Raw genomic sequence first — 114,585 nt, 5'->3', positions numbered from 1 at the left:
AGGTAGAAATCGGTTGCGCGCGGCACGGCGGGGCCGATTCCGCCGCGACAGAGGAAAAGGGCGCTCTTTCAGACTCCTAGAACCTTTTGATTGCTATAATTGATATATTTGGCGTCCACCGCCCAAGGACCCGCCCGGCCTCCCCTCGCGGCCGGGCGCCCGGACCGTCATACAAAAGACAACGGAAAGGCGCCCCCTCGCGACCGTGTCGCGAGGGGGCGCCAGACCACGGCGACGGGCCCGCACCCGCAGCGTGGTTGCAGGCACGGGCCCGTTCACCGCGGCTAAGTGCCGCCGCGCCCCTCAGTTCCTCCTCGGGACGGCCATACCGCCGCAGAACCCGACGGCCAGGAAGGCCCACGGGATTCCCGTCGGGAAGCCGAAGGCGAGGCCGAGGACGAGCATGTCCGCATCGACAACCCCCAGCAGGGAGAGCGCCGAGAGCGCCGCCCAGCCCACGACGAGGGCCGCAGCCGCGCACCCGAGCCACGCCGGGGCGCAGAGACGGCCGCCTGCCGCGCACCGGACGCACCCGGCCCCGCCAAAACCGGTCAGCAGGCCCGCCCCGGGTACGAGGACGAGCAGCACGAGAAGCCCGAGCACGACGCCCGTGGAGATGCTGCCCGGAGAGACCGCGGCATGGATCGCGCCCGCCTCGCCGCCGGCGCCCGCCACGCCCGCGAAGGCCCACGGGGCGAGGGCGCGCCCGGCCCAGAGCAGGAGGACACCTGACGCCGCCTCGGCTACGGGAGGAAACCACGGGGACCTGGCAACGGAACCGCCGACTGCGCCGACCATGCCGACTCCTTCCTGTTTTGATTGATTTTCATGGTAGGCACCGGGGTCGAAAAAAGCTGGGGGTAGCTGGTGTCATCATGCGAACGGTTAAAAAAAGACTGTAAACGGTTTCCCTTGTCTGTAGGGGCCGGGAGAGGGCGCCCGGCCGACCCCAAGAAAAAGGGCGCCCCTCGGCCAAAAGCCGCGGGGCGCCCCATGGGGCACGTCGTATGTCTCGCCGCCCTTACTGGCCGGGGCAGAGCGACAGGGCCGCGTCGTCGGCCACCACCACGCAGTTGGTGTGCAGCTGCAGAATGGAGGCGGGGCACTGGGGCGTCACGGCGCCGAAGACCATGTCGTGGACGGCCTGGGCCTTGTCCTCGCCGGTGGCGGCCACCACGATCATGCGGGCGTTCATGATGGTCTGCACGCCCATGGTGTAGGCCTGGCGCGGGACGTCCTCGGGGTCGTCGAAGAGGCGGGAGTTGGCCTCGATGGTGGACTCGGTGAGGTCCACGCACTGGGTGCCCTTGGAGAAGGCGTCGGCCGGCTCGTTGAAGCCGATGTGGCCGTTGCGGCCGATGCCCAGGAGCTGGAGGTCCACATAGCCGGCGTCCTTGACCATCTTGTCGTAGGAGGAGCAGGCCTCCTCGATGTCGGGGTTGGAGCCGTCGGGCACGTGGGTGTTGGCCTTGTCGATGTCGACGTGGTCGAAGAACTGGGTGTTCATGAAGTAGCGGTAGCTCTGGGGGTCGTCGCCCGTGAGGCCGCGGTACTCGTCGAGGTTGTAGGTGGAGACCTCGGCGAAGTCCACGTCGCCCTTGTGGTACCAGTCGATGAGCTGCTTGTAGGCACCGATGGGGGTGGTGCCGGTGGCGAGGCCGAGCACCGAGTTGGGCTTGAGGATGACCTGGGCCGAGATGATGTTGGCCACCTTGCGGCTCATGTCGTCGTAGTCCTTCACGCGGATGAGTTTCATCGCCGCGCTCTCCTTTCCCTTGGCCTTTCGGCCTCTCTACAATCCGTCCCAGTGTCGCACGTCTACCATCATGCCCCCGGCACACAGGCCCCAGCGGGGCGACACGGCCGACCGACGTGGACTACACATACCAGATTCGTTTTGATTCGTGATGCTAGTCGCGGCCGTGGGCCAGGGCGGCCGCCAGGGCCTCCAGGGCATGGAACCGGTGCGAGATGCGGTTCTTCTCATCGGCCGTGAGCTGTGCCATGGTGCGGCCCGGGGTCTCGTCGGGCAGGAACAGCGGGTCGTAGCCGAAGCCGTTCTCCCCCACCTGCGCCCGCCCGATGGAGCCCTCGCAGTCGCCCTCGCCCGCCAGCCAGGAGCCGTCGGGCTCCACGAGGGCCACGGCCGAGCGGAAGCGGGCCGTCCGGGCGCCGTCGGGCACGTCCGCCATGGAGGCCTCGAGCTTGGCGTTGTTGGCGGCGTCGTCGCCGTGGACGCCGGCCCAGCGCGCCGAGAAGATCCCGGGCTCGCCGTCCAGGGCGTCCACCACGAGGCCGGAGTCGTCGGCCACGGCGGGAAGGCCCGTGGCCTCGGCGGCCGCCCGGGCCTTGATCAGGGCGTTGGCGAGGAACGTGTCGCCGTCCTCCTCGGGGTCCTCCCAGTCGGGCAGGTCGAGCTCGCCCACGGCCACGAAGCGCGTGCCGGCCATGACCGGGGCCAGGATGGCCTCGATCTCGGCCACCTTGTGCGCGTTGCCCGTGGCCACCACCACGGTCTTCTCCTCTTGGACCACAGGTCCTCCCTCCTTGAGGGCGCCACGGTGGTGCGTCCGCAGGGGTCCTGCACCACGGTGGCGCGCTTTTCTGCGTCGCGGGGCGATTCCCGCACCACGGTGGCGCGCCTGCATGCCCGTCGCGCCGGTCGAGCCTACTTCCGGAACCCCGTGACCTCGGTCTGGAGGTCGCAGAGGCGCGCCACGGCCCCCTGCCCCAGGTCGAGGAGGGCGTCGAGCTGGGCGCGGTCGAAGGCGATGCGCTCCCCGGTGCCCTGGACCTCCACCAAGGTGCCGTCGGCACAGCCCACGAGGTTCATGTCCACCTCGGCGCGGCCGTCCTCGGAGTAGTCGAGGTCGAGGAGGCAGCGGCCGTCCACGACGCCCATGGACACGGCGGCCACCTGGCCGGTGAGGGGCAGGCGGGGGATGCGGCCGGCCCGCACCCACTCGGCGAGGGCGTCGTGGAGGGCCACCCAGGCGCCGGTGACCGAGGCGGTGCGGGTGCCGCCGTCGGCCTGGATGACGTCGCAGTCCACGGTGACGGTGACCTCGCCCAGGGCCTGCATGTTCACCACGGCCCGCAGGCTCCGGCCGATGAGGCGCTCTATCTCCATGGAGCGGCCCTTTCGGCTGCGGGTCTCCCGGCGGCTGCGGGTGGAGGTGGATGCCGGCAGCATGGCGTACTCGGCGGTGACCCACCCCTTGTGGCTCGCCTTGCGCCACCCGGGCACGCCGTCCTCGATGGTGGCGGCGCAGAGCACCCGAGTGTCGCCGAACTCGGCCATGCAGCTGCCGAGGGCGTTCTTCATGACGTTGCGGGTGAGGGTGACGGGGCGAAGGTCGCCGGGTGCGCGGCCGTCGTGGCGGGGAGCGTCGAGGGTCATGGTCCTCCGATCGGGTTGTGCGGGGTTTTCGACCAGCATGCTAGCACGGGGACCGCGGGGCCTTCGCCACCAGGGGCCCACGGCCGCCGTCCCAGCGGTCGTCCCGCCACCCCGGTCGTCCCACCACCCGGACACTTTTGTCCCAATGGTCGGGCACTTTTGTCTCAGCTTCACCTCGGCGGGCGGGCCGTCTTCTTGGCCATCCTGTCACGCACGGCAAGAGGAGCACCCGCAGAACCTTCTACGGGTGTCGCTGGAGGCGACAACCACCCGTAGAACGTTCCATGGGTGCCGGGACGGTCCGAGGGCACCCATGGAAGCTTCTGCGGGTAGCCAAACGCCCGTAGAACGTTCTGCGGGTGCAGCGCCTGCGACCGCCCCGTAGCCCGTCACTTTGGTCGGGCCCCTCGCCCTCACGGGCCCGGCTGTACGCTCGCCGCCCCGCGCCACCGTGGCGTCTTTGCCGAGAAACCCCACCACCGTGGCGCGTTTCTCGGCCTTTTCGGTTGGCTTGCCGCGCCACCGTGGCGTGCCGGAGCTGACATCACACCGCCGTAGCGCATGACGGTGGTGCCTGGCGCACCTGCCACTTCGCTTGTCTCGCGGATCATGTGGCCCGGACATGGCGGAGGGGCCTTCGGCATGTCCGGACCCTCCATCGACCGCGTGACCGGGGGCCGACCAAAGTGACGGCGATTCGACGGCCGAAGCGAGGCTGGGACAAAAGTGCCCGACCATTGGGACAAAAGTGTCCGGGTGGTGGGACACCCTACCCCGCGCCTACAGCGGCCAGCCTTCGGACGCCAAGGCCTCGAGGGCGGCCACGTCCACGTGCTCCACGGCCTCCAGCTTGCGGCCGAAGACGTACTCCCCCGCCACGCAGAACTGCGCGAGCTCGGGCGAGGTGGTGGCGAAGTGGTACTTGGCCTGATGGCCCTCGGGGGCGAGCTCCCCCGCCCGCCCGAGGTACTGGCGCACCTCCCGGGCGGTCTCCTCGGCCGAGCTCACGATGGTGACGCCGGGGCCCAGCACCCGCTGGTAGACCTGCTTGAGCAGGGGGAAGTGCGTGCAGCCGAGGATGACGGCGTCGATGCCGTGGCCCATGAGGGGCGCGAGGTCCTCGGCGGCCACGGCCAGGGCCTCCTCGGTGTCGAGGTAGTCCTTGTCGCCCATCCAGTCCCGCCCCATGGCATGGGGCGACGCCACGGCCCGCTCCACGATCTCCACGGAGCGCGGGCTCGGCGCCTGCCACACCTGGACTCCGGCGTCCAGGGCGTGGATGGCGCGCCGGTACCGGCCGGAGTCGCAGGTGCCCTTGGTGGCGAGCACCCCCACGCGGCGGGTGTGGGTGGCCTGGACCACGGCCCGGGCGCCGGGCACGATGACGCCCAGCACCGGGATGTCTAGCATGCGCTGGGCCACGGAGAGGCCGGCGGCCGTGGCGGTGTTGCAGGCCACCACGAGAAGCTTGACGTCGCGGGCGTCGAACCAGCGGGCCAGCTGAGCCACGAAGCCGCGCACCTCGTCCTGGGGGCGCTCGCCGTAGGGGCAGCGCTCGGTGTCGCCGAAGTACCGGATGGACTCGCTCGGGAGCTCCGTGGCGATGGCGCGCGCCACCGTGAGGCCGCCGAGGCCCGAGTCGAACACACCGATGGGGCGCGTGTCACCCATGGCTCTCCTCCATACACGAAAGGGCCGGCCCTGAGGCCGGCCCGCGGAATCCCTGGTGGGCGATGAGGGGTTCGAACCCCCGGCCTTGTGCGTGTAAAGCACCTGCGCTACCGCTGCGCCAATCGCCCCCTGCGCGGCACCGGCACAGCCGGGCGTCGCGGCCCCTGAGTATACATGGCCGCTGTGGGCACCCCGTGGTGGCGGCTCGGTCAAACCGCCCCATAGAGGCGGTCATAGGCCTCCCTGGCACCTTGGCCGGAGGAGACCTCCACGAGCTCGCGCCCCTTGATGAAGACCATCCCGTCGCACACGGCGTCGATCGTGTCCAGCAGATGGGAGCTCATGAGGACCCCGCGCCCCCCGTCCGCCGCCGCCCTGACCCACCCGAGCGTACGCCTGCTCCACGTGGGGTCGAGGGCGTTGAGGGGCTCGTCCAGCAGAAGGTACTTGGCGGGCGACGAGAACGCGAGGCCGAGAACCAACTGCTGCCTCATGCCCTGGGAGTAGCGAAACACCGGTTTGCGGCCCAATCCGGCGACCCCCCACCGCTCCATGAGCTCCGCCGGTGAATCCTCGATACCCCAGTGGGACACGAGCAGGTTGAAATGGTCGCGGGCGTTCAGGTCCCCGTAGAGCAACGAGCCGTCACCCGGCGCATAGAACACCAGCTCCTGATAATCGCCCGTCCGGCAGCCCGGCACCCCGTCAGCCTGCACCGCGCCCCTCGCCGACCCCAGAGGGGCTCCGGCCAGGGCTTTGAGCAGTGTCGTTTTCCCGCTTCCGTTGGGCGCCACGAGGCCCAGGACCTGGCCCTCCCGCAGGGAGAGGGAGGCATCGCCGAGGACGGGGCGGCTCCCAAACGAGAGCGTGAGGTCTTCACAGGTCAGCATGGGGCACCGGCCCTTTCTGCCGCCATGCGCCTCCCCATGCGGCTGGCGCGGCGGCCCCTCACGGCCTGCCGTGCCGCCACGGCCCCGACCCCCAGGACATCGAGTACGAACGACCACAGCAAGAAGGCCATCACACCCTGGTCCCACGTGCTGCCGGGAAGCTTGAGCAGCTCCTGTCCTCCGGGAGCCAGGCTGAAGAAGTCAAAGAGGGCGATGTGGGCCATCGGCTCCATATAGGCAAGCGGGATCCACCGGGTGACCGGCGACTCGCCGTCGAGGGGCACCTGCGAGCAGAGCGCCGGTACGACGCACACGACGGCACAGACCAGGGCGTTGGCGCCCAAGGCCCGGGCCAGCGAGCCGAGCGCCACCACAAAGGCGGTCAACGCGCACCAGAGTGCCGCCAAACGGACGAGCGCCGCCCCCACCGTCAGGCGGTCGACGTGCCCATCCACAATGGAGAAGACGGGGTATGCCGGGTCTCCCCACCCGTTCAGCACGGTAAGCGTCAGGGCGATCGGCACGACCGCCGCAACCGTCAGCAACAGGGCCACCACGAAGGCCAGGAACAGCGAGCGCAGGAACGTGCCCAACGGAGGCATCGGCTGCTGGGAAAGGAGACGCCCCTTGTCCGCAAGCCTCCCTACGGCAAAAACGGCCACCGCCCCCGGGAGGGCCCAATACACGGCGGGCAGCCATGTTGCCTGGTACACAAGGTAGAGAGAGGCCGGCACCTCCCGGACCTGCGAGGTCACCTGACGGTCCTCAAGACCCGCGAGCGCCTCATAGGAGGAGGCCCAGAGGCTCCTCTGCGCATAATCCGACGCCGTCGCCCCGGGCCACACCGGCAGCAACGTGCGCGCATCAAAAAGACGGAGGGCAGCCAGCGCATCGATTTGGGCGTCTGCATCCGCCGCCATAACTGCCTCCTGGCGCAACGCCTCCCGCCGACGGTAGGCATCCAGCAGCTTTGGGTCCACGCCGTCGTGAGAGCCCACTATCTCGAACTCGGTTGTCTCGGCAACGCCTTGGATGTCATAGGAGAGCCCCATCTCGGTTGCCGGGTAGTTCTGGATGAACGCAGAAAAGAGAAAGAGCGCCAGGAACAGGAGGGCGCCCCAGAGAACCCGCATCGATAGGACAGCCTTCAAAGAGGCAAGCGACGGCCAACGGCCCATGGTGCGCCCCCATAAAGCACGACGGCACGGCGTCGACCGGCCGTGCGTATCAGGTGACCTAACGGTACGGTATCGTCCTCTCATTTCAGTCTGAATTATATAGTTGAATGCCAAACGGTTGTTATCGTGGTGTGAACGGTTAAAAACACTTAGCTCTCAGCACGGATGTGTCAGTTGGAACAATTTCCACGGCGCACGGGCCCGGGGCCCCGCCCCACCGACAACATCCCCAAGCGGGGCAATGGCCGCTGTGGGCACCCCGTGGTGGCGGCCGGCAAACGGACCGCGCCCGCGCGTGCCCCTGCCATACTTGGACCCATGGACACCATCACCTTAGGGGAGCTCGCCTCCCTCCTCGACCAGCACCGCCTCGCCGCCACCCTGGAGGGCGACCCCTCCGTGGCCGTGGCCGGTGCCGCCTGTGACTCGCGCCAGGTGACCACTGGGAACATCTTCGTCTGCAAGGGGGCGGCCTTCAGGCCGGAGTTCCTCTCGGCGGCCCTCGAGGCGGGGGCTGCGGCCTACCTCTGCACGCCGGACGCGGCCCCCGGGCTCGCCGCCGTGGCCCCGGGCGTGCCCCGCATCCTCTGCGCCGACATCCGCCCCGCCATGGCGTGGGTCTCCAAGGCCGCCTGGGGAAGCCCCGACCGCGACCTGCAGATCGTGGGCATCACCGGCACCAAGGGCAAGTCCACCACGGCCTACCTGCTGCAGACGCTCCTCGACGCCGCGGGGCCCGAGCCCTGCGCCATCTTTGGCACCCACGCCATCTTCGACGGCACGGGCACCTTCGAGAGCGCCAACACCACCCCGGAGCCGCCCGACCTCTGGCGCCACCTGGCCAACGCCCGCCGCTCCGGCCTCAGGCGCGTGGTAATGGAGGTCTCCAGCCAGGCCCTCAAGTACGACCGCGTGCTGGGCCTCTCGCTCTCGGTGGCATGCTTCCTCAACATCGGCAACGACCACGTCTCGCCCGTGGAGCACCCCAGCTTCGAGGACTACCTGGCCGCCAAGCTGCGCATCTTCGAGCTGGCCGGCCGCTGCGTCGTCAACCTCTCCGGCGGCCACGCCGACGAGGCCCTCGCGGCCGCCCGGGCCCGCGGCGCCGAGGTGACCACCTTCTCCCTGGACGACCCCGCGGCAGACGTCTGCGCCACCGCCGTGGCGCCCGCCGCCCACGGCATGGACTTCACCTGCCGCACCCCGGAATGGACCCGCGACGTCTACCTGAGCCTCCTTGGCGAGCACAACGTGGAGGACGCCCTGGCGGCCGTGGCCTGCGCCCGGGCCGTGGGCGTGGACGACCCGGCCGCCCTCGACGCCCTGGCCGACGCCCACGTGCCCGGGCGCATGGAGGTGCGCCCCACGGCCGACGGCTCCATCGTCACCATCGTGGACTACGCCCACAACGACATCTCCTACCGGCGGTTCTTCGACACCGTGGACGAGTTCTTCCCCGGCGCCTACAAGGTGGCGTTCTTCGGCGTGTCGGGGGGCAAGGCCCTCGACCGCTACCGGGACCTGCCGGCCATCGGCTCGCGCCGCGCCGACTACGTGATCCTCACATCGGACGACCCCGGCCCCGAGGACCCGGCCGAGCTCTGCCACAAGATCGCCGCCAACCTGGCCCCAGGCACCCCCCATGCGGAGGAGCCCGACCGAGAGGCCGCCTGCGAGCTCGCCTTCGCCCACGCCCGCGCCCACGTGGCCGAGCAGGGCGGCCGCGTCGTGGTGTGCGCCCTGGGCAAGGGGGCCGAGACCGAGATGCGCATCGGCAGCGAGGACGTGTCTTACGAGCCCGACGGCGCCCACCTGGCCCGGCTCGTGGCCGCCTACGACGCCGAGGCCCCACAGGCCCGCTAGGCCCCGCAGGCACCGGGCCCGCCGGGCACCCCGTCACGTGAAAGCGCGCCCCGACCGCCATGGCCGGGGCGCGCTTTTCTAAAGACCTGGAGGGACGGACCTACCCGGCACCTGGCCTAGCCGCGCCTGGGGAGCAGCATCCAGCAGAACAGCAGGACGAGCAGGCCCGCCGTCACGAGGGCCAGGGGCGCCAGGAACGCGGGGTCGCCGAGGACCGGGATGAGCTGCATGGCGCCGGCCCCGCGGTCACCGCCGGCCGGACCGTCGGGGTCGGCCGGGTCGTCCGTGCCCGGACCCGGCAGCACCGGGTCCTCCCCGTCCACGGGGGTCTTCACCACGACCTCGTTCGACGGGTCGGGGTCGGTGGGGTCGCCCTCGTCGTCGGTGCGCGCCACCGTGGCCACGTTGCGCCACGCGGTGGGCTCGGACACCTCGGGCACCGTCACCTGGAAGCTCACGGTGCGGGACTCCCCCGCCGCCAGAACGCCCAGCTCCCAACGGACGACGCCGCCCTCGACGGAGGCCCCGTCGGAGGCGGAGCCCTCCACGAGGGTCAGGCCCTCGGGCACCTCGTCGGTCACCACCACGTCGCGGGCCGGGCCCTCGCCGCCGTTGGTCACCGTCATGCGGTAGGTCACCACGTCACCGGGACCCACGTCGAGGGTGTCGCCGGTGAAGTCGCCCTCCCCCACGGCCTGCTCCTTGACGATGGAGAGCTCGGGCGGGGCGGGGCGGGTCCCGCGCACGTTCACGAAGTCGGCCCGGTGGGTGCCGTCGGCCTCCACGACCTCCTCATGTTTGCCGGAGGCCGGGTAGGTGTAGTAGCCGTCCCCGTTGGCCTCGAGCTCGGTGACGGTGGCCACGCACCCCTCGGGCAGGCCCTGGACCACGAGCTCCTCGCCGTGGTGCAGGGGCAGCACGTCGCCGCTCTTGACCAGGCCGGCCCGGTCGCGGCCGTAGTAGTGGAAGGAGCCGGTGAGCTCGTTGCCGTCGCCGTCGTGGAGGAGCACCTCGAAGCTGAAGTTGCGCAGGTAGTCCTCGGGGGTGAGGCCGTCGCCCTCCACCGTCTTGGACAGCACCAGGCTGCCGGTGGCGGGCAGGGCCGGGTCGCGGTCGGTGACCACCACGGTGTTGATGAGGGAGAACAGCCCCGTTATGTCCATGTCGCCCAGGTCGTCTGCCTCGGCGGTGGAGTAGAACGGGTCGTCGGGGTCGTCGTGCTCGTGGAGGTTCTGCTGCACCCGGGTACGCACGTAGCCGGTGTCGGTGACGAAGAACGGGCTGTAGTTCTTGCCGCCGTCCTCGTCGGACAGGCCGTAGTCGACCACAGCGTTGATGCCGTAATGGAGGTTCAGGGAGCGCACCTGGCCGTCGGTGCCCGGCAGCACCGTGTCGGCCCACCCGTCCATGGCGAAGGAGCCGGAGGGCTGGCTCTGGGCGAAGGCGGTGATGTCGCGCAGGGTGATGTTGACGGCCCCGTCGGAGGCGTACTTGACCATGGTCTGGGCGAGCTTGCCCACGCCGGCCATGACGGTGACGCCGTCGTCGGCCTCGCCGGCGTCGGCGTAGATGGAGTAGACGCCGGCCTGGACCTCGACGATCTGGGGGTTGAGCTCGCAGCCCTCGGGGGGGGAGACCTCGCGCAGGTAGTAGGTGCGGGCCTCGCCGTCGAGGCGGGTGTCGGGCCAGGTCATGTCGCCGTACCCGCCGTGGTCCTCGGCGGCCTTGTGCCCCTCGTGGGGCTCGAAGACGAGCATGCCGTCGGTGCCGTCGAGGGTGGCCGTGGTTCCCTGGGACACGGCACGGGCCGGGTCGTTGGCCTCGGCGTCGGCCCGGGACCCGTACAGGGCGAAGACGGCGCCGTTCCTGGGGGTGCCGGTCTGGTCCACCTTCATGACGCGGAGCTCGCGCTGCTCGTTGGGGATGTAGATGCGCGAGCGGAAGTCGCGGATGAACTGGCGGATGTCCAGGGAGCAGTAGCCGCGCTGGAGGTAGTCCTCGGGGTCGGGATCGATGGCGTCGACGATGGCGTCGAGGGCGTCCAGGGAGCCCGTGCCGTCGGCGTCGAGGGCCTCGGCCACCTTGGCCCCCAGGGCGGCATAGCGCTCGGAGGAGTCCATGGCCGCCACCGTCTCACGGCTCACGCCGAGGGCCCGGGCCAGGGCGTCGGGCTTGATGATGGCGTAGAAGTTGCGCATGTCGCCGGTCTCGGGGTTCTGGAGCAGGTAGCGGTCGGCCCGGCCGGGCAGGTTCTCGAGGAGGGCCTGAAGCCTCTGGGTCTCGGCGTCCCAGGTGAAGTACCAGCCCGAGGCGTGGGTGCCGTCGCGCTCGGCGTTGTGGACGGCCGCCATCTGCATGAGGGCGCCCCGGAGAGTCACCTGGCGGGCCTGGCGCTTGAACTCCTCGTAGCCCACCCGGTCCTCGGAGTACTCCACGGCCTGGAACCCCGTGAGGTTGTCGCCGTAGAGGGGCAGCCAGCGCTCCTCGCCGGCGGGGGTGGTGGAGCGCAGCATCGGCACCGCCACCACGAGGCCGTCGGCCTGGTCGGCCACGGGCACCGGGTCTGACCCGGGGATCTGGGTGACAAGGCCGCCGTCCTCGCCGATCTGGCCGTAGTAGACCTCGGCGTTGTTGCCGGTGACGCGGCTGATGAAGCTCGCGTAGGCGCCGGTCTGGTAGCGGTTGTTGACCACGAGCATGGTGTACTGCGGCTCGAAGCGCAGCAGCAGGTCCTGGGGGGTCGACTTGTAGCCCGCGGGGGCCTTGGTCTCCCGGAGGATGTAGAGCAGGCCGTCGCCCGTCTCGGCGTTGTAGCGGTCGGAGAAGTTGAAGGGGTCGGCCTGGGTCTGGGTCGCCCGGGGCTCGGGGTCCTCGAACCGGGCCACGCCGTCCTCGTCGGTGACCAGGTGCGTGAGGGGGCCGCCCACGACCTCGACGTCGTCGAGGCCGAAGGAAGAGGAGTTCTCCTGGGTGGGGACGGTACCGTCGGAGGGCCTGACCGCATAGAGGTCGAACTCGGCGCCCGAGAGGGGGTTGCCGTACTGGTCGACCTTGTAGATCTGCTGGTAGAGGGCGGGCTGGAGGTTGAAGCGCAGGGCGATGGACGAGTCGTAGTTGCCGCGCTCGAGGTAGAACATCTTGAGGGTGTGGCTCGTGTTGGAGGCGAAGGTGTCGCCGTTCCAGCGCACGGCGTCGCCGTGGCCGGCGGCCTCGAAGGCGGCCTTGATGGTGGTGGAGTCCGTGGCGGCGGCGGCCGGGTCGTCGGGGATGCCGTGGAAGTCGAAGGCGGGGCCCATGTGCACCTCGCCGGTGGCGAAGTCGATGGTGCCGTAGACCTCGGAGTGGATGCCGCCCAGGTCGAGCACGAGCACATCGTCGATGAAGACCCAGACGTCGTCGTCCCCGGCGAACTCGAAGGTCATGGGGTTGGCACCCACCTTGCCGTCCACGGGCTGGCGGAAGGTGGTCTCAACGGTCATGCCCAGGTGGTGGTCCACCGGCTCGGCGTTGCCCTGGTTGTCGGCGTTGAGGACGTTCTGGAGCGAGCCGTCGGCGCCGATGGTGAAGGCGTTCTCGGCGCTGTTGAACGGGAAGAAGTTGCCCACGGAGTCCTCGCCGTCGGTGCGCAGGCCCGCCGGGGCGTCGTAGAGGGTGAAGTGGCCGGCGCTGTCCTCGGTGGGCTCGGCCGTGAACTCGGCGAAGTTCCGGCGCATGTTGTAGAAGTAGTAGCCCTGGTCGTCCATCTGGAAGAGGCCGGTGACGTTCTTGTAGGACTCCTTGCCGGCGCAGTCCTGGTCGGGGTCGAACAGGTACTGGAGCGAGCGCACGGACTCCGGGAGCTCGTAGCCCTCGCCGTCCTTGAAGTTCACCACGGTGCTGTTCTCGAGCGCCGTCTTGGTGGCGGCGGTGCTCGGGCTGTCGTTGTTGTCGAGGGCGGAGAAGTCCACGTCGCCGGCGCCGTTGGCCACGGAGAGGGCCTGGGCCTGGACCACGCGGTCGATGTTGCGGCCCCACACCGGGTGGAAGAGGCCGTTGTCGGCGGTGTTCGTGAGGTTGGAGATGTAGAGGGGGCCGGCGTTGCCGTAGAACGCCTGGTTCTTCACCCACCTGGTGTCGCCCGTCGCGTCGCTGTAGGACCCGTCGTTGACGTCGAGGCCGCTCTCGGGGGAGGCGCTCACCACGGGGAAGCCCGTGGCGGAGAGCGCGGGCTCCACGATGCCCTGCATGCCGGCACTCTCGCGGGCGATCTGGCCGTAGCTCTCCACGAGGCCCTGGTTCCAGTAGCCGAGATGGCGCATGCCGTCACCGAAGAGGAGCAGGCGCCCGTAGTTGATGCCGTCGGGGTTTGCGAGCCACGTCTCGTAGTTGACCTCGGGCGTGGCGCTGCCGGTGGTGCCCAGGGTGTCGGTGCCGGCGGTGGCACCGGCGCCGGTCACACCGGTGTTGTAGTTGAAGAGGTTGACCGTGGTGTTCTCGGGGTCGAGGCCCGGGACCACGTGGGAGGCCAGCTCCTCGGCGGTGACCGCCGCCCGAGCCGGTGCGGCCGGGAGGAGGGAGAGCACCATGGAGAGGGCCACAAGGGTCAGGACGGCGACCCCGAGGGGCCGGGAAGCGGGTCTTTTGAGCATCGTTTCGCCTCCAGTGACGGTGGGACTGCCTGAGCATCTTTTATTCTCTCTTTCAGTTTATAATAAAGCAACGGAAAATTAGGGTCTTTTTTTAGCGCTTCGGCGATGAGATCCCCATAGCCGCAGGACGCACGGACTCGCCGCCGGTGCCGGCGGGGACCCGAGCCATGGAAAAGGGGCTGCCGAAGCGACCCCTCCCCCGTCTCCCCGCCTTCCCGCGGGGCCTGTGCGATGCGAACGGCGGCGCTAGCGGCCGTCGCCCCCCGGCCGCTCCCCGGCCGGGTCGCGGGCCACGGTGGCCCAGGTGAGGACGGCGCCCGCGGCCACGAGGGCGGCGAAGACCGCGAACACGAGCTGGAAGCCGGCCATGAACCACTCCGGGTGGGCGGCCGAGAAGCTCGTCTGCGGCACGCCCGCCGCGGCGCCCATGCCGCCGTAGAGCAGGGCGGAGCCGAACGTGACGCCGAGGGCCATGCCCAGGGTCCTGAAGAGCGCCGCGATGGAGCTCGCAAAACCGAGCTGGCCCTCGTCCACGCTGCCCATGACGAGGGAGTTGTTGGGGGCCTGGAAGAGGCCCACGCCCACGCTGGCGAGGCCGAGCACGCACACCACGAGCCAGAGCGGCGTGGCCAGCCCGAGGAACGCCACGGCGCCCAGGCCCGCGGCGTAGACCGTGAGGCCCACGGCCGTGGGGCGCCCGCAGCCCACCCGGTCGGACAGGGCGCCGGCCACCGGCCCGAGGATGCCCGAGACCACCGGCATGACCATGATGGCCAGGCCCGCCGCCGCGGCGTCGAGGCCGCGGGCGTCCTGCAGGTAGAACGGCACGATGTACTCGCTCATGCCCACGGCGAGGAAGCTCGCGAACATGGTGGCGAGGTTCACGTCGAACGCCGGGTTGCGGAAGCTGTCCAGGCAGATCAGGGGGTCCGCGCACCGACGCTCGTGCGCGACGAAGGCGCAGAGCAGGGCCGCCCCGAGGGCGAGGAGGGCCACGGTGGCCGGCGACGGGTGCGTGGTCACGAACGTGAGGCCCGAGGTGAGGGTGAGCACGGCCGCGGCCACGAGGACGGCGCCGGGCGTGTCGAAGGGCCGGCCCGAGGGCGCGGGGGCGTCGTCGGGCAGCGTCACGCGGCCCAGCACCAGGCAGACCACGCCGAACGGCACGCTCATGGGGAAGACCCAGTGCCAGCCGGCCGTGGTGACCACGAACCCACCGACGGTGGGGCCGCACATGAGGCCCAGGGAGACCGCCGTGGCCACGACGCCCAAGGCGCGGCCGCGCTCGTCCGACGGGAACGCCTCGGTCACGATGCCCATGTTGGTGGCGAGGGCGAACCCGGCGCCCACGGCCTGCACGGCGCGGGCGGCGATGAGGGGGACGAGCCCCTGGGCGAGGCCGCACAGGAGGGAGCCCACCGTGAACACGAGCACGCCCGCCTCGAAGAACCGCACCTTGCCCAGGCGGTCGCCCAGGGCGCCCACCACGGGCATGACGGCGCACATGACGAAGAGGTACGCCGTCGACACCAGCTGCACCGAGTCCATGGCCACGCCCAGCTCCCGCTGGATGGAGGGCATGGCCACGTTGACGGTGGAGCCGTTGAGCGTGGACATGAACGACATGATCGCCACCGTGCCGAGCACGGCCCAGCGGTTGCCCGCGGCCTTCCCCATAAAGATCCCTCCCACAGGAAAAACCCGCCATCACCGTTGGGCGATGATGACGGGTTCGCATCCGTTACCCCGGGCTTGCCGCCCGGCCTTGGGACCAGTGTAGGGCCGCTCCCCTTAGAAGTCCACGTCGATGTCGTAGTAGACGCACTTGAGGAGCTTCTCCATCTCCTCCTGCGTGGGGATGCGGGGGTTGGAGCCGGTGCAGGCGTCGCCGATGGCGAGCTCGGCCACCTGGGGCAGCTTCTCCAGGAACTCGGCCTCGTCGATGATGGAGGTCTCGGCCGGCAGGCCGCCCTCGCCGTAGTACTTGATGGCCTGCGGGATGTTGAGCTCGTCGTTCATGTGGCGCAGCTCGGCCACGAGGGAGGCCACGAGCTCCTCGGTGGTGTCGCCGGACAGGTGGAGCCTACGGGCGATGTCGGCGTAGCGCTCGGCGGCACGCGGGTCGCGGGCGTTGTACTGGATCACGCGGGGCAGGTACATGGCGTTGGCCGCACCGTGGATGATGTGGCCGCCGGAGAAGGCGGCGCCGGTCTTGTGGGCCATGGAGTGCACGATGCCGAGCAGCGCGTTGGAGAAGGCCATGCCGGCCAGGCACTGGGCGTCGTGCATCTGGCGACGGGCCTCCTTGTCGCCCTCGTAGGACTTGACCAGCCAGTCGTGGATGAGCTCGATGGACCACACGGCGTCGGCGTCGGTGAAGTTGCAGGCGGCGGTGGAGACGTAGGCCTCGATGGAGTGGGTCATGGCGTCCATGCCGGTGTGGGCGCAGAGCTTGGCCGGCATGGTGTAGGCGATCTCGGGGTCCACGACGGCGACGTCGGGGGTGATGTTGAAGTCGGCCAGCGGGTACTTGACGCCCTTGGCATAGTCGGTGATCACCGAGAAGGCCGTGACCTCGGTGGCGGTGCCGGAGGTGGAGGGGATGGCGCAGAACTTGGCCTTGGTGCGCAGGGTGGGGAAGTTGAAGGGGATGCAGAGGTCCTCGAAGGTGACGTCGGGGTACTCGTAGAAGGCCCACATGGCCTTGGCGGCGTCGATGGGGCTGCCGCCGCCGATGGCCACGATCCAGTCGGGCTGGAACTCGGTCATGGCCGCGGCGCCGCGCATGACGGTCTCGACGGAGGGGTCGGGCTCGACGCCCTCGAACAGCAGGGTCTCCATGCCGGCCTCCTGCAGGTACTTCTCGGTGCGCTCGAGAAAGCCGCCGCGCCGCATGGAGCCGCCGCCGGTGACGATGATGGCCTTGGAGCCCTTGAGGCCCTTGAGCTGCTCAAGGGCCCCCTCGCCATGGAAGATGTCGCGGGGCAGGGTGAACTGAGCCATGGGTGGATCCTCCCAATCGCTGTGGGGGCGCCTGTCGCCCCCGGTTGCAAGATGACGGGCGCCGGGCGCCCGATGAAGCCTCGACCGTGCGGCCCGCACGGACCGCATCAGAGCAATAGTTTATATCCCTCGGTGGGGGCCGCCCGTGAAAAGCGGTTCGCCGAAAACACGGGTCCGCCCATGGTCCAAGGGATTATAATCAGTGAATTTCAAGGCTCGGCCCTAGCGGATGCGCTCCACGCTCACCTGGGAGGCGAGCTCGTCCACGCGGGCGAAGTCGCCGAGCCCCGGGCAGAGCGCCACGTTGGCGCCGGTGGCCATGGCCCGCACGAGGGCGCCCTCCACGTTGGAGCGGTCGTCGTACCAGACCGAGAGGAACGCCCCCAGGGTGCCGTCGCCGGCGCAGGCCGTCTGGAACGGCTCGATCCTGGCGGCGCCGCACCTCCACACGCCCTCCCCGTCTGTGAAGTAGGCCCCCTTGCCGCCCATGGTGAGCAGCACGTTCTTGGCGCCGGCCGCCACCACCTCGTCGAGGGCGGCCACGGCGCTGGCATCGTCGGTGACGTCCAGGCCGAAGATGTCGCGGAGCTCGTCGTCGTTGGGCTTGATGAGCAGGGGCCCGCGTCCCACGAGGTTCTTGAGGTGGGCGCTGGAGACGTCGAGCACGAACTCGGCGCCACGCTCGTCGAGGACGTCGAGCAGGCGGTCGTAGAAGCCGCCGTCCATCAGGGGCGAGAGGGACCCCGAGACCACGAGGCAGGTGAGGTCGGGCAGGGCGCGCACGAGCTCGAGCATCTCGTCCTGCTTCTCCGGGGGCACGGGCGCACCGGCGCCGGGCATGGTGTACTCCACCTCGCCGGCGCGCACGAGCACGGTGATACGGGTCGTCCCCTCCACGTAGACGGGCTCCACGGGGCACACCTTGCGGGCCCCCTCCACGATGTAGTCCCCGGTGAAGCCGGCGAAGAAGCCCAGGATGCAGGAGGGCGAGCCGTAGTGCTCGAGGGTGAACGAGACGTTGAGGCCCTTGCCGTTGGGCGAGTAGTCGGCGGCCCCCACCCGGTTGACCGCGTCGGGCACGAGGGCGCCCTCGTTGGTGGTGACGTTCATGTCGATGGCCGGGTTGGTGGTGAGGGTGTGGATCACGGGAGGCGTTCCTTTCCATAGAAGAGGGCCCGGCATACGGGGGATGCCGGGCCCTGGGGTCTCGCGGGTGGTGCTGGCCGTCTGGGGCTAGGCGGCGTTGGGGGTGGTGCCGGTGCCCACGCCCTCGGCACGACGCTCACGGTCGTACTGGGACTTCTTGAAGAGCACGAAGAGCATGCCGCCGACCACGGAGCCGATCAGGATGGCGCCGACCCAGGCGATGGGGTTCTCGACGACGGGGAGCACGAGGAAGCCGCCGTGGGGGGCCGGGACGTGCACGCCCAGCATGAGGGTCAGGATGGCCGCGATGGAGCTGGAGAGCATCATGATGGGCATCACGGGCCAGATGTTCTTGGTCATGAAGGGGATGGCGCCCTCGGTGATGTGGGTGCAGCCGAGGATGAAGTTCACCAGGCCGGCGTCGCGGTCCTCCTGGGTGAAGTACTTGCGGCCCACGACGGTGGCGAAGGTGGTGACCAGGGGCGGGGCGATGCAGGCGGCGGACACGGCGGCCATGAAGGCGGTGCCGTCGGCGTAGGCGGCGGTGCCCTGGCCGGCGGTGAGGCCGGTGGCGAGCATGGCGGTGCCGGTGACGTAGGCGGCCTTGTTCACGGGGCCACCCATGTCGAAGGCGCACATGCAGCCGATGGCGAGGCCGAGGACGATGGGGCTGGCGGTCTGCAGGCCGGCCAGGAAGCCCATCATGCCCTCGTTGATGGCCACCATGGGGCCGGAGATGGCGAGCATCACGAGGCCGGTGATGAGGGTGGAGCACAGCGGGTAGAGGAAGATCGCCTTGAGGCCGTTGAGGTTCTCGGGCAGGTGGGCGAAGGCCTTCTTGAGGCCCTCGATGACGTAACCGGCGAGGAAACCGCCGATGATGCCGCCGAGGAAGCCGAAGCCCACGCCGGCGCCGCCGGCGTCGATGAGGCCGGTCTCGGCGCTCACGGGCAGGCCGGTGATGGCGATCATGCCGGCCACGAAGCCGGGCACGAGGCCGGGACGGCCGGCGATGGACTCGGCGATGTAGGCGGCGAGCACGGGCACCATGAGGTTCATGGCGATGCCGCCGATGGTCTTGAGCATGGCGGCGAAGGTGTTGTAGTCGGCCGCGGTGGAGTCGAAGCTCGTGATGCCCCAGAGGAAGGACACGGCGGTGAGGACGCCGCCGGCCACCACGAACGGCAGCATGTGGCTGACGCCGTTCATGAGGTGCTTGTAGATCTCCTGGCCGATGCCGCCCTTCTCGAAGCCGTGGTTCTCCATGGCCAGCTCCTCGTCGGAGGGCACGGAGGCGCCGGCATTGGCGGGCTTGGCCACGAGGGCGCGGTCGATGAGGCCGGCCGGGTCCTTGATGCCGGCGGTCACGCCGGCCATGACCATGGGCTTGGAGGCGAAGCGGCCCTCGTCGACGTTGACGTCGGCCGCGATGACCACGGCCTTGGCGTTGGCGATGTCCTCGGCGGTGATGGCGTTCTTGACGCCCTCCTGGCCGTGGGTCTCCACCTTGATGGTGAGGCCCTTGGCCTTGGCGGCCTGCTCGAGGCCCTCCTTGGCCATGAAGGTGTGGGCGATGCCGGTGGGGCAGCCCGTGCACGCGAGGATGTCGTAGTGCTCAGCCATGCGTACTCCTCTCTTCTTCCTACTCTCTGCTCTCGCCGCGGGGCGGCGCCTTCCGAGTGGTGCGGGGTCCGCCACTGGCTCCGCGCCGCCCCTCTCGTTGCAATCATTGAACGTCACCCTAAGAAATCCTTGAAGATTTCTGCGAGGCGAACGGTCGTTTTGGAAGCGTGGGCGGTAGTTTTGGTACGAAAAACGAAGGGGTTGACCATGGGAGGAAGGTCAACCAGATCGACGACCGTCGACACCCTCGACGGCTCGGTCCTGCCATTTCACAGGTCTTTTTCAACCCTGAACGCCCGTCGTCCGGCCGACAGGTATCAATGCGACCGTTGCTATAGTGGTGGTGCTGTGGCATATTTTTAGATTTCAAAGGGGGTGACCATGGCCTTCGACCCGGCACAGGAGGAGTACCGCAGACTGAGCCTGCGCTTCGCCAGGACGCAGGAGATCGGCGACGCCTACACGGCCACGCGCGCGGCGGCCGCGTTCCGCCGGCGCTTCGCGTGGAACCACGACTCCCTCCCCCAGACCGACCAGGACCGCGCCTTCCACCTCGTGGCGCGCGCCTCGGAGCTCGTGGACCGCGAGCTGCCGTTCGCCGAGGACGGCGACGTGACCGGCCTCATCGCCGAGGCCCGGTCGCTCCTCGAGGAGGCCGTCTCCCTCGACCCCGAGTGCCACGACGCCCGCCGCATGCTCGCGGCCCAGGAGTGCCCGAGCTTCGAGGAGCACTACCGCTTCCTCGCCGACAACGTCGACGAGGTGCGCGAGCGCACCCTCGCCCGGCGCGACGAGGTGCTCGCCTCCGGGCGCACCGGCGCCGACATCGAGGCGCGGCTCGTCTCGTACCCGCTCTACCGCTGGCTCGCCTCGCTCGCGGCCCGCGCCCTCGTGTGCGGCCGCTACCGCAAGAGCCTGGAGTTCTGCCGGGAGGTCCTGGAGATGGACCCCAAGGACCACGCCGACGCCCGCTTCACGGCCTACCTCGCCCTCGCCAAGCTCGAGGACGCCGAGGGGCTCAGGGCCCTGGCCGACCACGCGGCGCGCAACGTCCCCCACCGCCCGGCGCCGGACGCCTGGCTCCTCATCGCCTCCATGGCCCTCGCGGCCCGCCGGGGCGACCGCCAGGAGGCCCACCGGCACCTCCAGGCGCTCCTCGACGGCTACCCCCACGCCGGCATGGTCCTCTCCTCTCAGAGCGAGCTCCCCGACGGCGTGTTCGCGCGCCTGGCGGTGGAGCCCTACTCCAACGACGAGCTCGTGCTCGCCGTGAGCGAGAGCAGCGTGGTGTTCCAGGAGGGCGTGGACCTCAAGGGCATGGGTGCCCTCGGCTCCTTCGTGGCGGCCGACCCCTCCGTGGTGAGCGCCCGCATCTCCGACGAGATGAGTCTCGGGCGCACCCAGGACGCCGTGACCGACTGGAGGGGCTGACCGTGGACTGGTACGGCGAGCTCACCCAGCGCGTGGCCGCCCGCTACCTCCGGGAGCACGGCCCCATGAGCGAGGGGGCGCGCCGGGAGCTCCTGGGGGCCGTGGCGGCCGACGTGGACTCCTTCGTGGATGACCCGGCCGACCGCGCCTTCGCCCTGGTGGCCCAGGCCCAGGCCGCCCTCGCCAAGGCCTCCGCCGACGACGAGTTCCTGAGCGACGACGAGTACATGGCCTCCCGGGCACGGCGCCTGGAGAGGCTCTGCGCCGCGTGCGACGAGGCCCTCTCCATAGACCCCGGCGCCACGGACGCCGCCCTCATCCGCCTGCTCGCCACCGAGGCCGACGCCCTGGAGCACGTCACGGCCCTGCGCGCCCTCGACGGGCGCCTGGGCGCGGAGGCCCAGGCCGAGGAGCCGGGCCCCGCAGACGCATGGGCCGACGTCTTCCGGCGCCCCGCCCTCAGGGTGCGGGCGGCCCTGGCCGTCACGGCGCTCGACGCCGCCAACGTCTCCATGGCGCTGGGGTGCGCGAGGTCGCTCCTGGACGTCATGCCCGGCGACGAGCTGGGCATGGGCGGCACGGCGGCGCTGGCCCTGGCGCGCCTTGAGGACGAGGAGGGCTTCAACGAGCTGGACGCCCGCCTGGGGCGCCGCGGCAGCGCCTGGACCAACCTCGCCCGCACGCTGCTGCTCTTCAAGCTCGACCGCCTGCCGGCGGCCCGGCGCGCCCTCGCGGGGTTCCGGTCCCTCAACGAGGGCGCGGCCTACGCGCTCCTGCGCCCCACCTACGTGGAGACCTACCTCCCGTGCCGCCCGGAGTTCGTGCCGGGATCCTTCGAGGAGGCCGTGCTGGCCGTCCACGAGGCCGACCCGGTGGTGGTGGACGCCCCCGACTTCGTCAACTGGGCCTCCGAGCAGCCGGGTGTGCTCGACGACGCCGTGGCCTTCGCCCGCTCCAACGGCATGGACTGGTAGCCTACGGGCTGCGGCCGGGTGCGGCGATGCTGCTATACTTGGCAATCGCGCGTCGACGTCCCCATCGTCTAGTGGCCGAGGACACCGCCCTTTCAAGGCGGGAACACGGGTTCGAGTCCCGTTGGGGGCACCATACATTTTCGCAGGCAGATGCCTGCATTTTCTCTCAGCTAATCGCTTGTCTGATATAGTCCCGGCTCTTTGCCATATGGTTTTGCCATATGGAGCACGTTCGGGCCCCGTGTGTAAATAGGCACAATGCCGCGCCGGGGCGGCCCGCCCCCGGGGGGAGGGGGTATGGCCCCGTGCAGACCTACGGCTGCGCGACGGGGGGGGAGGTGGAGCCCTCGGCAGGCGCGCGGCCGTCGTGAGGTCAGCGGCGCTTAACCCATCCGTCGGGCAGTGCTTTCGTACGCAAGCGATTGCGCGAAAAAAGAAAAGAACCTCGACCCGGATTCTGGGGCCTTGGCCTCCGGTCGTTGAAAAAATGAAAAACGTTATCGGGCACCCGGGGGGTATCGGTTTCGTCTTTGTCACAATATCCGAACAGTTCCGAAACGAGACAATCCGTCTACCTGCTGTTTTTCTCCCCCCTCCTTCGAGCGGCGAGGCGGCCCGGCGCGTACCGGCCGCACAAGCCGAGGAGACGCGCCGCCCAAGCCTGGGAGCTGGGGTTTCTCCGGCCCTCCCGGCGGCCGCTCCTTGGGAGACCCGTGGCGTGGCCCCGATGCGCGGCATGAAAAAAGCCCCGTGCCGAATGGGCACGGGGCGATGCGGGTCCGGGTGCGGCGAGGAGCGGCACCGGCATATCGTCACAAGGAGGGCGCCCGTGCCGTCGTGGCATGGGCGCCGATGTGGTGCGTCGCGCTAGTCCTCCTCGCGTATCGGCGGGTCTATGGTCGCTATGGTTTCCCCGGTGGCGCGGTCCACGAGGCAAACGTCAACCCCTACGAAGTCCCCTATCTCCGCGACGGTCCCGACCCTCGGGTCCGAACGCTTGTATATCGAGGTGTGCAGATAGTTGGGCGAACGTCCCATGTCTGCGGACAGTTCGCGAACGCTTCCGCTGTACCTATCAGCAAGGGCGCGAACAACATCGTCTGCCTGCATGTTTCTCCTTTCGTTCCCATCAGTCTCCCATAATGCTAACCAAAAGGTGTGTAGGGATTGTGTTCATGCTCACCTATTGTTGACGCTAAACTATGGGTGTGTGATTATGAAGCCGTCGAAAGGCGACGGACGAAAGGGGGTGATGGCCTATGGACTGGATGAGCCTGCTCGCGACCCTCGCCGTGGGAGTCGCGATTGAGGTGCTCAGCGGCTTGCTCCTCGACTACCTGAGGGAACGTCGGGACAGCAAAAAGGGACGCCACTTGCGGAAGTAGGAACGTCCCTTAGCACCAATCCGGCGGGGGTTCCACTCCCCCGCTGGTTTGGACACCACTCTATCACTTCGGAAAGGGCAAGAGATGGAACTCGCCTACTTCATCGCCGGGATGCTCGCCGCCCACGTCGGGCGGGCGCTCCTCGCAATCGTCCGAAACCGCTAAGGCCACAGACCAAACCCAACGCCCACAAGGAGGCACCCACCATGACCAAGAAGACCCACGACCTCAAGCCCGGCGACATCCTCGGTCGCCGTTACTACACCGGCCTGGATGACGACGGCCACCCCACCAACGGCACCGAATACGCGGTCGTCACCGAGGTCACCCCCACCGGCGTCCGTGCTGTCGAGTGCGACCGGCACGGCAACCCCCATGACGGGCGTAAGCCGTTCGACCGCGAGGTCCACGGGTGCCGGGGCACCTACGGGTTCAAGGGCCGCGTTCCTTTCGGGTTCCTCTACTCAACGTTCAACGCGCCCCGATAGGTGCGCCCACCCCGTCGGCCTCGCACAGGGGTGGCCGGGAGCGGACGCACCGCCGCCAGAAACAGCAACGCCCCCGCCGGCACCATGGCCGACGGGGGCTTTCTCATGTCGCGTCGCCGTCGCCGTCCTTGACGCGGCCCGGACCCAGGGCGTCCATGAGGTCCATGGCGGCGTCGGCGCGGGTGCGGCACCGCGACGGCGACATGCCCACGGCCGCGGCCACCTGCCGCCACGTGAGGGCGTCCAGGTACCGCAGCCTGAGTATCGACGCCGCCGCCGGTCCCACGGCGCCCTCGGCGCCCCATATCGCCCGGTCGGCGTCGGCCACCTCGGCCCCGCACCTCTCCCGGGCCTCGGCGCTCGCGTCGGCGAACCCGTCGCCCGGTGCCTTGGCGGCGGCCCGCTCCATGCGCCTGAGGTCCACGGCCGCCCTGCGGGCGCGCTCCAGCCGCCGGGCCGTCGGCGAACCCTCCCTCACGGGCTCCACCCCCCTACTCCGTCTCCATGGGGTCCGCGAACCGGTTGTGCGCCCCGTCGAACCCGAACGTAACCGCCGGCTGCTCGCCGTCGCTCTCGCCACAACGGTTCTTAGGTATGAACAGCTCGCGCTCACCGGCCCGGTCCTTGGGCCTCATGAGCTGCATCACCGTGATGGCGTCGTACTCGATGTCTCCGCAGCCGGCGGCGCCGGTTATCGCGGCCTTCCCGGCGCGCATGCTCTCGCGGTTCATGGATGACACGAGGATGACGGGCATGCGGGCCGCCTTGGCCGCGGCCGTGATGCCGTGGACCACGGTCTGCAGGCGCTCATAGGCGTTGGGGGCCGGACCCCGCGGCACCACGCGCTGCAGGTAGTCCACGACCACGAGCGACGCCCCCGCCTCCCCGGCGTCCCGGATAATCGCCCTCACGGCGTCGAGGTCTGAGACGCCCGCCCCGTCGGCCACGGCGAACCCGGGCATGAGTTCGCGCATCCTCGCCAGGGCCTTGAGGCCGCGGGGGTCGCCGGCGGCGCCCATGGTCTCCCACTCTCCCCAACGGACCTCGGGCACGTCTACGGCGCCGGCGGCGAACAGGTAGGAGCAGGCACGCGCCGCGCATTGGGATGCCGTCATTTCGATTGACACGTACAGGACCCTGCCGCCCGTGAGGGCAACGTTTGCCGCCACCTGCAGGGCCAGGGCGCTTTTCCCGCTTCCGGGCTGCCCCATGAGGATGTGGGGCCCGGGCCGCAGCCCGCCCCCCAGGCATGCGTCTAGGGAAACGATTTGGGTGGGTACGGGCACCGGTGGTTCCAGGTACTCGCGCTCCACCTCCCCCCACGGCGTCGCCCACGCCTCGGTCAGCTCGGCCCACCGGTCCCGGTTGGCCTCCAGCCAGCGGCGCCACTCCCCCCAGTCGGACGCGCCCATGTTCGTGCCCATGAGGGCCTGCAGGGTCCCGCCGCGGGTCGCACCGGCCAGGCGGGTCCAGCGGGTCTCGTTGGTGCAGTTCTCGTCCAACGTGGCGAACCCGTTCGCCCTGAGGGTCCCGTACAGGAACCCCACGCGCTCCGCGTACTCCTCCGCGTTCTTGGCGTCCACCCTCACCACGGCGTGGACGGATTTGCCGCCGCTGTAGGTCATGGCCGCTATGGGGAGGTTCATGGCCAGCAGTGCCCGGGCCTGCCGCTCCAGCTCGGCCCTCTTGGCCCCTTCGTCCATGGCCTCCCACCCGGCGCCGTCGGGGTCGCACTCCACGAGCACGTTGCGATAGGCTGCCGCATGAGTGCGGTCGCATCCGGTGTTGGGCCTGCCGTCGCCGTCGAGGTCCACGCCCCCGTCGAGGGGGTTCACGACCACGTACCCGCCGCACGCGGTACCGGCGGCCGCGTACCCCCCGGCACGGTCCAGCTGCTCGGCCAGCGTCGCGGCGCCGCTCCTCGGCGCGCTCCCCGTGAGGTCGGGGCGCGGGGCGACGGGGCGCCAGCGGCCGGGCTCCTCCTCCGCCCCTTCCGTAGTGACCATCACCCTGTCGCCGTCGCGGAACACGGCGCTGAGGTAGGCGCGGGCCTGCCCCGCGGGGTCGAGGTCCGGAGGCGCGGGGAGGTCGGCGGCGGCGCGGGGGCGGACGATGGGGAACGCCGCGGCGCGGCGGTGGGCCTTGCTGCCCATGGGCTCCACCTCTCTCTCGTGGGTTCTCTCGCTCGGCCTGCCGGTTCCGTCGCCGCGGCCGTAGGGCACATATGCCGGGTCTAGCTTGGCCCGGTTGAACAGGGTCCCCAGCGAACCGTCGGGGTCGCCGGGGTCGTTCTCGTATCCTCTCCAGCGCTTGGAGACCTCCCCGGGCACGTAGGCGCGGCCCCGCATGCACCACGCATCAGCCTCCTCCTTGCTGAGTCCGCACCCGGCTATGGCGTGGAGCACGGGCTGCCACTCGGAATAGCCCCCCAGGGCGTCGGGGTCGATGTAATCCAACAGGTACCGGGCGGCGTCCGGTATCCGCTCGGGCGGCACCGTCCCGCCTGTCCTCGTTCCTTCGTTCATGTCGGTTGCTCCAGACTCCCGCGCACCGCCTCGGCGGAGACGGGGTTAGGGGGACGGGGCCGCCCTCAGGCGGTCCCGGACCCTTCTTATCTTATTAACGGGGTGCATGGGTGATGCACCCTTTGGGGTATGGCTGATGCACCCTTTCGGCTAATGGGTGTATGGGTGATGCACCCTTTCGGCTAATGGGTGTATGGGTGATGCACCCTTTATTCGGTCCGGCCGGTCAGTGCCGCCTTGAGCGCGGGGCTCTCCGTACCGGGCGCCCCTCGGCCTTGGGCCCTCTTCGTGCCGCCCTTCCCGGCACGCGGCCACGGGTGCCCCGGCATAATCCAGTACTCGGCGCAATGGCCCCTGTGGGCCTTCGTCTTCTCCTTGAGGAAACCGCGCCGCCTCAGCGCCTTCACGGCGGCGCCCACGCTCGCGGGCTTGACGTTGCACATCTCCGCCAGCGCGTCGCGGGAGAACCACCCGTAGGCGCGCCCGTCCTCCAGAACCTGCATCCGGGTCGAGTCGCATACCGCCGCCATAACGGACCATTGCAGGCCGGGCATGTTGGCGGCCTGCCACTCCTCCAGCCATGGCGTGTAAAAGGGTGAATGCGGCCCGGCGTGCCTCATGCCCATGGGCCGCCCCTAGCATCGGGGGGAGGTGGAACCCCCGGCGATTGACGCCGCGGCCGCCCGGCGGATATGGTCGTGGTGGGTGTGCGTCCCCGCGTGCCCGTACCGGGTCCCGGTGTGCTGCAACACGTCCGGGGCCCCTTCGCGCTGTATCCGGCGGCTGCAATAGGCCACGATGTCGACCCACGGCCGCATCGCCTCGGCAACGGTGGGTTCCACCTCCCCCAGCTCGGCCGTCAGGCGCTCCAGCTCGGCGGCCTTGGAGCAGATGGCGGCGGCCCGCTCGGCCCCCGTCACGACTCCTCCAGGCCCATGAGGCCCATGAGGTAGTCGCGGCTGATGCGCCACTGCTTCCCGACCTTCACGGCCCTGATGCGGCCGTCGCCGCACATGCGGCGCACGCTTGGCACGCTGATGCCCATGAGCTCGCCCGCGGCCTCGGGGTTCATGAACAGCCCCCTGCCGCGGTTCGCCGGGTCCATGGCCTCCGCCCGGTTGGTAATCAGATTGCACATGGTGGGTCCTTTCCCGCCGCACCTTAGCGGCGTGGTGTCTGATGCGCCCTAACGGCGCCGTGGTTACGTTATGCCTGATAGATTGTGGTAAATGCAAATAATAAATTGTATCTGGTAGTTAGATAATCATTGCATCGTGGAAACAGGTCTGCCCTATACGCCGGTCGGTTTTCCACGGTCCGAACCGAACGAGGGGGTATCTCCAACAGCCGCGGAAACCACGGGGCACTGCATGGCACTCCGTTTTCCATGGAACTTTTTCCGGGGATTCGCAGGACCCCCCTACTCCTCGTCCCCGTCTTGCTCCCCTTCGTCCCACCACCGGGCGGGGACGTGGTCGATGGGACCCGGGTCGGCCCATTTGGAAACTGTCTTGGGAGGGGACGGCCACGCCGCAAGCCTAGCGGCCAGATAGCTCGCGTTGTCTGCGTCCTCTGAAGAGAGCCAAGGGTTCTCGTTCGAGTCGAACGTCACGCCCTCCGATTCCCCCTCGCCCCCGAACCTGCGCGGGTGCGATGCGAGGTAGTCAGCAACGATTGGCCTCAACGCCTCCACGGCGTGGACGTCCAGGTATCGCACCGCGTCGGCGATGGTTTCCCGCAGGACGTCCGCCTGCTCCTCCGTTGTCCATGCGGCCGCGGCGTGGACGGCTGCCCTCACGTCCGCGTCGTGGAGCGGGTCGGGGTCGGTGCGGCCGGGCCTCGGCCACCACGTCATGAACCCCCGGCCTTTTTCGACGACGCCCCCAGACTCCAGCACGGCGCGGTACAGGCGCCACGTGGCGGGTGCCTCCTCGGGGGCGGGGGGCGTGTAAAGCGCCTCAGGTCCCAGCCCGTCGGCATCGCAGGCGATTCCCGCCAGAACGCAGGTAAGCCACTCCGCCCGCTCCTCGGTCAGGCGCCCGGGGTCCTTCGTCCAGTTGCGCAGGGTCTTCCCGGTGACGATGCCGTCCAGGCGCCGTGAGACGGATTCCCAGCTCATGCCGTCGGGTAGCCTTGTGAGACGGCCTGCGGCACCCTCCGTCGCCGATGAATAGGGGCGTTCGCGGCCAGCGAAATACGCAGTCATGAGCTTGACCACCACGGGCGCGCGGCGCCCCCTCCATCGGTCCGCCCTGCCGCCGCTCGTGGGTTTGATGTCGTGGAACAACCGGATTAGCTCGAACTCCAGATAGCCCACGGCGGCACCTCCCCATCTTGCGAACCCTGCGGCGACTTGCGAACGTTTCCGATTCTACCGGCACCGCGGGCCTGCCGCCCCTCACGACGGGTCCCACCTATCCAGCACCGCCCGCGCCTCCTCGGCGCCGTGCCGGGCCGTCTCCGCCAGCGCCTCCAGCGCGTCGGTGTCGGGCACGAACGGGGCGGCGGCCATGCACTCCGCCAGACCGGCCGCGCCGTCCAGCCGGTGGGCGGCCGCCCCCAGGGCGTCTATGAGGTCCAGCGGCCGCGGGTCCTCGACGGGGCCGCACGGGGCTCCACCCCCCCCGCGGCATCCAACGTCCACCGGGCCAGCACGGCCGTGCAGCGGTCCGCCGCCGCGTCGGCCCCCAGCCGCCTCAGCTCCTCGCCCGCCTCGTGCAGCGCCTGCGCGAGGTCCGTCACCGGGTCGGCGTTGGCGTTCCTGTTCATGGCTCCACCCTCCTCTAGGCCCGCGTGAGCGCCGGGGCGCCCTCGGCCGTGTCCCTGCACGCCGCCACGGCCCGCGCCATCCTGCGGGTGGCGTCCTCCAGCCCGGCGCCGCGGCCGTTCAGACCGGCGTCGACCCCGCGGCGTATGCGCGCCACCGTGTCCCGGGCGTCCATGGCCTGCCGGTACAGCGTCTCGGCGACGATGCCCATACCCTCGGCGTCGGGGCCGTCGCCGCCCGCGTCCTCGGCCACGAGGGCCGCCAGGTACCCGGCCCCCTCCATTGCGCGGGCGTCCTCCTCGATGCGCTCCAGCGCGTCCGCGAGCGCGCGCCCCTCCGTGGTGCGGTCGTTGTCCGTCATGGCGGTGAACCTTTCCGCTCGTGTTGTTCGCTAACGACCTCCATTAAACCTAACGTTCGTAGTGAATCACAACGTTCGTTAGTACCGTTCATCATCTGTTCACAATGTCCGTTAAGTCCCGGGCGACAATAGGCTCCTAGCCGCCGTGACGGGAGGAGGTTGCCTTGCAGGTCGGGGATGTCATTAAGGCTACGAGGCAGGCCGCAGGTCTAACGCAGGTCGAGCTATCCAAACGGGTAGGCCGTGCCAGGTCTTGGGCCGGTGTGGTCGAGGACCCCAAACGCGACCCCTCGCTCTCCACCGTGGCCCGCGTGGCGGACGCCTGCGGCTACCGCGTCGCCGTGCTCGATGACGCCGGGCGCGAGGTCCTGTCCGTCGAGCCGCCGCGCGAGGAGGGGTCCGTCGTGCAGTAACCGGGGGGGTGGAACCCTCCTCAGCGGCGCCACGACGCCCGTCAGGCGCCGTTCTCGGCGTCCCCGGCACTCCCTATCCCATCCGTCTGAACGCCCGCCAGACGGCCGCCACGGGCGTCTCAGAGGCTCCACCCCCCTCGAGGGTACCCCGCGACCGGGTATCCCTCGGCACCTTGGAGGGGGTGGTAATCTGCCGCCCCGTCAGGGCCTCCACTGGGCGGAGGTCCTTGGGGGGTAGCGTTTCACGACCCCATCGGGGCACTCGTTCAGCGAGTACCCTCGCCCTCCAGGGTCCCCGTTCGGCGTGGACCCCCGCCGCCGCGTCGTAGGGGGGGGGTGGGGCCCGTCGCGCGCCTCGGCGGGGCAGCGGCCCGCGACCCCCGCAAGGGGCTGCGTTCGACGCACACCCTTTCGCCGCCTTGTCCGTGGATACTGTCACCTGAGGTGATGGAACCCCTCGGCGGGGGTAGGCGTTCGCCGCCCATCCCCTGAGGGTGTACACGCTATGGACCCCCTAGGGGGTAACGGCCCGTTCGCCCCTCATGGCGACCCAACAGTATTGGGGTCTGGGGCTCCACCTCTCTCGGCCCCTCTCAGCCCTCCTCAGACCCCGTAACGGCCTCCCCCGGTCCCCGGGTCAGGAACGGCGTCCACGGCCGCCCCACGGCCCGCCAGCGCCGCCCCAACGCGGTCCATGGCCAGCCGCTTCGCGTCGGCGTCGGGGCTCGCGTAGATGTCGAGCGTCATGGCCGCGGACGCGTGGCCCATGATGCTGCTGATGCTCTTGATGTCGGCTCCCTTGGCTATGGCCACGGTCGCGAACGTGTGCCTGAGGTCGTGGAACGTCGGCCGCCTCCCCTGGGTGCCCACGAGCCCCAGACGGTCGGCCCGGCGCCGGAACGCCCTCCCCAGCTTCTTCGGGTCCTGGTAGGAGCCGTCCACGTCGCCGCACACGAACAGCTCGGGCCTGAACCGCTCCCCGGCCGCGCGGCACTTGGCCCCCACCTCGGCGCGCCACGACGCCAGCCAGCCAGCCAGCTCGGGCGTGAGGGGGATGTCGCGTCGGCTGCCGTCGGTCTTGGGGGCCTTGAGGTAGGTGGAGCCGTCGGCACCGTCGATGCCCACGGCCTCGCGCACCGCGAGGGTGCCACCGTCCAGGTCCACGTCGCGCCACCTGAGGCCGCATATCTCCCCGCGCCGCATCCCCGTGTGGACGGCCAGCCTCATGCCCATCACCGTCTGGGGGCGCTCCCGGGGGCGTGGCGCGTCCAGGTCCTCCATGAGCCGGGCCAGCTCCCCGGGCGGCAGGGCGTTGGGCTCCTCCCGGGGGGCCTTGGGCACCCTAACGCCGTCGGTGGGGTCGTGGTCGATGACGCCGCCGCGGACGGCGGAGGAGCAGACGGCCCGCAGGAGGGTGACGGCCTTGTTCACGTTTATGGGCCGGTAGGCGCCCGCGAGCCCGTTCACCCACGCCTGCACGGTCGAGGGCGCGAGGTCCGCCAGGGCGACGCCCCCCAGTCCCGGCGTGGGGTCGTGCCGCCTGGGGTTGGCGCCGCGGCCTATGAGCTCGGCGCACCGGCGGTAGGTCGCCGCCGTCGAGGGCTCCACCGCCCCCACGGCCTCCAGCGTGTCGATGTGGCGGCACACGTGCTCGGCCACCGTCGAGCGGCCCGTCAGCTCCCCCGCGGCCTCCAGCTCCTCGGCCTTGGCCCTCGCGGGCTCGGCGGCCTCCAGCTCGGCGCGCCACTTGAGCATCGCCGCCTCCGCCGCCTTCTTGCCGCGGTTGTTCCGCCTCCCGTCCTTGTCCGGGTAGCACCTCACGTCGAGGAGCTTCGTCCTCTGCCTCCAAGGGCCTACCTCCGTCGCGCCGTCGGGGGCGGTCGTGGTATCCCTGTACCAGACGACGGCCTGCCAGACGCCCGCGTTGAGCCGCTTCCTCACCGTGCCCGGATGGTTCGCCTGATACTCGCGCATGGTGCCTCCGATGACGTGCGGCCATATGGCAACGGACCCGTTTTTGCCATATGGATTGCCATATGGGGCCAGTTTCGCAAACCAACGCCCTAATCGCAACGTGTGCAAAATACCACGTAAACGGTCCTCTACCAGCCCGAACGCGCGGGGGCGCACGTATGGGGGTCAGACTTTCAAGGCGGGAACACGGGTTCGAGTCCCGTTGGGGGCACCATAGGAAAACAGCAGGCCGGAGGGCGTGAACCCCTCCGGCCTTGTTTTTTGATCTATGTCGTGGCGCAGCCTCGTGGCGCGGCCCCGGGCGCCCTAGCCCACGAAGTAGCGGCCCACGCGGTAGAAGGTCACGGTGCCGGAGGTCTTGTTGTCGGAGAACTGCACCACCTCGACGGAGTGCTCGCCGTCGGAGAGCTGGCCGTCGGCGAGGTCCAGGGCGTGGGCGCCGTTCTCCATGGGCTCGGCCAGCACCTGCTCGCCATCCACGAACACGTAGGTGGTCCTGTCGACCGGGATGCCCTCGGTGACCACGGACACCTGGGCGTGGAGCTTCTGCGGGTTGACGGCCATGTGCGGGATGCCGCCGTCCTCTGTGGTGCCCTCGTCGCAGGAGAAGTAGGCCGTGCCCTCCCCCACGTTGCCGTACTGGTCGTGGCCGAAGGTCGCGGGCTCCGTGGCCGTGGCGTCCTCGGTGGAGGAGGCGGCCGCGTCGTCCGCCGGCTGTGCGGCCGGCGCCCCGCCGCAGCCCGCCAGGGCCAGGGTGAGCATTCCTGCCGCGACCAGCTTGCCTACCTTCATCACGAGCCTCCTCGATCGAGCGCCCCGGCGGGACGACGTACCTGTCAGGGGATTACTACCCCATCAGGGCGAGGACGGCTCGCTCGGAGGCGGCCATGTTCTCACCCAGGAGGAACGGGACCCCGTTGACGTAGGGGCACTCCAGGTGCTGCGGCGCCATCATGGTGGCCACGAGGAAGTCGAACCCGGCCGAGAGGCGCGGCGCCTCGGCGATCTTGCACTGCCGGATGGTGTAGGCGCCCTCGTAACCGTGGGAGTCGAGGAACCGCTCCAGACGGGTGCGGACGGCGGTGGAGGTGGCGAACCCGGACCCGCAGGCCAGGAGGATGCGCTTCATGGGCGTTCAGCTTTCATATCCAAGGCGCCCCTGGGGGCTGCCGAGAGGTTCTCGTCCCTGCGGCGCCGCCGTCGCGGCACCGAGGTGGTAGGGGCGGTGGGACTCGAACCCACACGCCGTGAAGGCCGAGGTTTTTAAGACCCCTGCGTCTACCGTTCCGCCACGCCCCCGTCCTCGAACCATCCTAATCCTTTATGGCTCCACGAGGTCGGCGAGGCCCACGGTGGCGGGCAGGAAGCCCACGGGGCCGGGGGTCCCGTCGAGGGACCTCTCCACGGCCATGCAGGCCCCGGCGAGGCCGTCGAAGTCGCTCACCGTGAGCTCCCTGAAGCCGCTGGCCCTCATGAGCTCGCCCACCAGGAGCGTGCCACCCAGGATCACAGGCGCACGGTTGGGCTGGAGGCCCGGGATGCGGGCCCTCTGGGACTCGGTCATGGCGGCGAGACGGGCGCCCAGGTCGTCCACCTCCTCCACGGTGAGGGTAGAGCCCTGGACCACCGCGCTGTCATAGGTCTCCAGGCCCAGCCTCATGGCGGACAGGGACGTCACGGTGCCGCCGGTGGCGATGAGGATGTCGGGATGGGCCAGGGCCCCCTCCATCCAAGGCATCTGGGCCTCGAAGGCCATGCGGGTCTCGCAGCAGCAGGCCACCAGGTCGTCGCGGGAGGGCGGGTCGTTGCGCGAGAGGAACCGCTCGGTCAGGCGACGCGCCCCCAGGTCGAAGGAGTGGGTCCAGTCCACCACGAGCCCGTCGTCGGTGCGGCCGCCACAGGTGAGCTCCGTGGAGCCCCCGCCGATGTCGGCCACGGCCATGCTGTGGCAGTCGAAGGCCTGGGCGACCCCGCGGAACGCCAGGGCCCCCTCCACCGTGCCCGTGAGCACGTCGGGCGCAAGGCCGCGGGCGCGCAGGGCGTCCAGGAGCTCGTCGGTGTTGCGGGCGTCCCGGGCCGCGGAGGTGAGGAAGCACCCCACGGCACCGCAGCGGTGGTCGCGCAGGAAGGCGATGAACTCGTCGACGGCCTCGAGCACGCGGTCGATGGCGCCGGGGGAGATGAGCCCTGTGGCGTCCACCCCCTCGCCGAGGTTGCAGATGCGGCTCTCGCGCACGATGGAGAGGACCACGTGGTCCCGGATGTCGGCCATGCCCACGCGGGCGGTGACGGTCCCGATGTCTATGACGCCCACGCGGCGGGTCTCACTCATGGTTTTGGTCTCCCTTCTGGTAGAAGAAGAGTCGGTCGAGGGCCTGGATGTACCAGGGGTCCTCCCGGGCGAGCACGGCGGCCCGGACGTCGTCGGGGATGGGCACAGCCTCGCCCCCCTGCTCGCCGGGCAGGCCGGAGACCGTGGCGGCCTCCTCGCCCTCCTTCACGTAGCCGTGGAGCCGGGCCTCGTCCTCGATGCCCTGCTCGGTGGTGAGGTCGCGGGCACGCTTCTCCACGGCCTCGTTCTCGGCGTTTATCTCGGTGAGCACGTCCTGGAGGATCTGGTTGTTGCGCTTGGCCATGTAGAGGTCCCGCACCGGCCCGTAGAGCGCCACGACGGCGACCACCGCCACCGCGAGCACGGCGAGGGCGCGGCGGGACGGGCGCGGGAGGCGCCGCTTGACCGACTGTCCCTCGGCACCGTCCTGGGGGGAGGTGCGGCCGCGGCGGGCCCGGGACGGGGAGTCGCCGCCGCGCCGGGCCGACGTCACGGCCGACGTCAGGCGCTGCGCCGCGGAGCGTGCTCCCCCGGCGACGGCCGCGCCGGCCTTGGCCGCGGCGGACACGCCCTTGGACGCCTTGGGGGTCCCTGCCGCCTTGGCGGTCTTGGCGTCCGCGGCCTTGGCGGTCTTGGCCTTGGCGTCCGCGGCCCCCCGGGCGCGCTGCCCGGCCCCGGCGCCCCCGCGGCGGCGGGAGCGGTCGCCGCGGCCGTCGGCCGCCTGGGCGCGGGCGACGTCGCGGGCACGGTGGAGGTCACCCGTGGACGCCGCGGAGGGGGCGGTGCGAGCGGGGTGCGGGCGGAGCGGCGTGGGCTCGCCGGCATCGGAGGTGGCACGGGCGCGGCGGTGCGACCGGGCCCTGGTGGAGGGCGACGCCAGCTCGCCGCCGGAGGGCCTGGGGCTCACGGAGCCGTCCGGGCCCACGGCGACGTCGTCGACCTCGTAGACGGGCTCGTCGACCGCCTCCGTGGAGGCCTCGCGGCGCACCCGCGGCCTGAAGGCGATGGTTTTGTCGTCGCGCTGGGACATGGTTCCTCATCTGCTGCGTTTGGGGTGCTCTCCTGAGGGACGCGCCCTCAGGAGAGCCATCATACACGCGTTGCCCCCGCCCCCAGAGGCGGGGGTCGGGGGCGCGCGCGGGATACCCTTGAATCCTCAGAGCCCTGCAGGGCGGCTCAGCGCTCCCCCCCGCTCGCCCTCCTTGACGCGGGCCCAGAGCCCCTCCAGCTCCCCGTGGGAGAGCTCCTCCAAGGGCGTCCCGGCCTCGCGGGCGGCCCGCTCCATGGCGGCCCACCGGCGGCGGAACTTGGCCGTGGAGCGGCGGAGCGCCCGCTCGGCGTCCACGCCCTCCTTGCGGGCCACGTTCACCAGGGCAAAGAGCACGTCGCCGAACTCCAGCTCGGCGGCCTCCCCGCCGGGCTCCTCGGCCTCGAACTCGGCGCGCTCCTCGGCCACCTTGTCCCACACGGCGTCGGCGGAGGGCCAGTCGAACCCGGCGCGCGCGGCCCGCTTGGAGACCTTCTGGCACTCCATGAGGGCGGGCAGCGAGCGCGGCACGGAGTCCAGGAGGCCCTGCTCGGCGTCCTCGCGCTCGGCGTCCTTCACCTGCTCCCAGATGGCGAGCACCTCGCCCTCGTCGGCCGCCGCGGCGTCGCCGAACACGTGGGGGTGGCGGCGCACGAGCTTCTCGTCGAGGCCGGCCACCACGTCGTCGATGGAGAACGTCCCGGCGTCGTCCGCGATCTGGGCGTGGAGCAGCACCTGCATGAGCACGTCGCCGAGCTCCTCGGCCAGGTGCCGCGGGTCTCCCCCGTCGATGGCGTCCACGGCCTCGTAGGCCTCCTCCACCAGGTTGCGCTGGATGGAGCCGTGGGTCTGCTCGCGGTCCCAGGGGCAGCCGTCGGGCTGGCGCAGGCGCCAGATGGTGCGCACGAGGGCGTCGAAGCCCGGGTGCTCCCCCGGCGCGCCCGCGCGGTCGCGGCTCTGCTCGTCGGCCGCGGTGGCGGCGGCCGAGAGGCCCGTGGTCGGGTCCGTCACGGGGCCGGAGGCGATGTCGGCGCGGATGCGCGCGGCCAGGGACCGGGCCATGGAGGCAGAGCCCTCGGCGTTGGGGTGCAGCCGCAGGTCGCCGAAGAGGCGCGGGTCGTGGGCCACGAGGTCGAAGCCGTCGACGAAGGAGAACCCCAGCCCGGCGCACTCGTCGCGCAGGATCTGGCCCACCCAGCCCAGGGGCTTGCCCGAGGCGGAGGCGATGGCGGCATCGGCGCGCCACAGGGGCGACACCACGTACACGCGGGCGCAGGAGCCGTAGAGGTCGGCCACGCGCCGCAGGTAGGCGTGGATGTTCTTCCGGATGCGTTTTGCCGAGCTGATGCGCGCCCAGTCGTTGGTGCCGTAGGCCACGACCACGGCGGCGGGGGCGGCCCCCCGCAGGCGACCGGAGCCCTTGAGGGTGCCCGGGTCGAACACGTGGCCCGCCACGCCCTGGTTCACCAGGCAGAAGTCGAGGTCGCGCCCCAGGCGCACGGGCCAGGTCTCGCCGGAGCAGCCGGCGACGAAGCCCTGGGTGATGGAGTCCCCCAGGGTGAGAAGCAGCGGGCGGTCGGGCATGGGCTCAAGGCTGCCGTCCGTGCGCAGCCCTCCCACCGCCACGGCCATGATGTAGGGCAGCCACACGCGGCACTCCAGGGGCACGTGGGCCCCGTTGTCGAGGGCGAACGTGAGCGTGCCCGACTCCACGGTGGCCACATGCTGGACGCCGGCGACCTCGAGGGTCACGGAGTCCACGAGGCCCGCCTCCGGGGCCAGGGAGCGGCCCTCGGCGGCGCGCACCTCGCGCACCATGTCGGCGTCGTGGGCGAGGTCGAAGACCACCTCGAGGTCCACCTGCACCTCGCTGCCGTCGGTGACGAAGGCCAGGCACACGCCCGCCGTGGAGCCGGCGCGGTGGGCGCGGCCCACCTCGGCGAGGTGGCGGAGCTGCTTGGCCGAGAAGCGCCAGGGCCGCACGTAGCCGTCGTCCTGGACCTCCGCGCGCACGCACCCGCGCAGGTAGCGGCAGACCTCGGGCACGTCGGCGCCGGTCAGGGTGCGCCCCTGGGCGTCGACCACCTTGGGCTCGAGGGAGGTGGAGCCCATCAGCGCACCTCCCTGTCGCCGGTGGACGCCGCCCGCCGGGCGGCCCTGCGGCCGGTCGTGCCCCGGCCGGGCTGTATGGGTGCTTCCATGGCGCTCCCTTCCCGCGCTCCTGCGGGGCGCCGCGGCGGGCGCCCCTCGGACGGTATCAATCTTGGCACAGGCGGCGCAGGGGCCACCCCGCGCGGGGCCGGGTACATCATTCCCGCGCCCCTCGCCCGCAGGGGCTCACTCCCCGTCGTCGCCGCCCATGGCCTCCAGCACGGCCAGGGCGCCGGCCACCACGTCGTCGCCGGCGCGGTGCGGGTAGGCCACCTTGGCGGTCTTGGGGTACACGAGGGCCCCCTTCGCCTTGAGCTCCCGCGTGACGTCGCGGTCGGGGCTGTGGCCCAGGAACACGAACCTGCCGCCCGTGAGGGCCACCGAGGTGACGCCCAGGCGCTCGGCGCGGATGCGGATGCGCTGGCGGTCCAGGAGGTTGCGCGCGGCCTCGGGCAGGTCGCCGTGCTCGCGGGCGAGGTCGCTCTCCAGACGGTCCACCTGCTCGAGCTCCGTGGCCGCCGCCACGCGGCGGTAGGCCATGACGCGCTTGTCGATCTCGGGGACGTACTCGTCGCTGAAGTAGAAGTCGGCCGAGAGGTTCACGGTCACCTCGGGCGGCTCGACGTCGCCCACCTCGCCGCGGGCCTCCGAGACGGCGGCACCCAGCATCTGCGTGAACAGGTCGAAGCCCACCTGCTGGAGGTTGCCGTGCTGCTCGGCGCCCACGAGGGATCCCGCGCCGCGGATCTCGAGGTCGCGCATGGCCACGCGCATACCGCTGCCCAGGTCCTGGTACTCGTTGATGGCCGTGAGGCGCTCGGTGGCCTCCTCGGTGAGGGGCTTGTCGCCGTCGAAGAGGAAGTACGCGTAGGCCTGGGTGCGCCCGCGGCCCACGCGACCCTTGAGCTGGTAGAGCTGGGCGAGGCCCAGGCGCTGGGAGTCCTCGATGACGAGGGTGTTGGTGTGGGGGTTGTCGATGCCGCTCTCGATGATGGTGGTGGCCACGAGCACGTCGATGTCGTGCTCCTGGAAGCGCTCCATGACGTCCTCCACCTCGCGGGCGCTCATCTGGCCGTGGGCCACGCCCACGCGGGCCTCGGGCGCGGCCTCGCGCACGCGGTCCACGGCCTCGTCGATGGTGGTCACGCGGTTGCTCACGTAGTACACCTGGCCGCCGCGGGCGGTCTCGGTGCGGATGGCGTCGGAGACGACGTCGGGGTCGAACTCCCCCACGTGCACCTTCACCGGCAGGCGGCCGGGGGGCGGTGTCATGATGAGGCTCATGTCGCGCACGCCCGAGAGGCTCATCTGCATGGTGCGCGGGATGGGCGTGGCCGAGAGCGTGAGCACGTCCACCTGCTCGCGCAGGTTCTTGAGCTGCTCCTTGTGCTGGACGCCGAACCGCTGCTCCTCGTCCACGATCACGAGGCCGAGGTCCCTGGGGTTGACGTCGCGCGACAGCAGCCGGTGCGTGCCGACGAGCACGTCCACCTCGCCGGCCGCGAAGCCCTCGAGGGCGCGCCGCTGCTGCGCGGCGCTGCGGAAGCGGCTGAGCACCTCCACGGTCACGCCGAACGGCGAGAAGCGCCGCTCGAACGTCTCGTAGTGCTGCTGGGCGAGGATGGTCGTGGGGCAGAGCACCATGACCTGCTTGCCGTCCTGCACGCACTTGAAGGCCGCGCGCAGGGCCACCTCGGTCTTGCCGAACCCCACGTCGCCGCAGAGCAGGCGGTCCATGGGGCGTGGGGCCTCCATGTCGGCCTTGATGTCGGCGACGGCCCTGGCCTGGTCGGGCGTGAGGGCGTAGGAGAAGCTCGCCTCCATGTCGGCCTGCTCGGAGTTGTCCGGGGCGAAGGCGTGGCCCTTGACGGCCGCCCTCCTCGTGTAGAGGTCCACCAGGTCGAAGGCCAGCTTCTTGGCGTTCTTGCGGGCCTTCGCCGTGGCCCGCGACCAGTCGGCCGTGTTGAGGCGCGTGAGGCGCGGGCTGTTGCCGTCGGGCCCCACGTAGCGGCTGATGCGGTCCACCTGCTCCAGCGGCACGTAGAGCTTGTCGCCCTCGGAGTACTCCAGCAGGAAGTAGTCGCGCTCCTTGCCGGCCACCTCGCGGCGCACGATGTCGGCGAACCTCGCGATGCCGTGGGTGGCGTGGACCACGTAGTCGCCGGGCTTGAACGGGAAGGTCACCTGGGTGGGGTCCACCTGCCGCCCGCGGCCGCGCTTGGCCATGCGGGAGGTGAGGTCGCCCACCGAGAAGACCGCCAGGCGCACGGAGGGCACCACCACGCCGGCGGGCACCGGCGCGTCGAAGAACGTGACGCTCTCCCGGGGGATCGCCTGGGCGTCGGCCTGGGCCCGCGGGTCGGTCACGGGGAGGCGATCGGCGGCGTCGGCGGCCAGGGCCTCCGAGAAGGGCACGTGCTCGTCGCCGAAGGTGAGCTCCAGGGCCTCGCGGGCGCCGCGGTCCGGCACGGCGAAGGCGATGGAGAAGCCGTCGTTCACGAGCTGGCGCACGCGGCCGAGGAGGCGCGTGTCGGAGCCGGCGATCTGGGGCTGGCGCACCTTGAGCTCCACGGGCCGCTGGGCCCCCGCCGTGGCGATGGACGAGAACGACAGTCGCTGGCGGTTGCCGAAGTCCAGCTCCCGGGCCGCCGTGTAGAGGCCGTCGAGGGTCGCGCCGGCGCCCTGAGCCGAGGAGGCGAGGTCGTCGGTGGCGCGCAGGCAGTCGTCGAAGAGCGCCCGGGGCTCGTTGAGGCACACGAGGGTCGACGGCCCCACGTGGTCGAGGGGCGTGCCGGTGGCGCCGTAGAGCTCCCGCAGGTAGAGGCCCGTGCGGGCCGTGGGGATGCGGGCCTGGATCGCCTCGAGGTCGGCCGCCACGGCGGAGGACTCCTTGGCGCGGTTGTAGAGGGCCTTCTCGGCGCGGGCCACGGTCTCGTCGGTGAGGGCGAACTCGTGGGCCGGGAGCAGCTCAACCTCCCGGAGCTCGCCGATGGTCTGGCCCGTGGAGGGGACCACGCGGCGGATGCGGTCGATCTCGTCGCCGAAGAACTCCAGGCGCACGGGGCCGGTCCCCTGGGCGGGGCAGACGTCCACGGTGTCGCCGCGGGCCGAGAAGCACCCGGGCTCCTCGGCGTCGCCGGTGTCGACGTAGCCCGAGGCCAGGAGCGCGGCGACGACGTCGGCGGGCTCCGCCTGCTGGCCGGCGCGCCACACGGTGGAGGCGTAGTAGGCGCTGCCCGCCGGCGGCACGCGGCGCATGAGCGAGCGGGCGCTGGCCACCACGACGCAGGGCTCCTCGGCCGCCAGCGCCGCCATGGCGCGGGTGCGGGCGCCGAGCTGCGCCATGTCGGGGGCGATGCGCTCGTTCCAGGGGCGGTCGCGGCGCTCGGGGTAGCGCATCACGTGCTCGAGGCCGAGCCAGGCCGAGAGGGCGTGGGCGGCGCGGTCGGCCGCCTCCTCGCCGGAGACCACGTAGAGGCAGGGGCGCGGGTCGGCCGCCCAGAGGGAGGCAAGCACGAGGTTGCGGCCCGACTGCGACACCGAGAGGGTGGCGTCCTCCCCCTCGCGGAGCTGCGACGCGATGGTGCGGAGCCCCTTGTCGGCAAGAAGCTGGCGGGCGATGCGGTTGATGAACATGGGTGGGGTCTCGCTTTCGCACAGCGCAAAGCGCCCTCGGACAGGCCGAGGGGCGCGGGGAGCGACGGGTTTTCGCCTAGAATGGTACCCCGAGCGACGGTGCCCAGCACCGGGCGTCCGATCCCGCCCAAGTTGCGGCAGCCTTCCCGCAGGCGGGGCACCCCCACTCCCCCTCCAATCGTGCTCCTTATCAACTGCTCATTCTTCTCACTTTATGCATTTATAGGCAGGAAAAGGTCGGTTCAATCCATTCTTGGCCGGGATCTATCCATATAGCGTTTTTGATAAGGAACACGGCCGAGGATCCCGCTCGCCAGAGAACGTGCCTGCACCGAAAGGCCGCCCGTCACAGAGGCCGTCGCCCGCCGACACCGCAGCGAAGGAGGACCCGTGAACGACCGGCTCGTCATCGGCGGACCCACCGCCCTCAAATTCGTCCTCGACCCCCATGCCGTCTGGTACGTGCGGCCGTCCGATACGGCAGCGCGCCCGTCCCTCGACGCGCTCGGCTGCCGCCTCCACGCCGCACGCCATCACGACCTTGAGCGCATCCGAGAGGCCTGCGCGCCCTATGGCACGGTGCACCTCTATGTGCCCAAGGCCGGGGCACGCACCAAACACCGCGGGTTTTGCTCCCATGTGTGGAGAAAGCCGGTCCCCGAGGGGTCGCTGCTCCTCTGGGAGGAGCCCGACACCGGACTCACGGTGCACGTGGTAGCGCCGGCGCTCGCCCTGCTTCAGACGGCGGCCATGGCCGGTGAGGCCGTTCTCATCGGGGCAGCGTCCGAGCTCATGGGGCGCTACCCTCACGACGACAAGGGGCCCGGACAGCCGGCCTGCTCCCGAAGGTCACTCCTCGCCCAGCTGGACGCAATGCCCGCCGACATGCCCCGCCTCAAGCGCGCACAGACCGCCGTAGAGCTGGCTTTTGAGGGCAGCCGTTCTGCGCTGGAGACGGCTGCGGCCGGCATGCTCTCCCTGCCTCGCGACCTCGGCGGGCTGGGGCTACCGCGGCCACGGCTCAACCACGCGATCCACCTCCCGCCGGCCCAGGAGCGCCAGCTGGGCTACTCGCCCCTGACCGCCGACCTGGCGTGGCCGCAAGGGAAGGTGCTTATCGAGTATCAGGGCAAGCACCACTTTGAAAGTCGCCGGGTAGCCGAGGACGACATGAACCGAGCCAGCGTGCTTAGGCAGCTCGACTGGTGGGTGGAGCAATGGGCCAAGCACGACCTGCAGAACCTCCTGCGCCTGGACGACGGTGGCCGCCGCGTGGCCGAGCGCCTGGGCTGCACGCTGCCTGAGCCCGATGCGGGGTTCCGCGAGCTCCAAGGGCGCCTCTATGCCGGACTCACCGGCTGGAGGGACCTGGTGCCATAAGGAGCGTCCCCCTCGGCCCCGCCTGTCCTGCGGCCGTGGCCGCCGTGCTCCTTATCAAAAACGGTACATGGATGATTACCGGGCAATAATGGATAAAAGTGCACTCTCTGGGTCAGCCGGCGCATAAAACGATAATCATCAACACTTGATAAGGAGCACGACCATATGGGGGTAAGCCCCCAGGGTCGAAGCCGGACTCCGCGCCCGTAGCCCCGCACAGAAGGGCGGCCGGCGCCGCTCGTGGGCGCCGGCCGCCAGACGGGCCGTCCTTGCAGGAGCCTGTCCCTAGAAGACCGTGACCACCGCGCCGTCGTAGGTGTCGTCGATGTACTTCTTGGCGGTCTCGGAGGTGAGAGCCTTCACCAGGGCCTTGGTCTTCTCGCTGTCCTGGTTGCCGTCCTTCACCGCCACGATGTTGGCGTAGGCCTTGGCGGCCTCGCCCTGGTCGGACTCGGTGGCCAGGGCGTCGGAGACGTTGAGGCCGGCGCCCAGGGCGTAGTTGCCGTTGATGGCCGCGATGTCAACGTCCTGCAGCGAGCGGGGCAGCTGGGCGGCCTCGAGCTCCTCGATCTTGAGGTTCTTGGGGTTCTCCACGATGTCCACCACGGTGGCGTTGAGGCCGGCGCCGTCCTTGAGCTTGATCAGGCCCTCCTGCTGGAGGAGGAGCAGGGCGCGGGCCTCGTTGGTGGTGTCGTTGGGCACGGCCACGGTGGCGCCGTCGGGCAGGGCGTCGAGGGAGGAGGTCTTGCCAGCGTAGAGGCCGAAGGGCTCGAAGTGGATATCGGCGGCGTCCACCAGGTGCGTGCCGTTCTCCTCGTTGAAGTCGTTGAGGTAGGTCACGTGCTGGAAGTAGTTGGCGTCCAGCTGGCCGTCCTCGAGGGCGGTGTTGGGCTGGATGTAGTCGTTGTACTCCACGACCTCGAGGGTGTAGCCGTCCTTGGCGAGCTCGTCCTTCACGGCGTCGAGGATCTGGGCGTGGGGGGTGGGGCTGGCGCCCACCTTGATGGTCTTGTCGCCGTCGGAGGAGGAGCCGGACTGGCCGCAGGCGGCGAGGCCGGCCACGCAGACGACGGCGAGGGCGACGGCGCAGAGGCGCGCGGCGATCGGGTGCTTCTTCATGGGTGTCTCCTTGGGTAGCGGGCGTGGCGCCCGGTGTCTGTGTCAGCGGTGGCGCTTGTCCACCTTGGAAACCAGCTTGAGTCCGCCCTCCTGGAAGACCTGCGCGATGACGGCGAGCAGGGCCACCGTGGCGAGCATGACGTCTCCCTGGTAGCGGTAGTAGCCGTAGTTGATGGCGATGGCACCGAGCCCGCCGCCGCCCACGAAGCCCGCCATGGCCGAGTAGCCCAGGATCGTGGCCAGCGAGATCGCGGCGCCCACGAGCAGCGAGGGACCGGCCTCGGGGATGAGGACCTTGACCACGATCTGCCAGGGCGAGGAGCCCATGGCGCGGGCCGCCTCGATGACCCCGCCGTCGACCTCCTTGAGCGACGACTCCACCATGCGCGCCACGTAGGGCGCGGCGGCCACCACGAGCGGCACGACGGTGGCCGTGGAGCCGATGGTGGTGCCCACCACCAGGCGTGTGAAGGGCAGGATGGCCACGAGCAGGATCAGGAAGGGGATGGAGCGCAACACGTTGACGACGATGCCCACCACCAGGTTGACGGCGCGGTTGCGCGCGATGCCGCCCTCACCGGTGATGTAGAGCACCACGCCGAGCGGGACGCCGATGACGTAGGCGATGGCCGTCGAGACGACGGTCATGTACAGGGTCTCCCACGTGCCGGTGACGAGGAGGTCGATCATCTCCTGGCTCACTGGCGCTCACCCCCTTTCGCGGACGGGGTTCCGGTGCCGTCGCCGCCGGGCATTCGCGGGTCTCCCGCCTCCTCGTAGTGGATGCCGCGGCCGTCCAGGTAGGCGCGGACGCGGTCGGCGGCGTCGGGGTCCTCGGGCAGCTGGATGAGCATCTGGCCGAAGGCGTGGCCGCCGATGTCCTGCGTGTTGGCGCCCATGATGGACACGCGCACGCCGCAGGTGAGGGAGAGGTCGCTGATAACGGGGTCGCCGGACTCCTCGCCGGTGAAGGCGATGCGCACCATGCCGGGGGGCAGCTCGCCGCCGAGGACGCCCTCGAGGTGGTCCTCGGCCGGGGACACGAGGCGGCGGGCCGTCTCGCTCTTGGGGTGCAGGAAGACGTCGCGGACGGCGCCCACCTCGCAGACGCGGCCCTGGGCCATGACGGCCACGCGGTCGCAGATGAGCTCGACCACCTTCATCTCGTGGGTGATCACCACCACGGTGACGCCCAGGCGGGCGTTGAGCTCCTTGAGGAGGTCGAGGACCGAGCGGGTGGCCTCGGGGTCGAGGGCGCTCGTGGCCTCGTCGCAGAGGATGATGTCGGGGTCGCTGGCCAGGGCGCGGGCGATGGCCACGCGCTGCTGCTGGCCGCCGGAGAGCTGCGCCGGGTACGAGCGGGCCTTCTCGGAGAGGCCCACGAGCTCGAGGAGCTCGGCCACTCGGGCGTCGGCCTGGGCGCGGGACACCCCGGCGATGTCGAGGGGGTAGCGCACGTTGGCGGCCACGGTGCGCTGCTGCAGCAGGTTGAACTGCTGGAAGATCATGCCGATCTTCTTGCGCGCCTCGCGCAGCTGCCGGGGCGGCAGGGCCACGAGGTCGCGGCCGTTGACGATGACGGAGCCCTCCGTGGGGCGCTCCAGCAGGTTGATGCAGCGCACGAGGGTGGACTTGCCGGCGCCGGAGAAGCCGATGATGCCGAAGACCTCGCCGTCCTCGACGGTGAGGTCGACGTCGCTCACGGCGTGGAGCTCACCCGAGGGGGTGGAGAAGGTCTTGGACAGGTTGCGCAGCTCGATCATGGGTCCCCCGGTTCACGGCCGCCCTCCCACACGTGGCGGCGTTGGCACAGCATCGCAGAACGGGCCGTCAATTCCCAGCGCGTGCATGGGATTTACCGGACCGGAAACAATGCCTTCTTGGGAGCCTAGCAGTGCCCGGGCACCCGCGCCAACGCCGCCGCGCCGGGGACCGCGGGGCCGCGGCGCCCGGAGAGGGCCGGGGGCACCGCGGCGGGGCCCCGGATGGTGCCGCCATGGTTCACAGGGCCGCCATATAACCGCAGGTGCGGCGCGGTATAATCGGGCGATTGTCCGTTGATGACCCCACACCGACCTGCGGAGACGCCCGTGAAGTCAAAGAAGAAGGCCAGATCGACCGCCGAGGACGCGGCGCACCTCTCCCGCGAGGACGCCGCCGGCCTTTACGCCGAGAGGCGCAGGAGGCGCAGCCGCTCCAAGGGCCTCAAGGTCCTCGCGCTCGTCGTCGTGTGCGTCGTGGCGCTGGGCGCCGTGGGCGCGTGGGCGTACCTCTCCAACATCGAGGGGCGCCTCAACAGCGGCGTCGACCAGAAGCTCCGCGGCACCCTCACCACCACCGAGGCGGGTGACCCGTTCTACATGCTGCTCCTGGGCGTCGACAAGTCCGAGGAGCGCGCCGAGAGCTCCGAGTACGGCCAGGACTCCTCCAACTACCGCACCGACTCCATCATGCTGGCCCGCATCGACCCCAAGGACAAGCAGGTCACCCTCGTGTCGCTGCACCGCGACACCCTGGTGGACCTCGGCGAGCACGGCCAGCAGAAGATCAACGCCGCCTACTCCCTCGGCGGGCCGTCCTACACCGTCCAGGTGGTGAGCCAGTTCGCCGACGTGCCCATCTCCCACTACGCAGAGATCGACTTCGACCACTTCGAGGGCATCGTGGACGCCCTCGGCGGCATCGAGGTGGACGTCCCCATCGACATCGACGACCCCTACGCCGGCGAGCCCATCAAGAAGGGCCTCCAGACCCTCAACGGCGCCCAGGCCCTCACGCTCTGCCGCAGCCGCCACGCCTACGACGCCTACGGCGACGGCGACCTCTACCGCGCCGCCAACCAGCGCATGGTCATCGCCGCCATCGTGAAGAAGGTGCTGGCGAGCGACCCCGCCACCATGACGGCCACCATCTCGTCCATGGCCGACGCCGTGTCCACCGACCTCTCCCTCGCAGACATCCTGTCCCTCGCCAACCAGATGAAGGGCATCGACATGGACAAGGACGTCTACACCGGCATGGAGCCCACCACCTCGAGCTACGTCAACAACACGTGGTACGAGATCTGCGACACCGAGGCCTGGAAGACCATGATGACCCGCGTGAACCAGGGCCTCTCCCCCTACGCGAGCGCCGACGAGGACCCCACCGGCACCGATGCCGGCGGCACCGTCAACGTGAAGAACGACGGCGGCACCGACGCCACGCTCCCCGACTCCACGACCTTTGACACGAACACGGGCGCCGACAAGGACGGCACGGACTACTCCGGCACCGTGGAGGTGCTCAACGGCGCCGGCGAGGAGGGCCTGGCCGGCCGCGTGGCCAACAGCCTCGCCCGCTACGGCTACGACACCTCCGCCGGCACCGCCCGCAACCACTACGACGACACCGTGGTGGTCTACATGAACGATGCCGCCAAGGCCAAGGCCAAGACCGTGGCCAAGGTGCTCGGCGGCGAGGTGAACGTCATCGACGCCAGCGCCGGCTACACCTCGGACGCCGACGTGCTCGTGGTGCTGGGCACGGACCTGCGCGACTACAGCTGACGCCGCCGCCTGCGGAGGCATACCCGCCCCTGCGGGGCATACCGAAGGGGGCCGTGCACCTGGCGATGCACGGCCCCCTTCCCATGTCTGTCCCAACAGTCGGACACTTCTGTCCCAACGGTCGGGCACTTTTGTCCCAACGGGCGGGCCCCAGGGTGTCACCTCGAGCGCGGCCGACGGCGCCCGCCCGAGGAACGCCCGCACGGGGACGCCCCGGCCGACGCCCCCGCCCTACTGCAGGGTGCCCGCCATGTCCGCCCCCAGCATCACCACGACGTCCGCCGTGCCGTCGCCGTAGGTGCCCTGGGCCGCAGCCACGGAGCCGGAAAGGCCCAACAGGTCGGCGACGGCCTGGGCGCGGGCCTTGTTCTCCTCACCCACAAAGAGGATCTCGGTGGTGGCGTGGTCGTAACTGTCGGCGCTCTGGGCGTCGGCGGTGTAGCCGCTGTTGCGCAGCGTGGAGGCCACGTTGCCCGCGAGGCCCGTGACGCCGGCGCCGTTGAGCACGAGCACGGTGCCCCCGGACTGCTGCTGGGAGCCGTCGCCGGAGCCGGTGGAGCCGTCGCCGTTCTCGATGGCGTGGTCGCCGCCGGCCACGGAGCTCGTGAAGTCCTGGGACTGGTCGGAGTAGGGCGAGAGCCCCTGGTTCACCCGGTCCATCATGGTCTTCCAGGCCTCCTCGTCCACGGTCTCGTACCAGATGCCATCGATGTACTTGGACGTGGTGGGCTCGAGGCCGGAGTAGAGGTCCTTGGACAGGTCGAAGCCCTTGAACGACGTGGCCAGGCTCGCGATGTCGGCCAGGGAGAGGTCAGTGGTGACCGACCCGGCCAGCTCGTTGACGGTGCCGGTGAGGGTGAGCGGGTCGCTCGCCAGCACCTTCTTGAGGATGGCGCCGATGACCATGCGCTGGTTGGCCGTGCGGTAGTAGTCGCCGCCGCCGTAGGCGTCGTAGGCGTGGCGGGCGCGGCACAGGCCCAGGGCCTGGTCGCCGTTGATGGTCTGCTTGCCGGCCTTGAGGTGGAGGTTGGCGTAGTCGTCGTCGAGGTCGATCTTGATGTCGACGTCGATGCCGCCGATCTTGTCCACCACGCCCACGAAGTCGTCGAAGTTGATCTCGGCGTAGTGGGAGATGGGCACGCCGGCGAACCGGCTCACCACCTCCACCGCATAGGAGGCGCCGCCGATGGAGTAGGCGGCGTTGATCTTCTGCCGGCCGTGCTCGCCCATGTCCACGAGGGTGTCGCGCTCGATGGAGACGAGGGTCACGTGCTTGGTCGCCGGGTCGATGCGGGCCAGGATCATGGAGTCGGTGCGGTAGGCCGACGGGTCGTCGCCGAACTCGGCGCTCGCCGCGCGCTCCTTGGACTTGTCGGTGCCCAGGAGCAGCATGTAGAAGGGATCCTTGATGTTCGAGGTGCTCAGCACGCCCTGCAGGCCGCTGTCGAGGCCCTGGTTCAGGCGCCCCTGGATGCCCACGAGGTAGACCACGGCCACGGCGACCACCGCCACGACGACGGCGCCCGCGGCCATGAGGCCCCGCCTGACGTTGCGGCTCCGGTCGCGCTGGCGGCGCTTGCGGGAGTAGCGCTCCGCCGCACGGTCGCGGGTGAGGGCGGATGGGTTGCTCAGTTGTCGGTTGCCTTGGCGTCTGCGGCTCACGGCGGTCCTCTCGGGCGCCGTCGGGCGCCCCTGGTCGATTGGCTGCTGCGTTTCTGGGTGCGGTTCTCGGCCGAGCGGTGCCCGGGTCGGCACCATGGTAGTAAACGGCCCCGCCCCTCTCGCCCCTCGCACAAGATATGCGGGTTTCTGTAGGGGTTGTAAGGGAGGGCGCCACGCGGCACCGGCTCCCTCCCCCTCCCCTCGCGGTTTCGCTCCGCGCGCTATCATCGGTCCTACGCCCCAAGGAGAATCCGGAGGTATCCATGGCAGACACGCCCCGCCCGCTCGTAGCCGTCCTCGACTTTGGCGCCCAGTACGGCCAGCTCATCGCCCGTCGCGTGCGCGACCTCCACGTCTACAGCGAGGTCGTCCCCTGCGACATCTCCGCGGCGGAGCTCGCCGAGATGGCCCCCGACGCCATCATCCTGTCGGGCGGGCCGGCCTCGGTCTACGCCGACGACGCCCCCGACATGGACCCGGCCATCCTCGAGCTCGGCATCCCGGTGCTGGGCTTCTGCTACGGCCACCAGATCATGGCGGTGAAGCTCGGCGGCGAGGTGGGCCACTCCGACGTGGGCGAGTACGGCCCCGCCCAGCTCATGCGCCTGGGCAGCTCCCCCCTGCTGGACGGCACCCCCAACGAGGTCCAGACCGTGTGGATGAGCCACCGCGACTCGGTGAGCCGCGCGCCCGAGGGCTTCATGGTCACGGCCAGGACCGAGGCCTGCCCCGTGGCCGTCATGGAGGACCCCCGCCGGCGCCTGTTCTCCACCCAGTTCCACCCCGAGGTGCGCCACACCGAGCACGGCGAGCGCATCCTCAGGAACTTCCTCTTCGACATCTGCCACCTTGAGCCCTCCTGGACCATGGACAACATCGTGGAGGAGAAGGTGGCCCAGATCCGCGACCAGGTGGGCGACGCCAAGGTGATCCTGGCCCTCTCCGGCGGCGTGGACTCCGCCGTGGCGGCCGCCCTGGTGCACCGGGCCGTGGGCGACCAGCTCACCTGCGTGTTCGTGGACCACGGCCTGCTGCGCGCCGGCGAGCCCGAGAGCGTGGACCACGTGTTCCGCGAGGTGTTCAACATCCCGCTGGTGCACGTCCACGCCGAGGAGCGCTACGCCAGGCTCCTGGCCGGCGTCACCGAGCCCGAGGAGAAGCGCCGCATCATCGGCACGGAGTTCTGGAAGGTCTTCTTCGAGGAGGCCCAGAAGCTGGGCGACGTGACGTACCTGGCCCAGGGCACCATCTACCCCGACATCATCGAGAGCGGCGCCCGCAAGACCGGCGGCAAGGCGAGCACCATCAAGAGCCACCACAACCTGATCCCGTTCCCCGAGGGGGTGCACTTCGACCTCATCGAGCCTTTGGACCACTTCTTCAAGGACGAGGTGCGCGAGCTCGGCACCACCCTGGGCCTGCCCGACGAGGTGGTCTACCGCCAGCCGTTCCCGGGCCCGGGCCTGGCCATCCGCATCATCGGCGACGTGACCCCCGAGAAGCTCGAGATGCTCAAGGGGGCCGACAGGATCGTGCGCGAGGAGCTGGACGCCTACAACGCCAGGCTCTTCGAGGAGACCGGCGAGCGCAACAGCGCCCACTCCTGCTGGCAGTACTTCGCGGTGCTCCCCGACATCAAGAGCGTGGGCGTCATGGGCGACGAGCGCACCTACCAGCGCCCGGTGATCGTGCGGGCCGTGGAGAGCTCCGACGCCATGACGGCCGACTGGGCCAAGCTGCCCTGGGAGGTGTTGGGGGCCATCTCCAAGCGCATCGTGGACGAGGTGCCCGGCATCAACCGCGTGTGCTACGACGTCACGAGCAAGCCGCCCGCGACCATCGAGTGGGAGTAAAACACCGGTTCATAGGTGATTTTAAGAACGGCCCGGCGGATCATCGTCGGGCCGTTTCCTTTCCTTGACCCTTACGCTGCGTCACAGCTTACTCTGACGACAGTTGCTCAAGAAGCCGCGAGATCGGAGAAGACGTGAGCGTCCCAGCGGATAGAACGTACACCACCAAGGAACTGGCCGACCTGGCTGGTGTGAGTTCGCGTACGCTTCGCTACTACGATCAGATCGGGTTGCTTGTTCCAGCGCGCGCCGCGAACGGGTACCGGGTCTACAACGCTGCGGACATGCACAGGTTGCAGCATATCCTGCTCCTGCGGTCTTGCGGCATCCCCCTGGAGTCGATCGAGGACGCGCTCGACAGGTCGGATTTTGACCTCGCATCCCTGCTTCAAGAGCATCTGACCCTTCTTTGTCGACAGAGGAAAGAATTGGACGAGACCATCGCGGCGGCAAGGATCGCGGTGATGGGACTGGAGGCTTTTGGAAAAATGGATGATAAAGAACGATTCGAACAAATAAAGAAGCAATCGGTTGCCGACTTCGAGAATGAGTACGGCCAAGAGGCTCGTTCGCTCTACGGCGATGCGGCCATCGACGAGGCAAACGAGCGCATGCTCGGGATGAGCAAGACGGCGTGGGATGCCAAGGAGGAGCTGGAGCAGCGCATCAAGGACAACCTGATCGTGGCGATGGCCACAGGCGATCCGGCCTCCCCTGAGTCAAGACTCGTTGCCGGCATGCACGCCCAATGGATCAAGGCGCATTGGGGAGAAGGCGCCTACACCCCTGAAGCGCATCGATCTCTGGCCCAGGGCTATCTGGCAGACCCGCGCTTCGCGGAATACTACGACGGCGCCTGTGGCGACGGCGCCACCGAGTTCCTCTGCCGGATCATCGAGGCAAATATCGAGTAACGCCTCGAAACGCCAGGAAGTTGTCGTGGGCGGCATGCGTGTGACAACATGCATGCCGCCCTTACTGGAAACACCATCTATGGGCTATCGGTGCGGCTTGGTCTGGGTGATAAGATTTCTCTTGTTTTCGGGGAGTAGGAGTAAGACATTCGGGATTGACGAGGGAGAAGGGGCCAATGAACATCGAAGGAATCACCCTGCGCGAGGCTGTGGCCGACGACCTGGACGCCATCGCCCTCATCTACAACTCCCTCTGGTGCAACTGGATCCGCAAGGCGGGCGCCTGGGAGGACTGGGCCCTCTGCGGGAGGTTCAACGCCGCGATGCAGCTCCAGCGCTCCCCCATCACGCTGGTGGCCGAGCGAAACGGCGCCGTCGTGGGCGCGTGCCTCGTGGGCGTGTTCGAAAACGGCGCCCCGGTGAAGAACCCTCGCTGGCAGCCGGTCTACGAGGAGCTCCTCGCAAAGGCCACCGAGCGGGCCGAGACCGCCGACGAGGACCTCGAGGGGTCGCTCTTCGGCGACTCGCGGGAGAAGGCCACGGCCGACCGCTTTGCCGCCACCGGCGACGAGTACGCCCAGGCGCAGATCAACCTCATCGTCATCAAGCCGGAGTGGCAGGGTGCAGGCCTCGGACGGCGCCTTGTCGAGGAGGCGCGCAGGCGCATGGGCGAGGAGGGCCGCACCAAGTTCTTCCTCATGAGCGACAACCGCTCCAACTACCACTTCTACGACCACCTGGGCATGGCCCGCATCGCCGAGGACCACAGCCAGGACACCGGTGACAACTTCATCGTCTACATCTACGGCGGGGAGGCCTAGGGCGAGACCCTGCCGACTGCGACGCACAGGCGCCCCCGACGGCCGACAGGCTGCCGGGGGCGCTCCTCGGACTGCCAGGTACGCTAAGTAGCCAGTTGGTGCATGTCGGCAGCCCTTTTCCGGACGCTAGGTACACCAAGTAGCTACCTGGTGCATGTCGGGGGCGTCTCCCGGCCCGAAAAGTGCACCAAGTAGCTACCTGGTGCAGGTGGGGAGCTCTTCTCTGCGCCGAAAGGTACACCAAGTAGCTAGTTGGTGCAGGTCGGGAGCCCTCCTCGGCCCGAAAGCCTCCTATCACAGCATGGGCTCGTGCTCCTCGGCGGACCCGTCGGCACCAAAGCGGTAGCAGGTGTACCTCCGGGCGACCGTGTCGTACTTGAGCACCGGGATCCGATGGCTCACATGCACGGAGCCGTCGAGGTAGTAATGGCTCTGGCCGTCCCAGTAGACGTCGTGGAACCACGGGTCGTCCGCGATGGTGGAGGTGCCCACGTGTCCGGCGATCACGTCTTTCAAAAACGCACCGGTGCTCCAGGGGAACTTCTCGCAAAAGTAGGCGTCCTCGGACCCGTACCTCCACAGGTCCTGCGCCTCCTCGTCCACCCCGGCATGGACGAATATCTGCGTGTCGGTCTCCCAGTAATACGGGAGCCCGCGCAGCCACGCGACCACGGGGTCGTCCGCTGACGCCACGGCCCTGTGGTCCTCGAGGTATGCGAGCTCGTGGTTGCCCATGAGCGCAATCACCTGGCCGGGGTGGTCGTTCTGAATCCTCATGATGAGCCGGATCATGGTCGTGTCGGTGTCCGGCGGCGCCATGTAGTCGCCACACAGGACCAGCCGGTTGGCGGGGTCATCCAGGTCCACGACCGAAAGAGCCCTGTCGAACGCCTCCATGTCGCCATGCATGTCGCTCATCGCGTAGATCAAAGCCACGGCACCCTCCGATCTTTCGGCCCCATGACAAGGTACCCCAGGCCGGCCCGTCGCTCCGATCCCACCACCCACCGCCCACAGCCCGGGAGCACAATCAATGTCTGATATCCTCCCATAGACAGCTGCATGCCAGGCGGCCCGCCGGCCCCGTCGGCGGGCCGTTTTCGACCGACGAGAGACCCAGGGGGTGACCGTCCGACCGTGTTCGAGAAGTCCCGGACCACCGGCGCCGCCCCGGTCCTGACCCGCCTGGCCGGGGCCCTGGTCGTCGTGCTCCTGGTCACCCTGGTCGCCTTCCTGCTCTCGTACCTCTCCCCCACCGACGCTGCGGTGAGGTCGTTCGCTGAGGCGGGCGTCTCCCCCACGGAGTCACAGCTCGCCGAGAAACGCGCGGAGCTGGGCCTCGACAGGCCCTTTGCCGAGCAATACGCCGGCTGGGCGGCGGGCGTCTTCCGCGGCGACCTCGGGACCTCCCTCAGAAGCGGCGAGCCGGTGGCCGAGGTGCTGCTCGACGCGCTGCCCTACACCCTCGCCCTGGCCCTCTCGTCCATCGTGCTGACACTCCTCGTCTCCGTACCCCTCGCCCTGGCCTGCGCCTACTGGCAGGGAGGGCCCCTGGACAGGGCCGTGCAGGCGGCCACCTACCTCTTCTGCTCCATGCCCTCGTTCTTTGTGGCGCTCCTGCTGCTCTACGTGTTCTCCGTGCGCCTCAGGATGCTCGACGTCCTCTCGACCAGGGACCTGGCGGGCATCCTCCTGCCCACCGTCGCGACGGCGCTCCCGCTGTCGGCATGGCTCACGCGCCAGCTGCGGACGGTCGCCATAGGGCAGCTCTCGTCGGCCTATGTGGACGGCCTCCGGGCGCGGGGCGTCCCGGAGCCGCGCATCGTCCTTGTCCACGTGCTCAAGAACAGCCTGGTGCCGCTCCTCACCCTCGCCGGCACGGCCTTCGGGATGCTGTTGGGAGGCTCGGCGATCGTGGAGGGGATCTTTGGCTGGCCCGGCCTCGGCTTCGAGACCATCAAGGCCGTGGGCCACCGGGACTACCCCTTCATAGGCGCCTACGCGCTCGTGGCGGCCGTCGTGTACCTGCTCGTCAACGCCGCCGTCGACGGCGCCTGCCGGCTCATCGACCCCTCCATCGATGGGGAGGCGGGGGATGACTAGGGCGCGCGACAGGCGGAGACTCTTATTTGCAGTGGCCCTGACCTGCGCCTTCGTCGGGTTTCTCCTCGTCGCGCCGGCATTTCTCCCCGCCAGCGTGAACGCAACCGACCTGGGTGAGTCCCTCCGGGCGCCGGGCGACGGCCACCTGCTGGGGACCGACTCCCTGGGCAGGGACGTCCTCATGCGCACCGTCGCCGGTGGTCGGGAGTCGGTGCTCCTGGGGCTCGCCACCGTCGCCGTGGTGGCAGCGGTGGGCGTGGCGGTGGGCCTGCTCGGCGGCTATCTCGTGGGGCCGTGGGGCTACGTCGCGGACAAGGTGGTCACGGCCTTCCAGGCCTTCCCGAGCTTCGTCCTCGCGGTGGCCGTCGCGGGCGTCCTCGGCCCGGGGGTGCCCAACATGGTGCTGGCCATAGCCGCGGTGTACTGGACGCAGTTCGCCAGGCTCTCGCGGGCCTTGGCCGCGTCGTTCAGGCGGTCCGACCGTCTCAAGGCGGCGAGGATGTGCGGGGCGCCCACCGGGGCCATAGTCGTCCGCTACCTGCTGCCCCAGGTGGCAGGGCCCACGATCACCCTGGCGGCGCTCTCCGTGAGCGACGTGGTCCTCACCATGGCGGGCCTCTCCTTCATCGGCCTTGGCCCCGAGCGCCCCACCAACGACTGGGGCGCCATGATGGCCGAGGCCCAGCCCACGTTCCAGTACGCCATCTGGTGCATGCTGGTGCCCATGGCGGCGCTCTTCCTGACCGTGGCGGTCTTCAACCTTTTGGGTGACACGCTGCGCGAGGCACTCGACGCCGGGTCGCAGGCCCACGGTGGCGCCCGGCCCAGCGGGCCCGCAGGGTGCGCCCGAGACACGACCGGATGAACCTGGGGGAGACCATGACCCGACCCGTCACGACGGCGCGGCCCGCGATGGCCGCACTCATCCTACTGCTCGGCGCCCTCCTGCTCGCGGGGTGCTCCGGCGGCGGGCAGAGCTCCCCGCACGCCTCCGGCGAGAAGGCCCTCCATGCCGGCTCCACCACCCACTTCTCCGCCGAGACCATGGACCCCGCCTCCGAGTGGGACAGCTGGTACCTCACTTACTACGGCATCGTGGAGACCCTCTTCAGGGTGGGCGACGACCTCACCCCGGAGCCCTGGCTGGCCAAGGGGGCCGAGCGGGTGGACGACCGCACCTGGAAGGTGACCCTCAACGACGGCATCGAGTTCTCCAACGGCGAGGCCGTGGACGCCGCCGCCGTGAAGGCCGCCTGGGAGCGCACCTTGGAGAGGAACCCGCGCGGGATGGAGACCCTGCCCTGCGAGGGGCTCACGGCGGAGGGCAACACCCTCACCATCAGGACGAGGGAGGCCGTTCCCTCCCTGGAGAACGCCCTGTGCGACCCGCTCCTGTGCGTGTACTACGTGGGCGACGACGTCGACTACACAAGGGAGACCCCGGGCACGGGACCCTACATGATGCGGGAGTTCGAGGCCGAGAGCCACATCGTCATGGGCCCCAACGAGCATTACTGGCGGGGCACCCCCAAGCTCTCAGAGGTGAGGCTCACCTGCTTCTCCGACGACAACGCCATCACCATGGCCATGCAGAACGGAGAGATCGACGCCGTGGCGATGCCCTCCGCCTCCACCCTGGCCACCCTTGCCCGGGACGGCGACGGCGACTACCGGGTCTCCCGGAAAACGACCTCCCGCGCCGACTTCATCTGCATGAACATGACCCATCCCGTCATCCAGAACGCGGCGGTGCGCACGGCCGTCGCATACTGCATCGACCGGGACGGCTACGCGGACGTCGTCTGCCAGGGCAACGCCACCCCGAGCTGGGGCGTCTACAGCCGGACCCTGCCCTTCGGGGGCACCGAGGGCCTCCAGGTGACCGTGGACCGCTGCGACGTGACGGCGGCCGCCCGGGCCCTCGAGGAGGCCGGGATAACCGACACCGACGGCGACGGCGTCCGCGAGCTCGACGGCGCCCCGGTGGAGCTCGACCTCTACACCTGCACCAGCTACGAGCGCTTCGTCCAGATCGCCGACGACCTCCAGTCCAAGCTCGCCCAGGCCGGCATACGGCTCCGGATCGTCCCCACCGACTACTTCCTGGAGGACAAGGGGACCTGGGCCGAGGACGACCCCGACATGACCCTCGACAGCTCCGCCATGGCCCCCACCGGCGACCCGGCCTACTTCGCGAGGACCCACTTCGTCACCGGGGCCTCGGCCAACTACGGCGGCTACTCCAACGGGGAGGTGGACGCCCTCGTCGCACGGCTGGACGAGACCTTCGACGAGGACGAGCGCAACGGGATCGCGCGCCGGATCGCCCAGGTGGTGCTGGACGACAGCCCCTGCGTCTTCTTCTCCAACCCCGACGCGACGGTGCTGTGCACCTCGGCCGTGTCCGGTCTCGACGTGGCGCCCTCGGAGTACTATTTCGTGACGGTCGACACCGACGTCGCCTGACCCCCGGCGCGGATGCGGGGCACACGACAGAAAGCGCGCCGCCCATGGACGGACTGCTCGAGATAGACTCCCTCACCGTGAGCTACGGCCCCAACCGGGCTCTGGCCTCGGTGAGCCTTGGACTGGGTGCCGGGGAGAGCCTCGCCGTAGTGGGCGAGAGCGGGTCAGGCAAGAGCACGCTGCTGCGCTCCATCGCACGGCTGCTGCCGCGCCAGGCCCGCATCGAGTCGGGCGCCATCGAGTTCCGCGGCACCGACCTCGTCACGGCGCCGGACAGTGTGCTGCGGTCCCTGCGAGGGTCGCAGATCGCCTACGTCTTCCAGAACGGGCGGGAGTCCCTTGACCCGCTGTTCACCGTCGGGCGGCAGCTCGACGAGGTGCTCCGGGCCCACGGCAAGGAGGCCCCGCCCCGCTGGGGGGAGGTCCTCCTCCGGAGGATGGGCGTCGAGGACCCCGGGCGGGTCCTGGCGGCGTTTCCCCGTGAGCTGTCCGGAGGCCAGTGCCAGCGGGTGGCCGTCGCGCTCTCCGTGGCGTGCGGCCCCAGCCTGCTGCTGGCCGACGAGCCCACCGGCGGCCTGGACGAGGAGGCCCGGGACAAGGTGGGCGGGTTGCTTGGCGACCTCAACGCGAGGGAGGGCGTGGCCCTCGTCACGGTGACCCACGACATCGGGTTCGCCGCGCGGGTGGCCCGGCGGATCGCCGTGATGAGGGGCGGGAGGATCGTGGAGGAGGGCCCCACCGAGCGGGTGATGGCAAGGCCGTCGCAGCCCTATACCCGGGAGCTCATCGACGCCGTGCCGAGGACGACAAGGACGTTCAGGAGGGTCGGCGATGGGGCCTGAGGGCGGCAGGGACGCCCTTCTCCGCCTGGAGGGCGTGTCCAAGAGGTACCGGCGGTCCGGGCTGCTCGCCCTGGACGCCGTGTCGATGTGGGTGGGGGCCGGGGAGCGCGTGGGGCTCATGGGCCCCAGCGGCAGCGGGAAGAGCACGCTCGCGTGCATCGCGGCGGGGCTCCTCTCCCCCAGCGGGGGCCGTGTGTGGTTTGACGGCGTGGAGCGCCCGGGGAGCGGCCGCTTGCCGAGGGGCCGGTCGGCCGCGGCGAGGCGGGCCTGGCTGGGGATGCAGATGGTCTTTCAGGACCCGGAGGCGTCGCTTCTCCCGACCATGCGCCTGGGCGACGCCGTCTTTGAAGGGGCCCGCTACCTGCCAAGGTTCAAGGGGGTCGACAAGGACCGCCTGGTGAGGGAGGCGCTCGAGGCCGTGGAGCTGCCCGGGTCCTACGTGGAGAGGTTTCCGTACGAGCTCTCCGGCGGGGAGTGCCAGCGGGCGGCGATCGCGCGGGCCGTCATCGGCAGGCCCAAGCTCCTCCTGTGCGACGAGGCCACGAGCGCCCTGGACGTCACCGTCCAAGCCAAGGTCATGGCGCTGCTTGGGAGGATCCACCGGGAGCTGGGCACGGCGTTTCTCTTCATCAGCCACAACCCGGCCCTGGTGGGCGGGTTCTGCGACCGCATCTACCGGATAGGGGGCGGCCGCATCACGGAGGAGCTGGAGGCCTGCGAGCGGGCGTAGGCTTCCGGGCGAGAGGTGCGCCAAGTAGCCACCTGACGCACATGAACCCTCACGCGAACGGGTTCACGTCGTCACAGGAAGCAGGGACACCCGCCAGCTCGAAGTAACGGTCGCCCCACTCGGCCATCTGCCTGATCATGGGGACGAGCGTCTCGCCGAGTTCCGTGAGCGAGTACTCCACCTTGGGAGGAACCACCGGGTACTGCTCCCGATGAACGATGCCGTCCTCGACCATCTCCTTGAGCTGGCGCGACAGCATGCGGGGCGTGGCCTTGGGGACGAGCCGGGAGAGCTCCGAGTAGCGGAGCGTCCGGCCGATGAGCTCATAAGCGATAATGGCCTTGTACTTGCCGCCGAGGACCCCCATGAAGGCCTCGATCGGGCAGCTGTACCCTGCGATCTTCTCCCTGTCCACTGCAGCCCCCTGCACTTAACACTATACAAAAGGATAGTACAAGACAAAAAAGTGCCTTCTTGCAAACAAGCACATACGATTAGACCATGAAGCCGTACCGGCATCAACCGACGGGAGAGGCATCGGTCCCAGCCGCACTCCAGCCCCAGACCAAAGACCGGCCCGTCGCAAGGATTCAGGAGGTAGGCGCGATGAAGGTATTCGTAGCGGGGGCAAGTGGGCGCGTGGGCAAGGCCCTGGTGGCGGACCTCGTCTCTTCGGGTAACGAGGTGGTGGCGGCGTCGCGCGGCGCGGAGGGTCTGGAGTGGCCCGAGGGTGTTGTCCCCTGCCGCTTTGACTTCCATTGGACCGTGGATGAGATGGCCGAGCGGGTCGCGGGATGCGACGCCGTCTACTGCGTGGCCGGGTCGCGCGGCAAGGACCTCCTGCAGACCGACGCCTTTGGGGCGGTCAAGCTCATGGGTGCGGCAAAGCAGGTCGGGGCGCAGCGGTTCGTCATGTTGAGCTCCCTGTTTGCCATGGAGCCGGAGCGCTGGGCCCAGGAGCCGTCGCTCTCGGGCATCACGGACTACAACATCGCGAAGCTCTTCGCCGACGAGTGGCTCACCCACCGCTCGGGACTCGCGTGGACCATCGTGCAGCCCAGCATCCTCAAGGAGGAGCCCGGCACCGGCAGGATCGAGCTCGACCCCGCCCACGACGGCTCCAACCCGATCCCCGACGTCGCGGCCGTCCTCGCCGGCGTGCTCGACCGGCCCAACACCGTGGGCAAGGTGGTCATGATGCGAAGCGGCGACACGCCCGTCGCCGACGCGCTCGCCGAGGTGTGATCTGGGCCCGGGCGACCTGCCTTTTGTGACGCCGACGGTGCGGTGGGACCCCCCGGTCGACCGGGCCCCGCTGCACCGTTTCACCTTGCGGGCCGACGGACGCGCCCAGGCCGGCGCAGAGCGCACGGTGCACCAACTAGCTACCTGGTGCATGTTTGGAAGGCCTCTTCCGGCTGCCAGGTGCACCAACTAGCTACTTGGTGCATGTTGGGAAGCTCTTCTCGGCCGAAAAGTGCACCAAGTAGCCACCTGGTGCATGTCCCAGGGGTGGCGGGAACTGGGCTGGAACACGTACCGGCAGATCGTGTCGGAGCTCTCCCCCGGCCAGTGGCCCTACAACGGCATCGTCGACCTGGTTTACGACGTCCGCCGATGACCCTCGGCGGACGTGGCGCCACGGCGCATCATAGGAGCTGCCCGGCCCCACGCCCAGGAGGATCCCATGCAGCATCAGTGCAAGGTCACCGTGCTCGAGGCCCCGTGCAACAAAGCCCTTCAGGAGAAGTACCTGGCCGACCCTCATAGCGGTCCCTGCCCGTGCTTCTCCGTGGGCGACGAGTTCCTCTTTGAGCGCACCCCCGAACGCGACGACTACTACCACCTGGGCCGCGGCACGCGGAAAGCCGACGGCGGCGACTGGCCCTGCGGCGAGGCGTGGGACGCCGTCAACCGTTACATCTACACCGCGCTCCAGGGCGGCACGATTATGAAGGGTTGGACCAACGACGACCGCATGATGATCGCCTGCTGCAACGACGGCACGCGGCCCGTGGTCTTCAAGATCGAGCGCATCGACATCCCCGAGACGCCCGAAGAGGAGGGGTGGCTGGCCAAGCAGGACTTCTCCGTCAGCGCGGAGGACGCGTACACGGGGTGAGGCGACGGGCCGCGCCGTGGCCGCTCGGAGCCGCGGAGGAGCGTGGCGGGCACGGCGGCGCGGCCACGGCTACCGGCGCCCGAAAGTTAAGTCCAAAACATAACCGCCACGGTTAAACAGCCTTAGTAGTACACCTTGTTCACCCTGCGAAAAAGCCGGGATGCCCTCCAAAGCTGATTCCCATAGCGAAACCTAGCGCCTCCAGCCGTCCTCATAACCTCGTTTGGGCCTAAACCTATGTCCCTCGTGCAGCCGCTTCACCATTCCACGCACTGCTTCTGAGACAGTAGCCGACATCTCGAGCTCGATACAGCGACGGAACACAACGTCAGAGTCCAAACGCATCCACTCGTTCGAGTAGTTCATAAGCTCTGCCTTGAAGCGCTCGATCTCCCTCCATTGGAGATGGCCATCGTAACCTGCAGTCACCTGTGCAAGGATACGGAGAATCTTGTCCAGCTCTTCCGGGACGAGCTCTTCGACGCTTTGCGTCTCTGGCTGGGTATCGGCAGCATCAATGCCTCCGCCATCGGCAACGACAACAATCACGAAATCGTATGCAGTCTTGAACCAATCTAGCTCATCCTGTGTCCAAGGTATAATCAGCAGCTTTTCGACGCATCCGTTCTGCACAACGTCGTCAATCGTTTTGTCCATGTACAGAGCTACAACGTGCTGCGCCCTAAAAGGAAGACCCCGCCGTTTCCAGGCTAGCGTTATGCCCATGCCGCTCAAACGTCGTTCGAGCCTTTCAAATGCGGCGTCAGTTGGCGCCCCAAGGGTGCTCTGCAGCGTGCGTTTGTCAGGGGCAACGACGGAGCCTCCTCCTTGCTCAGCAAGCCAACGAAGAGCGGCTGCAACCGCCTCGTCGTTTGCGCCAGTGGAATCCACCATTAGAAACTCGATATCAGCCTTGTCAGCCAAAGGGGCATTCCTCCTTGTCGCAGTGTGTGCTGGGTGCATCTCTCATTCATGAAGACAGCTCCCAGCACCGAGCCGATACCCGCCAGTGCTACCCTAGCCTCGTAAGCAAGTTGAAGTCTAACCGAAATATGAAGGTCTACCCCGGCATACCTCTTGGAAATAAGCCGTTTGATAACCGCTCGAGCATTCTCAAAGACGACCTGGTGGTCCAGCTGCGCTCGGGAGACAGGCTCTCCCTCGCCGCCACCTATTTCTCAATCTTTGGCTACGCGAAGCTCCCCCGCTCGTTCCAGATTCCCACGCCGGTGGGAAACTACGCCCCCGACTGGGCCATCGCGTTCAAGAAGGATAGCGTGCGCCACATCTTCTTTATCGCGGAGACCAAGGGCAGTCTTGACGCCCTATCGCCGAGAGACATTGAGAACGGCAAGATCGCCTGCGCAAGACGCCTCTTCAACGAGTTTTCCGACGATGGCGTACGTTACGACGTGGTCCATAGCTACCAGGACATGCTCGACATCATCCAGGTGATGGAATAGGGAGAAAGGGAGTCTCTTTGGACAAGGGGAAGAGGTCGAACGAACCAGCTCTGTCACCACAGCAGACTCTAGAACGATTTATATATAGGGCTCGTAGAGTCGAAGACCATTCGCTGGTCCGGAGCGGCATAGTCAAGAACTATGCCGCTCCCAAGCTGACGCTGACTGTGAAACCGTCTGGCGAAGGCATACTCAGCAAAGGCATTCTCATCAAAGAGGAGTCTATCGAATCATTGACATCTCGTCTCCGGCCTTTCATTGTTAAATCCGAGCCGATGTACATGCCCAAGGTCATAAATGCGATCAAAAAGTGCATGGAAGGATTCTCTCCATCAGAAGACCAAATTGCCTCCGTTGAAGAAGTCCGTGGCTGGTTTGAGGATAGATTTAATAGCGATAATGCCATCTATCGTAGTGTCCAGTCGATAAATAAAGACGGTAATCCCGAGACGGATTACGTCTCGGACAGTGTTTTGGCAAACTCATGGCTGTACTCAGATCTTGTCCATGCAGACCCAAAGGGCAAGAAGGTCGCAGGAACTAAGTTTGATTACCTCACCCGATACGAAGCCGCTGTTTCGTACTTTTCTGAACTATCCCTATTGGTCGTTAGGCTCCTAGATATTGTTCGCGATTTATATAATCATGAATCAATATTCATACCGGAAGAAAAATGGTATGAATCGGTGAGTATTGCCGAAGCCCTTCTAAGCAGGGAACTAGAGGTCCGCTCCGGATCAATGTATGTATTTCCCGCCGGCACCATTCCCCCAGAGAATACTCCCCTTGAGGAAATACCGGATGGTATCTGCATAGGAACAAGCATAGGGAGCAATCGGGTTCGACACGATGCTACAACCGTTGCGGTATACGATGCATCCGACACCAAAGTCGCAGACTATACGGCATATCAAGAGGATACTTGCAGCTACTATCACTTAGTTCTCGAAGATGCACTGAGGATCTCTTGGCACAAATCCTCTTTTTCGCTCCGGGGAAGCGAATTCGAGGACCCCATTCTGAAACCAATAGAAGGCCAGGGAGACCTAGCAGCGAAAATTAACAGTACACTCAATGAGTCACGCTATTTTATTGCTGATTTAATGCTCAACGGAAAGTCTCACAGGTTGAAAATCGAGCTCGCAAAGGAAGGATGAGAGTGAAGAACGGGGGGTGCTTCATTTCCCCAGTGATGGCGCAAACGCACCCTTCTAGCATTGATATTGTTTCAGCTTGGCCGGTTATCGGAATTCCTCGGAGTGCCCCCTCGCCCCCAACTCCAGTCACCTAAACCACCCACAGGAGCTCACATGGATGCATGGATGATTCGCGCAGGCCGCAACGGCGCCTACGCGTCCAACTGGATCGAGAACGGTGTCATCGGTATCGGATGGGACCTGGGAGGCGCCGACATCTCCGCCATGTCCCGCGACCAGATCAGGGCGGCCTACGAGTCCCTCCACCCCGAGGAGAGCCGCGCCAGAATCGCCGCGGCGGCCGGCCAGGTGAACCGCTTTGTCCATGCCATGGTCGAGGGTAGCACCGTCGTCATGTACGATCCCCAGGCCCGCCTCTATCACATCGGCGAGGTGATGGGCCCCTGTGAACCCGTTGCAGGCAACGAGGCCATGACCTACCGGCGCGCCGTCGTGTGGGCCCAGGAGGCCCCGCGCGACAGCCTCTCGACGTCTTCCAAAAACTCGCTGGGCTCCATCTCGACGATCTTCTCGATCTCTGACGAGGTCATGGCCGACGTGCTTCGCGCCGCCGCACTACCGCCGGCGGCCGATGAGGAGCCGGCGCCCTCCGACGACGAGGAGGCCCGTGCCACCACCTACAACGACGGCGTCGAGCGCATCAAGGACCGCGTGAACCAGCTCGACTGGGAGGAGATGGAGCAGCTGGTGGCCGGGCTTCTCCGCGCCATGGGCTACCATGCACGCGTGACGCCCAAGGGGCCCGACGGCGGGCGCGACCTGATCGCGTCCCCGGATGCCCTGGGCCTTGAGAGCCCGCGCATCATCGCCGAGGTGAAGCACCGCAAGGGAGCCATGGGGGCGCCGGAGGTGCGCTCCTTCATCGGCGGCCTGCGCGCAAGCGACCGCGGGCTCTACGTGAGCACGGGCGGCTTCACCCGGGAGGCCCGCTACGAGGCCGACCGCTCCAACGTGCCCGTGAAGCTTCTCGACCTCGACGAGTTCGTGCGCCTCTACGTGGAGTGCTACGACAGCGCCGACGGCGAGGCCCGCGCCATCCTGCCCCTCGTGCGCATCTGGTGGCCGGCGTAGGGGCGTGGGGGCTCGCCGGTCGGAAGGTGCACCAAGTAGCTACCTGGTGCAGGTTGGGAAGCCCTTTTCCAGCCGGAACCTGCACCAACCAGCCAGTTGGTGCATGTTTGGAAGACTTTGCCCGGTCGCCAGGTGCACCAAGTAGCCACCTGGTGCAGGTGCGGAAGCGTTTTCCGGTCGAGAAGTGCGCCAAATAGCTAGTTGGCGCAGGTTTGGAAGGCTTTGCCCGGCCGCCAGGTGCACCAACTAGCCACCTGGTGCACCCTAAGAGCGACGCCGCCTCCACACCACCGCAGCACCCGCCCCCGCCGCCAGCAGCACCACCGGCGCCGCCCGCACAAACAGCCACTCAAATCCATGGAGGGCCGTGGCGGCCACCGCGGTCTCCGGGTCGGCGAGCTCCCATCCCAGGTATGGGCTCCCCATGGCCACAAGCAGCGCAAACATCGCCACCACGGCCGCGCAGACCGCCACGAGCACCCAGAACAGCACCGACCGCTCCAGCCGCTGCCGCCGGGCCAGCTGCAGGTTGACCACCTCCAGCTTCTCAGCGATAGCCGTAAGGCCGTCGGGCTCGGTCCCGGGCACCGGCTCGCCCAGAAGCACACTCACCGGCGTGTCCAGCTCCTCCGAAAGCGTCACCAGCATGGTGGCGTCGGGCACCGAGAGCCCCTGCTCCCACTTGGACACCGTCTGACGCACCACGTTGAGCCTGACGGCAAGCTCCTCCTGGGTGAGCCCCTTGGACTTTCTCAGGTTCTTGATCGTCTCGCCGAGCATGGGCCCTCCCGTCGCCGCAACCGTCTCCCCAGATATGCCGCAGGACGACCGCAGCCGCAAGCAACGCAAACTCACATTCGCGTTGCGCGAGGTAGATGGGGCAAGCGATAGAGAGAAGCGCAGCAAAGCACCGGTACAATGGTGCATACGGCAACCCGACGCACATGGAGGCCTCGTGGCTCTTGAGAACAAACTCGGCATAGGGAACGACCTTGAGCTCGCCAAGCAGGAGGAGCGCCTCACAAAGCAGCGTGCCCTCGAGTTGTTTGAAACCGGACTTCTCGACACGCTGGAACCCGGCACGTTCGCATCGCTCGCCAAGATCCATAAATACCTGTTTCAAGACGTGTACGACTTCGCCGGTCAGCGACGTACTGCCAACATCAGCAAAGGCAATTTCCGCTTCGCACCCGCGATGTACCTCTCCGCCGCATTGGATGCCATCGAGGCCATGCCCCAAGGCACGTTCGACCAGATCGTCGAGAAGTACGTCGAGATGAATGTTGCCCATCCATTCCGCGAGGGCAACGGGCGAAGCACCCGCATCTGGCTCGACGCCATCCTCAAGAAGGAGCTCGGCCAGGTCGTCGATTGGAGCCTCATCGACAAGGAGGACTACCTCCTTGCCATGGAACGCAGCCCCGTGCGCGACACCGAGATCAAGTCCCTCATCAAAGGTGCCCTCACCGACTCCGTGGACGACCGACAGGTCTACATGAAGGGCATCGACGCCAGCTACCGCTACGAGGGGTACGCTATCTACCCGCTTCACGAGCAGTAAGGGGGCGCGGAGCGCAAGGTCCGCACGCTGACTCCCCCAGGGCGATTTCCTGCTCGCAGCAGAGGATGCCGTCGCGGGCACCGCGCAGGGCCTTCTTGTAGTACCACGAGCCTCGGTTCACGGCCGCATCCAGGTAGGTCTCGGCCAGGCGGCAGTACTCGAGCGCCCTCGCAAAGTCATGCCCGCACCCGCGGCCTTCCTCGCAGCAGTCGGCCAACCGCAGCGCGATGCTGCCCGAGAGGTAGGTGGCTCCGTGGCCGTCCTGATCCATCGCTAGCCGGTAGCAGCGGAAGGCCTCACCGTCGTCGGGCTCGCACCCGACGCCGTTCTTGTGGCAGTCGCCCAGCTTGTACGACGCCTCGGCAAGCCCCGCATCCGATGCCTGCAAAAAGCAGCAAAACGCCCGCTCCTTCAGCGGCATCGGGCCGTCCAGGCCCGAGAAGCAGCTGCCTCCCTCCCAGTACGCTCCGGCGGCTCGGTCGTAGTAGTACACGTAACCCAGGTTCATCTGCGCCACGGCGTTGCCCTGCCCGGCACCGTGCCGGTAGAGGAGTTCCACAGCCTGAAAAAGCCGCTGACGCTCCGCCGCCTGGCTCGGGTCCCTAAGGGCCATGGCCTCGTCGTAATACCCTCCGCCGTACCAGAGGGCGTCCTCGCCGTGAAAGTCGCCCTCAGGCGCGTACGGACTCAGGTAGGTACGGCCCAGATACCTGCTGCCCTCGTCGTAGACGGCCTCGGTCAACCAGATACCGGGCAACTCGTCGCCGTTGTCGTACACGATCGTCTGCTCCGGAATGACGCTGAAGGGGTCGGCGTCGAACCCCGACCCACCCCGCGGGGCCACGGCGCTTCCATGCTCAGTCAACAAGACTCACCTCCATGTGCAGCTTCCACCAGCGGCCCACCTTCTCGCGATCGAGCACCTCTCCACGCAGGGTCTTGCCGCCGTCCATGAGGCGGGCGAGGACCTCGTTGCGGTCGGCCGGGACGAACCCCAGCCTCTTGCCCCCGTACTCCACGCGGATGGCCCATTGGTCGGCCAGATTGTCGGGCTCGCGGATGAGGGAGACCGTGGCGTCCTCGGGCATGGACGCCACAAGCTCGTCGATGGCCTCCACATGGGCGGTGCCGGCGATGCGCATGCTCTCGTAGAGGACGATCTTGGACTCGAAGGGCATGGGTATCGAGAGGGACGCCCCTCCCAAGGTTCCCAGAGAGCCCCCGTGGCTCAGGATCGTCGCGAGACCGGCGGACGTGCCGGCACCCTCCCCACTCACCGCTTCTCCTCCCTCAGCTCCCTGATGGCCTCCTCGTAGGCCTCGGCCACCTTCCTCTGCTCCGCGATGCGTGCCTTCAGGTCCCTGCGCACGCGCGCGAGCTCCCTCGGGCTGCCCAGGAGCTCCCGCAGGATGTGGGGATAGCTCGACTTGAGCCCCTCCAGCTGGTCGACAAGGACGTTGAGCTGCGCCTCCGCCATGACGAGGTCCACGGCGGCGTCCTGCTCGCCGCCCCCGGCTCCCACGGAGTCAAGCGGCTCGTCGAGATGCTCCGTGGCCGTGGCGACGGCCCGCAGACCTTGGAGGTCGCCGGCCTCGTAGGCGGCCTGGGCGATGGCGAAGAAGCGCCGCTCCTCGTCGGTCTGACCCGGGTGGATGTCGGGGTGTAGGCGCTTCACCAACATGCGGTGCAAGCGCTTTGCCTCGGCGGTCTCCGACGGCGAGAGCGGGCGTGACCCGGCAAGGTACTCCAGACGGTCCAGCTGCTCCGCCATGAGCCGCGAGAGCTCCTGCTGCCAGGCCTCGAACTCGGTGTCGAGGGTGGCGTCGAGGGCCTTGTCCGAGAGGGTCTCGCCGCGGTTGAGAGCGGCACGCAAGAGGATCGCTTTCCGGCGCAGACGGCGTGCCTTGAGCTGCCAGGAGTAGAGGTCTGTCTCCAGGTACCCCACGGCCCCGGCGTACTCGGCAAGGATCTGCGGGTTTACCTGCAGGCGGATCTCGTCGATCTCAAACAGCACCTCGACTATGCGGCGGCGCGTGGCCACGAGCTCGTCAATGACCGACCGCACCTCTTCTTCCATAGGGCCCTCCCTCCGATGCGCACGGACACGGATGCTTCTCTCAGGTTGCTTCCCTAAACCATAACTGAAAGCACCATAAGAGCTCTGCCCCATGGCAGTCGAGTGGAGAGGCGCATCGGCCCCCCTGAACATGACTGGGGACATATCCGCGCCACCGGGCCCTGCCCCTCGTTCGCAACTGGTGGCCTGCGTAGGGGCGTGGGCGGGTGTGGAGGCTTTTCCGGGCCCATAGGTGCACCAAGCGGCTGGTTGGTGCAGGGTTGGGAGCCCTCTCCCGGTCGCCACCTGCACCAAGTAGCCACTTGGTGCATGTGCGGGCGCGCTTGCCGGCCGAAAAGTGCACCAACTAGCTACCTGGTGCACCTTAGAAGCGCCGCCACAGCCCCCGCCCTTCAGCGCCGCGGCCCGCCTTCCCCGTGCAGCCAGCAGCCCTCCTCGTGCCCCTGCACCACCCCCACCGACTGCAGGTACGCGTAGACCGTCACCGGGCCCACAAAGGCCATGCCGCGGCGCTTGAGGTCGCGGGAGACCCGCTCGGCCAAAGGCGACGTGGTGCGGCCGGTCTCGCGCACCGGCACGCCGTCCACCCAGCCCCAGAGGTAGCCCGCAAACGAGCCGAACTCCCCCTGAATCGCCTTGAACGCCCGGGCATTCTTGATGGCCGCGCGGATCTTGGCCCGATTGCGCACGATGGCGGGGTCCCCCATGAGGGCTTTCACCTTCTCCTCGTCGTAGGCACAGACCTTCTCCAGGTCAAAGCCATCGAAGGCCCGGCGGAACCCCTCCCGCTTGTTGAGGATGCACTCCCACGACAGCCCCGCCTGAAAGGCCTCCAGAACCAGCATCTCAAAGAGGTGCCCGTCGTCGTGGCTGGGCACGCCCCACTCGTGGTCGTGATAGGCCACGTAGGCGGGGTTGTCGGGATCGGCCCAGGCGCAGCGGCCCCGACCGTCCTCCCAGAGCGCGCCGTAGCCCTCCCCCGCCCGGCCGTGGCACCGCACGCAGCGCGGGCTCGAAGGCTTGAACCCCGTGCAGCCGCCGCCGCAGCCGGTACGGGCGGCAGGCCGGGACGACGGGTGTTCCATGGGGACTCCTCTCCGCGATGCCGGTAGCGCCTGGGTTCGAGTTATACACAAACGTCGGCGCCCGCGGCCACGAGGACCCCGGGCGCCGACGCGTCTACCGGATATCAAGGACAGGCAGTGACCTTACAGGGCCTTGGACTCCGCCGGGACGGCGTGCCCGTGGAGCGCGGCCTCGTGCTCGTCGGCCGCAAGGTCCGCGCCGTCGATGCCGATCATCTCGTCCTCCTCCACGGCACCCACGGCCCGCTCGCCGTCGGGGTCGGGCAGCACCAGGTTGAGCACGATGGCCATGAGCGTGGTGACCACGATGGCCGACCCGCCGAAGATGCTGGTGACCCAGGCGGGGATCCCGGGGCCGGCGAGGGCGCCCGACACCATGGAGATGCCCATGCCGAGCGCGATGGAGGTGCCGGCGATGGTGCCCTTGCGGGCCGAGAGCCCGTCGCCCGTGAGGATGCGGATGCCGGTCACGGTGATGGAGCCAAAGACCGTGAGGGTGGCGCCGCCGATCACGGCCATGGGGATGGTGTTGAGCACGGCGGCGAACTTGGGCATGAGGCCGGCCACGATGAGGATGCCGGCGGCGCAGGCGAACACGCGCTTGCTCACCACGCGGGTGCTGGTGGTGATGCCCACGTTCTGGGCGAAGGTGGAGGTGGGCAGGCCGCCGAAGAGGGCGCCCACGGTGGAGGCGAAGCCCTCGCAGAGGATGCCGCCCTTGAGCTCCTTGAAGCGGGGCTCGCGGTCCATGGCGCCGCTGGTGGTGGCCGAGAAGTCGCCCATCATCTCAACGGCCGCGATGATGAACATGGAGCCCAGCGACACGATGGCGTCGGGACGGAACTCGATGCCAAAGGGCAGGAAGCGCGGCAGCGACACCCAGGCGGCCCCGGCGATGCCGCCGAAGTCCACCATGCCGAGGACGAGCGCCACCGCGTAGCCGGCAAGAAGGCCGAAGAGCAGCGACCCCAGCTTGAGCACGCCCTTGCAGAAGTTGCCGAAGAAGATGCAGAACGCGAGGGTCACCAGAGCCACGATCCAATTCTGGGCGCTGCCGAAGTCGGCGGCGCCGTTGCCGCCGGCCATGTAGCCCACGGCCACCGAGTACAGCGACAGGCCGATGCAGAACACCACGGTGCCCATGACCACCGGCGGGAAGAGCTTGCGCAGGGGCTTGAGGAAGAGGGCGAAGGCCATGGCCACGAAGCCGCCGACGAACTGGGCGCCGATGACGGCGGCGATGCCGTCGGCAGCACCGATGGAGTTGAGCACGGGGACGAAGGCGAAGGAGGCGCCGGTGATCACCGGCAGGCCGGAGCCCACGCGACCGAAGAGGGGGTGGGCCTGGAGAAGCGTCACGATGCCCGAGAAGAGCATGGCCGCCTGGATGAGCATGGCGCTGTCCTCGGAGGGGAGGCCGCAGGCGTTGCCCACGATCATGGCCGGCGTGATGATGCCGATGATGGCCGCCATGACGTGCTGGAGGGCCAGGGGCACGTAGTACTTGGGGGACGGTTTTCCGTCACGGTGGAACAGGGATTCCGGCTCCTCGGGCGAGCCGGTCGTGGACACTTTCTTGGACGCTTCGAGATTCTGAGCTGGGGTCATTGGTAAGATCCTCCCTCTCATAACGGTTGTGTGCAGCCGCTAAAACAGTGGTGTGCTCGCCCTTTCTGGAAAACTAAAAGTATTTCCTCCAAACTTTTTGTCTTGTATATCACTAGGGTAGGGCAAACACTTCAACGGATTCTTTTAAAATCTTTCTGAACCGCGAACGGTAGAAGCCACTGAAAAGCAGGGACTATCTGCATATATCGATATTAGTATCTTTCATCTATGAACACCTTGGCGTTCACCGGACAACGTCGCCGAAAACCGCCGTCGACCCGTCCGTGGTTTCCTTCAGAATCTTGTATATCGAGACCGTTGGCGGAATCGGACACGGTGTCCACAGACGCCGTCTGGGAAGAAAGGGGTGCGCCATGGAGTACCGAGCCACCTATCCCTCGCCCCTCGGCACCCTGACCCTCACCGGTGACGGCCGGGCCCTCACGGGCCTCTGGCTCGACGGCCGGGCCCCCGAGGCACGCGACGACGGCCGCACCGTCACCGACGGCCGCGTCCCCGGCATCGCCGAGGCCCTGCTCTGGCTCGACGGCTACTTTGCCAAGGCCGCACCCTCCCCCTCCACGGTGCCCCTCCGCCTGGCGGGGACCCCGTTTCAGGAGGCGGTCTGGCGACACCTCCTGACCGTCCCCTACGGCACCACGACCACCTACGGGGCCGTCGCCCGCTCCCTCGTCGCCAAGGGCACCCGGGCCTCGGCGGTGGCCGTGGGTCAGGCCGTAGGGGCCAACCCGGCGGCGATCCTGGTGCCGTGCCACCGCGTGTGTGGGGCGGACGGGTCGCTCACCGGCTACGCCGGGGGTCTCGACGCCAAGGCCTGGCTCCTGGCCCACGAGGGCGTCTCCCTCTGAGAGGGCCGGGGCCGGCTTGGGGCACAGGGCGAGGTCCCCGCCTGCGCAGGTGGCCTGCTCCCGGACCACCTACTCCCAGACCCAGTCGCCGTCGCCGTCGCCGAGACACCGTCTGGAGCACTCCAGGGCCGAGGCCGCGCGGACCAGCCTGGCGTCGTCCCAGTCCACGTACTGCCAGCGGTCGCCCTCGGGCAGGTCGATGTACACCGCCTTGCCGCCGAACTGCTCGAGCCGGCGCTCCACCGGGTCGGAAAGCCCCGGCGCGTTGGTGAGGATGGCCCGGCGACGCACCCGCGGGTCGTCGGCGTCGCCGGGCCGCTCCATGACCAGAACCCACCAGCGGCTCCCGGGCTCGTTGCCCTCCCCCACCTCCACCTGCACGGCGCGGAGGACGTCGCCGAAGTCGGGGACGGAGTAGCGGCCCGTGCCGTCGTCGGCGGCGGTGCCGTCGAGCAGGCCCTCGTCCACGGGCTCGCACTCCATGGCGGCCACGAGGTCGGGGTCGGGGTCTACCTGGCGCGGCGCGGCCTGGGCGGAGAGCGGGTCGGGGGCCGGCTCCGCGGTCGCCGCCGGCTGCCCCGCACCCTCCCCACCGTGGGAGTCGAGGTCCCCCTCGGCCCCGGGGGCGCCAAAGACGCGCCATCCCACCAGGCAGACGACGAGGACGCCGCAGAGCAGGGATACCGCCACGAGAAGGTCCTGTTTGGACTTCATGGGCCCTCCAACGGTCGCGACCGGTTTGGAATATGTTGAGGAAGTATACAGGGGATGCATATATTGTTGCAACTGTTTAGCTGATAGCAGAAGGGCAGCGAGGGCCCGAGCGGCGGGTGGCGGCAGCCAGCACGCCGGCCGGTCCCCATCAACATTCTGATAGGCGAAGTGACAGATGGGTCAGGCCCCTCTGTCACGCGCCGGGTGGGCCAGGCACCATGTCACGCATCCGCGGGTGGCGCGGCGGGTACATGGCCCCGGTGCGGGCAGTGTGGCCGCAGGAAAGGGGCACCCATGGAAGACACGCACGGCACCGTGGAGGTCGGCGGAACCTCGCTCGCCTACCGCGAGGAGGGCACGGGGCCCGCCGTGGTGCTCGTCCACGGCAAGGGCAACTCCAAAGAGATCATGGCCGGGCTGCAGGACCACCTTGCGGCCCGCGGGCGCCGGGCGGTGGCCTACGACGTGCGCGGCCACGGGGCGAGCGACAAGCCCGCGGCGTTCTCCATGGCCGACCACGTGGCCGACCTCCTGGGGCTCTGCCGCGCCCTCGGCCTGACGCCACCCGCGCTGGTGGGGCTCTCCATGGGGTCGTACATCGCGCTCCGGACGGCCGAGCTGCACCCCCACGCGTTCGGGCGGATCGTCCTCATCGGCAGCCGCGGGCGCCTGGACGTCTCGGCCACCCAGCGGATCCGCGACGACGCCCTGGCCCGCGGCCTCTCACCCGAGGAGGCCGGCCGCGAGGTACTGCGCCACATCTACTCGCCCGCCACGGACGCCGCGCGCCGGGAGGAGCTCAACCGCGTGGCGCGGGGCCCGGTGCGGCTCACCGCGGAGCAGCGCCGGGCCGTGGACGCCTCCCTGCGCAGCATCGACCTCTTGGCGGACGTCGGCAGGGTGCGGCAGCCGGTGCTCGTGCTCACCGGGGCCGACGACGGCATCAACCCGCCGGAGGAGGGCCGCCGGCTGGCGAAGGCGCTGCCCCGTGGCGTGTTCGAGGAGGTCCCGGGCGCGGGCCACAACGCGCTGCTGGAGAACCCCGAGGCGGTCTTTAAGGCGGTGGACGCGTTCCTCGGCTGAGGGCGCGATCGCGACAGCGGACGGCGCCCGGCCCGTCTCCCCGCTGGCCCCTCCCCACCGGCCCCCTCTCCCCACCTGCTGCCCCTCCCTCCACCTGAATGCGATTGGGGGCGACTTCCGACGGGCTCCTTGCGCAAAACCCGCCCTCAGCCGCGTTCAGGAACGCCGAATCCGCCCTCAATCGCGTTCAGGTGCCAAGTGGGGCCGCCCTCAGCCGCGTTCAGGTGCCGAGGAGGGGGCGGCAGGGGCCGGCAAGGCACCGAGAAAGGGATGCCGAGAATCCACCTGCTCCGATGCCCGTCCCCCTATTGACCTCGAGCGAGATTCATGGTGTTTAATATCAAGGGACTTCAGAATCCGTGCAGGTTTGCATGGACCGACGAGAGGAGAAGCCCATGGACCCCACGACCCTCGTTCTCAGCCGGCCCCTCCCCCGCGTTCGGGTGCAGGCTGCAGCCTGTGCCTGCGCGGTGGTCGGCGCCGTGGCCGTCCCCCAGCTCTTCCATGCCGCCGGGGCGTTGCTCGGCGTGGGGACCGGCCTCGGCGAGACGTTCCTGCCCATGCACCTGCCCATCCTGCTCGTGGGGCTGCTCGCCGGCCCGTGGGCGGGCCTCGTGGCCGGCGCCCTCGGGCCCGTGGCGAGCTTCGCGCTCTCCGGCATGCCCGTGGCCGCCATGCTCCCGTTCATGGTCGTGGAGCTCGCCGCCTACGGCCTCGTGGCCGGCCTGCTCCGCGGGGCCCGCGGCCCCGTGCTCGCCAAGGTGCTCGTCGCCCAGCTGGCCGGGCGCCTGACCCGCGCCGCCGCCCTCGCCGTCGCGGGGGGCGCCCTCGCCGGCCCCGTGCCCCCGGTCGCCTCGGTCGTCGCCGCCACCATGGCCGGCATCCCGGGCCTCTGCCTCCAGTGGCTGCTCGTGCCCGCGGCGGTGCTGGTCGCCGACCGCCTGTCCCGCGCCAACGGCGAGGGTCCTGTCGCCGGCTCCGCCCGATGACCGGCGACACCGCCCTCGCCCGCTCGCTCCTCGAGAGCGGCGGCCTCACCCTGGCCCTCTGCCGCCGCGGCGTGCCCGTGACCAGCACCATGCGCGGCGTGGCGCCCCTGCTCGAACTGCTCGACGCCGGCGGCGACTGGACCGGCGCCTGCGCGGCCGACCGCGTGGTGGGGGCCGGGGCCGCATGGCTGTACGTCCTCCTCGGCGTGGCCGAGGTGTGGACGCCGGTCATGAGCCGTGCCGCCGAGCGGGTCCTGCGCACCCACGGGGTCTCCGCCGTGGCCGAGCGGCTCACCGCCGGCATCTCCAACCGCGCTGGCACCGGCCCCTGCCCCGTGGAGGCCGCCGTGGCCGGCATCGAAGACCCCCACCTGGCCCTCGAGGCCATCCGCCGCACGCTCGCGCGCCTCTCCGCAGGCGCGCCCCTGCCCAAAGAGCCCGTCACCACCTGAGGAGGAACCATGGACAAGGCGACCCCCATCCCGGCCACCGACGGCGACGTCTACATCCCCTACGAGGACCGCACCGGCGACGAGTCCACGGTCTGGTTCACCCGCGACCTCTCGGCCGAGGGCCTGCGCCGGGTCTGCGCCCGCGTGACCGACCGTCTCCGCGGGCACGTGGCCGTCAAGCTCCACACCGGCGAGCCCGACGGCCCCAACATCATCCCGAGGCCCTGGGTCCGCGAGCTCGTGGAGAAGGACCTCGCCGACGCCACCATCGTGGAGACCAACACCTACTACGAGGGCGCCCGCTACACCACCGAGGACCACCTGGCCACGGTGGAGCACAACGGCTGGACGTTCTGCCCCGTGGACATCATGGACGCCGAGGGCGACGCGCTGCTGCCCGTGGAGGGCGGCCGCTGGTTCAAGGAGATGGCCGTGGGCGCGTCGCTGCCCACCTACGACACCATGCTCACGCTCACGCACTTCAAGGGCCATGCCATGGGAGGGTTCGGCGGGTCCGACAAGAACCTGGGCATCGGCTGCGCCTCCGGGCTGGTGGGCAAGAAGTGGATCCACAGCGGCGTGGGCGCGGGCGAGGCGTGGGGCGTCACGGACGAGGAGTTCATGGAGCGCATGACGGAGTCCACCAAGTCCGTGGTGGACTTCTTCGGCGAGGGGATCGTGTACGTCAACGTGATGCGCAACATGTCCGTGAGCTGCGACTGCGAGGGGGTGGACGCCGCCCCCGTGGTGACGCCCAACGTGGGCATCCTGGCCTCGACCGACATCCTGGCCGTGGACCAGGCGTGCGTGGACATCGTGTTCGCCATGACGGAGGAGGAGAACCACGACCTCGTGGAGCGCATCACGAGCCGCCACGGCCTGCGCCAGCTCTCCTACATGAAGGAGCTGGGCATGGGCAACGACCGCTACCGCCTGGTGGACGTGGACCACGGCGACGAGGCCATCACCGCTGCGGACGCGGCGGCCGACCTCGTGCCGTTCGGGGAGGACGACCGCTAGGCCGCTGCCAAAGGTTTCGCTCCGGGGTCCCGCGTCCTGCATCGTGAGGGTGCAGGATGCGGGACGTTCGCTGAGACGCCGTCACGGCGGCGGGTCCCTCTTGCCGTTCAATCATCAATCGAGAAATATAAGAAGTGACAGATGGGCCAGGCACCACTGTCACGCCAGCGGCGGGCGGGCGGGGTTAAAACCGTGCTCAAGATGGCGTAGAACGGGGACGCGCGAGCAGGCGCGCGCCATCCTCCGCACACGAGAGCCGCGGCGACATCGGCATACACGCCCCTTTGCCCGACCTCCCAAAGACGGTAAGGTTTGACGACCGGCAGGTTCAGGCCGCTTTGGCCCCACGTTCCCGACAGGCCCACCCACCCGCAACCAAAAGGGAGACCCATGGACCCCAGACCCGCCCTCGACCGTCTTGCCATCGCCTATGAGGCCGTGGAGCACGCGCCGTTCCGTACCGCCGAGGAGGCCCAGGCCGTCAAGGAGCGCCTAGGCGGCACGGGGTGCAAGACGCTGCTTCTGGCCGACAGGTCCGGCGCCACGGTGATCGCCTGCGTGCCGGAAGACGCCAAGGCCGACCTCAAGGCCATCGCCGCGGCGGCGGGCACGGGTCGCCTGCACTTTTGCGGTCCCGAGGAGACCGCGACCGTGGCCGACGCCGAGCGCGGGGGCCTCCCCCCCCCTCGACGCGGCGTTTCCCGGTGCCGCGAACACCGTGGTGGTGCTGTCGGGGTCGCTTCCGGCCCACGGGCTGCTGCTGGCCTGCGGCTCATGCGGCCGCACCGTGCGCATGGACCGCGACAGCCTGGTGGCCTACCTCGTCGACTGCGGCCACGAGCCCGCCTGGACGGAGTAGGGCGGGCGGCGGCGATTCGGCGGCGGGCCGTGCCGCCTGACGCCGCAACCCCCACCGGCGGGCGCCCCTAGCCCCCTCTGCCTCCTAGGAGCGGGCCCTCACGAGCTCGATGGCCTCCTTGGCGACGAGCTCCTCCACATCCATCACGATCACCGCCGTACGGGCCAGGGACCCCTCGATCTCTGCGGCCACCTTCGCGTCGAGGCCGGGGCAGTACTTGCGCCCCAGGGCCTCGAGCCCCGCCCGCCTTTCGTCGTCACCCTCGGCGAGCCGGGTCTCGCCGAAGGCCATGGCACTGCGAAAGAGGGTGGTGAGGAGCTCGGGCGCCGTCTCGTTGTGAGCCACCACCACGAAGGAGGATCGGGGGTTCTCGGCCAGGGCGTCGAGCTTGTGGCCTCGGGGAGCACCGTGGAAGTAGATGCGGCCCCACGGGGCACCGGGGGCGGGGCCGTCCTCGAAGGCGTAGCTCAGGGGCACGCCGTAGGGATAGCCGTCGGCGGCGGTGCCGCCCGTGACGAGGACGCCGTACTCGCCGGAGGCCATGATGGAACGGGCCTCCTCGTCGGACAGCCTCTGACGCCTGCGACGCATGGGAACGCTCATGGGCCCACCCTCTCATCTGTGAGCCGAGCCCTCGAACCCGTGGTCGCGGGGCCCGGCGGAGCGGTCTGTCCCGCGCATTCTACCGAAAACCGCGACGGTCCCGCGCCCGGTCACTTGAGGAGCCTCAGAACCCTGAGGGCCACCACGGCCAGGGCCGCCACGGCCACCGAGAGCACCACCGAGAACACCCACGAACCCGCAAAGGGCAGCCCCGCCACGTTCATGCCGTAGAAACCGAAGACCCCTGTGGGGATCGACAGAATCAGGGTGAGCACGGTGAGGGTCCGCATGGTCTTGTTGAGGTTGTTGGACATCACGTTGGAGAAGGTGTCGGTGACGCTGTTCAGGATCTGGGTGCAGGTGACGCACATCTCCACGGCCTGGCGCACCTCGATGAGCACGTCGTCTAGGAGCTCGCGGTCGTCGTCGTAGAGCGGGATGGTGCGGCCCGTGCCGATGCGGTTCACCGTGGCCTCCAGGCCCTGGAGCGACGTGGAGAAGTAGACCAGGGACTTCTCCAGGCCCAGCATGGAGATGAGCTCGTCGTTGTCCATGGTGCGCCGCAGGGTGTTCTCGCTGCGGCGGATCTGGCGGTTGATGGAGCGCAGGTCGGCGAGGTAGCGCTGGGTCACCTTGAGCAGGACCCTGAGCAGGAGGTTCACCCGCAGGTGCGTCTCGATGCCCATGGACGCGGCGTGGGTGAGGGCCCCCACGATGTCGTTGGGCCTGAGCGACACCGTGACGAAGTGGTCCTGCTCGGGCAGGAAGATGAAGGAGAGCGGGTGGGTGTCGTACTGCACCCTGCCCGACCCGTCGTCGGTCTCCTCGAAGGGGCAGTCGACCACCACGAGGATCTGACCGGTGTCGTCGTCGTGGTCGATGTGGGAGGTCTCCTCGTCGTCGCAGGCCTCCCGGATGAACTCGTCGACGATGCCCAGGTCGCGGGTGAGAAACGCGAGGTCCTGGTCGCGCGGCTCGAGCACCTCCACCCAACAGCCCGGCACCAGGCCCGAGACCTCCTCGATCCGGCCTTCCTTGGATTTGTAGAACGAGATCATGGAACGCCCGCCGTCGTGTGCCTCACAGATATGCAGGCTCCTACCCGGACCCCGCATGCCCCATGCGGCCCCGCACGGACGGGCGCCCCCGCCGACGGTGCGGCGGGGGCGCCCGGGACAGGACGATGGCGACGGGTTACGCCTGGTGGCGCAGGTCGTAGAAGTCCTGCAGCACCGGCGTGGTGGCCTTCAGGGCCTCGGTGTCGGCGTAGAGCATGTGGCCGTTGCTGGACTCGTGCCACAGGACCTGCTTGGCGAGGTCGTCGGGCAGGTACATCTTGGCCATGTCGTGGATGACGTTCCAGTAGGGCGTGGCGCCGTCGTGGCGGCCGCCGAGGAAGATCACGTGGCTCGTGGGGTTGCGGCGCAGGGCCGTGGCGATGTCGAAGGCCACGTTGGGCATGGGGGCGGTGCCCACGCCGGGCATGTCGTGGTTCCAGTTCCACGACTCGTTGACCTCGATGTTCAGGCCGCAGTAGTTGGGGTAGCCCTTGAAGCCCATGTCGCGCAGGAGCTTCTGGTAGACCTCGTTGTAGACCACCTGGATGGCGTCGTAGGAGGGATCCTCCATCTGGAAGAAGCCGAGGTCGCCCTGGACGGGCTGGTAGGCCTGCTCGGTGAAGCGGGTATCGTAGCGGCCGCTCGAGACGCCCTTGTCCTGCTGGAGGTGCGCACGGAACTCGTAGAGCTCGATGCGCAGATTGCGGGCCATGATAAAGTCCACCGGCAGGCCGATGAACTCGCTCATCTTCTCGGCGATCTCCTGCATCCGGTCCTTGGGCAGGTTGCCGGCGATGGTGAGGGCGTTGATGTAGGTGGAGTTAACGAAGTCCATGGCCCGGCCGAACCACTCCTCGGGGTCCACGCCCTGGCCGGTGAGGCCGAAGGACTGGGCGGTGGCGGCCATGACCGGGAACATGCCGGCGTAGTAGTCGTCGTTGCCCGGGAGCATCACGGCGTAGTCGAGAATCGTGGACTGCTCCACCACGCCGTCGACGCCCACGCCCCGCTCGCCGAGCAGGCGGTAGACCACGGCGGCGCGGGTGGTGCCGTAGGACTCGCCGTAGAGGTAGTGGGGGCGGTCCCAGGCGTTGTGCTCGTTCAGCCACGCGATGACGGTGCGGGCCATGGCGTCGCCGTCGCCGTCCACACCCCAGACCTTCTTGGGGTCGTAGCCGGCGGCCACGTGGGAGTAGCCGGTGCCGGGGGCGTCGATGAAGACGAGGTCGGAGACCTGCAGCAGCGTGTAGGGGTTGTCCTCCACCGGGCAGGTGTTGGGCAGGTGCCTGGTGCCGTCGGTGGGCACGCGCACGGGGCCCTGGCCGCCGATGCACACCATGGACGACGAGCCGCCGGGGCCGCCGTTCCAGAGGAAGGTCACCGGGCGGTCCGACTTGTCCACGTCGTCGGAGACGTAGGACAGGCAGAACTGGTGGCACATGGCCTTACCCTTGTCGTCGAAGATGTCCACCATCTCCGCGGTGCCGGTGTAGTCGATGGTCTTGCCGTCCTCGCCGTGCCAGGTGTAGTGCTTGGAAGCCTTCTCGGGCACCTTCTCGGCGCCCTCGTCCGCGGGCTTCTCGGCCGCAGTGACGTCTGCCATGGTCCTCCTCCTTCTGACGGCCTCGAGCCGTCGTCGCATGACGTTGGGGCGGTTTGTTCCCACAAGGGGATCGGACCGGGGCCTGCGGCCCATCTCGACAGCATTTACATTGATGTCCATTGATTTAATATCCACCGGGGCGTCGGACGCGGCCTAGGCACAGACGAGGTGCGAGCGGCCGGGGCCGTCGGGGACCACCTCCCACCGCACCGTGGCCACGGCGTCCAGCAGCGCGGCATCGTGGGAGACCACGACCACCGCTCCGGGGAAATCGGCGAGAAGGCCCTGGAGCGCCTCGATGGAGGCGATGTCCAGGTGGTTCGTGGGCTCGTCGAGCACGAGGAGCGACGGGTCGCCCACGAGGCCGAGGGCGAGCATGAGCTTGCGGGCCTCCCCGGGGCTCACGTCGCCGCCGGACAGCAGGGGCTCGGGGCGGGAGTGGAGGCGCGCCACGATGGAGAGGACCGCGCCGACCTCCTGCCGGTCCAGGGACCCGAGGCACCCCAGCGCCTCCGCGCGCACTGCGGCGCCGACGTCCTGGGGCACGTACAGGCAGCCGCCGCGGTCGCGCACGGCGTCCATGAGGCGGCGCACCAGCACGGTCTTTCCGGCGCCGTTGGGCCCTGAGACGCCCACCCGGTCGCCGGGCCCCACCCAGAGCCCGGGCACCGAGAGCGAGAAGTCGCCGGCCCGCACCTCCCCCGCCGGAACGTGGGCCACCGTCGCCGTGCGGGCGCGGTGGCCGAAGCCCTCCAGACCGCCCCCGTAGCGCTTGGTCACCCGGATGCCCGCCAGGTCGCCCCTGGCCCGTTCCAGGCGCCTGTCCATGGCAGCGCTCGCCCTGCCCGCCACGCCGTCCTTGCCCGTGAGCACCGCGAGGCCGATCCGGGCCTTGGCGTCGTGGTCCTTGGCGTCCACCGAGCCGCGGCTCCGGCGCCCCGCCGATGCCGCCGCGGCCTCCGAGCGGCGCCTCGCCTCGGCCTCCAGGCGCGCGACCTCGCCGCGGGCCCGCTCGCGGGCCCGTTCGGCGGAGGCCCGCTCCAGACGCTCCTGCCCGGCCGCCCGGGTGTAGCCGCCGGGGCGCATGACCCACCGGCCGTCCGAGCACACAAGGCAGCGCCCCACGAGGTCGTCCAGCAGCCGACGGTCGTGGGAGATGAGGATGCCCACGCCGTCGAAGGCGGCGAGCGCCCGGGCCAGGGCCTCGCGGGACGGGCGGTCGAGGTCGTTGGTGGGCTCGTCCATCACCAGGACGTCGGGGCTGCGCCAGAGGGCGCACGCCACCTGCAGCCGCTTGCGCTGACCGCCGGACAGCTCGTCCCAACGCCAGCCCCAGGTGTCGTCCACGGCCAGGAGCCGGCGGGCCTCCACGGCGGGGCCGTCCCAGTCGCAGCAGAACTCCTCGAGGTCGGCGGGGCGCCTGGAGGCGTCCTGCTCGCAGAAGGAGGCGGCGAGGCCGGCGGTGCGGTGACCGGAGTCGGGGGCGAGGAGCCCTGCGGCCACCCGCGCGAGGGTGGTCTTGCCGCACCCGTTGTCGCCCAAAAGGCCGGTCCAGCCCGCAGGAAAGACGGCGGAGACGTCGCGGAGCACGGGTGTCGCGGCGTTCGGGTAGGTGTAGGTGATGTGGGAGAGCTCGAGCTGCATGGCGGCTCCTCGGCGAGGGGGCCGCCCGACGGCGGGTTGGCGGGGCTGTTCCATGGATGAGCGACGCGGCACCCGGAGACGGGACGGCCGGTGGACGGCGTGTCGTGGAGTGCCCTTCAGGGCGTCGCTACAGCTTCAAGAACCTCGCCTTTCTCGGGGCCCCGCTTGCCAAAGGCCGGGCCGAATGCGTCGGCCCCATCCTACCACATGTGACAGAGGTGCCTGGCCCATCTGTCACGTCACCTATTGCGTAGTTGATGATAGGAGGGGCGGCCGGGCGGCACCGTCTCGAGGCGTCGGGCCGAGAGGGGCCGCCCGCACCCGGCGGTGCAGGCGGCCCAAACCGTCACGTGGGACAAAAGTGCCCGACCATTGGGACAAAAGTGTCCGGGTGGTGGGACAGGGGGGCTAGTGGATGCCCGGCCAGACCGCACCAGTGGCGGGGGCGTCCCCGTCGGCACCGGCGCCGGGGATGACGCCGTACTCGGCCAGCAGGTCGTAGATGTCGGTGCCCTCGATGGCCTTGAGGCCGCGGGAGAGCAGGAGCCTCTCGATGAGGCTCATGTTCATGTCGGTGGCGGGCTTGCCGTCGCGCAGCATCACCGTGGCGTTGAGCAGGCAGCGCAGGTCGAAGGCGCTCCCCCACACCTCGGGCACGCCCCGGTCGATGTCCAGCAGCGTGTAGACGGCCTCCATGGCCGTGCGCATGGAGTACTCGGTGGTGAAGATGGTGTCGCGCGGGGTCTCGGCGAACTGCCCGAGAAAGGCGAAGTTCCTGGCACCCCGGGGCACCACCAGCGGACGGTCGCCGTCGGCCCGGGGCATGAAGAAGGCCGTGATGTAGGGCATCATGCAGGGCACCGTGTTGGCGCTGTTCTCGGCGAGGTCCCCGATCTGGTCCTCGGGAACACCCAGATGGTAGAGCCACTCCTCGCAGATCTCCTTGCCGGAGCAGTCGCGCATGGGCTTCTTGACATAGTCGCCGGGCTTGTCGGTGAACAGGCCGTACACCCACACGCACACGGTGCCGGGCTTCTGGTCCCGGAACTGCGGTTGGCGGTTGATGGTCCACGACAGGAGCCAGCTGGAGTCCTCCACGCTCACGATGCCGCCGGTGACCACGCCGCCGGACAGCGGGTCGCGCTTGCAAATCCTCTCGATGTAGGGAAGGATGCGGTCGTCCAGCGTGGTGACCGTGGCGCTCTCCCAGTTGCTGAGCTCAGGCGTGGAGCAGAACTTCTCGGGGTGGCCGAAGTCCGGGCTCTGGGCGGCGATGCGCTTCCAGAGGTCCCAGCCGTCGCCGTCGCAGAGCTCGGGCGAGAAGGCCGCCGGCTCGTCCTGGGTGCCGAAGGTCGAGTGGGCCACGCAGCTGCCCGGGGTCACGAACACGAGGTCGTCCTCGGTGAGCTCTATGGTCTCCTCGGCGCCCGGCTCCACCGGGCCGCCGCCCGGCACGCCGGTAGCCGCGTCCCGGGCCGCCTGACCCCCGTTGCGGCGCAGCCTGATCTGGGTGGCGAGCTTGCGGTCGTCGTCCTTGGAGCCGTCGCAGGAGAAGCGCACGTCGACCACGTGGGTGTCGTACTGGAAGTCCACGCCGGCCTTCTCGAGGTAGCGCACCATGGGCACGATCATGGACTCGTACTGGTTGTAGCGGGTGAAGCGCAGGGCGCTGAAGTCGGGCAGGCCGCCCACGTGATGGATGAAGCGGGTGATGTAGCGCTTCATCTCGAGGGCGCTGTGCCAGTTCTCGAAGGCGAACATGGTGCGCCAGTAGAGCCAGAAGTTGCTCTCAAGCACCTCGTCCGAGAAGTACTCGGTGATCTTCTTGTCCTGCAGCTCCTCCTCCGGGGTGAAGAAGAGCCTCATGATCTCCATGCAGCCCTTGTCGGAGAGGCCGAACCTGCCGTCCGTGCGCGCGTCCTGGCCGCGGTCCTTGGTGGCGCGGCAGAGCGAGTAGTTGGGGTCGCGCTTGTTGAGCCGGTAGTAGTAGTCGAGGACGCTCACGTTCTCGTCCTCGTAGGACGGGATGTCGCGGAAGAGGTCCCACATGACCTCGAAGTGGTTGTCCATCTCGCGACCGCCGCGCATGGTGTAGCCAAGCTGGGAGTAGTCCCAGCCGTCGCAGGCGCCGCCGGCCCTGGGATCGCGCTCGAGGATGTGGATGTGATCGCCCGGCATCTGGGCGTCACGCACGAGGAAGCAGGCCGCCGAGAGGCCCGCGAGGCCGCCGCCGACGATGTAGGCGTGCTTGGACTCGACGCCCTCTGGTTTCTCCGGGCGGGCGAACGCCTCGTAGTTGCCGCTGGAATAGTACATGGGACCTCCTTGCGTTGGTGGCACCGTCGTCTGGGAGGGACGTTCCCGGAGTGCCCCCTCCCCTGACAGGGGGCGCCCACTGACACACAAGGGACGCAACGCGAGAACGGCCCCCTGCGTCGGGAGGCGCAGGGGGCCGTTCGGTTCCCGCCGGCCGGGGCGGGGCCCGGGCTTCGGCGTGGGGCGGGGCTAGCCGCGGCGCCTGTGGAGCACGACCGCGCCGGTCACCGCCACGGCGACGAGGGCGGCCAGCCCGGCCAGCACCCACCCGTTGGAGGCCAGGTCGCCCGTGGCGGGCACCGACCCGCCGCGCGACTCCGTGCCGCCGGTACCCCGGTCGCCGCCGACCCTGCGCTCGGTGACGCGCTCCAGGGGCACGACCTCCTCGGCATCCACCTGGGTGTCGAAGAGCGTGATGGTCTCGGCGGAGATCTCGGCGTTGCCGTTGTCGGCCCCGGAGACGAGGCTCACCTTGCCGTAGGGGTCGATGGTGAACACCACGTCGCCGGCCTTGTGGTAGCCCTCGGGGGCCTCCACCTCGCGGAGGATGTAGCTCACGTCCACATCCAGGGTGGCCACGAGCTCCTTGGTGGCCTCGCCGGAGGTCCAGGAGGCCACGACCTCGCCGTCATCCTCGCGCAGGATCTGGAGCTTGGCGCCCACGACCCACTCGCGGGTACGGGTGTCGAGCTTGTTGAAGGCCACGCGCGTGGCCTCGTCGTACACACCGCCGTCGAAGGAGTAGGTGAGCAGCGTGGAGCCGTCGGGCTGCTCCTGGGAGGTGGCGCCGCCGTCTGCCCCCTCGGCGAGGGCCACGGGCTCGTCGGCGATCTCCTCCGCCTGGGCGGCGGGCCCGGCCTCGGTGTCGTAGGCCGGGTCCTCGGCCCTCACCAGGGTGAGGCCGCCGGGGGCGGATCCGTCGGCCGCCACGGAGAAGTACGGGCTGCGGAACTCGCTCACGGTGTGGCCGCCGGGGGCGGAGACCTCCTGGAAGTAGTAGCGCGACCCGGAGGAGAGCCGCACGTCCTCGAAGAGCAGCCAGCCGTCCTCGTCGGAGGTGGCCTCGCCGAGCAGGACGTCGTCGTGGCCGCCCTCGTCGTTCACGAGGTAGAGGCCGTAGGTGGCGCCCTCGAGGCCGAGGTCGCGGTCGAGCACGCTGGTCTTGCGCACGCGCAGGTCGATGTCGCGCACGCGGTTGGTCATGGTCGGATGCCACGTGGGGTTGCCCACGGACTCGGGGTAGGCCACGTACTCGCCGTCCACCAGGTGGCCGTACTCGTAGGTGCCCTGGAGGGTGCCGGTCTGGTCGTCATGCTCCACCTCGACGTGGAAGAGGATGACCTCGTCGCTGTAGTCGACGGTGGGGTCGTGGGACATCCCCTCGTCCTCGACCACGCGGTACCAGTAGCTGCCCGCGCTGTTGAACACGAGGCAGACGGGGTTGCCGTCGTAGTCCCAGCCCTGGGGGTTGGCGGCGTCGAAGTCCACCATGCCGTAGCGGTCGTTGCTCGTGGCGGAGACCACGGTGCCGGAGAGGTCGTCGTCGTGGGGGCCGTTCACGGTGACGAGCTTGAAGCTGAACTCGCCGGGGCGGATGGTGCGGCCGTCGAGCTCCTTGACGATCTTGGGGTCGACGAGGCAGGTGGCGTCGGCGGGGGCGCCGGAGGCCGCGTACACGGCGTAGTTGGCGAAGGCGATGCCGGACTCGCCGTCGGTGTTGTAGAACACCGGGGCCGTGTCCTCGCCGACGAGGGGCCCGTCGACGGAGCCGGCGAACCAGGTGCCGACGACCTCGGCCTTGAGCCCGGCCCTGTCGGAGTCGTCCTCGGAGACCCTCACCTGGAGCACGTAGGCCACGGGGTCCCTGCCGGGCTCGTCGCCTCCGTCCTCGGTCATGACGAACCAGTGGTCGCCGAGGTCGTTGCGCTTGTCGTCGGCGGTGCCGTCGACGCGGAAGTCCACGGCGTCGAAGGTGACGGTGGCGGTGCCGCCCACGTAGTCGCCGGTCGTGCCGGTCCAGGTGCGGCCGTCCTTCACGGGCACCTCGGAGATGTCCTGGCCCTCGGCCGGGGCCTGGGCGAGCTCCCTGAGGGTGAAGGTGTAGGGGGCCGAGTCACCGGAGCCCATGAAGTGCTTGGTGGCCGTGGGGGCCCACTCGCCCACCAGGGAGTGGGTGTTCACGATGGGGGCGGCCTCGATGGCCTTGTCGTCGACGGTGAGGGTGCCCTGCCTGATGACGGGGGTCACCGTGACGGTCTTGGTGCCGGCGGCGTTGTCGACGGCGACCTCGGCCGTGGCGTCCACGGTGAACCTGACCGTGTGCTCGGCCTCGTCGTAGGCGATGTCGCCCTTGTCGTCGGGCACGACCTCCCTGAGCTTGAGCTCCACGGGCACGGTATGGGTCTCGCCGTCCTTGTCCCAGGGGAGGCCCTGGAGGTACGAGGCGATGCCCAGCCCCTCGAACACGATCGTTCCGTCGGCGTCGTTCCCGACGGTCACGGAGCCGTCGGGCATCGCGGTCGTGGTGCCGTCGGCGTTCTCGACCACGGTGCCGTCGATGCCGGTGAGGGTGAACTCGAAGGTGCGCCCGCCCAGCTCCATGTCCTTGCCGAGGGCGTTCACGAGGCTCTTCTCGGCCTCGAAGCCCACGGTGCCGAAGAGGACGGACCTGCGGAGCCTGAGGGTGTTGGCCATGGTGACCGGGTTGCCGCTGGCGGCGCCGTTGTCGAACGCCTTGCCGTCGACCTCGATCCCCTTCAGCTCGGGGTCGTGGTAGGTGACGTTGAGGGAGGCGTTGGGATAGGAGATGGACTGGACCCTGTGCCTCACCGAGAGCGTCACCGTGACGTCCTCGGCGTACTCGATGTCGCGGTCGTCGCCGTCGGTGCGCTGCTCGCGGACGGTGTAGGTGACGTCCTTGGTCTGGCCGGCCGCGATCTGGGTCTTGAGCACGCCCTCCATGTCCACGGAGAAGAGCACGGCGCCGTTCTCGTCGTTCCTGGACGTGGCGACGGTCTTGCCGGAGGCGTCCACGAGGTCGAAGGCGAACTCGCCGCCCTTGAGCCCGACGGCCTGCCCGTCGCTGTTCTCGAACTCCTTCCTGATCTCGAAGGAGAGGGGGCTGTACTGGTCGCCGTTGGGCAGCTCGCCCACCATGAGGGTGCCGTTGCAGCCGATGCCGCCGCCGTGGGTGGTGCTGGTGTTGCCGGTGATGGTCACGGCGCGGCCGGTGACGGTGTCGGACGCGGGCTTTGTGCTCGTGAGGCCCAGGGACTCGCCGGGGAGCACGAGGGAGTCGCCCTTGTAGACGGTGACGTCGCGGGCCTGGGTGCCGTAGGCCGTGGAGCCGGCGGCGCGGCCGGTCCACGCCACGGTGGAGTTGGCATGGCCGTCGTAGCCGTTGATGTAGCTCACGTTGACGCAGTAGTAGTCCATGGCCTTGGCGGCGGTGAAGCCGGGGTCGGCCTTCGCCCACTTGTCGCCGGCCTCGTAGGTCTTGCCGTTGTAGGTGACCTCGAGGGAGTCGAGGTACTTGTTGTCGGGCCAGCTCTGGCGCCGCGCCGTGTTGCCGTAGAGGGAGAAGCCCTCCTCGATGCGGCCGATGCCGATGGAGGCGTGGGGGCAGCCGGAGATGCCGCCGCCGAGGCCGTTGGCGGTGTTCTTGGTGATGAGGGCGCTGCCGAGGAAGAGCACGCCCTTGCTCTCGACGAAGATGCCGCCGCCGCCCCAGTCGACCTTGGTCTGGGTCCTGTTGTCGACGATGGAGCCGCCGTCGATCCTGGCATAGGAGCCGGCGCCGGCGCCGTCGTGGTTGCCGGCGACGTAGATGCCGCCGCCCTCGTGGGTGGTGGCGGTGTTGGAGCTGACGGTGCCGGAGGTCATGGTGAGGCCGCAGGTGCGGTCGATAAAGATGCCGCCGCCCACCTTGGCCGTGTTGCCGGTGACGGTGCCGCCCCTGAACTCGAGCGCGGCGCCCGTATCCTCGCCGTTGTCGCGGCGCACGAGGATGCCGCCGCCGGCCTTGTCGTAACCGGAGCCGAGATCCTTGAGCCCCTGGGCGCCGAGGGAGGAGCCGGAGCCGCCCTTGACAGTGGGGCCGTCGAAGACGAGGCGGCTGCCTGCTCCCGTCACCTCGATGACCGAGGCGTCCTTGCCGGTGCCGTCGATGGTGCCGGGGCCGACGATGGTGACCTTGGCGCCGCCGGAGATGACGATCCTGCCCTTGAGGGTGCCGTTCACCGTGAGGGTGTAGTCTCCGGCCTTGTTGTAGGTGAGGTCCTCGGTGACGGTGCCGTCGACGGTGCGGCTCGGCTGGTTGGCCTCCCTCGCCGCGCCGTTCGCGGGCTCAGGCTCGGCCGCGGGCTCCGCGTCGGGCCCGGGCTCGGCGGCGGGGCCGGCCTCGGGCTCGAGGGTCTGCTCGGCGGGTGCGGCCTCGGCGTCGGGCTCCTCGGCGGGGGGTTCCTGGGCCAGCCCGTCCGCCGCGGCGGCATCCTCCGCACCGTCGCCCTCCTGGGCGTCAGGTGCGGCGTCGCCGTCCACGGAGACGACCTCGAGGACCTCCCCCTCGACGCCGTCGCCGTAGGCCGGCGCCGTCACGGGGAACGACGTGAACACGAGCACGAGCGACAGCGCAAACGTGACGAAACGCTTGAGCGTGCCGTTCTTGGGTGTGGGTCTCATCGGGTTCGCCTCCTTCTCTTACGCGTTGGGGTCGGTGGTGCCGGCGGCCTGCCTGCGGCGACGGAGCAGCCAGAACAGCAGGAGGAGCAGGGCCGCGGCGCCGGCCGCGGCACCGGCCACGAGGTAGCCGTTGCTCAGCGGGCCTCGGGCCAGCGGGTTCTCGTCGTCCTCGATGCGCTGCTCGACGGTGGTGGTGCCGTCGGGCGATGCCAGCGGGTTGTCGTCGTCGTTGATGACGGTGGTGCCGTCGCCGGGCGTCACACCCGCGTCGCCGCCAGCAGCGGCGGGGGCGGCCGCAAGGCCCGCGGGGGCGGCGGCACCCGCGGCGGGCGCGGTGCCCGCGGCGGCGGGGGTGGTTCCGCCGGTGACCGGGAGCGTGGCGCCGCCGACCACGACGTCGCGCACGGTGTCGATGATCTGGGTGCGCCTCACGACCACCTGGCCGTTGAGGACGTCGTTCACGTTGCGGTAGTACACGGTGTAGGTGCGCGTGGGCGAGAAGTAGGAGTGGCGCACGCCGCCCTCCTGGCCGGCCAGGCGCACGTAGCTCTCGCCGTCCTGGTCGAAGGTCTCGGGGCCCTCGATGACGGTCCAGTCCACGTCGTCGGGGCTCACGCGGACGGTGTCGGTGCGGAGCACGGAGTTGTCGGCCACGTCGACGTAGCGCACGGAGACGTCGTAGGGGTCGCCGGGCACGTGGCCCTCGGGCACGTAGTAGACGGTGCGCATGAGGTCGGCGCCCGCGGCGATGTCGTCCCAGCTGCAGGTGAAGGCGGCGTCGTCGCCGTGCCAGAGCTCGTAGGTCACGCCGTCGACCACCTTGGTGGGCTCGGGGGTGTAGGTGGCGGCCCGGTCGGGGGTCACGTCGAGGGTGACCTTGGGGCCGAGCGTCCTGTTGGTGGAGCCGTCGACCTCGTAGACCGTGACGGCGGCCCTCTTGGTCTGGCTGGACGCGCGGTAGGCCACGGTGAGGGTGCGCATGCCGTCCTCGTCCTTGCCAAACCTGTCGGCCCCGGCGTTGGCCTCGAGCCTCACCACGGGGTTCTCGGGGTCCACGTCCCACCGGGCGCCCTCTCCGCCGCGGACGGGGTCGTCGGCGTCCAGGGTGTACATCTCGGTGTAGTGGCCGAGGGTGCCGTCGCGGTCCTCGGTGGTGGTGCGCTGGGAGAAGGTGGTGGGCACGGTGTAGTTGTAGCCCTCGCCCACGACGTCGAGGGTGTCGGTCCAGAGGGGCGCGCCCTGCTCGGCGCCGTCCTCGTCGACGGCCACGTAGCGGACCCTCACCTGGTAGGACCCGGCGTCGGCCTCCTTGACGGGCACCACGCGCACCACGGCGGTGGCGTGCTCGGGGGTGAGCCTCACGGAGGGCACGAGGGTGAGCGCGCGGTAGAAGACGTTCTCGGCAAAGAAGGCGCGCTCCACGGGCACGGTGAGGCCCTCGGCGGAGAGGCCGCCCACGGTGGTCTCCTTGACCACGGTGCCGTCCTCGGTCACGTAGTTCACCTTGCCGGAGACGGCGCCCGGGGCGGCCTCGGCGTACTCCACCTCGAAGCGGCTGCCGGTGAACACGTTGTCCACGCCGTCGGCGGAACGCACGAACGTGCGGTAGCCGTCGCCGTCCTGGAGGTAGTAGTCGAGGCCGACGCCGAGGTTCCGCGCTGCCCCGGCCTCCCCGTCGGAGGCGGTGCGGATGCCCATGAGACGGTAGGAGGTCCTGCCGTCCGCGGCCACGAGCTTGGCGTAGACGGGGTAGACGGTGCCGCGGTAGAGGACCACCTTGTCGTCGTCGCCGCGAAGGGCGCTGCGGACCGTGACCTTGTACACCGGCGCCCTGTCCGCGTCGCCGAAGGTGTCGGAGATGGACCGGCCGTCCTCGCCCAGGGTCAGGCTGACGATGTGGGCGAGGAGGGCGCTCCCGGTCCCGGCGTCGTCGCCCACGCCCTTGGTGACGGTGTAGGGCTGGCGGGACGCCAGGGTGGCCCCGTCGCGCTCCACATCTATATAGACGGTGTCGCCGGGGTCGAAGCCGTCGAGGCGCAGCAGCTCCCACTGGGAGGCGTTGGGCTCGAGGGCGTCCACGCCCGACACGCGCCAGGTCTCGGCGGTGCCCGCCAGGGCGGGCGCCGGCACCGTGCCGAGCACGAGGGCCACGGCCATGACGACGGCCACGACGCGCCGGAGGGGCGTTCTCGCAAGCGGTTGCATAGGGTCTCCTCTTGATAAGGGTGGCACGCCACCGGCGCACCCCTCGGCCCGACGCGCGGGAACCAATGGGCAGAAAAGTGCACTATTACTTATTCAGCTGAGTTTAAATGAGAAGTACCCTCTGAACAACACTTTTGTTCAAGATACTTTTAAGGGACTTACATCCAGCAACAGGACAATTCTTTTTTTGAAATCGAATCACAGAAATATGCAGATAAATAGCTATATAAGGGAACCATGAGACATATCAGGTCGAGTTGGATGCATATAGGTCCAATTATGTTCTTTGCCAAAGATAAAGACACTTTGATATGCATCTACCGGGTAGAACCTGAGGTGGCCCACCGAAAACGACCCGAACACCACCGTGGTAAACCGCCGTGGGCGCCGAGGCATCGCGCTTTCGCGGATGACCGCCGCGGGAACGCCCGGATCCGCCGGCCTAGGAACACGGGAGAGGGCCGGACGCCCCGACAGGGGTGCCCGGCCCTCACAGCACCGTCAGATAACGTGAAGGGCAACGGATCGCTTACAGGTAGGCGAAGAGGGCCGCCACGACGATGAGCGCGACGAGCGTAACGCACACGGTGTTCGCCACCCATGGGCGCAGGGAGCGCAGCCAGGCGTCGATGGCGGGATAGAACACCCAGAGGTAGAGGATGGCCATGACGCCGATGACGAGGTCGTTGACGAGCCAGCCCTGCCCCAGGATGTTGAGGGGCAGCTGCGAGTTGTCCCAATAGGGGTACTCCCCCGCGGCGTCCGGCTGGTTGATGATGAGACCAATGACGGTCTCGAGCACGGCGGCCACAGCCACGGTGTAGGCGAAGGTCTCGAGGACGGCGCCCCGGGTGGTCCTGCGCTTGGCGATGACGTCCTCGCGGAACGGCTCGATCACGAGGGTCATGGCCACGGCGCCGATGCCGTAGACCCAGTAGGGCGTGTAGATGGGCTCCACCCAGACGGCGTAGTCGGGGGCCACGATGCCGAACTGGCTCATGAACAGGCAGTAGGGAATCTCGAGCCAGTGGCCCACCCAGCAGAAGACGCAGAACACCACGAAGAGAGTGCGCCACCACTCCAGCGTGAGCACGGAGTAGCGGCCCTCCTGGTCCTTTGTGAAGAATCTCATGAACACGCGTTTGAACGAAGCCATGGCCTCTCCCCTCCTGTGAACGACGCGGCGTCGCCCAGGATCGGCTGAGAGGGCGCCCCGTGGTGGTTGGTTCCCCAGGAGGGTCCCTCCCATGCGGGGAGCGGGTAACCACCGCGGATACGATGGGACGAAGGAACGATGGAACGACCGAGGAGGGTCCCATGAAGGTGCTCACTATCTGCGGCAGCCCGCGGCCCGGCGGCAACACCGCCCTGGCGCTGGACGAGATGGAGAACGTCTTTGCCGAGGAGGGCATCGACTGCGAGCGCGTGACTGTCGGCGGCAGGGACATCCGCGGCTGCATCGCCTGCGGCCACTGCTTCGAGCACGGCCGCTGCGTCTTCGACGACATCGTAAACGAGGTGGCCCCCAAGCTCGCAGAGGCGGATGGCCTCGTGGTGGGGGCCCCGGTCTACTACGGGAGCGCCAACGGCACCGTGAGCGCCTTTCTCGACCGGCTCTTCTACAGCACCGGCGGTCAGGACAAGACCATGAAGGTGGGTGCGGCCTTCGCTGTGGCGCGCCGCGGCGGCACGAGCGCCACCTACGACGAGCTCAACAAGTACTTCGCCATCAGCGGCATGCCCATTGCCACGGGCCAGTACTGGAACGGCGTGTTCGGCCGTGAGCGCGGCGAGGCGGCCGAGGACGCAGAGGGCATGCAGCAGATGCGCACCCTGGCCCGCAACATGGCCTTCCTCATGAAAAGCGTCGCCCTGGGCAGGGAGCGCTACGGTCTGCCCGTGAAGGAGCCGTTCCAGCGCACGAACTTCATCCGGTAGGGGCGCGGGCGGTCCCACCGACGGCGCGTCCTTTTAGTCAGGCAGTGGAAACCCTAAGGATAGAGCCGACAGCGGCTCGCCGTGGGACGCTAGGGGCACATCACGACGAGAGGAGCCCGCGTTGCGCACTGTCATCCACATCCTCACCACCGTTGACGGAAGGATCTCCGGGCCCTTCATGGGATCCGACGCCGCAGCCGGCGCCCGGGCCGCCTACGGCAGGATCCGCGAGGCATACGACCCCGACGCCTCGGTCTACGGCACTGTGACGGCACTGGAGTTCGCCGGCTTCCCGGCCGCCCCGGTCACACTGCCCGGCGATCCGGTGCCCGACGGCGACTTCGTGGCGCCCGACGCCGAGGGCCCGTTCCTGCTCGCCACGGACGCCGCCGGCGAGGTCTGGTGGCGCTCCTCCCGGCTGGACAGGCCCGGGCGCCCATCGAGCACGGTGGTGGAGCTCGTGTGCGAGGAGACGCCCAAGGCGTTCCTCGCCTACCTGCGGGCCCGCGGCATCTCCTACCTGGTGTGCGGCACCCAACGGGTGGACTGCGCGCTGGCGCTGGACAAGGCCCGCGACCTGCTGGGGGCCCGGCGGGTGCTCGTATGCGGCGGCGGCGTGGCCGACTGGACGTTCCTCGAGTCCGGGCGCGTGGACGAGGTCTCTGTGGTGGTGGCGCCCGTGGCCAGCGGCGACCCACGCGCTGCGTCGCTCTTCACTTGGCTCGGCGACACCCCGAAAGCGCCCGTGCCGCTGTCGCTCGAGGGTGTGGACGACCTCGGGGAAGGCGCGGTTCACCTGCGCTACCGGCCGGGCAACCGCGATTAGGGCCCGCGGCACTCGGCGAGGATGCGCAGCATGGAAAAGGCGCCCGGGCCCAGGGTCGCCCCCGGGCCCGGGCGCCTCACGACGCCGGTGATGCACGGCCTCGGCGCCCCGCTACTCCTCGACGCCCACCATGAGGTCGGTGGCCTTGATGACGGCCGTGGCGGTCTCGCCCACCACGAGGCCGAGCTCGTCGATGGCGTCGTTGGTGATGGAGCCCTTGACGGTCTGTCCATCGGCGAGCTCGACGGTCACGTGGCCGTTGACGGCGCCGCGCTTGACCTCGACGACCTTGCCAGCGAGCTGGTTGCGGGCAGAGAGGCCGGCGATGGCCCCGGTGGCGAACATGACGGAGGTGGCCTTGGCGACGGCTACGGCGGCCATGCCCTCGGCAAGGCCGAGCTCGTCGATGGCGTCGTTGGTGATGCCGGCCTTCACGCGGCCGAAGCCGCCCTCGATGGTCACAATGCCGTTGACGGCGCCACGATCGACGGAGGTGACGGTGCCGGCGAGCTGGTTGCGGGCAGAGATCTGCATGGGTACTCCTTCTTGGGGTCCTTGAGCATTTAAGAGACGTTCAGGTCACAGGCAGTCTCTCCCAAGATCCCTGAAGGGGCGAGTCCCCCCATTCAAATCCCACCAGGCCTAGCCCAGGGCCACGTCGAGCACCATCATGAGGGTAAAGCCCACGGAGAACAGCAGCGTGCCCAGGTTGGAGTGGCCTTCCCCCATGGCGGTCTCGGGGATGAGCTCCTCCACCACCACGTACATCATGGCGCCGGCGGCGAAGCCCAGGAGGTAGGGCAGCACCGGGGTCACGAGCTCGGCCAGGGCGATGGTGACGAGGGCCGCCACCGGCTCCACGACGCCCGAGAAGACGCCCCAGCCGAAGGCCCTCCCCTTGCCCATGCCGTCCCCGCGCAGCGGCATGGAGACGATGGCGCCCTCGGGGAAGTTCTGGATGGCGATGCCGGCGGAGAGGGCCAGCATGCCGCCGGAGGTGATGTCCACGCCGCCCATGAGCCAGCCGGCGCAGAGGGCGCCCACGGCCATACCCTCGGGGATGTTGTGGATGATCACGGCCAGGGCCAGCTTGACCGACTTGGGCAGCGAGCTCTGGGGCCCCTCGTCCTCGCCGTCGGCGTGCTCGTGGGGCACCACGTGGTCGAGCAGGAGCAGGAAGCCCACGCCGGCCCAGAACCCCACGAGCGCCGGGAGGAACGACAGGCGCCCCATGGCCTCGGACTGCTCCATGGCCGGGACGATGAGGCTCCAGACGGAGGCGGCCACCATGACGCCGGCGGCGAAGCCCGTGAGGGCACGCCTGAGCAGCGGGCTCATGGCACCGGTCATGAAGAACATGCAGGCGGCGCCGGCGACGGTACCGGCGAGGGGCAGCAGCAGGGCGATGGCGAGGTCCACGGGTCTCCTCCGGTGTGCGGGCGAATCGGACCTTGGGTGCATACCCGCCGCCGGCGACGCCAAGCGGCTTGCGGCGCCGGTGTGCACGGACCGGGCGTCTCGTCTATCAGTGGCCCGCCTTTTCAGCATCCGCCCAGCACGGCCGGTGCGGGCGCTATCATGGGGGCTGGCAGACCCGACGCCCAGAGAAAGGCCTTCAGACCTATGGTTTCGAGGATCTACGTGGAGAAAAAGCCCGGGTTCGACATCGAGGCGCGCTCCCTCGCCCAGGAGCTGCGCGACATCGTGGGCATCGCGGGCCTCACCGGCCTGCGCCTGTTCAACCGCTACGACGTGGAGGGCTTGGACGAGGCGACGTTCGCCGCCTGCGTGCCCACGGTCTTCTCCGAGCCCCAGTCGGACGACGCCTCCGAGGAGCTCCCCGACCTGGGCGACGCCGCCGTGTTCGCGGTGGAGTTCCTCCCCGGGCAGTTCGACCAGCGCGCCGAGTCGGCCAGCGAGTGCGTGCAGCTCATCAGCCAGGGCGAGCGGCCCCTCGTGCGCTCCGCCACGGTGTACGCGCTGGAGGGCGACCTCTCCGACGGGGACGTCGAGCGCGTGAAGGCCTACGTGGTGAACCCGGTGGAGGCGCGCCTGGCCTCCCTCGAGAAACCCGTCACCCTGGCCCAGGACTTCCCGGCGCCCCCCGACGTGGAGGTGCTCGAGGGCTTCCGCCAGTGGGACGACGACGAGCTCGCCGGGTTCGTGGCCGGGCGCGGCCTGGCCATGGACCTCGACGACGCGCGGTTCTGCCGCAGCTACTTCACGGACGAGGGCCGCGACCCCACCATCACCGAGATTCGGGTCATCGACACCTACTGGTCCGACCACTGCCGCCACACCACCTTCGGCACCGAGCTCGACTCCGTGGCCATCGAGGACGCCCGCGTGCAGAGGGCGTTCGACCGCTACCTGGAGTGCCGCCACGACCTGGGCCGCGACGCCAAGCCCGTCTGCCTCATGGACATGGGCACCATCGGCGCCCGCGCCCTCAAGGCGCGGGGCGTGCTCACGGGCCTCGACGAGTCCGACGAGATCAACGCCTGCACCGTCAAGGTGAGGGTGGACGTGGACGGCGAGGAGCAGGACTGGCTCTACCTCTTCAAGAACGAGACCCACAACCACCCCACCGAGATCGAGCCCTTCGGCGGGGCGGCCACGTGCATCGGCGGCGCCATCCGCGACCCGCTCTCCGGACGCTCCTACGTCTACCAGGCCATGCGCGTCACCGGCGCGGCCGACCCCACGGTGCCTGTGGCGGACACCCTGCCCGGCAAGCTCCCCCAGCGCAAGCTCGTGACCACCGCGGCCCAGGGCTACTCCTCCTACGGCAACCAGATCGGCCTGGCCACCGGCCAGGTGGCCGAGCTCTACCACCCCGGCTACGCCGCCAAGCGCATGGAGATCGGCGCTGTGGTGGGCGCCGCGCCGGCCGCCAACGTGCGCCGCGAGGAGCCCGCCCCCGGCGACGTGGTGGTGCTGCTCGGCGGCCGCACGGGCCGCGACGGCATCGGCGGGGCCACGGGCTCGTCGAAGTCCCACACCGCCACCTCCATCGAGACCTGCGGCGCCGAGGTGCAGAAGGGCAACGCCCCCGTGGAGCGCAAGCTCCAGCGCCTGTTCCGCAACGCCGAGGCCTGCCGCATGATCAAGCGCTGCAACGACTTCGGCGCCGGCGGCGTGTCGGTGGCCGTGGGCGAGCTCGCCGACGGCCTGGCCATCGACCTCGACGCCGTACCCAAGAAGTACGAGGGCCTCGACGGCACCGAGCTCGCCATCTCCGAGAGCCAGGAGCGCATGGCCGTGGCCCTGGCGCCCGAGGACGTGGACGCCTTCATCGAGCTGGCCCGCGGCGAGAACCTCGAGGCCACGCCCATCGCCACCGTGACGGCCGAGCCCCGGGTGACCATGGCCTGGCGCGGGGGCACCGTGGTGGACCTGTCCCGCGCGTTCCTCGCCTCCAACGGCGCCCCCAAGCACCAGGACGTGCTCGTGGAGGCGCCGGGCGAGTGGGGCGTGCCCGCCGCCTGGGCCGACGGCTCGCTGCCGCTGGCCGAGCGCCTGGCCGCCGTGGCCTCCGACCTCAACGTGGCCTCCAACAAGGGCCTGACGGAGCGGTTCGACTCCACCATCGGCGCCGCCACCGTCCTCATGCCCCACGGCGGCACCCGCCAGCTCACCCCGCCCTGCGCCATGGTGGCCAAGCTCCCCGTGGACGGCGAGACCACCACGTGCTCCGCCATGGCCTGGGGCTTCAACCCGTACCTCTCGGCGGCCGACCAGTACTCCGGCGCCTACCTCGCCGTGGTGGAGAGCGTGGCGCGCCTCGTGGCCGCCGGCTTCCGCCGCGAGGACGCCTACCTCACGTTCCAGGAGTACTTCGAGCGCCTGCGCGACGAGCCCGCCCGCTGGGGCAAGCCCGTGGCCTCGGTGCTCGGCGCCCTGGACGCCCAGCTGGACCTCGAGGTGGGGGCCATCGGCGGCAAGGACTCCATGAGCGGGTCGTTCGACGAGCTGGACGTGCCGCCCACGCTCGTGTCGTTCGCCACGGCCGTGGGCCCCGTGGGCCGCGTTACCTCCCCCGAGCTCAAGGGCGCCGGCCACCGGCTGCTGGGCATCGTGCCGCGCTACCGCGACGACGCCCCCCTCGTGCCCGAGGCCGGGGCCGAGAAGGCCGCCATGGCCCTCGTGGAGGACCTCGTGGGAAGCGGGGCCGCGCTCTCCGTGGCCACGCCCGGCTACGGCGCCACGGCCGAGGCCCTGCTCAAGATGAGCCTGGGCAACGCCGTGGGCGTGGAGCTCGACCCCGCCTTCGTGGCGAGCCACGGCTCGGGGGCGCTCTTCTCGCCGGCCTACGGCTCCTTCATCGTGGAGCTGGCCGACGGCGCCGAGGTGCCGGACGCCCCCGACTGCCTGGCCGTGGGGCCCCTCGGCACGACGCTGGACGAGTACGTGCTGCGCGCCGGCGACGAGTGCGTGGACCTGGCCGCCGTGCAGGAGGCCTGGGAGCGCCCGCTGGAGGGCGTGTTCCCCTACCGCACGGCGCCCGAGGAGGCCGCCGGCCTGCCCGAGGTGCCCCAGGCCACCTGGACGGGCGGCGCGGGCGCCACCTACCACGGGCCGTCGCTCCTCGGCACCGAAGCCGGCAGACCACGGGTGGTCATCCCGGTGTTCCCGGGCAACAACTGCGAGCTCGACAGCGCCCGGGCCTTCCGCCGCGCCGGCGCCGTGGCCGAGACCCTCGTGGTCAACAACCTCACGCCGGACGCCGTGGCCGAGAGCTGCGCCGCGCTGGCCGAGGCCATCGACCGCAGCCAGATCGTCATGATCCCCGGCGGGTTCTCCGGCGGCGACGAGCCCGACGGGTCGGCCAAGTTCATCACGGCGTTCTTCCGCTCCCCGGCCGTCACCGAGGCCGTGCGGCGCCTGCTGCAGGACCGCGACGGCCTCATGCTGGGCATCTGCAACGGCTTCCAGGCCCTGGTGAAGCTGGGGCTCCTGCCCTTCGGCGACATCCGCCCCATGGACGCGGGGTGCCCCACCCTCACGTTCAACGCCATCGGCCGGCACCAGAGCCGCCTCGTGCGCACGCGGGTGTGCTCCGACCTGTCGCCGTGGCTGTCAAAGTGCGAGGTGGGCGACGTGCACACGGTGGCCGTCAGCCACGGCGAGGGCCGCTTCGTGGCACCCGACGCCGTGCTCGCCTCCATGGTGGAGAACGGCCAGGTGTGCACCCAGTACGTGGACGGGGACGGCCGGCCGTCCATGGACCTCTCGGTGAACCCCAACGGCTCGCTCCTGGCCATCGAGGGCATCTGCAGCCCCGACGGCCGCGTGATGGGCAAGATGGGCCACTCGGAGCGCTCCGGCAGCGGCCTCTACAAGAACGTGGGCGGCAACCTGTACCAGCCGCTCATCGAGGGCGGCGTGGAGTACTTCGCGTAGGGGGCGCCCCTGTCCCACCACCCGGACACTTTTGTCCCAATGGTCGGGCACTTTTGTCCCACCACCCGGGCACTCTCGGTGTCGCACGGCCTGGACGACGGCCCCCTCCCGCATGGTGTCGCGGGAGGGGGCCGTCATTAGTCACGAAACAGGCGAAGCGACAGATGGGCCAGGCACCTCTGTCACGCGAGCTCCCAGGAGGCGTCGCTCTGGGCGCGGTTGGGCGCCACGTAGGCCTCCTTGATGCGCTTGGAGCCGAGCTTCCGCAGGGTCGAGAAGGTCAGCGGCGCGTAGGGCACGTCCTCGGCCACGACGGCGTTGGCCTGCTGGTAGAGGGAGGTGCGCTCGTCGGCGTCGGACGTGGCCCGGGCCTTGGCGAGCAGGTCGTTGACCTCGTCGTTGGAGTAGGACGCCGAGTTGTCGGCGCCGGTGGACGAGCAGAGCGTGCGCAGGATGTCGTCGATGGAGGGGTACTGGGCCAGCGAGGCCGTGCGCACCATCTGGTAGGAGCCGGCGTTGATGGCGTCCTGCAGGGCGGCGTTCTCCATGGTCTCGAGCCTCACCTTGATGCCCGCGGCGTCGAGGTCGGCGGCGATGGCCTGGACCGTGTCGGCGTGGCCGCCGTCGGCGTTGTAGAGGAACGACAGCTCGGGCGTGCCGTCCGGGTAGTACTGGGCCACGAGCTCCTTGGCTTTGTCGGGGTCGTACTGCGCGTAGGCCCACTGGCCCTGCTTGTAGCCCTGGCACGCCGGCGGCACGAGGTTGTCGGCCACGGCGGCGGAGCCCTGGAGCACCGTGTTCACGATGTTGTCGCGGTTGATGGCGAGGCTGATGGCCTGGCGCAGGTGCACGTCCTGGAGCGCCGGGTCCTTGAGGTTGAACACCAGGTACGACACGGCGGGCATGGTGCCCATGAGGAGCTGGTGGCCCGGGGTGATGGTGTAGCCGTCCTCGGAGAGGCCGTACTCCTTCTCGATGTTGGAGATCTCGGCCGTGGGGACGTCGCAGTAGTCCACGTTGCCGGCCTGAAACTCGCGGTAGCCCGTGGAGACGTCCTTCTGGATCATGATGTGGAGCTTACCCACCTTGGGCCTCACCTCGCCGGTGTAGCCGTCGTAGGCAGCGAGGTTGACGTACTGGCCGTCCACCCAGTCGCCGTCGATCTTATAGGCGCCGTTGCCGATGGGCGAGTGGAAGAACGTGCTCGGGTCGTCGAGGGCCGCCTGGGGCACCGGCGCGGTCTGCATAAGGGTGCACATCATCGGGAACTCGAAGAACGGCTCGTCGAGGGTCACCTGGAAGGTGTACTCGTCGGGGCAGGAGACGCCGGAGAGGGAGTCGGCCTTGCCGTCGAGGACGTCCTGGTAGCCCTTGACCGCGGCGAGCGCGCCCGCCACGGCGCTGGGGCTGTCCATGGTCTTGGGGTTCACGAGGCGATTCCAGCCGCGCTGGAAGGCGGCGGCGTCCACCTTGTCGCCGTTGTGGAACGTGGCGCCCTGGCGGATCTTGAAGGTGAAGACGGTGCCGTCGCCGTTGGGCGAGACGGACTCGGCGGCGCAGGGCACGACCTCGTCCTTCTTGAAGTCGTAGGTCATGAGCGGGTCGAAGACCTGGCGGCACACGGAGATGTCGGTGTCGTCCTGCACGTTGTAGGGGTCGATGCACGAGAGGCCCACCACCGAGAGCGAGAGCGTGCCGTCGGACTGGCCGTCGGAGCCGGAGCCGCTGTCGGACGCCCCCTCCGACTTACAGGCGGCCAGGCCGAGGGCGCCGGCCAGCGCTGCGCCGCCGACGAACGTGCGGCGGGTGATCCCATGAGTCGTCTTCATACATGCCCCCAAGGTTCGATGAGTGACTACACTCCTGGCGTCGTACCCGGGGAGAGGTGTCGTTAATCTTCCATTAATATAACGTCATGAACAGACAAACCAACGGACACTCCGCACCTGAACGTGAATGAGGGCGACCTCCGACGCCGTTCTACGCCGAAAGTCGCCCTCGGATGCCTTCAGGTGCGCAGAATCCGCCCCCAACCGCGTTCAGATGCCGAGAGGGTCGCCCCTATCCGCGTTCAGGTGCGGAGGAGGGGGTACGAAATGGGGTGCGGCGGGGGGGTGCCGGGGGTGCGGCGGGGAGTGGAAAGCGCCCCGCTAGGCGCGGTCCTCGCGCCACGCGGGGACCGCCCGGCGCACGACCCACCAGCAGGCGCCCGCCACGAGCAGGGCCACGACGGCCAGCTTGAGCACGTCGGAGGCCCAGGCCACGGAGCCGGCCACGTTGTGCCAGGCGTCGCCCGCCGCCGCACCCAGGCCGCAGAGCACGGTGTTCCACAGGAGGGACCCCGCCAGCGTGTAGAGCGTGAAGCGGCCCACGCCCATGCGGGCGGTGCCGGCCGGGATGGAGATGAGGCTGCGCACGCCGGGCACGCAGCGGCAAAGCAGGACGGAGAGCTGCCCGCGGGTCTCGAACCACCCCACGACTCGCTCGACGTCGGCCCCGGTGAACCCGAGCAGGCGCATGGGCCTCGTCTCGAAGAACGCCACGAGGCGCTCGCGGCTGATGACGCGGCCGATGCCGTAGAGGATGAACGCGCCGAGCACCGAGCCCGCCGTGGCGGCCACGATCACGCCGGGGAGGGTGAGGTGGCTCGTGGTGGTGAGGAAGCCGGACAGCGGCAGGATGACCTCGCTCGGGATGGGCGGGAACACGTTCTCGATGAGGATGAGGGCACCGACGGCCAGGTAGCCGAACTGGTCGATGAACGCCTCCATGGGCTGCTCTCCTTAAAAAGTGGGCGCGGCGGCCCGTAGACGGTGGCAACCCATCCTACGCAAAGGCGGCCCCCGCAGGGGCCGCCTTACAGCCTGAACACAATCTGTCTCACGCCCACCACATGGGTGAAAACGGCGGACCTCCCGGACCCCGGGACCGTCCCGGTGCCTAGCGGGCCTGAGCCACCAGGGCCTCCACCTGGGCGTCGGTGGGGCCGTTGAGCGTGGCGCCCTCGAGCACGGTGGCGCCCACGGCGTTGCCGGCGATCGTGGGCACGGCGTCTGAGACGGGCGAGCCGCCGGAGGTGCAGAACGGCACGACGGTCTTGCCGTCGAGGTCGTAGGTGTCGAGGAAGGTGTCCACGATGTTGGGCTCGCGGTACCACCACATGGGGAACCCCAGGTAGATGACGTCGTAGGAGTCCATGTCCGCCACGGAGCCGGAGATGGCCGGACGGGCCTGGGGGTCCTTGCCCTCGAGGGTGGTGCGGGAGCCGGCGTCGCGCCAGTCGACGTCGGCGTCGGTGTAGGGCTGCTCGGCCACGATCTCGTAGAGGTCGGCGCCCGCGGCCTCGGCCACGCGGCGGGCTACGGCGGCGGTGCGGCCGCCGTGGCTGAAGAAGGCGACGAGTGACTTGCTCATGGCGTTCCTTTCAACGGGTTCCAGGGGGATGGGCAGGCGGCTGCGGCGGGCCGGACACCCTCACGAGAGGTCGGACGCCAGCACGCCGCCCGCCAGGGCCTTCTCGCCGGGACGGGCGAGGGGCCCCACGAGCTCGTGGGCGGTGTAGGGCCCCTCGAGCCGCTCCATGTCGTCGGCCGTGAGCTCGAGGGCGAGGGCGGCGCAGGCGTCGTCCACGCGCGAGGGCCTGGAGCAGCCCACGATGGGGCTCTCCACGCCGCGGGCCCACAGCCACGCCAGGGCCACCTGCGCCATGGGGACGCCGTGCTCGGCGGCCACCTCGGCCACCCGCTCCACGATGGGCAGGTCCTGGGCCTTGGCGGCGTCGTACTTGCCGCGCATGGTGGCGTCGGTCTCGCTGCGCACGGAGCGGGCGTCCCAGGTGGGTCGCGCCAGATGGCCGGACCCCAGCGGGCTGTAGGGCGTGAGCGCCATGCCGTACTGGCGGCACACGGGGATGAGCTCGCGCTCGTCCTCGCGGTAGAGCAGGTTGTAGTGGCACTGCATGGAGGTGAAGCGGGTCCACCCGTGGGCGTCGGCCACGTGCTGCAGGTTCTGGAGCTGGTAGGCGTACATCTCGCTCGCCCCCAGGGCCCGCACCTTGCCGGAGCGGACCAGGGCGTCGAGCGCCCCCATGGTCTCCTCGGGGTCGGTGCCGTAGTCGTAGCGGTGGATGATGTAGAGGTCCAGGTAGTCGGTGCCCAGGCGCGAGAGCGTCCCGTCGATCTCGCGCTCGATGGCCGCCGCCGAGAGGTTGCCCTCGTTGAAGTAGACCTTGGACGCAAGCACCACCCGGGAGCGGTCGACGCCGAGGTCGCGCAGGGCGCGGCCGATGTACTCCTCGGACGTGCCGAAGGAGTAGCAGTTGGCGGTGTCGATGAAGTTGATGCCGTCGTCGAGGGCCCGCGCCACCACGGCGCGGGTGTCGTCGGGGCCGAGGGTCCACTGGTGGAACCGGGGGCTCGGCTCGCCGAAGCTCATGCCGCCGAGACAGACCTTCGAGACCTCGATGCCGCTCCATCCGAGTTTGGTGTATTCCATGGGATTCCTTTCCTCGCGTGTGCGACGGCTCAGCCCTCGTCCCGGCCGCCGGCCGCCATCTCCTCGTGGATGCGGCGCCACCCGGCACGGTGCTCCTCGGGCACGGCCTCCTCGCCGAGGGCCCGGAGGGCGGCCTCGTCGGCGCCGGCCAGGAGCTCGTCGTAGTACCAGCATTTGTAGTCGAGCACCTCGAGCACGCCGCGGATGCGCTCCATCTCGGCGGCCACCTGGTCACGGCGCCCGTGGAAGAGGGCGGCACGCTCGCCGTAGGTGGACGGCCCCTCCCCCACCGCCTCCATGAACCGGCGAATCTGGGCGATCTCGAGCCCGCTGGCCTTGAGGCACTCGATCATGCGCAGGGTCTCCACGTCCTCCCGCGAGAAGCGGCGCTGGCCGCCCTTGCGCCCGAGCCCCGGGAAGAGCCCCTGCCGGTCGTAGTAGCGCAGGGTGGAGACGGGCACGCCGAACCGCTCGGACACCTCGCCGATGGACAGCCCCTCGACCTTACGGGAGGGCATCGTAGTCCTCGTCGGACACGGGCTCGCACCACTCGTTGGAGCAGCCCTCACCGGGCGCCTCGAAGGCCACGTGCGAGAACCAGGAGTCCTTGGCCGCGCCGTGCCAGTGCCTGACGTTGGCGGGGATGGTCACGGTGTCGCCGGGGTGCAGCTCCCGTGCCGGCTTGCCCTCCTCCTGGTACCAGCCGCGGCCGTCGGTGACAAGCAGGATCTGGCCGCCGCCCCGGGTGGCGCGGTGGACGTGCCAGTTGTTGCGGCAGCCCGGCTCGAAGGTGACGTTGGCCACAAACTGCGTCTCGTCGGGGTCGGTGAGGGGGTTGAGCCAGGAGCGGCCGGAGAAGTACCGCGCGAAAGCGTCGTTGGGCTCGCCGAGGCCGAAGACCCCGCCATGGGCCTCGGGGTCGCCCAGGTCGAGGGGGTCGTCGGCGTAGACCCCGGTGACCACGCGAAAGGCCGCCCAGGCGTTGGGCCAGCCGGCGTAGAAGGCCACGTGGGTGAGGAGCGCCGCCATCTCCCGCCCGGTGACGCCGTTCTTCTTGGCGAAGGCCACGTGGTGCTCGAAGGACGAGTCGCAGAGGCCCTTGGCCACGAGGGTGGTCACAGTGAGCATGGAGCGGGTCTTGGGGCTCAGGGTCCCGTCGTTCCACACCTCCCCGAACAGGACGTCGTCGTTGACGGCGGCGAACATGGGGGCGAACTCCCCCAGCTGGTCGCGGCCCGCGGTCTGCACGATCTTTGCCATGGCTTCCCCTCTCGTTGCGGTCGGTGGCTCGAACCTAAACCTGTAGTCAGGTTCAGGTTAAAGAGGGGACCATGGGGCTCCACGGAACGTCCACGGGGTGCGGGCGGGTTTTGTTTCCGTTTGATGGGGGGCACGGTCGCGTCGTGTTATCCTGCAAAGCGCACATAACCCAAGCGCGTATAACGGTTCAGCGCAGGTCGGCATTACCGACCTGCGCTTTTTTTGCGCGCGCCGTCGGAAGGAGTTCCGGTCAATGAAGTTCTTCATGCGACTGCCCCGCAACGGGCGAGAGTTCGCGCTCTTCCTGCTCGTCGTCTCGCTCATCTCGGTGAACCTCATCGCCCCCACCGTCACCTGCATGGAGCTCGGCTTCTCCCCCGAGGCCTGGGGCGCCACCTACTCTGCCATCGTCTTCGTGTGGGTGCTCGTGGTGGCCTGCGTCGTCGCCACCAAGCGCCCCGTGGAGCACGTGTGCGCCAAGGTGGCCGACGAGGGCGACAGCTACAACATGCAGGTCCTGCTGAACATCGTCGTCTCCGTGCTGTTCCTGTCCGTCCTGCTCACCCTGCTCGCCCCCATGGTGGCCACCGGCGAGACCCTCGGCCACTCCGCCGGCGAGTTCGTGTACCGCTGGCCCCGCAACTTCGGCGTCGCCCTCTTCGTGGAGGCGCTCATCGCCCAGCCCATCGCCCGCGCCGTCATGAACCGGTACCACCTGGCCCTCGACCGCAGGGGCGCCTCCCGGACGGTGGAGGAGCGGGCCTAGGGCGCCGCACCGTCCATGCCTTTTGGGCATATCAACTAATAGATCATAGGTATTGGTAACCGTGTCCCGCCGTCCCCATACTGGGGGCGACGGGACACGAACCTATTCGAGGAGGTCGCCCATGCTCGGAACCTTTACCTATGAGAACCCCTGCCGCCTGCATTTTGGCCCCGACGCCCTGGACCGGCTGCCCGGCGAGCTCGCCCAGTACGGGCCCCGGGTGATGCTCGTCTACGGCGGCGGCTCCATCAAGCGCTCGGGCCTCTACGACCGGATCGCGGCCATGCTCGAGGAGGCCGGCAAGGAGGTCGTGGAGCTGCCCGGCGTGATGTCCAACCCCACCGCCGACAAGCTCCGCGAGGGCCGCGCCGTGGCCAAGGACAACGACGTCGACCTCATCCTGGCCGTGGGCGGCGGGTCGGTCATCGACTTCGCCAAGGGCGTGGCCGTGGCCCTCACCAGCGACGAGGACCCCTGGGAGAAGTTCTACCTCTCCATGGACGAACCCGAGGGCCCCGTCACGCCCGTGGGGTGCGTGCTCACCATGAGCGGCACCGGGTCCGAGATGAACGGTGGGTCGGTCATCTCGGACCATGGCTCCGGCCTCAAGATCGGCCACGTCTTCGGCCCCGAGGTGATGCCCCGCTTCGCCGTCGTCAACCCCGAGCTCACCCTCACGGTGCCCGACTACCAGATGCGCGCCGGCATCTTCGACGCCTTCAACCACATCCAGGAACAGTACTTCTCGGGATCCGACGACAACACGAGCGACTACATCTCCGAGGGGCTCATGCGCTCCCTGATCCACTCCAGCCGCATCGCCCTGGACGACCCCACCGACTACGAGGCCCGCTCCAACATCAGCTGGGTGTGCACCTGGGCCCTCAACACCCTCGTGGCCTGCGGCAAGGCCACCGACTGGGAGGTCCACATGCTGGGCCAGGCCATCGGCGCCCTCACCGATGCCACCCACGGCATGACCCTCTCGACCGTGGCGCTCCCCTACTACCGACTGGTCATGGCCCACGCCCCCGAGAAGTTCGCCCGCTTCGCCGCCAACGTATGGGGCATCCCCGCGGAGGGCAGGACGGTCGAGGAGCTGGCCCAGGCGGGCCTCGACGCCTTCGGCGCCTGGATGGACGAGCTCGGCGTGGTGACCCACAGCGCGGAGCTCGGCTTCGACGAGTCCATGATCGACCAGGCCGTCGAGGGGACGTTCATCTTCGAGGGGGGCTACCACACCCTCTCCAAGGCCGAGGTGGCCCAGATCTTCAAGGAGAGCCTCTAGGGGCCACGGTACCCGGGGGCGCGCAGGGGCTCCTCACCGGTAACGGGAGATGAGCTCCTCCCTGAAGAGCCGGGCAGCCCGGGAGGGCGTCCGGTCGCGCAGCCACACCACCCGGTTCTCGACCGTCACCGCCGGGGCCAGGGGTATGAAGACCAGGCCCGTGCGCTCCGAGCACTCCACGAGCCCCCCGAGCGTCACGGCGACGCCGAGTCCCGCCTTGACCATGAGGCCGGCGTTGTGGGCCAGGTTGTAGGTGGCCACCACGTCCAGGCGGTCTCCGTAGGGGCCGAGCCAGCGGTTGAGCGAGGAGGCGGTGCGCTCCTGGGCGCTGGCGATCAGGGGCAGGCCCACGAGGTCCGCCGGCCCCACGGCGGCGCGGTCCGCCAACGGGCCGCCACGGGGCGCCACCACGCCCCAGACGTCGCCCGCCGTGAGGCCCACCCCGTCGTGGCGGGCCTCCTCGCGTCCCCCCACGAGCAGGGCGAAGTCCACCGCCCCGCAATCGAGGCGCCCGAGGACGTCGCGGGCGTTGCCGCTGTGGACATCGAAGCGGACCTTCGGGTGGGCCCGCGAGAAGTCGGCCATGACGCAGGCGAGCTCGGCCATGCCCTCCGACTCCCCGGCGCCGACGGACACCAGGCCCCCGATGTCCCCGTCGAAGGCCTTGAGCTCGGCCTCGGCGGCGTCGGCGATGGCCGTCATCTCCGTCGCGCGGTCCCGCAGGAACCGCCCCTCGTCGGTGAGCACCACCCCGTGGGGGCCGCGCTCGAACAGGACGCAGCCCAGCTCGTCCTCGAGGTCGCGGAGCTGCCGGGAAAGGGTGGGCTGGCTCACGTGGCACACCGTGGCGGCCCGGGACACGGTGCCCTCCTCGCAGACGGCCAGGAAGTAGCGGAGCACGCGGAGTTCCATGGGACCCTCCATACGTTCTATCTATGCCAGTCCATTCACTATAGGTCTTTGCCATGGGGCAGCGGGGGTCGCACCATCGAGGCAAGGCCGCGCGATCGAAAGGAGCGCTTTGGACACCAAGGAGTTTCTCGCCGCCATGGACGGCGGCGAGCCGGTGAGGGGCGGAGGCCCGGTCCACCAGGAGATGCATCGCCTCAGCCAGGAGGCCGTCGAGATCTGCTCCCGCATCAACGGCGGCTACCACGAGCCCGCCGAGCTGCGGGCCCTCATGGCCGAGCTCTGCGGGCGTCCCGTGCCCGACGACTTCTCCCTGTTCCCGCCGTTCACCGCCGACTGCGGCAAGAACATCCACATCGGCCGCGGGGTCTTCATCAACTCCGGCTGCCGCTTCCAGGACCAGGGCGGCATCTACCTGGGCGACGGTGCCCTCATCGGCCACAACGTGGTGATCGCCACCCTCAACCACCCCCTGGAGCCCGCCCTGCGCCACGGCCTAGAGCCGTCGCCCGTCCACGTGGGGGCCAACGCCTGGATCGGCGCCGGCGCGATCCTCTTGCCCGGCACCACCGTCGGCGAGAACGCCGTGGTGGCCGCCGGTGCCGTGGTGACCCGCGACGTCCCCGCGAACACCGTGGTGGCAGGCGTCCCCGCCAAGGCCATCCGCACCCTGTAACCGACCGGCAGACCGGGCCCCGAGGGCCCCGAGAGACTGGACAGCACCATGGAGAACGAGAAGCTCGAACTCACTGAGGAATGGGACAAGGTCTTCCCCCAGGACCCCGATGTGGAGCACCGCAAGGTGTGCTTCCACAACCGCTACGGCGTGACCCTCGCCGCCGACCTCTATAGGCCCAAGGGCGCCGAGGGCCCGCTGCCCGCCGTCGCCGTGGCCGGCCCGTTCGGCGCCGTCAAGGAGCAGGCGAGCGGCCGCTACGCCCAGGAGCTCGCCCGCCGCGGGTTCCTCACCGTGGCCTTCGACCCGTCGTTCACCGGCGAGTCCGGCGGCGAGCCCCGCTACGTGGCCTCGCCCGACATCAACACCGAGGACTTCTCGGCGGCCGTCGACTACCTCGAGACCTCCGACGAGGTCGACGGCGGGCGCGTGGGCATCCTCGGCATCTGCGGCTGGGGCGGTATGGCCCTCTCCGCCGCCGCGGCCGACCCCCGCATCAAGGCCACCGTGGCCAGCACCATGTACGACATGAGCCGCGTCACCGCGAACGGCTACTTCGACGCCGAGGAATCCGCCGAGGGGCGCCGCGCCAAGCGCGCCGCCGTGGCCGCCCAGCGCACGGCCGACTACGCCTCCGGCACCTACGCCCTGGCCGGCGGCCTTCCCGACGAGCGCCCCGAGGACGCCCCCGCCTACGTCCAGCAGTACTGGGACTTCTACAAGACGCCCCGCGGCTACCACCCCCGCTCCCTCAACTCCAACGGCGGCTGGAACGTCACGTCCAACTACTCGTTCCTCAACATGCCGCTCCTGGCCTACCTGGGCGACATCGACCGTGCGGTCATGGTCGTCCACGGCGAGAAGGCCCACAGCCGGTACTTCGGCCAGGAGGCCTTCGAGGCCCTTGCCGAGGCCAAGGGGCCCGAGGGCGACAACAAGGTCCTCGAGATCGTGCCCAGTGCCACCCACTGCGACCTCTACGACCAGATGGACAAGATCCCCTTCGACCACATCGAGGCATTCCTGAGGGAGCACCTGTAATGGGGTGGCGGGGTGAGGGCGCCAAACCCTACGTCTTCTGCCACATGGAGACCTCGCTCGACGGCAAGATCATGGGCCGGTTCTGGGACGTCCTCGGCGACCTCGACGAGAACCCCTTCTACGACGTGGCCTTCGGGCCCGACCGGGTATGGCCCATGGGAGGCTGGATCAGCGGCCGCGTGACCACCGACGACAACTTCACCGACCACGCCGAGCCCGCACTGCCCGAGGCCTGGGACCCGGTGCCCGAGGGCGACTTCCTCTGCGATACCGGCGAGCCCATGTACTACATCTCCATCGACCCCCACGGGCGCCTCGGCTGGACCTCCGACCGCATCCGCTACCGCGACACCGACGCCAAGGTGCTCGAGGTGCTCACAGAGCAGGCCTCGGAGCGCTACCGGGCCTTCCTCCGCGGGCTCTCGATCCCCTACCTCGTGTGCGGCGAGGAGACCGTGGACTTCTCGGCCCTGCTCGGGCGCCTGCGCGACGACTTCGGCATGGACTGCGTGATGCTGGGCGGCGGAGGGACCGTCAACTGGTCCATGCTGTGCCAGGGCATCGTGGACGAGGTGAGCGTGGTAGTGGACCCGTCCGCCGACGGCTCCACCGAGACCCAGACGCTCTTCATGGCCGCCCCGGGCCTCGCCCCCGTGGAGCCGCACCGGTTCCACCTGGAGTCCGTGGAACGGGTGGGCACCGGCGGCGAGCAGGTGTGGCTGCGCTACTCCGTGGACAACGGCTGACGGCGCGGCACGCGGGGACCCGCCCCCGGTGCGGCAGGGCCCGCCGAGGGCGGCCAAGGCAGGGGCGGCCGTGACGGGGGCGGCGGCCTTCCCGTAACGGGGGGAGGCCGTCTCTGGGTACGGGCCTCCCTGAGCGACCCGGAGGAGGACCCCGTGAACGACCAGACAGCAGAGCCGACGACCTCGACGGACCCGAAGGAGGGCCTGCGCGGCCGCCGGCTCACGCTCGTCTTCGGGGCGCTGCTGCTGGCCATGGCCGTGAGCTCGCTCTCCGAGACCATCGCCGCCACGGCGCTGCCCACCATCGTGGGCGACCTCGGCGGCGTGGAGGCCATGCAGTGGGTGACCACCACCTACATCCTGGCCACCACCGTGACCATGCCCATCTACGGCAAGCTGGGCGACGTCGTGGGGCGCAAGCGGCTCCTCATGGGATGTCTCGCCCTCTACGCCGCGGGCAAGGCCGTGTGCGGCCTCACGCCCAACATGGAGTTCCTCATCGTGGGCCGGCTCGTCTCGGGCCTGGGCGGGGGCGGCCTCATCATCCTGTCACAGGCCTCCCTGGCCGACATCATCCCGCCGCGGCGCCTGGGTGCCTTCATGGGCGTCATGGGGTCCACGTTCACGGTGTGCCGCGTGGTGGGGCCGCTCCTGGGCGGGTGGTTCGTGGAGGTCACCGGCTGGCGCTGGATCTTCTGGTTCACCATCCCGCTGGCCCTCGTGGCGCTGGCCGGGCTCTGGAGGTTCCTCCCCCGCGACGCGGCCGACCGGAAGACGCACCCCGACTACGCCGGCATGGCCTCCCTGGCGGCCGCCGTCTGCAGCCTGGTGCTGGCCCTGTCGTGGGGCGGCAACCGCTTTGCCTGGGACAGCTGGCAGGTGGTGGGGCTGCTCTGCGTCGCCGTGGCGTCGGTGGGCTGCCTCGTGGCGGCCGAGCGGCGGGCCGCGAGTCCGGTCATGCCCCTGGGGCTGTTCCGCGACCGCGACTTCGTGCTCACCTCGGCCGTGGGCTTCCTCGTCAACATCGGCCTCATGGGCGCCGTGTCGTACCTGCCCACGTACTTCCAGATCGTCGACCGCATGTCGCCCGAGGCGGCCGGCCTCATGTGCGTGCCCATGTCCGTCGGCAGCCTCGTGGCCTCCACCGCCACCGGCATGCTGGCCTCCAAGACCGGCCGGTACCGCTGGATGCCCGTGGCCATGTGCGCCGTGTGCGCCGCGGGGTTCGGCCTGATGGCCACCATGGCGCCGGGCACCCCCATGTGGCAGACGGTGGCGATCCTGCTCACCGTGGGCTGCGGCTTCGGCCTGGGGTTGCAGATCCTCACGCTGATCGTGCAGAACGAGTTCCCGCACTCCATGGTGGGCACCGCCACGGCCGCCAACAGCCTGTTCAGGCAGGTGGGCTCCACCGTGGGCGCCTCCCTCGTGGGGTCGCTGTTCACCGCGCGCCTGGTGGCGGACGTGGCCGACAGGCTCCCGCCCGCCGACAACGTCTCGCTCTCCTCGATCACGCCGTCGTTCGTGGACGGGCTCCCCGGCCCCGTGCAGGCCGCGGTGGCCCAGGGCTACTCCGAGGCCCTTGTGCCGCTGTTCGCATACTTCGTGCCGCTGTGCCTGGGCGGCCTGGTGCTGGCACTGTTCATCAGGCAGAAGCCGCTGGCCACGACGATCGACCACGGGGCGGCGGAGAAGTAGCGGCGCACGGCGGGGCCGAGCCCAGCTGCGGGGCGTGACAGCGGTGCCTGGCCCATCTGTCACTTCTCTTATTTCTCTCCTTATGATGCCCGGCCATGCCACTGAGAGCTCCGGCATGGGTTTTGGGGGCCTCTCGACAGGAAAAACCATGCCGGAGGGGCCTTCGGCATGGTCCGGCGCCCCGTCGGGGGTCCGAGCACCCAGGGCGCCCGACCGACGGGCAAAAGTGGGACAGAAGTGCCCGACCATTGGGACAAAAGTGTCCGGGTGGCGGGACAGAGGGCCGGGTCTAGAGGCCCAGCTGCAGCACGTGGACCTCCTCGGTGAGCTCGGCCGCCTGGCCGTGGGAGATGTCGCCCGAGGCCACGAGCCCTTCGATGCGGTCCAGCTCGAGCCTGAGCCCCTCGGCCGTCATGGCCCGCGCCAGGTGCCGGGCCTCCGCGAGGGACGCGCCCTGCTCGGCGGCCAGGTGCTCCAGGTCGCGGCGCGGCCGGGGACCCGGCGGCACGGGGGACGCGCCGGTGTCGGACCCCTCCACGAGCGCGTTGTACACGGCCCAGTGGTCCGAGAGCAGCAGCCGCGCCGCCAGGGCGCGCTCCGGGGACGGGTCGCGGGCCGCCTCGCTGAGGTACCCGATGGCGGCCTCCTGGGAGGCGCGGGCCAGCACCGGCAGCGTGCGCTCGAAGGCGCCGTCCGATCCGCGACCGCGGACCTCGTCGGCCAGGGAGCGGGCGAGGGCGCGGAGGGCCGAGGGCCGCCGCCGGCGCACCCGGGTGGCCGAGGGGTCGCCGCGGCCCAGGCGCGCCACCATGGAGAAGAGCTCGGAGAGCTGCGCGTCGTAGCGCTCCACGGCCGCCGGGCTCAGGGCCGGGTCCCCGGCCAGGGCGGCCACGGCGGCGCGTTGGCGGTCGAGGGTCTCCAGGCGCATGCACACGAGGACGTGCGGGTCGACCGTGCGGTTGCGGGCGCGGGCGATACGGTCGCCGTACCCCGAGAGCACGAAGCGGCGCGCGGCCCGGGCGGCGGCGGTGTCCCGCGGGTGGCGCGACAGCTCGCGCACCACGGGCTCCAGCACGGCCAGGCGGGCCTCGTCCAGGGCGCGCGCCTCCCCGTCGGCGTCCTCTGGCGAGGGTGCCACGAGCGGCATGGCGAAGTTGGCCAGCAGCAGCGTGGCCACGATGACGAACGAGGCGATGAACACGAGGACGTTGCGCTCGGGGAAGGGCTCGCCGGCCGCCGTGAGGTAGGGCAGCGTGAGGATGACCGAGAGGGTGATGGCGCCCTTGGGGCCGGCGAGGGTGAGCAGGGCCGCCGAGCGGAGCGCACCGCCCGCCGTGGCCGCACCGCCCTCGGCGGCGCCCGAGCAGGCGGCGCCGGACCGCGAGAGGGACCGGGCGCGCACGAGCTCCATGGCGAGGGTCCACCCCAGGCGCACGGCCACCACGACGAGGCAGACGGCGGCGGCGCTCGCGAGCAGCGTGCCGTTGGAGATGGCGGGCGAGCGCCACGACGGCAGGAGGGCGCGGGGCAGCTCCATGCCCAGGATCACGAAGACGACGCCGTTGATGATGAAGGTGACGAACTCCCACACGTTGGAGGAGACCAGGCGCATGCGGGCCCGGGCCGGCGTGCGGCGCTCGGGCATGGCGGCCATGACGATGCCGGCCGCCACCACGGCGAGGATGCCGGAGACGCCGAGCTCGCCGGCCACGAGGTAGACGAGGAACGGCGTGAGCACCTCGAACGCCACGTGGGCCGTCGTGCTCTCGAGGCCGGTGGACCCGAGGGCCCGCAGCACGAGCGCGCCGGCGAGGCCCATGAGGGCGCCCACGGCCAGGCCGCCGGCGAACGTGACCGCGAAGGCCACCGACACCTCGGCCACCGAGAAGGCCCCGGTCACCGCGGCCGCGACGGCAAACTGGAACGTGACCACACCCGAGGCGTCGTTGAAGAGCGACTCCGCCGACAGGATGGCGTCCTGGCGCTTGGTGACGGCCACGTCGCGGGAGAGGGCGTAGACGGCCGCGGCGTCGGTGGGGGCCACGGCGCCGCCGAGGGCGATGGCGGCGGCCAGGGGCACGGTGGGCAGCGCGGCGTGGAGCGTGACGCCCACCGCGAGCGCCGTGGCCACGACGAGCCCCAGGGAGAGCGAGGCGATGGGCCTCCAGTGGCGTGCCATGGAGGCGAGCGACACGTGGCGGCTCTCGTCGAAGAGCAGCGGGGCGATGAAGAGCACGAGGAAGAGCTCGGGGTCCACCTGCGCGAGGGCCACCGACCCCAGCAGGAGCGAGATGGCCAGGCCGATGGCCACCTGCACCAGGGGCAGCGAGACGCGGGGGACGAACTGCTCGAGCACCGCGGAGACGAGCACCGACACGAGCAGCACGAGGGCGATATGGAACAGGGCCACGGGCGGGTCCTCCCATCGGGGGCGGTCTGGTCTGGAAGGCGGTCCTTTCAGTCTCGCACAGCCGCTCCCCCGCCCGCCCTGTCACGGTTTGACGAACCCTCGGTACGGGTGGCGGCGGGTGCCCTAGGCTTGTGGGCCGAGAGGGTCGACGAGAGGAGAGCCATGGGGATCGAGAGGGCGCGGAGGGCCTTGGCGGCGGCCGGGCTGGAGGACCGGGTCATGGAGTTCGACACGTCGAGCGCCACGGTGGAGCTCGCGGCCGAGGCCGTGGGCTGCGAGCCGGCACGCATCGCCAAGACGCTGTCGTTCGCCGTGGGCGACCGGGTGGCCCTCGTGGTCTGCGCCGGCGACGCGCGCATCGACAACCCCCGGTTCAAGGCGGAGTTCCACACCAAGGCCAAGATGCTGGGCCGCGACGAGGCCGAGGAGCGCATCGGCCACGGCGTGGGCGGCGTGTGCCCGTTCGGCGTGGAGCCCGGCTGCGACGTGTACCTCGACGAGAGCCTGCGGCGGTTCGACACCGTGTA

97 protein-coding genes, 3 tRNA genes and 1 pseudogene (1 of these 101 running past the window's edge) are annotated in these 114,585 nt (G+C 69.5%); 39 read left to right on the top strand and 62 right to left on the bottom strand.

From position 1 onward, the window contains the following. Positions 1–303: 303 nt before the first annotated feature. From NFR49_RS08330 to NFR49_RS08295, 8 genes are all read right to left on the bottom strand, one after another. Positions 304–798 (bottom strand): hypothetical protein, encoded by a 495-nt coding sequence (locus tag NFR49_RS08330; RefSeq protein ID WP_251159179.1) that lies wholly within the window; start codon positions 796–798, stop codon positions 304–306. A gap of 223 nt (positions 799–1,021) precedes the next feature. Beyond that, positions 1,022–1,756 (bottom strand): glucosamine-6-phosphate deaminase, encoded by a 735-nt coding sequence (nagB, locus tag NFR49_RS08325; RefSeq protein ID WP_135978076.1) that lies wholly within the window; start codon positions 1,754–1,756, stop codon positions 1,022–1,024. Positions 1,757–1,910: 154 nt separating this feature from the next. Continuing rightward, positions 1,911–2,534 (bottom strand): RdgB/HAM1 family non-canonical purine NTP pyrophosphatase, encoded by a 624-nt coding sequence (rdgB, locus tag NFR49_RS08320; protein ID WP_251159178.1) that lies wholly within the window; start codon positions 2,532–2,534, stop codon positions 1,911–1,913. Between the two features lie 134 nt (positions 2,535–2,668). Continuing rightward, positions 2,669–3,400 carry a ribonuclease PH gene (gene rph, locus NFR49_RS08315; RefSeq protein ID WP_251159177.1) on the bottom strand — a complete coding sequence of 244 codons (732 nt, stop codon included), beginning with the start codon at positions 3,398–3,400 and terminating at the stop codon, positions 2,669–2,671. Between the two features lie 780 nt (positions 3,401–4,180). After that, entirely contained in the window at positions 4,181–5,071 is an 891-nt protein-coding gene (murI, locus tag NFR49_RS08310) for a glutamate racemase (RefSeq protein WP_251159176.1), read from the bottom strand. 53 nt (positions 5,072–5,124) lie between these two features. Beyond that, positions 5,125–5,199: transfer RNA gene (locus NFR49_RS08305), tRNA-Val, on the bottom strand. Between the two features lie 81 nt (positions 5,200–5,280). Then, positions 5,281–5,961 carry an ATP-binding cassette domain-containing protein gene (locus NFR49_RS08300; protein WP_251159175.1) on the bottom strand — a complete coding sequence of 227 codons (681 nt, stop codon included), beginning with the start codon at positions 5,959–5,961 and terminating at the stop codon, positions 5,281–5,283. Continuing rightward, on the bottom strand, positions 5,955–7,139 hold the full coding sequence (locus NFR49_RS08295; RefSeq protein ID WP_251159174.1) for a hypothetical protein: 1,185 nt from the start codon (positions 7,137–7,139) through the stop codon (positions 5,955–5,957). Before NFR49_RS08295 ends, NFR49_RS08300 begins: the two co-directional genes overlap by 7 nt. A 318-nt stretch (positions 7,140–7,457) precedes the next feature. On the opposite strand from NFR49_RS08295, the gene NFR49_RS08290 reads away from it, so the two are divergent. Then, positions 7,458–9,002 (top strand): Mur ligase family protein, encoded by a 1,545-nt coding sequence (locus tag NFR49_RS08290; RefSeq protein WP_251159173.1) that lies wholly within the window; start codon positions 7,458–7,460, stop codon positions 9,000–9,002. Between the two features lie 116 nt (positions 9,003–9,118). On the opposite strand, the gene NFR49_RS08285 is transcribed toward NFR49_RS08290, so the two are convergent. The 5 genes from NFR49_RS08285 to NFR49_RS08265 all read right to left on the bottom strand — a co-directional run bounded on the left by NFR49_RS08285 (position 9,119) and on the right by NFR49_RS08265 (position 19,402). Beyond that, positions 9,119–13,630: a DUF7601 domain-containing protein gene (locus tag NFR49_RS08285; protein WP_251159172.1), complete on the bottom strand. Its 4,512-nt coding sequence runs from the start codon at positions 13,628–13,630 to the stop codon at positions 9,119–9,121. Positions 13,631–13,876: 246 nt separating this feature from the next. Then, complete coding sequence (locus NFR49_RS08280) at positions 13,877–15,307, bottom strand: MFS transporter (RefSeq protein ID WP_251159171.1); 1,431 nt, start codon at positions 15,305–15,307, stop codon at positions 13,877–13,879. A 114-nt stretch (positions 15,308–15,421) separates the two neighbouring features. Continuing rightward, entirely contained in the window at positions 15,422–16,633 is a 1,212-nt protein-coding gene (locus NFR49_RS08275; protein ID WP_251159170.1) for an iron-containing alcohol dehydrogenase, read from the bottom strand. A 222-nt stretch (positions 16,634–16,855) separates the two neighbouring features. Then, on the bottom strand, positions 16,856–17,779 hold the full coding sequence (locus tag NFR49_RS08270; protein WP_251159169.1) for a 1-phosphofructokinase family hexose kinase: 924 nt from the start codon (positions 17,777–17,779) through the stop codon (positions 16,856–16,858). Between the two features lie 87 nt (positions 17,780–17,866). Next, positions 17,867–19,402, bottom strand: a complete 1,536-nt coding sequence (locus NFR49_RS08265) for a PTS fructose transporter subunit IIC (protein ID WP_251159168.1) — start codon at positions 19,400–19,402, stop codon at positions 17,867–17,869. Between the two features lie 381 nt (positions 19,403–19,783). Here NFR49_RS08265 and NFR49_RS08260 point away from each other — a divergent pair, with 381 nt between their 5' ends. The 3 genes from NFR49_RS08260 (at position 19,784) to NFR49_RS08250 (ending at position 21,940) form a co-directional block, all read left to right on the top strand. After that, positions 19,784–20,833, top strand: a complete 1,050-nt coding sequence (locus tag NFR49_RS08260; RefSeq protein WP_251159167.1) for a tetratricopeptide repeat protein — start codon at positions 19,784–19,786, stop codon at positions 20,831–20,833. 2 nt (positions 20,834–20,835) lie between these two features. Further along, positions 20,836–21,807 (top strand): hypothetical protein, encoded by a 972-nt coding sequence (locus tag NFR49_RS08255; RefSeq protein ID WP_251159166.1) that lies wholly within the window; start codon positions 20,836–20,838, stop codon positions 21,805–21,807. A gap of 57 nt (positions 21,808–21,864) precedes the next feature. Next, positions 21,865–21,940, top strand: a tRNA-Glu gene (locus NFR49_RS08250). Between the two features lie 734 nt (positions 21,941–22,674). On the opposite strand, the gene NFR49_RS08245 is transcribed toward NFR49_RS08250, so the two are convergent. Next, positions 22,675–22,917, bottom strand: a complete 243-nt coding sequence (locus NFR49_RS08245; RefSeq protein WP_251159165.1) for a hypothetical protein — start codon at positions 22,915–22,917, stop codon at positions 22,675–22,677. A 481-nt stretch (positions 22,918–23,398) separates the two neighbouring features. On the opposite strand from NFR49_RS08245, the gene NFR49_RS08240 reads away from it, so the two are divergent. Then, the gene (locus tag NFR49_RS08240; protein WP_251159164.1) at positions 23,399–23,680 is read left to right on the top strand and encodes a hypothetical protein; all 282 of its coding nucleotides are present in this window, start codon (positions 23,399–23,401) and stop codon (positions 23,678–23,680) included. Positions 23,681–23,783: 103 nt separating this feature from the next. Here the strand turns inward: NFR49_RS08240 and NFR49_RS08235 are convergent, their stop codons facing one another. From NFR49_RS08235 to NFR49_RS08200, 8 genes are all read right to left on the bottom strand, one after another. Further along, on the bottom strand, positions 23,784–24,158 hold the full coding sequence (locus NFR49_RS08235) for a hypothetical protein (RefSeq protein ID WP_251159163.1): 375 nt from the start codon (positions 24,156–24,158) through the stop codon (positions 23,784–23,786). A 13-nt stretch (positions 24,159–24,171) separates the two neighbouring features. Then, positions 24,172–26,205, bottom strand: coding sequence for a DnaB-like helicase C-terminal domain-containing protein (locus tag NFR49_RS08230; protein WP_251159162.1), 2,034 nt, complete (start codon positions 26,203–26,205; stop codon positions 24,172–24,174). Positions 26,206–26,414: 209 nt separating this feature from the next. Continuing rightward, the gene (locus tag NFR49_RS08225) at positions 26,415–26,831 is read right to left on the bottom strand and encodes a replication protein (RefSeq protein ID WP_251159161.1); all 417 of its coding nucleotides are present in this window, start codon (positions 26,829–26,831) and stop codon (positions 26,415–26,417) included. A gap of 9 nt (positions 26,832–26,840) precedes the next feature. Beyond that, entirely contained in the window at positions 26,841–27,125 is a 285-nt protein-coding gene (locus NFR49_RS08220; protein WP_251159160.1) for a hypothetical protein, read from the bottom strand. Further along, complete coding sequence (locus NFR49_RS08215; protein ID WP_251159159.1) at positions 27,122–27,343, bottom strand: helix-turn-helix domain-containing protein; 222 nt, start codon at positions 27,341–27,343, stop codon at positions 27,122–27,124. Before NFR49_RS08215 ends, NFR49_RS08220 begins: the two co-directional genes overlap by 4 nt. 282 nt (positions 27,344–27,625) lie before the next feature. After that, positions 27,626–28,522, bottom strand: coding sequence for a hypothetical protein (locus NFR49_RS08210; protein WP_251159158.1), 897 nt, complete (start codon positions 28,520–28,522; stop codon positions 27,626–27,628). Positions 28,523–28,773: 251 nt separating this feature from the next. Beyond that, positions 28,774–28,974 (bottom strand): hypothetical protein, encoded by a 201-nt coding sequence (locus tag NFR49_RS08205; protein WP_251159157.1) that lies wholly within the window; start codon positions 28,972–28,974, stop codon positions 28,774–28,776. A 14-nt stretch (positions 28,975–28,988) separates the two neighbouring features. Then, complete coding sequence (locus NFR49_RS08200) at positions 28,989–29,333, bottom strand: hypothetical protein (protein WP_251159156.1); 345 nt, start codon at positions 29,331–29,333, stop codon at positions 28,989–28,991. 164 nt (positions 29,334–29,497) lie between these two features. On the opposite strand from NFR49_RS08200, the gene NFR49_RS08195 reads away from it, so the two are divergent. Next, a complete protein-coding gene (locus NFR49_RS08195) occupies positions 29,498–29,746 on the top strand; it encodes a helix-turn-helix transcriptional regulator (protein ID WP_251159155.1) in 249 nt (82 codons plus the stop codon). Positions 29,747–30,349: 603 nt separating this feature from the next. Here NFR49_RS08195 and NFR49_RS08190 read toward each other — a convergent pair. The 8 genes from NFR49_RS08190 to mfd form a co-directional block, all read right to left on the bottom strand. Next, positions 30,350–31,720 (bottom strand): tyrosine-type recombinase/integrase, encoded by a 1,371-nt coding sequence (locus NFR49_RS08190; RefSeq protein WP_251159154.1) that lies wholly within the window; start codon positions 31,718–31,720, stop codon positions 30,350–30,352. A 306-nt stretch (positions 31,721–32,026) separates the two neighbouring features. Further along, positions 32,027–32,512 carry a hypothetical protein gene (locus tag NFR49_RS08185; RefSeq protein ID WP_251159153.1) on the bottom strand — a complete coding sequence of 162 codons (486 nt, stop codon included), beginning with the start codon at positions 32,510–32,512 and terminating at the stop codon, positions 32,027–32,029. Positions 32,513–32,567: 55 nt separating this feature from the next. Next, a complete protein-coding gene (locus tag NFR49_RS08180) occupies positions 32,568–32,849 on the bottom strand; it encodes a PTS sugar transporter subunit IIB (RefSeq protein ID WP_251159152.1) in 282 nt (93 codons plus the stop codon). Positions 32,850–32,934: 85 nt separating this feature from the next. Next, positions 32,935–33,019 (bottom strand) — tRNA-Leu (locus NFR49_RS08175). 22 nt (positions 33,020–33,041) lie between these two features. Beyond that, positions 33,042–34,052 carry a Ppx/GppA phosphatase family protein gene (locus tag NFR49_RS08170; RefSeq protein ID WP_251159151.1) on the bottom strand — a complete coding sequence of 337 codons (1,011 nt, stop codon included), beginning with the start codon at positions 34,050–34,052 and terminating at the stop codon, positions 33,042–33,044. Continuing rightward, on the bottom strand, positions 34,045–35,082 hold the full coding sequence (locus NFR49_RS08165; RefSeq protein ID WP_251159150.1) for a septum formation initiator family protein: 1,038 nt from the start codon (positions 35,080–35,082) through the stop codon (positions 34,045–34,047). Before NFR49_RS08165 ends, NFR49_RS08170 begins: the two co-directional genes overlap by 8 nt. A 126-nt stretch (positions 35,083–35,208) precedes the next feature. After that, positions 35,209–37,191 (bottom strand): nucleoside triphosphate pyrophosphohydrolase, encoded by a 1,983-nt coding sequence (gene mazG, locus NFR49_RS10235; protein WP_420840270.1) that lies wholly within the window; start codon positions 37,189–37,191, stop codon positions 35,209–35,211. A gap of 225 nt (positions 37,192–37,416) precedes the next feature. Beyond that, a complete protein-coding gene (gene mfd / locus NFR49_RS08150) occupies positions 37,417–40,866 on the bottom strand; it encodes a transcription-repair coupling factor (RefSeq protein ID WP_251159149.1) in 3,450 nt (1,149 codons plus the stop codon). A gap of 390 nt (positions 40,867–41,256) precedes the next feature. Between mfd and NFR49_RS08145 the strand changes: the two genes are divergently transcribed. Beyond that, on the top strand, positions 41,257–42,246 hold the full coding sequence (locus tag NFR49_RS08145; RefSeq protein WP_251159148.1) for a hypothetical protein: 990 nt from the start codon (positions 41,257–41,259) through the stop codon (positions 42,244–42,246). 285 nt (positions 42,247–42,531) lie between these two features. On the opposite strand, the gene NFR49_RS08140 is transcribed toward NFR49_RS08145, so the two are convergent. Genes NFR49_RS08140 through NFR49_RS08130 form a run of 3 tightly spaced genes read right to left on the bottom strand, consistent with a single transcriptional unit; the run spans position 42,532 to position 45,128 of the window. Continuing rightward, the gene (locus tag NFR49_RS08140) at positions 42,532–43,365 is read right to left on the bottom strand and encodes a MetQ/NlpA family ABC transporter substrate-binding protein (protein ID WP_251159147.1); all 834 of its coding nucleotides are present in this window, start codon (positions 43,363–43,365) and stop codon (positions 42,532–42,534) included. Positions 43,366–43,407: 42 nt separating this feature from the next. After that, entirely contained in the window at positions 43,408–44,067 is a 660-nt protein-coding gene (locus tag NFR49_RS08135; RefSeq protein WP_251159146.1) for a methionine ABC transporter permease, read from the bottom strand. Beyond that, positions 44,064–45,128: a methionine ABC transporter ATP-binding protein gene (locus tag NFR49_RS08130; RefSeq protein ID WP_251159145.1), complete on the bottom strand. Its 1,065-nt coding sequence runs from the start codon at positions 45,126–45,128 to the stop codon at positions 44,064–44,066. The genes NFR49_RS08135 and NFR49_RS08130 overlap by 4 nt, the downstream gene beginning before the upstream one ends. 327 nt (positions 45,129–45,455) lie before the next feature. Between NFR49_RS08130 and NFR49_RS08125 the strand changes: the two genes are divergently transcribed. Then, positions 45,456–46,913, top strand: a complete 1,458-nt coding sequence (locus NFR49_RS08125) for an LCP family protein (protein WP_251159144.1) — start codon at positions 45,456–45,458, stop codon at positions 46,911–46,913. A gap of 231 nt (positions 46,914–47,144) precedes the next feature. On the opposite strand, the gene NFR49_RS08120 is transcribed toward NFR49_RS08125, so the two are convergent. Continuing rightward, entirely contained in the window at positions 47,145–48,575 is a 1,431-nt protein-coding gene (locus tag NFR49_RS08120) for an LCP family protein (protein ID WP_251159143.1), read from the bottom strand. Positions 48,576–48,838: 263 nt separating this feature from the next. Between NFR49_RS08120 and guaA the strand changes: the two genes are divergently transcribed. The 3 genes from guaA to NFR49_RS08105 all read left to right on the top strand — a co-directional run bounded on the left by guaA (position 48,839) and on the right by NFR49_RS08105 (position 52,163). Then, a complete protein-coding gene (guaA, locus tag NFR49_RS08115; protein ID WP_251159142.1) occupies positions 48,839–50,428 on the top strand; it encodes a glutamine-hydrolyzing GMP synthase in 1,590 nt (529 codons plus the stop codon). Positions 50,429–50,562: 134 nt separating this feature from the next. Continuing rightward, positions 50,563–51,342, top strand: coding sequence for a MerR family transcriptional regulator (locus NFR49_RS08110; RefSeq protein WP_251159141.1), 780 nt, complete (start codon positions 50,563–50,565; stop codon positions 51,340–51,342). A gap of 176 nt (positions 51,343–51,518) precedes the next feature. After that, positions 51,519–52,163: a GNAT family N-acetyltransferase gene (locus tag NFR49_RS08105; protein WP_251159140.1), complete on the top strand. Its 645-nt coding sequence runs from the start codon at positions 51,519–51,521 to the stop codon at positions 52,161–52,163. Between the two features lie 294 nt (positions 52,164–52,457). Here NFR49_RS08105 and NFR49_RS08100 read toward each other — a convergent pair whose 3' ends face one another. Next, entirely contained in the window at positions 52,458–53,099 is a 642-nt protein-coding gene (locus tag NFR49_RS08100; protein WP_251159139.1) for a metallophosphoesterase, read from the bottom strand. A 201-nt stretch (positions 53,100–53,300) separates the two neighbouring features. Between NFR49_RS08100 and NFR49_RS08095 the strand changes: the two genes are divergently transcribed. The 5 genes from NFR49_RS08095 to NFR49_RS08075 all read left to right on the top strand — a co-directional run bounded on the left by NFR49_RS08095 (position 53,301) and on the right by NFR49_RS08075 (position 58,304). Continuing rightward, positions 53,301–54,266 (top strand): ABC transporter permease, encoded by a 966-nt coding sequence (locus NFR49_RS08095; protein WP_251159138.1) that lies wholly within the window; start codon positions 53,301–53,303, stop codon positions 54,264–54,266. A gap of 94 nt (positions 54,267–54,360) precedes the next feature. Then, a complete protein-coding gene (locus NFR49_RS08090) occupies positions 54,361–55,131 on the top strand; it encodes an ABC transporter permease (protein WP_251159137.1) in 771 nt (256 codons plus the stop codon). A 14-nt stretch (positions 55,132–55,145) separates the two neighbouring features. Next, on the top strand, positions 55,146–56,732 hold the full coding sequence (locus NFR49_RS08085; protein WP_251159136.1) for an ABC transporter substrate-binding protein: 1,587 nt from the start codon (positions 55,146–55,148) through the stop codon (positions 56,730–56,732). 44 nt (positions 56,733–56,776) lie between these two features. Beyond that, positions 56,777–57,574, top strand: a complete 798-nt coding sequence (locus tag NFR49_RS08080) for an ABC transporter ATP-binding protein (protein ID WP_251159135.1) — start codon at positions 56,777–56,779, stop codon at positions 57,572–57,574. Continuing rightward, positions 57,564–58,304: an ABC transporter ATP-binding protein gene (locus NFR49_RS08075; protein ID WP_251159134.1), complete on the top strand. Its 741-nt coding sequence runs from the start codon at positions 57,564–57,566 to the stop codon at positions 58,302–58,304. Before NFR49_RS08080 ends, NFR49_RS08075 begins: the two co-directional genes overlap by 11 nt. 49 nt (positions 58,305–58,353) lie before the next feature. Here the strand turns inward: NFR49_RS08075 and NFR49_RS08070 are convergent, their stop codons facing one another. After that, positions 58,354–58,719: a winged helix-turn-helix transcriptional regulator gene (locus NFR49_RS08070; protein ID WP_251159133.1), complete on the bottom strand. Its 366-nt coding sequence runs from the start codon at positions 58,717–58,719 to the stop codon at positions 58,354–58,356. A 191-nt stretch (positions 58,720–58,910) separates the two neighbouring features. On the opposite strand from NFR49_RS08070, the gene NFR49_RS08065 reads away from it, so the two are divergent. Together NFR49_RS08065 and NFR49_RS08060 are read left to right on the top strand one after the other, a co-directional pair. Further along, positions 58,911–59,549: an NAD(P)H-binding protein gene (locus NFR49_RS08065; RefSeq protein ID WP_251159132.1), complete on the top strand. Its 639-nt coding sequence runs from the start codon at positions 58,911–58,913 to the stop codon at positions 59,547–59,549. A gap of 442 nt (positions 59,550–59,991) precedes the next feature. Continuing rightward, complete coding sequence (locus NFR49_RS08060) at positions 59,992–60,426, top strand: TIGR04076 family protein (protein ID WP_251159131.1); 435 nt, start codon at positions 59,992–59,994, stop codon at positions 60,424–60,426. 192 nt (positions 60,427–60,618) lie between these two features. On the opposite strand, the gene NFR49_RS08055 is transcribed toward NFR49_RS08060, so the two are convergent. After that, entirely contained in the window at positions 60,619–61,350 is a 732-nt protein-coding gene (locus tag NFR49_RS08055) for a hypothetical protein (RefSeq protein ID WP_251159130.1), read from the bottom strand. Between the two features lie 128 nt (positions 61,351–61,478). Between NFR49_RS08055 and NFR49_RS08050 the strand changes: the two genes are divergently transcribed. From NFR49_RS08050 to NFR49_RS08040, 3 genes are all read left to right on the top strand, one after another. Beyond that, the gene (locus tag NFR49_RS08050) at positions 61,479–61,889 is read left to right on the top strand and encodes a restriction endonuclease (protein ID WP_251159129.1); all 411 of its coding nucleotides are present in this window, start codon (positions 61,479–61,481) and stop codon (positions 61,887–61,889) included. A gap of 17 nt (positions 61,890–61,906) precedes the next feature. Continuing rightward, positions 61,907–63,046, top strand: coding sequence for a hypothetical protein (locus tag NFR49_RS08045; RefSeq protein WP_251159128.1), 1,140 nt, complete (start codon positions 61,907–61,909; stop codon positions 63,044–63,046). 165 nt (positions 63,047–63,211) lie between these two features. Then, positions 63,212–64,177: a restriction endonuclease gene (locus tag NFR49_RS08040; protein ID WP_251159127.1), complete on the top strand. Its 966-nt coding sequence runs from the start codon at positions 63,212–63,214 to the stop codon at positions 64,175–64,177. 264 nt (positions 64,178–64,441) lie between these two features. Here NFR49_RS08040 and NFR49_RS08035 read toward each other — a convergent pair whose 3' ends face one another. Then, positions 64,442–64,957, bottom strand: a complete 516-nt coding sequence (locus tag NFR49_RS08035) for a helix-turn-helix domain-containing protein (protein ID WP_251159126.1) — start codon at positions 64,955–64,957, stop codon at positions 64,442–64,444. Positions 64,958–65,132: 175 nt separating this feature from the next. Between NFR49_RS08035 and fic the strand changes: the two genes are divergently transcribed. Continuing rightward, positions 65,133–65,738: a protein adenylyltransferase Fic gene (gene fic / locus NFR49_RS08030; RefSeq protein WP_251159125.1), complete on the top strand. Its 606-nt coding sequence runs from the start codon at positions 65,133–65,135 to the stop codon at positions 65,736–65,738. Here the strand turns inward: fic and NFR49_RS08025 are convergent. The 5 genes from NFR49_RS08025 to NFR49_RS08005 all read right to left on the bottom strand — a co-directional run bounded on the left by NFR49_RS08025 (position 65,713) and on the right by NFR49_RS08005 (position 70,508). After that, entirely contained in the window at positions 65,713–66,606 is an 894-nt protein-coding gene (locus NFR49_RS08025; protein WP_251159124.1) for a tetratricopeptide repeat protein, read from the bottom strand. The genes fic and NFR49_RS08025 overlap by 26 nt on opposite strands. After that, positions 66,596–67,015, bottom strand: a complete 420-nt coding sequence (locus tag NFR49_RS08020) for an HIRAN domain-containing protein (RefSeq protein ID WP_251159123.1) — start codon at positions 67,013–67,015, stop codon at positions 66,596–66,598. The genes NFR49_RS08025 and NFR49_RS08020 overlap by 11 nt, the downstream gene beginning before the upstream one ends. Further along, positions 67,012–67,815, bottom strand: coding sequence for a hypothetical protein (locus tag NFR49_RS08015; RefSeq protein WP_251159122.1), 804 nt, complete (start codon positions 67,813–67,815; stop codon positions 67,012–67,014). Before NFR49_RS08015 ends, NFR49_RS08020 begins: the two co-directional genes overlap by 4 nt. A 392-nt stretch (positions 67,816–68,207) precedes the next feature. Further along, positions 68,208–68,900, bottom strand: a complete 693-nt coding sequence (locus NFR49_RS08010) for a DNA-3-methyladenine glycosylase I (protein WP_251159121.1) — start codon at positions 68,898–68,900, stop codon at positions 68,208–68,210. 123 nt (positions 68,901–69,023) lie between these two features. Then, positions 69,024–70,508 carry a uracil-xanthine permease family protein gene (locus NFR49_RS08005; protein ID WP_251159120.1) on the bottom strand — a complete coding sequence of 495 codons (1,485 nt, stop codon included), beginning with the start codon at positions 70,506–70,508 and terminating at the stop codon, positions 69,024–69,026. A 374-nt stretch (positions 70,509–70,882) separates the two neighbouring features. On the opposite strand from NFR49_RS08005, the gene NFR49_RS08000 reads away from it, so the two are divergent. Then, on the top strand, positions 70,883–71,377 hold the full coding sequence (locus NFR49_RS08000; RefSeq protein ID WP_251159119.1) for a methylated-DNA--[protein]-cysteine S-methyltransferase: 495 nt from the start codon (positions 70,883–70,885) through the stop codon (positions 71,375–71,377). A gap of 69 nt (positions 71,378–71,446) precedes the next feature. Here NFR49_RS08000 and NFR49_RS07995 read toward each other — a convergent pair whose 3' ends face one another. Continuing rightward, the gene (locus NFR49_RS07995; protein WP_251159118.1) at positions 71,447–72,091 is read right to left on the bottom strand and encodes a hypothetical protein; all 645 of its coding nucleotides are present in this window, start codon (positions 72,089–72,091) and stop codon (positions 71,447–71,449) included. Positions 72,092–72,385: 294 nt separating this feature from the next. On the opposite strand from NFR49_RS07995, the gene NFR49_RS07990 reads away from it, so the two are divergent. From NFR49_RS07990 to NFR49_RS07970, 6 genes and pseudogenes are all read left to right on the top strand, one after another. Next, complete coding sequence (locus NFR49_RS07990) at positions 72,386–73,174, top strand: alpha/beta fold hydrolase (protein WP_251159117.1); 789 nt, start codon at positions 72,386–72,388, stop codon at positions 73,172–73,174. Positions 73,175–73,569: 395 nt separating this feature from the next. Beyond that, positions 73,570–74,163: an ECF transporter S component gene (locus NFR49_RS07985; RefSeq protein WP_251159116.1), complete on the top strand. Its 594-nt coding sequence runs from the start codon at positions 73,570–73,572 to the stop codon at positions 74,161–74,163. Beyond that, positions 74,160–74,615: a DUF1893 domain-containing protein gene (locus tag NFR49_RS07980; protein WP_251159115.1), complete on the top strand. Its 456-nt coding sequence runs from the start codon at positions 74,160–74,162 to the stop codon at positions 74,613–74,615. Before NFR49_RS07985 ends, NFR49_RS07980 begins: the two co-directional genes overlap by 4 nt. Before the next feature lie 9 nt (positions 74,616–74,624). Beyond that, entirely contained in the window at positions 74,625–75,635 is a 1,011-nt protein-coding gene (locus NFR49_RS07975; RefSeq protein ID WP_251159114.1) for a DUF362 domain-containing protein, read from the top strand. A 390-nt stretch (positions 75,636–76,025) separates the two neighbouring features. Beyond that, positions 76,026–76,307: pseudogene (locus NFR49_RS10230) on the top strand (YbaK/EbsC family protein); the annotation flags it as partial. 46 nt (positions 76,308–76,353) lie between these two features. Continuing rightward, positions 76,354–76,494: a hypothetical protein gene (locus NFR49_RS07970; protein WP_251159113.1), complete on the top strand. Its 141-nt coding sequence runs from the start codon at positions 76,354–76,356 to the stop codon at positions 76,492–76,494. An 84-nt stretch (positions 76,495–76,578) separates the two neighbouring features. On the opposite strand, the gene NFR49_RS07965 is transcribed toward NFR49_RS07970, so the two are convergent. The 8 genes from NFR49_RS07965 to NFR49_RS07930 form a co-directional block, all read right to left on the bottom strand. Then, on the bottom strand, positions 76,579–77,097 hold the full coding sequence (locus NFR49_RS07965) for a pyridoxamine 5'-phosphate oxidase family protein (protein WP_251159112.1): 519 nt from the start codon (positions 77,095–77,097) through the stop codon (positions 76,579–76,581). Between the two features lie 110 nt (positions 77,098–77,207). Further along, complete coding sequence (locus NFR49_RS07960; RefSeq protein WP_204406841.1) at positions 77,208–78,155, bottom strand: magnesium transporter CorA family protein; 948 nt, start codon at positions 78,153–78,155, stop codon at positions 77,208–77,210. Positions 78,156–78,291: 136 nt separating this feature from the next. Continuing rightward, complete coding sequence (locus NFR49_RS07955) at positions 78,292–79,758, bottom strand: S10 family peptidase (RefSeq protein WP_251159111.1); 1,467 nt, start codon at positions 79,756–79,758, stop codon at positions 78,292–78,294. Between the two features lie 153 nt (positions 79,759–79,911). Next, complete coding sequence (locus NFR49_RS07950) at positions 79,912–81,402, bottom strand: ATP-binding cassette domain-containing protein (protein WP_251159110.1); 1,491 nt, start codon at positions 81,400–81,402, stop codon at positions 79,912–79,914. Between the two features lie 408 nt (positions 81,403–81,810). Continuing rightward, complete coding sequence (locus NFR49_RS07945; RefSeq protein ID WP_251159109.1) at positions 81,811–83,718, bottom strand: oleate hydratase; 1,908 nt, start codon at positions 83,716–83,718, stop codon at positions 81,811–81,813. A gap of 189 nt (positions 83,719–83,907) precedes the next feature. Next, complete coding sequence (locus NFR49_RS07940; protein ID WP_251159108.1) at positions 83,908–88,398, bottom strand: Spy0128 family protein; 4,491 nt, start codon at positions 88,396–88,398, stop codon at positions 83,908–83,910. Positions 88,399–88,416: 18 nt separating this feature from the next. Next, positions 88,417–90,603, bottom strand: coding sequence for a hypothetical protein (locus NFR49_RS07935; RefSeq protein WP_251159107.1), 2,187 nt, complete (start codon positions 90,601–90,603; stop codon positions 88,417–88,419). 529 nt (positions 90,604–91,132) lie between these two features. Further along, on the bottom strand, positions 91,133–91,759 hold the full coding sequence (locus NFR49_RS07930) for a putative ABC transporter permease (RefSeq protein ID WP_251159106.1): 627 nt from the start codon (positions 91,757–91,759) through the stop codon (positions 91,133–91,135). A 161-nt stretch (positions 91,760–91,920) separates the two neighbouring features. Between NFR49_RS07930 and NFR49_RS07925 the strand changes: the two genes are divergently transcribed. Further along, positions 91,921–92,541: a flavodoxin family protein gene (locus tag NFR49_RS07925; protein ID WP_251159105.1), complete on the top strand. Its 621-nt coding sequence runs from the start codon at positions 91,921–91,923 to the stop codon at positions 92,539–92,541. Positions 92,542–92,662: 121 nt separating this feature from the next. Next, on the top strand, positions 92,663–93,367 hold the full coding sequence (locus NFR49_RS07920) for a dihydrofolate reductase family protein (RefSeq protein WP_251159104.1): 705 nt from the start codon (positions 92,663–92,665) through the stop codon (positions 93,365–93,367). A gap of 111 nt (positions 93,368–93,478) precedes the next feature. On the opposite strand, the gene NFR49_RS07915 is transcribed toward NFR49_RS07920, so the two are convergent. Both NFR49_RS07915 and NFR49_RS07910 read right to left on the bottom strand, forming a co-directional pair. Further along, the gene (locus NFR49_RS07915; protein ID WP_251159103.1) at positions 93,479–93,901 is read right to left on the bottom strand and encodes a TOBE domain-containing protein; all 423 of its coding nucleotides are present in this window, start codon (positions 93,899–93,901) and stop codon (positions 93,479–93,481) included. Between the two features lie 108 nt (positions 93,902–94,009). Continuing rightward, complete coding sequence (locus NFR49_RS07910) at positions 94,010–94,786, bottom strand: ZIP family metal transporter (protein WP_251159102.1); 777 nt, start codon at positions 94,784–94,786, stop codon at positions 94,010–94,012. Positions 94,787–94,990: 204 nt separating this feature from the next. On the opposite strand from NFR49_RS07910, the gene NFR49_RS07905 reads away from it, so the two are divergent. After that, the gene (locus tag NFR49_RS07905) at positions 94,991–98,770 is read left to right on the top strand and encodes a phosphoribosylformylglycinamidine synthase (protein ID WP_251159101.1); all 3,780 of its coding nucleotides are present in this window, start codon (positions 94,991–94,993) and stop codon (positions 98,768–98,770) included. A 182-nt stretch (positions 98,771–98,952) separates the two neighbouring features. Here NFR49_RS07905 and NFR49_RS07900 read toward each other — a convergent pair whose 3' ends face one another. The 6 genes from NFR49_RS07900 to NFR49_RS07875 all read right to left on the bottom strand — a co-directional run bounded on the left by NFR49_RS07900 (position 98,953) and on the right by NFR49_RS07875 (position 104,524). Then, positions 98,953–100,599, bottom strand: coding sequence for a peptide ABC transporter substrate-binding protein (locus tag NFR49_RS07900; protein ID WP_251159100.1), 1,647 nt, complete (start codon positions 100,597–100,599; stop codon positions 98,953–98,955). 321 nt (positions 100,600–100,920) lie between these two features. Beyond that, entirely contained in the window at positions 100,921–101,541 is a 621-nt protein-coding gene (locus NFR49_RS07895) for a DedA family protein (RefSeq protein WP_251159099.1), read from the bottom strand. A 169-nt stretch (positions 101,542–101,710) separates the two neighbouring features. Continuing rightward, positions 101,711–102,184, bottom strand: a complete 474-nt coding sequence (locus tag NFR49_RS07890) for a flavodoxin (protein ID WP_251159098.1) — start codon at positions 102,182–102,184, stop codon at positions 101,711–101,713. 60 nt (positions 102,185–102,244) lie between these two features. After that, positions 102,245–103,264: an aldo/keto reductase gene (locus NFR49_RS07885; protein WP_251159097.1), complete on the bottom strand. Its 1,020-nt coding sequence runs from the start codon at positions 103,262–103,264 to the stop codon at positions 102,245–102,247. Positions 103,265–103,293: 29 nt separating this feature from the next. Beyond that, positions 103,294–103,782, bottom strand: coding sequence for a MerR family transcriptional regulator (locus NFR49_RS07880; RefSeq protein WP_251159096.1), 489 nt, complete (start codon positions 103,780–103,782; stop codon positions 103,294–103,296). Next, complete coding sequence (locus NFR49_RS07875; protein ID WP_251159095.1) at positions 103,769–104,524, bottom strand: carboxymuconolactone decarboxylase family protein; 756 nt, start codon at positions 104,522–104,524, stop codon at positions 103,769–103,771. Before NFR49_RS07875 ends, NFR49_RS07880 begins: the two co-directional genes overlap by 14 nt. Before the next feature lie 253 nt (positions 104,525–104,777). On the opposite strand from NFR49_RS07875, the gene NFR49_RS07870 reads away from it, so the two are divergent. Both NFR49_RS07870 and NFR49_RS07865 read left to right on the top strand, forming a co-directional pair. Then, positions 104,778–105,290 carry a hypothetical protein gene (locus NFR49_RS07870; RefSeq protein WP_251159094.1) on the top strand — a complete coding sequence of 171 codons (513 nt, stop codon included), beginning with the start codon at positions 104,778–104,780 and terminating at the stop codon, positions 105,288–105,290. Between the two features lie 121 nt (positions 105,291–105,411). Beyond that, a complete protein-coding gene (locus NFR49_RS07865) occupies positions 105,412–106,578 on the top strand; it encodes an iron-containing alcohol dehydrogenase (protein ID WP_251159093.1) in 1,167 nt (388 codons plus the stop codon). A 33-nt stretch (positions 106,579–106,611) separates the two neighbouring features. Here NFR49_RS07865 and NFR49_RS07860 read toward each other — a convergent pair whose 3' ends face one another. Continuing rightward, complete coding sequence (locus tag NFR49_RS07860) at positions 106,612–107,490, bottom strand: LysR family transcriptional regulator (protein WP_251159092.1); 879 nt, start codon at positions 107,488–107,490, stop codon at positions 106,612–106,614. A gap of 109 nt (positions 107,491–107,599) precedes the next feature. On the opposite strand from NFR49_RS07860, the gene NFR49_RS07855 reads away from it, so the two are divergent. From NFR49_RS07855 to NFR49_RS07840, 4 genes are all read left to right on the top strand, one after another. Next, positions 107,600–108,163, top strand: a complete 564-nt coding sequence (locus NFR49_RS07855; RefSeq protein WP_251159091.1) for a DapH/DapD/GlmU-related protein — start codon at positions 107,600–107,602, stop codon at positions 108,161–108,163. A gap of 48 nt (positions 108,164–108,211) precedes the next feature. Further along, complete coding sequence (locus NFR49_RS07850) at positions 108,212–109,204, top strand: alpha/beta hydrolase (RefSeq protein WP_251159090.1); 993 nt, start codon at positions 108,212–108,214, stop codon at positions 109,202–109,204. Beyond that, positions 109,204–109,950 carry a RibD family protein gene (locus tag NFR49_RS07845; protein ID WP_251159089.1) on the top strand — a complete coding sequence of 249 codons (747 nt, stop codon included), beginning with the start codon at positions 109,204–109,206 and terminating at the stop codon, positions 109,948–109,950. Before NFR49_RS07850 ends, NFR49_RS07845 begins: the two co-directional genes overlap by 1 nt. Positions 109,951–110,103: 153 nt before the next feature. Then, the gene (locus NFR49_RS07840; RefSeq protein WP_251159088.1) at positions 110,104–111,648 is read left to right on the top strand and encodes an MDR family MFS transporter; all 1,545 of its coding nucleotides are present in this window, start codon (positions 110,104–110,106) and stop codon (positions 111,646–111,648) included. Between the two features lie 289 nt (positions 111,649–111,937). Here NFR49_RS07840 and NFR49_RS07835 read toward each other — a convergent pair whose 3' ends face one another. Next, positions 111,938–114,058 carry a cation:proton antiporter gene (locus tag NFR49_RS07835; protein ID WP_251159087.1) on the bottom strand — a complete coding sequence of 707 codons (2,121 nt, stop codon included), beginning with the start codon at positions 114,056–114,058 and terminating at the stop codon, positions 111,938–111,940. Positions 114,059–114,220: 162 nt separating this feature from the next. Between NFR49_RS07835 and NFR49_RS07830 the strand changes: the two genes are divergently transcribed. After that, positions 114,221–114,585 carry the 5' portion of a YbaK/EbsC family protein gene (locus NFR49_RS07830; protein ID WP_251159086.1) on the top strand. It continues 103 nt past the right edge of the window, so only the first 365 of its 468 coding nucleotides appear in the window; its start codon is at positions 114,221–114,223; its stop codon lies beyond the right edge, outside the window.

Source organism: Caniella muris (assembly GCF_943193035.1).
Lineage (GTDB): Bacteria > Actinomycetota > Coriobacteriia > Coriobacteriales > Atopobiaceae > Granulimonas > Granulimonas faecalis.
Note: the sequence above shows the minus strand (reverse complement) of the source record. Positions and strands in the feature narration are given on the sequence as shown.

What these genes read in the sequence shown, in the direction of transcription:
- NFR49_RS07915 (WP_251159103.1), bottom strand. Translation starts at nt 93,901, where the DNA reads ATGCAGATCTCTGCCCGCAACCAGCTCGCCGGCACCGTCACCTCCGTC.
- NFR49_RS08050 (WP_251159129.1), top strand. Translation starts at nt 61,479, where the DNA reads ATGAAGGTCTACCCCGGCATACCTCTTGGAAATAAGCCGTTTGATAAC.
- NFR49_RS08275 (WP_251159170.1), bottom strand. Translation starts at nt 16,633, where the DNA reads ATGGCTCAGTTCACCCTGCCCCGCGACATCTTCCATGGCGAGGGGGCC.
- NFR49_RS08205 (WP_251159157.1), bottom strand. Translation starts at nt 28,974, where the DNA reads ATGAACAGGAACGCCAACGCCGACCCGGTGACGGACCTCGCGCAGGCG.
- NFR49_RS07960 (WP_204406841.1), bottom strand. Translation starts at nt 78,155, where the DNA reads ATGATCTCGTTCTACAAATCCAAGGAAGGCCGGATCGAGGAGGTCTCG.
- NFR49_RS08080 (WP_251159135.1), top strand. Translation starts at nt 56,777, where the DNA reads ATGGACGGACTGCTCGAGATAGACTCCCTCACCGTGAGCTACGGCCCC.
- NFR49_RS08005 (WP_251159120.1), bottom strand. Translation starts at nt 70,508, where the DNA reads ATGACCCCAGCTCAGAATCTCGAAGCGTCCAAGAAAGTGTCCACGACC.
- NFR49_RS08140 (WP_251159147.1), bottom strand. Translation starts at nt 43,365, where the DNA reads ATGAAGAAGCACCCGATCGCCGCGCGCCTCTGCGCCGTCGCCCTCGCC.
- NFR49_RS07940 (WP_251159108.1), bottom strand. Translation starts at nt 88,398, where the DNA reads ATGAGACCCACACCCAAGAACGGCACGCTCAAGCGTTTCGTCACGTTT.
- NFR49_RS07975 (WP_251159114.1), top strand. Translation starts at nt 74,625, where the DNA reads ATGGACAAGGCGACCCCCATCCCGGCCACCGACGGCGACGTCTACATC.
- NFR49_RS08285 (WP_251159172.1), bottom strand. Translation starts at nt 13,630, where the DNA reads ATGCTCAAAAGACCCGCTTCCCGGCCCCTCGGGGTCGCCGTCCTGACC.
- NFR49_RS07845 (WP_251159089.1), top strand. Translation starts at nt 109,204, where the DNA reads ATGGGGTGGCGGGGTGAGGGCGCCAAACCCTACGTCTTCTGCCACATG.
- NFR49_RS08225 (WP_251159161.1), bottom strand. Translation starts at nt 26,831, where the DNA reads ATGGGCATGAGGCACGCCGGGCCGCATTCACCCTTTTACACGCCATGG.
- NFR49_RS07875 (WP_251159095.1), bottom strand. Translation starts at nt 104,524, where the DNA reads ATGGCAAAGATCGTGCAGACCGCGGGCCGCGACCAGCTGGGGGAGTTC.
- NFR49_RS08200 (WP_251159156.1), bottom strand. Translation starts at nt 29,333, where the DNA reads ATGACGGACAACGACCGCACCACGGAGGGGCGCGCGCTCGCGGACGCG.
- NFR49_RS08010 (WP_251159121.1), bottom strand. Translation starts at nt 68,900, where the DNA reads ATGGAACACCCGTCGTCCCGGCCTGCCGCCCGTACCGGCTGCGGCGGC.
- NFR49_RS08060 (WP_251159131.1), top strand. Translation starts at nt 59,992, where the DNA reads ATGCAGCATCAGTGCAAGGTCACCGTGCTCGAGGCCCCGTGCAACAAA.
- NFR49_RS08330 (WP_251159179.1), bottom strand. Translation starts at nt 798, where the DNA reads ATGGTCGGCGCAGTCGGCGGTTCCGTTGCCAGGTCCCCGTGGTTTCCT.
- NFR49_RS07905 (WP_251159101.1), top strand. Translation starts at nt 94,991, where the DNA reads ATGGTTTCGAGGATCTACGTGGAGAAAAAGCCCGGGTTCGACATCGAG.
- NFR49_RS08295 (WP_251159174.1), bottom strand. Translation starts at nt 7,139, where the DNA reads ATGGGCCGTTGGCCGTCGCTTGCCTCTTTGAAGGCTGTCCTATCGATG.
- NFR49_RS07895 (WP_251159099.1), bottom strand. Translation starts at nt 101,541, where the DNA reads ATGGAGGCGTTCATCGACCAGTTCGGCTACCTGGCCGTCGGTGCCCTC.
- NFR49_RS07860 (WP_251159092.1), bottom strand. Translation starts at nt 107,490, where the DNA reads ATGGAACTCCGCGTGCTCCGCTACTTCCTGGCCGTCTGCGAGGAGGGC.
- NFR49_RS08000 (WP_251159119.1), top strand. Translation starts at nt 70,883, where the DNA reads ATGGAGTACCGAGCCACCTATCCCTCGCCCCTCGGCACCCTGACCCTC.
- NFR49_RS08240 (WP_251159164.1), top strand. Translation starts at nt 23,399, where the DNA reads ATGACCAAGAAGACCCACGACCTCAAGCCCGGCGACATCCTCGGTCGC.
- NFR49_RS07930 (WP_251159106.1), bottom strand. Translation starts at nt 91,759, where the DNA reads ATGGCTTCGTTCAAACGCGTGTTCATGAGATTCTTCACAAAGGACCAG.
- NFR49_RS07995 (WP_251159118.1), bottom strand. Translation starts at nt 72,091, where the DNA reads ATGAAGTCCAAACAGGACCTTCTCGTGGCGGTATCCCTGCTCTGCGGC.
- NFR49_RS08105 (WP_251159140.1), top strand. Translation starts at nt 51,519, where the DNA reads ATGAACATCGAAGGAATCACCCTGCGCGAGGCTGTGGCCGACGACCTG.
- NFR49_RS08260 (WP_251159167.1), top strand. Translation starts at nt 19,784, where the DNA reads ATGGCCTTCGACCCGGCACAGGAGGAGTACCGCAGACTGAGCCTGCGC.
- NFR49_RS08170 (WP_251159151.1), bottom strand. Translation starts at nt 34,052, where the DNA reads ATGAGTGAGACCCGCCGCGTGGGCGTCATAGACATCGGGACCGTCACC.
- NFR49_RS07870 (WP_251159094.1), top strand. Translation starts at nt 104,778, where the DNA reads ATGAAGTTCTTCATGCGACTGCCCCGCAACGGGCGAGAGTTCGCGCTC.
- NFR49_RS08245 (WP_251159165.1), bottom strand. Translation starts at nt 22,917, where the DNA reads ATGCAGGCAGACGATGTTGTTCGCGCCCTTGCTGATAGGTACAGCGGA.
- NFR49_RS08165 (WP_251159150.1), bottom strand. Translation starts at nt 35,082, where the DNA reads ATGTCCCAGCGCGACGACAAAACCATCGCCTTCAGGCCGCGGGTGCGC.
- NFR49_RS07945 (WP_251159109.1), bottom strand. Translation starts at nt 83,718, where the DNA reads ATGTACTATTCCAGCGGCAACTACGAGGCGTTCGCCCGCCCGGAGAAA.
- NFR49_RS08290 (WP_251159173.1), top strand. Translation starts at nt 7,458, where the DNA reads ATGGACACCATCACCTTAGGGGAGCTCGCCTCCCTCCTCGACCAGCAC.
- NFR49_RS07965 (WP_251159112.1), bottom strand. Translation starts at nt 77,097, where the DNA reads ATGAGCGTTCCCATGCGTCGCAGGCGTCAGAGGCTGTCCGACGAGGAG.
- NFR49_RS07865 (WP_251159093.1), top strand. Translation starts at nt 105,412, where the DNA reads ATGCTCGGAACCTTTACCTATGAGAACCCCTGCCGCCTGCATTTTGGC.
- rph (WP_251159177.1), bottom strand. Translation starts at nt 3,400, where the DNA reads ATGACCCTCGACGCTCCCCGCCACGACGGCCGCGCACCCGGCGACCTT.
- NFR49_RS07990 (WP_251159117.1), top strand. Translation starts at nt 72,386, where the DNA reads ATGGAAGACACGCACGGCACCGTGGAGGTCGGCGGAACCTCGCTCGCC.
- nagB (WP_135978076.1), bottom strand. Translation starts at nt 1,756, where the DNA reads ATGAAACTCATCCGCGTGAAGGACTACGACGACATGAGCCGCAAGGTG.
- NFR49_RS08085 (WP_251159136.1), top strand. Translation starts at nt 55,146, where the DNA reads ATGACCCGACCCGTCACGACGGCGCGGCCCGCGATGGCCGCACTCATC.
- NFR49_RS07880 (WP_251159096.1), bottom strand. Translation starts at nt 103,782, where the DNA reads ATGCCCTCCCGTAAGGTCGAGGGGCTGTCCATCGGCGAGGTGTCCGAG.
- NFR49_RS07850 (WP_251159090.1), top strand. Translation starts at nt 108,212, where the DNA reads ATGGAGAACGAGAAGCTCGAACTCACTGAGGAATGGGACAAGGTCTTC.
- NFR49_RS07885 (WP_251159097.1), bottom strand. Translation starts at nt 103,264, where the DNA reads ATGGAATACACCAAACTCGGATGGAGCGGCATCGAGGTCTCGAAGGTC.
- NFR49_RS08215 (WP_251159159.1), bottom strand. Translation starts at nt 27,343, where the DNA reads ATGTGCAATCTGATTACCAACCGGGCGGAGGCCATGGACCCGGCGAAC.
- NFR49_RS08015 (WP_251159122.1), bottom strand. Translation starts at nt 67,815, where the DNA reads ATGGAAGAAGAGGTGCGGTCGGTCATTGACGAGCTCGTGGCCACGCGC.
- murI (WP_251159176.1), bottom strand. Translation starts at nt 5,071, where the DNA reads ATGGGTGACACGCGCCCCATCGGTGTGTTCGACTCGGGCCTCGGCGGC.
- NFR49_RS08075 (WP_251159134.1), top strand. Translation starts at nt 57,564, where the DNA reads ATGGGGCCTGAGGGCGGCAGGGACGCCCTTCTCCGCCTGGAGGGCGTG.
- NFR49_RS08035 (WP_251159126.1), bottom strand. Translation starts at nt 64,957, where the DNA reads ATGCTCGGCGAGACGATCAAGAACCTGAGAAAGTCCAAGGGGCTCACC.
- guaA (WP_251159142.1), top strand. Translation starts at nt 48,839, where the DNA reads ATGGCAGACACGCCCCGCCCGCTCGTAGCCGTCCTCGACTTTGGCGCC.
- NFR49_RS08230 (WP_251159162.1), bottom strand. Translation starts at nt 26,205, where the DNA reads ATGAACGAAGGAACGAGGACAGGCGGGACGGTGCCGCCCGAGCGGATA.
- NFR49_RS08040 (WP_251159127.1), top strand. Translation starts at nt 63,212, where the DNA reads ATGATTCGCGCAGGCCGCAACGGCGCCTACGCGTCCAACTGGATCGAG.
- NFR49_RS08185 (WP_251159153.1), bottom strand. Translation starts at nt 32,512, where the DNA reads ATGAAGGTAGGCAAGCTGGTCGCGGCAGGAATGCTCACCCTGGCCCTG.
- NFR49_RS07935 (WP_251159107.1), bottom strand. Translation starts at nt 90,603, where the DNA reads ATGCAACCGCTTGCGAGAACGCCCCTCCGGCGCGTCGTGGCCGTCGTC.
- NFR49_RS08190 (WP_251159154.1), bottom strand. Translation starts at nt 31,720, where the DNA reads ATGCGCGAGTATCAGGCGAACCATCCGGGCACGGTGAGGAAGCGGCTC.
- mfd (WP_251159149.1), bottom strand. Translation starts at nt 40,866, where the DNA reads ATGTTCATCAACCGCATCGCCCGCCAGCTTCTTGCCGACAAGGGGCTC.
- NFR49_RS08265 (WP_251159168.1), bottom strand. Translation starts at nt 19,402, where the DNA reads ATGGCTGAGCACTACGACATCCTCGCGTGCACGGGCTGCCCCACCGGC.
- NFR49_RS07925 (WP_251159105.1), top strand. Translation starts at nt 91,921, where the DNA reads ATGAAGGTGCTCACTATCTGCGGCAGCCCGCGGCCCGGCGGCAACACC.
- NFR49_RS07950 (WP_251159110.1), bottom strand. Translation starts at nt 81,402, where the DNA reads ATGCAGCTCGAGCTCTCCCACATCACCTACACCTACCCGAACGCCGCG.
- NFR49_RS07890 (WP_251159098.1), bottom strand. Translation starts at nt 102,184, where the DNA reads ATGAGCAAGTCACTCGTCGCCTTCTTCAGCCACGGCGGCCGCACCGCC.
- NFR49_RS07900 (WP_251159100.1), bottom strand. Translation starts at nt 100,599, where the DNA reads ATGAAGACGACTCATGGGATCACCCGCCGCACGTTCGTCGGCGGCGCA.
- NFR49_RS08180 (WP_251159152.1), bottom strand. Translation starts at nt 32,849, where the DNA reads ATGAAGCGCATCCTCCTGGCCTGCGGGTCCGGGTTCGCCACCTCCACC.
- NFR49_RS08300 (WP_251159175.1), bottom strand. Translation starts at nt 5,961, where the DNA reads ATGCTGACCTGTGAAGACCTCACGCTCTCGTTTGGGAGCCGCCCCGTC.
- NFR49_RS08065 (WP_251159132.1), top strand. Translation starts at nt 58,911, where the DNA reads ATGAAGGTATTCGTAGCGGGGGCAAGTGGGCGCGTGGGCAAGGCCCTG.
- mazG (WP_420840270.1), bottom strand. Translation starts at nt 37,191, where the DNA reads ATGGGCTCCACCTCCCTCGAGCCCAAGGTGGTCGACGCCCAGGGGCGC.
- NFR49_RS08130 (WP_251159145.1), bottom strand. Translation starts at nt 45,128, where the DNA reads ATGATCGAGCTGCGCAACCTGTCCAAGACCTTCTCCACCCCCTCGGGT.
- NFR49_RS07985 (WP_251159116.1), top strand. Translation starts at nt 73,570, where the DNA reads ATGGACCCCACGACCCTCGTTCTCAGCCGGCCCCTCCCCCGCGTTCGG.
- NFR49_RS07980 (WP_251159115.1), top strand. Translation starts at nt 74,160, where the DNA reads ATGACCGGCGACACCGCCCTCGCCCGCTCGCTCCTCGAGAGCGGCGGC.
- NFR49_RS08280 (WP_251159171.1), bottom strand. Translation starts at nt 15,307, where the DNA reads ATGGGGAAGGCCGCGGGCAACCGCTGGGCCGTGCTCGGCACGGTGGCG.
- NFR49_RS07955 (WP_251159111.1), bottom strand. Translation starts at nt 79,758, where the DNA reads ATGGCAGACGTCACTGCGGCCGAGAAGCCCGCGGACGAGGGCGCCGAG.